At 63.8% G+C, this 112553-nt stretch carries 106 protein-coding genes and 8 pseudogenes (2 of these 114 cut by a window edge); 56 read left to right on the top strand and 58 right to left on the bottom strand.

Annotation, left to right across the window (positions count from 1 at the left end; translation table 11 throughout):
- From livM to AB5975_07260, 4 genes are all read left to right on the top strand, one after another.
- Positions 1-170, top strand: the final stretch of a protein-coding gene (gene livM / locus AB5975_07275) for a high-affinity branched-chain amino acid ABC transporter permease LivM (protein ID XDR21644.1). 1132 nt of this gene lie to the left of the window's left edge; 170 of the gene's 1302 nt are visible here — the last part of the coding sequence; its start codon lies off the left edge, out of view; it ends in the stop codon at positions 168-170.
- The gene (locus tag AB5975_07270; protein XDR21643.1) at positions 167-1042 is read left to right on the top strand and encodes an ATP-binding cassette domain-containing protein; all 876 of its coding nucleotides are present in this window, start codon (positions 167-169) and stop codon (positions 1040-1042) included. The genes livM and AB5975_07270 overlap by 4 nt, the downstream gene beginning before the upstream one ends.
- Complete coding sequence (locus tag AB5975_07265) at positions 1039-1755, top strand: ABC transporter ATP-binding protein (protein XDR21642.1); 717 nt, start codon at positions 1039-1041, stop codon at positions 1753-1755. The genes AB5975_07270 and AB5975_07265 overlap by 4 nt, the downstream gene beginning before the upstream one ends.
- Before the next feature lie 594 nt (positions 1756-2349).
- Positions 2350-3117, top strand: coding sequence for an SDR family oxidoreductase (locus AB5975_07260; protein ID XDR21641.1), 768 nt, complete (start codon positions 2350-2352; stop codon positions 3115-3117).
- Positions 3118-3244: 127 nt separating this feature from the next.
- On the opposite strand, the gene AB5975_07255 is transcribed toward AB5975_07260, so the two are convergent.
- The 3 genes from AB5975_07255 to AB5975_07245 all read right to left on the bottom strand — a co-directional run bounded on the left by AB5975_07255 (position 3245) and on the right by AB5975_07245 (position 5641).
- Positions 3245-4342 carry an AGE family epimerase/isomerase gene (locus tag AB5975_07255; GenBank protein XDR21640.1) on the bottom strand — a complete coding sequence of 366 codons (1098 nt, stop codon included), beginning with the start codon at positions 4340-4342 and terminating at the stop codon, positions 3245-3247.
- 43 nt (positions 4343-4385) lie between these two features.
- Positions 4386-5021 carry a TetR family transcriptional regulator gene (locus AB5975_07250; GenBank protein ID XDR21639.1) on the bottom strand — a complete coding sequence of 212 codons (636 nt, stop codon included), beginning with the start codon at positions 5019-5021 and terminating at the stop codon, positions 4386-4388.
- 122 nt (positions 5022-5143) lie between these two features.
- Positions 5144-5641, bottom strand: a complete 498-nt coding sequence (locus AB5975_07245; protein XDR21638.1) for a phage infection protein — start codon at positions 5639-5641, stop codon at positions 5144-5146.
- A gap of 341 nt (positions 5642-5982) precedes the next feature.
- Between AB5975_07245 and AB5975_07240 the strand changes: the two genes are divergently transcribed.
- Positions 5983-8049 (top strand): AsmA family protein, encoded by a 2067-nt coding sequence (locus AB5975_07240; protein ID XDR21637.1) that lies wholly within the window; start codon positions 5983-5985, stop codon positions 8047-8049.
- Between the two features lie 111 nt (positions 8050-8160).
- Here the strand turns inward: AB5975_07240 and AB5975_07235 are convergent, their stop codons facing one another.
- Both AB5975_07235 and osmE read right to left on the bottom strand, forming a co-directional pair.
- Positions 8161-8691, bottom strand: a complete 531-nt coding sequence (locus AB5975_07235) for a bacterioferritin (protein ID XDR21636.1) — start codon at positions 8689-8691, stop codon at positions 8161-8163.
- Positions 8692-8727: 36 nt separating this feature from the next.
- Positions 8728-9069, bottom strand: a complete 342-nt coding sequence (gene osmE / locus AB5975_07230) for an osmotically-inducible lipoprotein OsmE (GenBank protein XDR21635.1) — start codon at positions 9067-9069, stop codon at positions 8728-8730.
- 122 nt (positions 9070-9191) lie between these two features.
- On the opposite strand from osmE, the gene AB5975_07225 reads away from it, so the two are divergent.
- Entirely contained in the window at positions 9192-10082 is an 891-nt protein-coding gene (locus tag AB5975_07225; protein ID XDR21634.1) for an alpha/beta fold hydrolase, read from the top strand.
- Here AB5975_07225 and AB5975_07220 read toward each other — a convergent pair.
- Positions 10079-10888, bottom strand: coding sequence for a DMT family transporter (locus AB5975_07220; GenBank protein ID XDR21633.1), 810 nt, complete (start codon positions 10886-10888; stop codon positions 10079-10081). The two genes, AB5975_07225 and AB5975_07220, sit on opposite strands and share 4 nt — an antisense overlap.
- A 223-nt stretch (positions 10889-11111) precedes the next feature.
- Between AB5975_07220 and AB5975_07215 the strand changes: the two genes are divergently transcribed.
- The 3 genes from AB5975_07215 (at position 11112) to AB5975_07205 (ending at position 13329) form a co-directional block, all read left to right on the top strand.
- Positions 11112-11900, top strand: a complete 789-nt coding sequence (locus tag AB5975_07215; GenBank protein ID XDR21632.1) for a helix-turn-helix transcriptional regulator — start codon at positions 11112-11114, stop codon at positions 11898-11900.
- A 63-nt stretch (positions 11901-11963) separates the two neighbouring features.
- Entirely contained in the window at positions 11964-12251 is a 288-nt protein-coding gene (locus AB5975_07210; protein ID XDR21631.1) for a PsiF family protein, read from the top strand.
- A gap of 70 nt (positions 12252-12321) precedes the next feature.
- On the top strand, positions 12322-13329 hold the full coding sequence (locus AB5975_07205) for an AI-2E family transporter (protein XDR21630.1): 1008 nt from the start codon (positions 12322-12324) through the stop codon (positions 13327-13329).
- 36 nt (positions 13330-13365) lie between these two features.
- Here the strand turns inward: AB5975_07205 and AB5975_07200 are convergent, their stop codons facing one another.
- Positions 13366-14625, bottom strand: coding sequence for an Hsp70 family protein (locus tag AB5975_07200; protein ID XDR22933.1), 1260 nt, complete (start codon positions 14623-14625; stop codon positions 13366-13368).
- Positions 14626-14800: 175 nt separating this feature from the next.
- On the opposite strand from AB5975_07200, the gene cbpA reads away from it, so the two are divergent.
- Positions 14801-15757, top strand: a complete 957-nt coding sequence (gene cbpA / locus AB5975_07195; GenBank protein ID XDR21629.1) for a curved DNA-binding protein — start codon at positions 14801-14803, stop codon at positions 15755-15757.
- Positions 15758-15759: 2 nt separating this feature from the next.
- The gene (locus AB5975_07190) at positions 15760-16065 is read left to right on the top strand and encodes a chaperone modulator CbpM (protein XDR21628.1); all 306 of its coding nucleotides are present in this window, start codon (positions 15760-15762) and stop codon (positions 16063-16065) included.
- A gap of 68 nt (positions 16066-16133) precedes the next feature.
- Here AB5975_07190 and AB5975_07185 read toward each other — a convergent pair whose 3' ends face one another.
- From AB5975_07185 to cbiE, 17 genes and pseudogenes are all read right to left on the bottom strand, one after another.
- A complete protein-coding gene (locus AB5975_07185) occupies positions 16134-16649 on the bottom strand; it encodes an N-acetyltransferase family protein (protein XDR21627.1) in 516 nt (171 codons plus the stop codon).
- 31 nt (positions 16650-16680) lie between these two features.
- The gene (gene urtE / locus AB5975_07180) at positions 16681-17379 is read right to left on the bottom strand and encodes an urea ABC transporter ATP-binding subunit UrtE (GenBank protein XDR21626.1); all 699 of its coding nucleotides are present in this window, start codon (positions 17377-17379) and stop codon (positions 16681-16683) included.
- 17 nt (positions 17380-17396) lie between these two features.
- The gene (urtD, locus tag AB5975_07175; GenBank protein XDR21625.1) at positions 17397-18254 is read right to left on the bottom strand and encodes an urea ABC transporter ATP-binding protein UrtD; all 858 of its coding nucleotides are present in this window, start codon (positions 18252-18254) and stop codon (positions 17397-17399) included.
- Positions 18251-19330, bottom strand: a complete 1080-nt coding sequence (gene urtC, locus AB5975_07170) for an urea ABC transporter permease subunit UrtC (protein XDR21624.1) — start codon at positions 19328-19330, stop codon at positions 18251-18253. The genes urtD and urtC overlap by 4 nt, the downstream gene beginning before the upstream one ends.
- A pseudogene (urtB, locus tag AB5975_07165) lies at positions 19330-20816 on the bottom strand (urea ABC transporter permease subunit UrtB). The gene urtC and the pseudogene urtB overlap by 1 nt, the downstream one beginning before the upstream one ends.
- Positions 20817-20935: 119 nt before the next feature.
- Positions 20936-22201, bottom strand: coding sequence for an urea ABC transporter substrate-binding protein (gene urtA, locus AB5975_07160; GenBank protein XDR21623.1), 1266 nt, complete (start codon positions 22199-22201; stop codon positions 20936-20938).
- Between the two features lie 188 nt (positions 22202-22389).
- Positions 22390-23796 (bottom strand): D-serine/D-alanine/glycine transporter, encoded by a 1407-nt coding sequence (cycA, locus tag AB5975_07155; GenBank protein ID XDR21622.1) that lies wholly within the window; start codon positions 23794-23796, stop codon positions 22390-22392.
- Positions 23797-24018: 222 nt separating this feature from the next.
- Complete coding sequence (locus tag AB5975_07150; GenBank protein ID XDR21621.1) at positions 24019-25386, bottom strand: PepSY-associated TM helix domain-containing protein; 1368 nt, start codon at positions 25384-25386, stop codon at positions 24019-24021.
- A gap of 58 nt (positions 25387-25444) precedes the next feature.
- Positions 25445-27511, bottom strand: a complete 2067-nt coding sequence (locus AB5975_07145) for a TonB-dependent copper receptor (GenBank protein XDR21620.1) — start codon at positions 27509-27511, stop codon at positions 25445-25447.
- Between the two features lie 66 nt (positions 27512-27577).
- Positions 27578-28009, bottom strand: a complete 432-nt coding sequence (locus AB5975_07140) for a DUF2946 domain-containing protein (protein XDR21619.1) — start codon at positions 28007-28009, stop codon at positions 27578-27580.
- A gap of 22 nt (positions 28010-28031) precedes the next feature.
- The gene (locus tag AB5975_07135) at positions 28032-28517 is read right to left on the bottom strand and encodes a copper chaperone PCu(A)C (protein XDR21618.1); all 486 of its coding nucleotides are present in this window, start codon (positions 28515-28517) and stop codon (positions 28032-28034) included.
- A gap of 47 nt (positions 28518-28564) precedes the next feature.
- Positions 28565-28954 carry a DUF2946 domain-containing protein gene (locus AB5975_07130; GenBank protein XDR21617.1) on the bottom strand — a complete coding sequence of 130 codons (390 nt, stop codon included), beginning with the start codon at positions 28952-28954 and terminating at the stop codon, positions 28565-28567.
- Between the two features lie 217 nt (positions 28955-29171).
- Complete coding sequence (locus AB5975_07125; GenBank protein ID XDR21616.1) at positions 29172-30026, bottom strand: SPFH domain-containing protein; 855 nt, start codon at positions 30024-30026, stop codon at positions 29172-29174.
- A 27-nt stretch (positions 30027-30053) separates the two neighbouring features.
- Positions 30054-30491 (bottom strand): NfeD family protein, encoded by a 438-nt coding sequence (locus AB5975_07120; GenBank protein ID XDR21615.1) that lies wholly within the window; start codon positions 30489-30491, stop codon positions 30054-30056.
- A gap of 123 nt (positions 30492-30614) precedes the next feature.
- Positions 30615-31333 (bottom strand): annotated as a pseudogene (locus AB5975_07115) (cobalt-precorrin-6A reductase).
- A complete protein-coding gene (locus tag AB5975_07110; protein XDR21614.1) occupies positions 31330-32424 on the bottom strand; it encodes a cobalt-precorrin-5B (C(1))-methyltransferase in 1095 nt (364 codons plus the stop codon). Before AB5975_07110 ends, AB5975_07115 begins: the two are co-directional and overlap by 4 nt.
- The gene (gene cbiE / locus AB5975_07105) at positions 32417-33628 is read right to left on the bottom strand and encodes a precorrin-6y C5,15-methyltransferase (decarboxylating) subunit CbiE (GenBank protein ID XDR21613.1); all 1212 of its coding nucleotides are present in this window, start codon (positions 33626-33628) and stop codon (positions 32417-32419) included. Before cbiE ends, AB5975_07110 begins: the two co-directional genes overlap by 8 nt.
- Before the next feature lie 145 nt (positions 33629-33773).
- On the opposite strand from cbiE, the gene cobG reads away from it, so the two are divergent.
- The 7 genes and pseudogenes from cobG to AB5975_07070 all read left to right on the top strand — a co-directional run bounded on the left by cobG (position 33774) and on the right by AB5975_07070 (position 40279).
- The gene (cobG, locus tag AB5975_07100) at positions 33774-35105 is read left to right on the top strand and encodes a precorrin-3B synthase (GenBank protein XDR21612.1); all 1332 of its coding nucleotides are present in this window, start codon (positions 33774-33776) and stop codon (positions 35103-35105) included.
- Positions 35098-35724 carry a precorrin-8X methylmutase gene (locus AB5975_07095; GenBank protein XDR21611.1) on the top strand — a complete coding sequence of 209 codons (627 nt, stop codon included), beginning with the start codon at positions 35098-35100 and terminating at the stop codon, positions 35722-35724. The genes cobG and AB5975_07095 overlap by 8 nt, the downstream gene beginning before the upstream one ends.
- Positions 35724-36496: pseudogene (locus AB5975_07090) on the top strand (precorrin-2 C(20)-methyltransferase). The gene AB5975_07095 and the pseudogene AB5975_07090 overlap by 1 nt, the downstream one beginning before the upstream one ends.
- Positions 36441-38137 (top strand): annotated as a pseudogene (gene cobJ, locus AB5975_07085) (precorrin-3B C(17)-methyltransferase). Before AB5975_07090 ends, cobJ begins: the two co-directional pseudogenes overlap by 56 nt.
- Before the next feature lie 93 nt (positions 38138-38230).
- A complete protein-coding gene (locus tag AB5975_07080) occupies positions 38231-38911 on the top strand; it encodes a hypothetical protein (GenBank protein ID XDR21610.1) in 681 nt (226 codons plus the stop codon).
- Positions 38912-38970: 59 nt separating this feature from the next.
- Positions 38971-39663, top strand: a complete 693-nt coding sequence (locus tag AB5975_07075; GenBank protein XDR21609.1) for a hypothetical protein — start codon at positions 38971-38973, stop codon at positions 39661-39663.
- The gene (locus tag AB5975_07070; GenBank protein XDR21608.1) at positions 39656-40279 is read left to right on the top strand and encodes a hypothetical protein; all 624 of its coding nucleotides are present in this window, start codon (positions 39656-39658) and stop codon (positions 40277-40279) included. The genes AB5975_07075 and AB5975_07070 overlap by 8 nt, the downstream gene beginning before the upstream one ends.
- On the opposite strand, the gene AB5975_07065 is transcribed toward AB5975_07070, so the two are convergent.
- The 9 genes from AB5975_07065 to AB5975_07025 form a co-directional block, all read right to left on the bottom strand.
- On the bottom strand, positions 40276-40872 hold the full coding sequence (locus tag AB5975_07065; protein XDR21607.1) for a MarC family protein: 597 nt from the start codon (positions 40870-40872) through the stop codon (positions 40276-40278). The two genes, AB5975_07070 and AB5975_07065, sit on opposite strands and share 4 nt — an antisense overlap.
- An 89-nt stretch (positions 40873-40961) precedes the next feature.
- Entirely contained in the window at positions 40962-43733 is a 2772-nt protein-coding gene (locus AB5975_07060) for a response regulator (GenBank protein ID XDR21606.1), read from the bottom strand.
- Between the two features lie 135 nt (positions 43734-43868).
- Positions 43869-45164, bottom strand: a complete 1296-nt coding sequence (purD, locus tag AB5975_07055) for a phosphoribosylamine--glycine ligase (GenBank protein XDR21605.1) — start codon at positions 45162-45164, stop codon at positions 43869-43871.
- Positions 45165-45334: 170 nt separating this feature from the next.
- Positions 45335-46942 carry a bifunctional phosphoribosylaminoimidazolecarboxamide formyltransferase/IMP cyclohydrolase gene (purH, locus tag AB5975_07050; GenBank protein XDR21604.1) on the bottom strand — a complete coding sequence of 536 codons (1608 nt, stop codon included), beginning with the start codon at positions 46940-46942 and terminating at the stop codon, positions 45335-45337.
- A gap of 81 nt (positions 46943-47023) precedes the next feature.
- Complete coding sequence (fis, locus tag AB5975_07045) at positions 47024-47344, bottom strand: DNA-binding transcriptional regulator Fis (protein ID XDR21603.1); 321 nt, start codon at positions 47342-47344, stop codon at positions 47024-47026.
- The gene (gene dusB / locus AB5975_07040; protein XDR21602.1) at positions 47341-48354 is read right to left on the bottom strand and encodes a tRNA dihydrouridine synthase DusB; all 1014 of its coding nucleotides are present in this window, start codon (positions 48352-48354) and stop codon (positions 47341-47343) included. Before dusB ends, fis begins: the two co-directional genes overlap by 4 nt.
- A 175-nt stretch (positions 48355-48529) precedes the next feature.
- Positions 48530-49891, bottom strand: coding sequence for a DUF3426 domain-containing protein (locus tag AB5975_07035; protein ID XDR21601.1), 1362 nt, complete (start codon positions 49889-49891; stop codon positions 48530-48532).
- 42 nt (positions 49892-49933) lie between these two features.
- Entirely contained in the window at positions 49934-50812 is an 879-nt protein-coding gene (prmA, locus tag AB5975_07030) for a 50S ribosomal protein L11 methyltransferase (protein XDR21600.1), read from the bottom strand.
- 201 nt (positions 50813-51013) lie between these two features.
- Positions 51014-51469, bottom strand: a complete 456-nt coding sequence (locus AB5975_07025; protein XDR21599.1) for a MaoC family dehydratase — start codon at positions 51467-51469, stop codon at positions 51014-51016.
- Between the two features lie 143 nt (positions 51470-51612).
- Between AB5975_07025 and AB5975_07020 the strand changes: the two genes are divergently transcribed.
- The 3 genes from AB5975_07020 to AB5975_07010 are packed head-to-tail and all read left to right on the top strand — an operon-like array spanning position 51613 to position 53288.
- Complete coding sequence (locus tag AB5975_07020; protein XDR21598.1) at positions 51613-51975, top strand: CidA/LrgA family protein; 363 nt, start codon at positions 51613-51615, stop codon at positions 51973-51975.
- Positions 51972-52688, top strand: coding sequence for an LrgB family protein (locus AB5975_07015; protein XDR21597.1), 717 nt, complete (start codon positions 51972-51974; stop codon positions 52686-52688). Before AB5975_07020 ends, AB5975_07015 begins: the two co-directional genes overlap by 4 nt.
- 9 nt (positions 52689-52697) lie before the next feature.
- Positions 52698-53288 (top strand): LON peptidase substrate-binding domain-containing protein, encoded by a 591-nt coding sequence (locus AB5975_07010; protein ID XDR21596.1) that lies wholly within the window; start codon positions 52698-52700, stop codon positions 53286-53288.
- A 65-nt stretch (positions 53289-53353) separates the two neighbouring features.
- Here the strand turns inward: AB5975_07010 and AB5975_07005 are convergent, their stop codons facing one another.
- Both AB5975_07005 and AB5975_07000 read right to left on the bottom strand, forming a co-directional pair.
- Positions 53354-54670, bottom strand: coding sequence for a bifunctional DedA family/phosphatase PAP2 family protein (locus AB5975_07005; GenBank protein ID XDR21595.1), 1317 nt, complete (start codon positions 54668-54670; stop codon positions 53354-53356).
- Positions 54671-54672: 2 nt separating this feature from the next.
- Entirely contained in the window at positions 54673-55341 is a 669-nt protein-coding gene (locus AB5975_07000) for a DNA-3-methyladenine glycosylase (protein XDR21594.1), read from the bottom strand.
- Positions 55342-55635: 294 nt separating this feature from the next.
- Between AB5975_07000 and AB5975_06995 the strand changes: the two genes are divergently transcribed.
- The 13 genes and pseudogenes from AB5975_06995 (at position 55636) to AB5975_06935 (ending at position 68008) form a co-directional block, all read left to right on the top strand.
- Entirely contained in the window at positions 55636-56907 is a 1272-nt protein-coding gene (locus AB5975_06995; GenBank protein ID XDR21593.1) for a glutamate-5-semialdehyde dehydrogenase, read from the top strand.
- 1 nt (position 56908) lies between these two features.
- Positions 56909-57568, top strand: coding sequence for a nicotinate-nucleotide adenylyltransferase (gene nadD / locus AB5975_06990; GenBank protein ID XDR21592.1), 660 nt, complete (start codon positions 56909-56911; stop codon positions 57566-57568).
- 43 nt (positions 57569-57611) lie between these two features.
- On the top strand, positions 57612-58031 hold the full coding sequence (rsfS, locus tag AB5975_06985) for a ribosome silencing factor (protein XDR21591.1): 420 nt from the start codon (positions 57612-57614) through the stop codon (positions 58029-58031).
- Between the two features lie 10 nt (positions 58032-58041).
- Positions 58042-58509: a 23S rRNA (pseudouridine(1915)-N(3))-methyltransferase RlmH gene (gene rlmH / locus AB5975_06980; GenBank protein ID XDR21590.1), complete on the top strand. Its 468-nt coding sequence runs from the start codon at positions 58042-58044 to the stop codon at positions 58507-58509.
- Positions 58510-58525: 16 nt separating this feature from the next.
- Entirely contained in the window at positions 58526-60415 is a 1890-nt protein-coding gene (mrdA, locus tag AB5975_06975) for a penicillin-binding protein 2 (GenBank protein ID XDR21589.1), read from the top strand.
- 38 nt (positions 60416-60453) lie between these two features.
- The gene (rodA, locus tag AB5975_06970; protein XDR22932.1) at positions 60454-61557 is read left to right on the top strand and encodes a rod shape-determining protein RodA; all 1104 of its coding nucleotides are present in this window, start codon (positions 60454-60456) and stop codon (positions 61555-61557) included.
- Positions 61558-61574: 17 nt separating this feature from the next.
- Complete coding sequence (gene mltB, locus AB5975_06965) at positions 61575-62585, top strand: lytic murein transglycosylase B (GenBank protein ID XDR21588.1); 1011 nt, start codon at positions 61575-61577, stop codon at positions 62583-62585.
- Positions 62585-63585 (top strand): annotated as a pseudogene (locus tag AB5975_06960) (septal ring lytic transglycosylase RlpA family protein). The gene mltB and the pseudogene AB5975_06960 overlap by 1 nt, the downstream one beginning before the upstream one ends.
- Positions 63586-63807: 222 nt before the next feature.
- Positions 63808-64968: a D-alanyl-D-alanine carboxypeptidase family protein gene (locus AB5975_06955; GenBank protein ID XDR21587.1), complete on the top strand. Its 1161-nt coding sequence runs from the start codon at positions 63808-63810 to the stop codon at positions 64966-64968.
- Positions 64969-65041: 73 nt separating this feature from the next.
- Positions 65042-65317 carry a DUF493 domain-containing protein gene (locus tag AB5975_06950; protein XDR21586.1) on the top strand — a complete coding sequence of 92 codons (276 nt, stop codon included), beginning with the start codon at positions 65042-65044 and terminating at the stop codon, positions 65315-65317.
- Positions 65317-65964 (top strand): lipoyl(octanoyl) transferase LipB, encoded by a 648-nt coding sequence (gene lipB / locus AB5975_06945; GenBank protein XDR21585.1) that lies wholly within the window; start codon positions 65317-65319, stop codon positions 65962-65964. The genes AB5975_06950 and lipB overlap by 1 nt, the downstream gene beginning before the upstream one ends.
- Positions 65965-65966: 2 nt before the next feature.
- Entirely contained in the window at positions 65967-66983 is a 1017-nt protein-coding gene (gene lipA / locus AB5975_06940) for a lipoyl synthase (GenBank protein XDR21584.1), read from the top strand.
- An 87-nt stretch (positions 66984-67070) separates the two neighbouring features.
- A pseudogene (locus AB5975_06935) lies at positions 67071-68008 on the top strand (LD-carboxypeptidase).
- Positions 68009-68098: 90 nt separating this feature from the next.
- Here AB5975_06935 and AB5975_06930 read toward each other — a convergent pair.
- From AB5975_06930 to leuS, 5 genes are all read right to left on the bottom strand, one after another.
- On the bottom strand, positions 68099-69415 hold the full coding sequence (locus tag AB5975_06930) for a lytic murein transglycosylase (protein XDR21583.1): 1317 nt from the start codon (positions 69413-69415) through the stop codon (positions 68099-68101).
- A 60-nt stretch (positions 69416-69475) separates the two neighbouring features.
- A complete protein-coding gene (arfA, locus tag AB5975_06925; protein ID XDR21582.1) occupies positions 69476-69640 on the bottom strand; it encodes an alternative ribosome rescue factor ArfA in 165 nt (54 codons plus the stop codon).
- A gap of 109 nt (positions 69641-69749) precedes the next feature.
- Complete coding sequence (holA, locus tag AB5975_06920) at positions 69750-70787, bottom strand: DNA polymerase III subunit delta (protein ID XDR21581.1); 1038 nt, start codon at positions 70785-70787, stop codon at positions 69750-69752.
- A 39-nt stretch (positions 70788-70826) separates the two neighbouring features.
- Positions 70827-71432, bottom strand: coding sequence for an LPS assembly lipoprotein LptE (gene lptE, locus AB5975_06915; GenBank protein XDR21580.1), 606 nt, complete (start codon positions 71430-71432; stop codon positions 70827-70829).
- A 61-nt stretch (positions 71433-71493) separates the two neighbouring features.
- On the bottom strand, positions 71494-74100 hold the full coding sequence (gene leuS / locus AB5975_06910) for a leucine--tRNA ligase (protein ID XDR21579.1): 2607 nt from the start codon (positions 74098-74100) through the stop codon (positions 71494-71496).
- Positions 74101-74328: 228 nt separating this feature from the next.
- On the opposite strand from leuS, the gene AB5975_06905 reads away from it, so the two are divergent.
- Positions 74329-74643, top strand: a complete 315-nt coding sequence (locus AB5975_06905) for a hypothetical protein (GenBank protein ID XDR21578.1) — start codon at positions 74329-74331, stop codon at positions 74641-74643.
- A 133-nt stretch (positions 74644-74776) separates the two neighbouring features.
- Entirely contained in the window at positions 74777-75538 is a 762-nt protein-coding gene (locus AB5975_06900; GenBank protein XDR21577.1) for a YdcF family protein, read from the top strand.
- Positions 75539-75664: 126 nt separating this feature from the next.
- Here the strand turns inward: AB5975_06900 and lnt are convergent, their stop codons facing one another.
- From lnt to AB5975_06880, 4 genes are read right to left on the bottom strand one after another with little or no spacing between them, the layout of a single operon-like run.
- Complete coding sequence (lnt, locus tag AB5975_06895) at positions 75665-77182, bottom strand: apolipoprotein N-acyltransferase (protein XDR21576.1); 1518 nt, start codon at positions 77180-77182, stop codon at positions 75665-75667.
- 8 nt (positions 77183-77190) lie between these two features.
- On the bottom strand, positions 77191-78030 hold the full coding sequence (locus AB5975_06890) for an HlyC/CorC family transporter (GenBank protein ID XDR21575.1): 840 nt from the start codon (positions 78028-78030) through the stop codon (positions 77191-77193).
- Between the two features lie 25 nt (positions 78031-78055).
- The gene (gene ybeY / locus AB5975_06885) at positions 78056-78529 is read right to left on the bottom strand and encodes an rRNA maturation RNase YbeY (GenBank protein ID XDR21574.1); all 474 of its coding nucleotides are present in this window, start codon (positions 78527-78529) and stop codon (positions 78056-78058) included.
- A complete protein-coding gene (locus tag AB5975_06880) occupies positions 78522-79520 on the bottom strand; it encodes a PhoH family protein (GenBank protein XDR21573.1) in 999 nt (332 codons plus the stop codon). Before AB5975_06880 ends, ybeY begins: the two co-directional genes overlap by 8 nt.
- A gap of 188 nt (positions 79521-79708) precedes the next feature.
- Between AB5975_06880 and AB5975_06875 the strand changes: the two genes are divergently transcribed.
- Positions 79709-80035, top strand: coding sequence for a DUF1820 family protein (locus tag AB5975_06875; GenBank protein ID XDR21572.1), 327 nt, complete (start codon positions 79709-79711; stop codon positions 80033-80035).
- 3 nt (positions 80036-80038) lie between these two features.
- On the opposite strand, the gene AB5975_06870 is transcribed toward AB5975_06875, so the two are convergent.
- The 4 genes from AB5975_06870 to AB5975_06855 all read right to left on the bottom strand — a co-directional run bounded on the left by AB5975_06870 (position 80039) and on the right by AB5975_06855 (position 83605).
- Positions 80039-80584 (bottom strand): tetratricopeptide repeat protein, encoded by a 546-nt coding sequence (locus AB5975_06870; GenBank protein XDR21571.1) that lies wholly within the window; start codon positions 80582-80584, stop codon positions 80039-80041.
- 286 nt (positions 80585-80870) lie between these two features.
- The gene (gene hemL, locus AB5975_06865) at positions 80871-82154 is read right to left on the bottom strand and encodes a glutamate-1-semialdehyde 2,1-aminomutase (GenBank protein XDR21570.1); all 1284 of its coding nucleotides are present in this window, start codon (positions 82152-82154) and stop codon (positions 80871-80873) included.
- A 16-nt stretch (positions 82155-82170) separates the two neighbouring features.
- Positions 82171-82794: a thiamine phosphate synthase gene (gene thiE, locus AB5975_06860; GenBank protein ID XDR21569.1), complete on the bottom strand. Its 624-nt coding sequence runs from the start codon at positions 82792-82794 to the stop codon at positions 82171-82173.
- Positions 82795-82807: 13 nt separating this feature from the next.
- On the bottom strand, positions 82808-83605 hold the full coding sequence (locus tag AB5975_06855; protein ID XDR21568.1) for a hydroxymethylpyrimidine/phosphomethylpyrimidine kinase: 798 nt from the start codon (positions 83603-83605) through the stop codon (positions 82808-82810).
- Positions 83606-83870: 265 nt separating this feature from the next.
- On the opposite strand from AB5975_06855, the gene AB5975_06850 reads away from it, so the two are divergent.
- The 4 genes from AB5975_06850 to AB5975_06835 all read left to right on the top strand — a co-directional run bounded on the left by AB5975_06850 (position 83871) and on the right by AB5975_06835 (position 89851).
- The gene (locus tag AB5975_06850; GenBank protein XDR21567.1) at positions 83871-85859 is read left to right on the top strand and encodes a sensor histidine kinase; all 1989 of its coding nucleotides are present in this window, start codon (positions 83871-83873) and stop codon (positions 85857-85859) included.
- Positions 85860-85984: 125 nt separating this feature from the next.
- On the top strand, positions 85985-87637 hold the full coding sequence (locus AB5975_06845; GenBank protein ID XDR21566.1) for an acyl-CoA dehydrogenase family protein: 1653 nt from the start codon (positions 85985-85987) through the stop codon (positions 87635-87637).
- A gap of 105 nt (positions 87638-87742) precedes the next feature.
- Entirely contained in the window at positions 87743-89206 is a 1464-nt protein-coding gene (gene amn / locus AB5975_06840) for an AMP nucleosidase (GenBank protein ID XDR21565.1), read from the top strand.
- Between the two features lie 6 nt (positions 89207-89212).
- The gene (locus AB5975_06835) at positions 89213-89851 is read left to right on the top strand and encodes a pseudouridine synthase (protein ID XDR21564.1); all 639 of its coding nucleotides are present in this window, start codon (positions 89213-89215) and stop codon (positions 89849-89851) included.
- Between the two features lie 35 nt (positions 89852-89886).
- Here AB5975_06835 and AB5975_06830 read toward each other — a convergent pair whose 3' ends face one another.
- The gene (locus AB5975_06830; protein ID XDR21563.1) at positions 89887-90090 is read right to left on the bottom strand and encodes a DUF2788 domain-containing protein; all 204 of its coding nucleotides are present in this window, start codon (positions 90088-90090) and stop codon (positions 89887-89889) included.
- 54 nt (positions 90091-90144) lie between these two features.
- Complete coding sequence (locus tag AB5975_06825) at positions 90145-90621, bottom strand: Lrp/AsnC family transcriptional regulator (protein ID XDR21562.1); 477 nt, start codon at positions 90619-90621, stop codon at positions 90145-90147.
- A gap of 393 nt (positions 90622-91014) precedes the next feature.
- Between AB5975_06825 and AB5975_06820 the strand changes: the two genes are divergently transcribed.
- Entirely contained in the window at positions 91015-91851 is an 837-nt protein-coding gene (locus AB5975_06820) for a DUF6515 family protein (protein XDR21561.1), read from the top strand.
- 34 nt (positions 91852-91885) lie between these two features.
- On the opposite strand, the gene AB5975_06815 is transcribed toward AB5975_06820, so the two are convergent.
- Both AB5975_06815 and AB5975_06810 read right to left on the bottom strand, forming a co-directional pair.
- Complete coding sequence (locus AB5975_06815; GenBank protein XDR21560.1) at positions 91886-92758, bottom strand: cation diffusion facilitator family transporter; 873 nt, start codon at positions 92756-92758, stop codon at positions 91886-91888.
- Positions 92759-92780: 22 nt separating this feature from the next.
- Complete coding sequence (locus tag AB5975_06810) at positions 92781-93200, bottom strand: polyribonucleotide nucleotidyltransferase (protein XDR21559.1); 420 nt, start codon at positions 93198-93200, stop codon at positions 92781-92783.
- A gap of 116 nt (positions 93201-93316) precedes the next feature.
- Between AB5975_06810 and hrpB the strand changes: the two are divergent.
- Positions 93317-95844: pseudogene (hrpB, locus tag AB5975_06805) on the top strand (ATP-dependent helicase HrpB).
- 18 nt (positions 95845-95862) lie between these two features.
- Here the strand turns inward: hrpB and AB5975_06800 are convergent.
- Entirely contained in the window at positions 95863-96354 is a 492-nt protein-coding gene (locus AB5975_06800; GenBank protein XDR21558.1) for a hypothetical protein, read from the bottom strand.
- Positions 96355-96441: 87 nt separating this feature from the next.
- A complete protein-coding gene (locus AB5975_06795; GenBank protein XDR21557.1) occupies positions 96442-97098 on the bottom strand; it encodes a YciC family protein in 657 nt (218 codons plus the stop codon).
- Positions 97099-97264: 166 nt separating this feature from the next.
- Here AB5975_06795 and AB5975_06790 point away from each other — a divergent pair, with 166 nt between their 5' ends.
- The 5 genes from AB5975_06790 to AB5975_06770 all read left to right on the top strand — a co-directional run bounded on the left by AB5975_06790 (position 97265) and on the right by AB5975_06770 (position 101731).
- Positions 97265-98023: a DUF2076 domain-containing protein gene (locus AB5975_06790; GenBank protein XDR21556.1), complete on the top strand. Its 759-nt coding sequence runs from the start codon at positions 97265-97267 to the stop codon at positions 98021-98023.
- A 180-nt stretch (positions 98024-98203) separates the two neighbouring features.
- Entirely contained in the window at positions 98204-98683 is a 480-nt protein-coding gene (locus AB5975_06785) for an NYN domain-containing protein (GenBank protein XDR21555.1), read from the top strand.
- An 8-nt stretch (positions 98684-98691) separates the two neighbouring features.
- Positions 98692-99297: a PolC-type DNA polymerase III gene (locus AB5975_06780; protein ID XDR21554.1), complete on the top strand. Its 606-nt coding sequence runs from the start codon at positions 98692-98694 to the stop codon at positions 99295-99297.
- Between the two features lie 133 nt (positions 99298-99430).
- The gene (gene yedA, locus AB5975_06775; protein ID XDR21553.1) at positions 99431-100345 is read left to right on the top strand and encodes a drug/metabolite exporter YedA; all 915 of its coding nucleotides are present in this window, start codon (positions 99431-99433) and stop codon (positions 100343-100345) included.
- A 54-nt stretch (positions 100346-100399) separates the two neighbouring features.
- Entirely contained in the window at positions 100400-101731 is a 1332-nt protein-coding gene (locus AB5975_06770) for a DEAD/DEAH box helicase (protein ID XDR21552.1), read from the top strand.
- A gap of 108 nt (positions 101732-101839) precedes the next feature.
- On the opposite strand, the gene AB5975_06765 is transcribed toward AB5975_06770, so the two are convergent.
- The 3 genes from AB5975_06765 to AB5975_06755 form a co-directional block, all read right to left on the bottom strand.
- Complete coding sequence (locus tag AB5975_06765; protein XDR21551.1) at positions 101840-103081, bottom strand: TIGR03862 family flavoprotein; 1242 nt, start codon at positions 103079-103081, stop codon at positions 101840-101842.
- Positions 103082-103229: 148 nt separating this feature from the next.
- Complete coding sequence (locus AB5975_06760; protein ID XDR21550.1) at positions 103230-104144, bottom strand: histone deacetylase; 915 nt, start codon at positions 104142-104144, stop codon at positions 103230-103232.
- A 38-nt stretch (positions 104145-104182) separates the two neighbouring features.
- Positions 104183-104869 carry a histidine phosphatase family protein gene (locus tag AB5975_06755; GenBank protein ID XDR21549.1) on the bottom strand — a complete coding sequence of 229 codons (687 nt, stop codon included), beginning with the start codon at positions 104867-104869 and terminating at the stop codon, positions 104183-104185.
- Positions 104870-105048: 179 nt separating this feature from the next.
- On the opposite strand from AB5975_06755, the gene AB5975_06750 reads away from it, so the two are divergent.
- The 7 genes and pseudogenes from AB5975_06750 (at position 105049) to AB5975_06720 (ending at position 111399) form a co-directional block, all read left to right on the top strand.
- Positions 105049-105618, top strand: a complete 570-nt coding sequence (locus tag AB5975_06750; protein XDR21548.1) for a GNAT family N-acetyltransferase — start codon at positions 105049-105051, stop codon at positions 105616-105618.
- Between the two features lie 147 nt (positions 105619-105765).
- Positions 105766-106635 (top strand): acyl-CoA thioesterase II, encoded by an 870-nt coding sequence (gene tesB / locus AB5975_06745; protein XDR21547.1) that lies wholly within the window; start codon positions 105766-105768, stop codon positions 106633-106635.
- A pseudogene (locus tag AB5975_06740) lies at positions 106632-107227 on the top strand (HAD family hydrolase). Before tesB ends, AB5975_06740 begins: the two are co-directional and overlap by 4 nt.
- A gap of 102 nt (positions 107228-107329) precedes the next feature.
- Positions 107330-108340, top strand: coding sequence for an NAD(P)-dependent alcohol dehydrogenase (locus AB5975_06735; GenBank protein ID XDR21546.1), 1011 nt, complete (start codon positions 107330-107332; stop codon positions 108338-108340).
- A 130-nt stretch (positions 108341-108470) separates the two neighbouring features.
- On the top strand, positions 108471-109583 hold the full coding sequence (locus AB5975_06730; protein XDR21545.1) for an ABC transporter substrate-binding protein: 1113 nt from the start codon (positions 108471-108473) through the stop codon (positions 109581-109583).
- The gene (locus AB5975_06725) at positions 109580-110641 is read left to right on the top strand and encodes a FecCD family ABC transporter permease (GenBank protein ID XDR21544.1); all 1062 of its coding nucleotides are present in this window, start codon (positions 109580-109582) and stop codon (positions 110639-110641) included. Before AB5975_06730 ends, AB5975_06725 begins: the two co-directional genes overlap by 4 nt.
- Positions 110638-111399 carry an ABC transporter ATP-binding protein gene (locus tag AB5975_06720; GenBank protein ID XDR21543.1) on the top strand — a complete coding sequence of 254 codons (762 nt, stop codon included), beginning with the start codon at positions 110638-110640 and terminating at the stop codon, positions 111397-111399. Before AB5975_06725 ends, AB5975_06720 begins: the two co-directional genes overlap by 4 nt.
- Positions 111400-111565: 166 nt before the next feature.
- Here AB5975_06720 and AB5975_06715 read toward each other — a convergent pair whose 3' ends face one another.
- Entirely contained in the window at positions 111566-112267 is a 702-nt protein-coding gene (locus AB5975_06715) for a FadR/GntR family transcriptional regulator (protein XDR21542.1), read from the bottom strand.
- Between the two features lie 260 nt (positions 112268-112527).
- On the opposite strand from AB5975_06715, the gene AB5975_06710 reads away from it, so the two are divergent.
- Positions 112528-112553, top strand: partial view of an MFS transporter gene (locus tag AB5975_06710; GenBank protein ID XDR21541.1) — the 5' end (the start) only. It continues 1327 nt past the right edge of the window; only the first 26 of its 1353 coding nucleotides appear in the window; its start codon is at positions 112528-112530; its stop codon lies off the right edge, out of view.

The raw sequence follows: 112553 nt of genomic DNA, 5'->3' as shown, positions 1-112553 counted from the left end.
TCATCGCGGCGTTCGTGCTTACAGTGGCGCCGGAGCTGCTGCGCAGCTTCTCCGAGTACCGGGTGTTGCTGTTCGGCGTGTTGATGGTGCTGATGATGATCTGGCGACCGCGTGGGCTGATCCGCATCAGCCGTACCGGTGTGACCCCGCGTAAAGGAGTGGCGCCATGAGCGACGATATCATTCTCTCGGTCGACAACCTGATGATGCAGTTCGGTGGCATCAAGGCGCTCAGCGACGTCAGCCTCAAGGTCCGGCGCAATCAGATCTTTGCCTTGATCGGCCCCAACGGCGCCGGCAAGACCACGGTATTCAACTGCCTGACCGGCTTCTACAAGGCCAGTGGCGGGCGTATCGAGCTGAACGTGCGCGGCAGCCACACCAACGTCATCCAGCTGCTTGGCGAACGCTTCCAGGCGGCCGATTTCGTGTCGCCTGCGCGCTTTGCCAACCGCATGTACTACAAGATGTTCGGCGGCACCCACCTGGTCAACCGCGCGGGCCTGGCACGCACCTTCCAGAACATTCGCCTGTTCAAGGAAATGTCGGTGGTGGAGAACCTGCTGGTGGCCCAGCACATGTGGGTCAATCGCAACCTGCTGGCCGGGGTGCTCAACACCAAGGCCTACCGCAAGGCCGAAAGCGATGCGTTGGACCACGCGTTCTACTGGCTTGAAGTGGTCGACCTGGTCGACTGCGCCAACCGCCTGGCCGGCGAGTTGTCGTACGGCCAGCAGCGGCGCCTGGAAATTGCCCGAGCCATGTGCACACGGCCGAAAATCATCTGCCTGGATGAACCGGCGGCGGGCCTGAACCCCCAGGAAACCGAAGCCCTCAGCCGCATGATCCGCGTACTGCGTGACGAGCACGACATCACCGTGGTGCTGATCGAGCATGACATGGGCATGGTCATGAGCATTTCCGACCATATCGTGGTGCTGGACCATGGCAACGTGATTGCCGAAGGCGCGCCGCAGGACATCCGCCACAACCCGACGGTGATCGCCGCCTACCTGGGTGCAGACGAAGAGGAACTGGTATGAGTGCACCCATTCTGGAGCTGAAGGACCTGGACGTGTTCTATGGGCCGATCCAGGCGTTGAAAAAGGTCTCGATGCACATCAACGAAGGTGAGACGGTCAGCCTGATTGGTGCCAACGGTGCCGGTAAGTCGACCCTGCTGATGTCGATTTTCGGCCAGCCGCGGGCAGCGTCTGGGCATATCGTCTATCGCGGCACCGACATTACCCGCAAGTCGTCGCACTACATCGCCTCCAACGGTATTGCCCAGTCGCCGGAAGGGCGCCGGGTGTTCCCTGACATGACCGTCGAGGAAAACCTGATGATGGGTACCATCCCCATCGGCGACAAACATGCCGACGAAGACATGCAGCGCATGTACGAGTTGTTCCCACGCTTGAAGGAGCGGCGTAACCAGCGGGCCATGACCATGTCCGGTGGCGAGCAGCAGATGTTGGCGATTGCCCGGGCGCTGATGAGCCGGCCGAAGTTGTTGTTGCTGGACGAGCCCTCGCTGGGGCTGGCGCCGATCGTGGTCAAGCAGATCTTCTCGACCTTGCGAGAGCTGGCCAAGACCGGGATGACCATCTTCCTGGTGGAGCAGAACGCCAACCATGCGCTGAAACTGTCGGACCGGGCGTATGTGATGGTCAACGGGCAGATTCGCATGACCGGTACCGGGCAGGAGCTGTTGGTCAACGAGGAGGTGCGTAACGCCTACCTTGGCGGGCACTGAGTTGTATTCGGGGGCTGCAAGGCAGCCCCATTCTCAATGTGGACAACTTGCCGCGTCTTGCTCTCGACACACACCAATACTCCCTCACAAACCCTTGTTTCCACAAAGTTGATCTTGTCCACGGATAATGTGGAACCGCCTGTGGAAAACATGGTGGCATCTCGCTCCAGCCCACTGATACCAGGCTCTGCAGCGATGCGATCATTTTTTGATCACATCCCCGTTGTGGATGATTTTCCAAGGTTTCCCACAGCCCTGAAAGCACCCCGGAATTAGCGCCGAACCTGTGCATAACTCTGTGCAAAAACCTTGGACAGACCGCTGCAGGCGGCATGCTTGAAAGCCTTGCGCCATCACCTGAAAGATATCCACCGACCACGGAGCGCTGAATGGGTTCCGCACGGTGGAAAAGTTGCCCCCAATCCGTGGGGAAAGCCTTGTGGATAACATGCGCATACCTGTCGGCGAGCCCTCTGCCACAAGGGTTTGCCGAATATGAACAAAAAATGATCAGTGCCTTGAACGGCTTGCTGCCGGCGCTTGGCGAGGGCATGCTGCAAAGCTGCCATGAGAACCTACCTTGAGGAACAGAGCATGACGTCCACCGTATTCATCACTGGTGCCACTTCCGGTTTCGGTGAGGCCACCGCCCGCCGCTTCGCTGAGGCTGGCTGGAAGCTGGTGCTCACTGGCCGCCGCAAGGAGCGCCTGGACGCCCTGTGCGCCGAGCTGTCGGCAAAGACCGAAGTGCATGGCCTGGTGCTCGACGTACGTGACCGCAAGGCCATGGAGCAGGCCATCGCCAATCTGCCGGCCGGGTTCGAAAAGATTCGCGGCCTGGTCAACAACGCCGGCCTTGCATTGGGTGTGGATGCGGCGCAGAACTGTAGCCTGGACGACTGGGAAACCATGGTCGATACCAACATCAAGGGCCTGATGTACACCACCCGGCTGCTGCTGCCACGGCTGATCGCCCATGGCCGCGGCGCTTCGATCCTCAACGTAGGTTCCGTGGCGGGCAACTACCCGTACCCGGGCAGCAACGTCTACGGTGGCACCAAGGCCTTCGTCGGCCAGTTCTCGTTGAGCCTGCGCTGCGACCTGCGCGGCACCGGCGTGCGCGTGAGCAACATCGAGCCGGGCCTGTGCGAGAGCGAGTTCTCGCTGGTGCGTTTCGGCGGTGACCAGGCCAAGTACGACGCCACCTACGCAGGTGCCGAGCCGATCCAGCCGCAGGACATTGCCGAGACCATCTTCTGGATCCTTAACCAGCCGGCGCACATCAACATCAACAGCCTGGAGCTGATGCCGGTGAGTCAGGACTGGGCAGGCTTCTCGATCGACCGGTCGGCCAAGGGCTGATCCAAGGGCCTTTTCGCGGGTAAACCCGCTCCCACAGGTACTGTGCAATCCTTGTGGGAGCACCGGTCTTGCACAAAACCTAAAAGCTGGCGCGATCACTGTGGGAGCGGGTTTACCCGCGAATGCGTCAGTTCAGGCGCTGCAACCCTTCCAGGCAGGTCGCCAAATGATAGGGCGTAGTAGAGGGCATATCATGCCGACTCACCGCCCCCTCACCATCGCGGCACTCATACCAGCCCGCTTCCCGCAGGAACCGCGTTTGCAGCGCCTGCAACTGCCCCGACAGCTTCGCCTCGCCCCCCGCGCGCAACACAAGCGCCCGCAGGTATTCCGCCTGTGCCCAGATGCGCTGGGTGGCATCAAGCACCTGACCGTCCACATTCAGCATCGCCAACACCGCCGCATCGTTCACCCCGAACTGTTCGGCAAAGCCGAAAGCCCGGTCGATGGACGCATAAAGCGGCGTGTCACGTAGCAGCGGCGAGGTGTGCAGCAAGTAGAACCATTCGAACTGGTGCCCCGGTTCGAACCAGTTATCCACAGCCCCGCGTGGCTTTTCCAGCATCAGGCCGTGGGCCGGTTCGATGAAGTGCGCCTCAAGCGCCTCGCACAGTTGCAGCAGTGACTGGCGGACATGTTCATCGTCACGCACTGCCAGTACCTGCAGAAACGCCTCGGCCAAGTGCATCTGCGGGTTCTGCAGTGGGCCGCTGCCCAGGTCGGCCCAGTCTTCGCCCAGGCTGGCTTCGTACAGGCCGTCGTCACGGGCGAACTGCTGGTCGATGATGTCGAGCGCGGCGTTGAGGGTGGATTCCACCAGGCTTTCACGCACCTTGCCCCAGTAGTGCGCGCAGGCGAACACGATGAAGGCATGGGTGTACAGGTCTTTGCGCCGGTCCAGCGGCTTGCCCTGGGCGTCGATGCTGTAGAACCAGCCACCGTGCTCGGCATCGTGGAAGTGCTTTTGCAGCGAACGGAACAGGGCTGATGCGCGCTCGGCGGCGCCCGGTTGCCCGATACGGCTGCTGAACAGGTACAGCTGGCGTGCGCAGGCCATGGCCCGGTAGCGCTGCACCGGCAAGGGTTGGTGCTGGGCGTCCAGCGCCTCGTAGGGCAGGGCCATGTCGGCGTTCCAGCCTGGGCCTTGCCACATTGGCACGATGCGTTCGGCGAAGTGCTGGTTGAAACGGGCCAGTTCGGGCAGGGTGGGGCGGGGGTCGGACATGTCGGCGCTCGTCGCTGTCGGGCAGGGCGCCATGTTAGCAGAACTAGGGTTGAGGGTTGCCCAAGCCCTGCCAATGCCGCGCCCCGACGAAGATGAAGCGCAACTGCTGGGTGATCTTTTCCTGCGGCGTCAGCGCCTGTGGGTAACCCGCTTCCGGGCTGTCGATAAGTTCGGGCAGGGTGGCGAACACGGTCTTCACCACCAGGTCGGCCATCACCGCCAGCGCGGCGCTGTCCAGGTGCTGCCAGCGCTTCATGCGCGCAAGGTCGGTGGCTAGGTCGTCGCTTATGTCCTGGCGCAGGCGGGCAATGGCCTGGCGCACGGCCTGCGAACCGCCGTACTGTTCGCGGGCCAGGAACAGGAACTGCGCGCGGTGGGCGGCTACCACGTCGAGGAAGATGCGCACCGAAGCGTCGGTGATGCCGCCCAGTTCGAATTCGTTTTGCCGCACCAGGCGGATGGTCTGGCGGAAGGTGGTGTCGATTTCGGCCACCAAGGCCAGGCCCAGGGCATCCATGTCGGAAAAATGCCGGTAGAAGCCGGTCGGTACGATGCCAGCGGTCTTCGCCACTTCGCGCAGGCTGACACTGCCGAAACCACGGCCACTCTCCATGAGCAGGCAGGCTGCATCGAGCAGGGCCTGGCGGGTCTGAAGCTTCTGTTCGGCGCGCGGTAGCATGATGCGGGCTTCTGTGACGGTAAGGCTGGGCACTCTAGATAAAAAAACAAAGCCCGGTCAATGGACCGGGCCTGGAGGGGAGCAAGCGTTGTGACAGAGGTTGTTCTTTTCGGCCATGGTGATCAGCTCACACGGCTGAGTTCAACCAGACGATCCGAGCCACCTTCGGCAACGCGGCCATTGCGTTCGATCAGGCGATCCGAGCCACCTTCGGCGACGCGGCCATTGCGTTCGATCAGGCGATCGGAACCACCTTCGGCAACGCGGCCACTGCGTTCGATCAGGCGATCCGAGCCACCTTCGGCAACGCGGCCACTGCGTTCGATCAGGCGATCCGAGCCACCTTCGGCAACGCGGCCACTGCGTTCGATCAGACGATCCGAGCCACCTTCGGCAACGCGGCCACTGCGTTCGATCAGGCGATCGGAACCACCTTCGGCAACGCGGCCACTGCGTTCGATCAACCGATCGGAACCACCTTCAGCTACGGTTTTCAGTGGCTGGGCGATTTCGGCAGCGCTGGAGCGCGATTCGGCGGTCAGGTGTTGCTCGGAAGCCGGCAGGGCAAAAGCGTTGGCGGCCAAAAGGGACAGGGTCAGGGTCAGCAGGTGGCGTTTCATGATTTCGGTGCTCCTCTCGGGGGCTGGAAAGTGGGTACGAAGCCAATGCTACGCCGCGTAACGCCAGAGAGAAGTTCATACGGGTAATGGTAACAATCGACCGTATTGATAGAGGTTCGCAACGCCTCTAACCAGCGCCTTTCAGGCGCGCAGGCAAACCGCTGGCCGTGCCTCCGTTGGGTAACATGTACAGCCTGGCGCGATAAATTGCTGAGCAAAGGGCCAGGAAAAACTTCGCTATCATGGCGCCATCGATAAAACCCCATGGGTTTTCATGAGTCCGAGATATTGAGTGCCACTGAAGTGCCTGTTCTGTGTCATACCGCAAGGAGATTCACGCAATGACGCGTCCCGCCAGAATTCTCGTCTGGACCCTCACCAGCCTGTTCACCCTGCTGGCAATCCTGGTGGTGGTGATCGCCACCTTCGACTGGAACCGCGTCAAGCCGCTGCTCAACGAGAAGGTCTCCGAGGCCTTGCACCGGCCTTTCGCAATCAATGGCAACCTCGCTGTGCATTGGCGTACCGAGCCCGAAGAGGGTGGCTGGCGTGCCTGGGTGCCGTGGCCACACTTCATTGCCGAGGACCTGACCTTGGGCAACCCGGAGTGGCTCAAGGAGCCTGATATGGTCGGCCTGGCGCGCGTGGAGTTCCGCCTGGCGCCGCTACCGCTGGTGTTCCAGCAGATCAGCATCCCCCGCATCAACCTTACCAAGCCTACCGCCAACCTCACCCGCCTGGCCGATGGACGCGCTAACTGGGTGTTCGACTTCGGCCCCAAGGATGAAAACGCAGAACCTTCAAAGTGGCAGTTGGATATTGGCGCCATCGGCTTCGACCAGGGCAACGTCAGCTTCGACGACCAAACACTGAAAACCAGCATGAAGGTGCAGATCGACCCGCTGGGCAAGCCAATCCCGTTCAGCGACATTGTCGGCAAGGCCAGCGCCGAAAAGGCTGGCGCTGCACAGGACTATGCCTTCGGCCTCAAGGCCCAGGGCCGCTACAAAGGCCAGCCAGTGTCCGGCACTGGCAAGATCGGCGGCCTGCTGGCGCTGCAGGACGCCAGCCAGCCGTTCCCGCTGCAGGCCGATGTGCGCATCGCCGACACCCACGTGGTGCTAGCCGGCACCCTGACCGACCCGCGCAACCTCGGCGCCCTCGACCTGCGCTTGCGCCTGTCGGGTGCCAGCCTGGGCAACCTCTACCCGTTGACCGGGGTAACCCTGCCGGACACGCCGGCCTACTCCACCGATGGCCGCCTCAGCGCCAACCTGCACGCGGCGCAAGGGGCGTCGTTCAATTACCAGGGCTTCAACGGCAAGATCGGCGACAGCGATATTCACGGTGACCTGGCCTTCGTCGCCAGCCAGCCACGGCCCAAACTGTCCGGCAAACTGGTATCGAACCAGTTACTGTTCAAAGACCTGGCGCCGCTGATCGGCGCCGATTCCAACGCCGAGCAGAAGGCCCGGGGTGGTGCCAGCAAGCAGCCGACGGGCAAGGTGCTACCGGTTGAAGAGTTCCGCACCGAGCGCTGGCGCGCGATGGATGCTGACGTCACTTTTGCTGGCAAGCGCATCGTGCACAGCACGCAACTGCCGTTCAATGACCTGTCGGCCCACGTGATACTCGATGACGGCCTGCTGCGCCTGGAGCCCCTGCGTTTTGGCGTGGCCGGTGGCAGCCTGGCCTCCAATATCCGCCTTGACGGGCGCAGCGTGCCCTTGCAGGGCCGGGCACAGTTGACGGCACGGGGTTTCAAGCTCAAGCAACTGTTCCCCACGTTTGCGCCGATGCAGACCAGCTTTGGCGAATTGAACGGCGATGCCGACATCACGGGCCGTGGCAACTCGGTGGCAGCCTTGCTGGGTACGGCCAATGGCGACCTGCGCATGCTGATCAACGATGGCGCCATCAGCCGCAGCCTGATGGAGATTGCCGGTTTGAACGTGGGTAACTATGTGGTCGGCAAGCTGTTCGGTGATGAGGACGTGAAGATCAACTGCGCGGCAGCCGATGTGGGTATCAAGGATGGCCTGGCGACTACGCGGCTGTTCATCTTCGATACCGAGAACGCGATCATCTACATCAACGGCACCGCCAATTTTGCCTCCGAGCAGTTGGACTTGAAGATCACCCCGGAGTCGAAAGGGCTGCGGTTGTTCTCGCTGCGCTCGCCGTTGTACGTGCGTGGACCGTTTGCCAAACCGAGTGCCGGTGTGCAGGCGCTGCCGCTGGCGTTGCGCGGCGCGGGAATGGTGGCGCTGGGTGTGGTGGCCGGGCCGGCGGCAGGGTTGCTGGCACTGATTGCGCCCAGCAGCGGGGATGATCCAAACCAGTGCACGCCGTTGTTGCAGCAGATGAAAGCGGGCAAGGCACCGGCGGCGGTGAAAGGGCGGAAATAGCAGGGGGCCGCTGCGCGGCCCATCGCGACACAAGGCCGCTCCTACAGGGGTACGCGATCCCTTGTAGGAGCGGCCTTGTGTCGCGATGGGCTGCACAGCAGCCCCTAACGATTACAACCCTTGCAACAGGTCGGACATGTCGTCCGCGTGCTCTTCTTCCTGCGCCAGAATGTCTTCGAAGATGCGCCGCGTAGTCGGGTCTTTATCGCCAATGTACTGAATGATCTCGCGGTAGCTATCAATGGCAATCCGCTCCGCCACCAGGTCTTCCAGCACCATCTCTTTCAACGAATTGCCTGCCACGTACTGGGCATGCGAATTCTTGGTCAGGTTATCGGGGTTGAAGTCTGGCTCGCCGCCCAGCTGCACGATGCGCTCGGCCAGCTTGTCGGCGTGTTCGGCTTCCTGGGTGGCATGCTCCAGAAACTCCTCGGCTGCCACGCTGGCCTTGATGCCGCTGGCCATGAAGTAGTGGCGCTTGTAGCGCAGTACGCAGACCAGCTCGGTGGCCAGCGACTCGTTCAGCAGGCGCAGGATCTCTTTGCGATCGGCATGATAGCCCTCGGTCACGGCGCCTTGCTCTACATGCTGGCGGGCACGTTCGCGCAGGGTTTTCACATCGGTGAGTTCAACGTTGCTCATGGTTATCTCCAGCAGGGGTCAGGTTTGGGCATTGGCTTATGCGCCATGCAAGGCGTCGCTGTCTTCCTGGCGTTGCTTGCAGGTTTTGAAACCTTTGGCGTCGACATGGCCGGTGGCGTCGAAGCGCACGTAGTAGGGCTGCTGTTTGCCATCGCGGTTGAGGATGTAGTCGTTGCAGGTGCCCCCGTGCGGCAGGTCGATCACGTTCGACGGGCTGCCGCCAATGGCGATGACCTTCTGCATGGTCATACCGTTCTCTACCTGCTTGACCAGCGGCTCGTCGCGGTAGGTGACGTAGTCCACCGGGTTTTCCGGGCGGCTGCCGCAGGCGGCCAGGGTGGCGCTTGCCAGAAGGATTGCCAGGGTCTGCTTGTACATGGTCCCGCTCCTTGCAAAGGGTCTGTGTGGTTTGGAACCACAGCGCACGCCGGGAGTTCGATTGCGATGGCCATGATGGCCGCTGTAGTGTTGGCCGGTCGTTCACGCAAAGGGGCTGGGTGATGCCACAGGAATTGGCCACGCGATACCCGTTGGTGCTGGTGCCGGGCATGCTCGGGTTTGTCCGGGTGGTGCTCTACCCCTACTGGTTCGGCATCGTGCCGGCCCTGCGCAAGGGTGGGGCGCAGGTATTTCCGGTGCAGGTTTCGCCGCTGCATTGCAGCGAGGTGCGCGGTGAGCAGTTGCTGGCGATCATCGAAGACATCTGCCAACGCACCGGCGCCGACAAGGTCAACCTCATCGGCCACAGCCAGGGCGCCCTGAGTGCACGCTACGCCGCGGCCAAGCGGCCTGAGCGGGTGGCTTCGGTCACCTCGGTGGCCGGGCCCAACCATGGCTCGGAACTGGCCGACCACCTGGCGCGTACGGCACCGGGCGATTCACCCCAGGGGCGCATCCTCAAGGCCGTGCTGCATGGTTTTGCCGTTTTGCTGGTATGGCTGGAAACGGGCTGGCGCCGCGAGCCGCTGCCGGTGGATGTGCATGCCTCGCACCAGTCGCTGACCAGTGCCGGGGTGGCACTGTTCAACCAGGCTTATCCACAGGGCCTGCCGCAGACCTGGGGTGGGGAAGGGGCCCATGAGGTCAACGGCGTGCGCTATTACTCTTGGTCGGGCACCTTGCAGCCTGGCCTGACCGACCAGGGGCGTAACCGTTTTGACGGCAGCAACCGTTTCTGCCGCCTGTTCGCGCGCAGTTTCATCAAGGAAAAGGGCCAGTGCGACGGTATGGTCGGGCGTTTCAGTTCGCACCTGGGGCAGGTGATCGGCGACGATTACCCGCTCGATCACCTGGACATCGTCAACCAGTCGCTCGGCGCTGTGGGCAAGGGCGCCGAGCCCGTGCGGCTGTTTACCGAACATGCCGCCCGGCTCAAGGCCGCCGGGCTTTAGCGGCGGATCGGCGTGGTCCAGCGCTCGGCCAGCACTACGCCGGCCAGGGTCAGCAAGCCGCCGACCAGGTGATAACTGGCCAGTTGCTCGTCGAGCACACCGGCGGCGATCAGCGCAGTGACCAACGGCAGCAGGTTGAAGAACAGCGTGGTGCGGCTTGGCCCTAGGCGGTGCACGGCCTGCATCCACACCCGTGGCGCGATCATCGAAGCCAGCACGCAGGCATACAACACCAGGCCGATGTTGTGGCTGTTCAGGCCGGTTTTGTCCGACAGCAGGAACAGCGGCAGCAACACGACGATGGCCACCAGCACCTGCAGGTACAGCAACTGCATCGGCGGCAGGCGGAGCTGCCATTTCTTCAGCAGGAAGCTGTACAGCGCATAGGCCAGGGTAGCCACCAGCATCAGCAGGTCGCCGCTGTTCAGCCCTTGTTGCAGCAGGCTGGCGGGGTGGCCGGCGCTGACCACCTCCAGTACCCCGAAGAACGATACCAGCGCACCCAACAGGGCGCCGTAGCTCAGGCGCTGGCCCAGCCAGGCGATGGACAGTGCCAGTGACATCAGCGGCATCAGCGAGAGAATGATGCCCATGTTGGTGGCGCTGGTGATGCCGGCGGCGAAGTAGGCCAGGCTTTGGTACATCGCCATGCCCAGTACGCCGAGCACGAACACCTTGCCCAGGTGCGGGCGGATGGCCGCTCGGTTGCGCCACACGGCGGGCAGCAGGAACGGGGTGAACAGCAAGGCAGCCAGCAGCCAGCGATAAAAGCCGATCTCGGCGGGGTGGATGGCGCCGGCGGACATCTTGGTGACCACGGTGTTACCGGCCCAGATGAGGATGGCGGTGAGGGGAACAGGTAATTCATGTTGCAGAGATTCTCTGAAGTATCGCGATGATTTTTGGAGCGCTGTGCGCCCCTTTTGCGACACAAGGCCTGCGCAGCAGGCCCCGATGGCAGCCATTATCAACTGTCTGTCTAAAAGCCTATACTTCCATCCAGACAACCCACCCTGCCAAGCAGACAGCATGCCGCGCAAATACCTGGACATCCCTCAGTTCACCCAGCTCCCGGCCCCGGTGTACTTCCGCCACGATGAGTTCGTTGCCGACACCCACAGCGCCGTGCACTGCCACGCCTGGGGTCAACTGAACTACACCGCTCACGGCGTGATGCATCTGGACGTTGCCGGCCAGCGCTTCCTGTCACCGCCAAGCTACGCCGTGTGGGTGCCGCCCGACACCGCGCATGGTTGCTACAACCCGCAGGCCATCGTCTACCGCTCCATCTACCTCGACCGCAGCCTGTGCGCCGCGCTGCCACGGCAACCGTGCAGCTTGATGATCAGTGACATTCTCAAGGCCATCCTCGCCGACTTCGCCCGCCGCGACCTCAAGGTGGCCGAAGACCCGCGCGACCAACGCCTGGTGCAGGTTCTGCTCGATCAATTGCTGCTGGCACCCACCCAGGCCTGCTACCTGCCGTTTGCCCACAGCGATGGCTTGCGCCAGGTGCTCGACGCGCTCAGCGCCGAGCCTGGCGACAACCGCCCGTTGGCCGACTGGGCTGCCCGAGTGCATGTCAGCGAACGCACCCTGGCCCGCCAGTTTCTGCGCGAATTGGGCATCAGTTTTGGCGAATGGCGCTTGCGCCTGCGTTTTTTGCGCGCCATCGAAGCGCTGGAAGCTGGCCTGCCGATTCAGGCCATCGCCTTCGACCTGGGCTACAGCAGCGCTTCGGCGTTCATCGCCATGTTCCAGCGCCAGGCCCAATGCACGCCCGAGCAATACCGCCGGCAGGCGCGGGCGGGGCGCTGAGAATTCTTGGCTACACTCAGCTCGACCCCCGTGCATCGGGCGCGGAGCCAAGGAGACCACTCCATGAAAGTGCTGCACATTCCATTGCTGGCGTTGGCTGTGTTGTTCAGCGCCCAAGGCTTCGCGGCCAATACCGCGCAGCAGGAAAAAATGAAAACCTGCAATGCCGACGCCACCACCAAGGCCCTGAAGGGCGATGAGCGCAAAGCCTTCATGAGCACCTGCCTGAAGAAGGATGTGCCGCAAACCCAACAAGAGAAGATGAAAACCTGCAACGCCGACGCCACCACCAAAGCCCTGAAGGGTGACGAGCGTAAAGCCTACATGAGCGACTGCCTGAAGAAGAAATGACCTGCGCCTATGCCTGCGCCGCCAAGGCTGGCAGACTGCGGGCATTCCCGCTGTCTGCCGTCGAGGCTGTATGACCTTTACCCCCCGTCAGATCACCCTGGCCAGCCTGATCATCGTCATGGCCGGGCTGCTGCTGGCTTTGCCCCTGAAGTTGCTGCCCAGCCTGCTGGCCGGCCTGCTGGTGTTCGAACTGGTCAACATGCTGACCCCGCGCCTGCAGCCGCTGTTGGCTGGGCAACGCGCGCGCTGGCTGGCGGTGGCCCTGCTCGGCACGCTGGTGGTCAGCACCCTGACGCTGCTGATTGCCGGTGCCTTCAGCTTTTTGCTGCACGAGGCGGAGAACCCCGGCGCCTCGCTGGACAAGTTCATGGCCTTGGTCGAGCGTGCCCGCGGCCAGCTGCCACCCTTCATCGAAGGCTACCTGCCCGCCAGTGCCGCAGAGTTCAAGGTCGCCATCGGCGACTGGATCAAGAGCCACCTGAGCGATTTGCAATTGGTGGGCAAGGGCATGGCGCACATGTTCGTCACGCTGCTGATCGGCATGATCCTCGGCGCCATCATCGCCTTGCAGCGCATTCCCGATGTTTCCCGGCGCAAGCCCCTGGCGGCGGCGCTGTTCGAGCGCCTCAATCTGCTGGTGAAGGCGTTTCGCAACATCGTCTTCGCGCAGATCAAGATTTCGCTGCTCAACACGGCCTTCACCGGCATCTTCCTGGCGGTGGTGATGCCGTTGTTCGGTGTGCACCTGCCGTTGACCAAGACGCTGATCGTGCTGACCTTCCTGTTGGGCCTGCTACCGGTGATCGGCAACCTGATGTCCAACACCCTGATCACCATCGTCGGCTTGTCGCTGTCGATCTGGGTGGCGGCGGCGGCGCTGGGTTACCTGATCGTCATCCACAAGGTCGAGTATTTCCTCAACGCGCGGATCGTGGGCGGGCAGATCAGTGCCAAGGCGTGGGAACTGCTGTTGGCGATGCTGGTGTTCGAGGCGGCGTTCGGGCTGCCTGGGGTGGTGGCAGGGCCGATCTACTATGCCTACCTGAAGAGTGAGCTGAAGCGGGCGGAGCTGGTCTGACAGCGTGCTGGGGCTGCAAAGCAGCCCCAAGATGGCTCAGGCTGCGCCGTAACGCTTGCGGGCCTCGATGGCCAGGCCGCTACCAATGCTGCCAAAGATGTTGCCTTCCACATGCCGCGCATTCGGCAGCATCGCCGACACGCTGTTGCGCAGCGCCGGAATTCCGCTGGAACCCCCGGTGAAGAACACCGTGTCGACCTGCCCTTCGCTCACGCCAGCCTTGGCCAACAGCTCGGTCACGCTACCGCGCACCCGCTCCAGCAGGCCGTCGATGGCCTCTTCGAACAGCGCACGTGTCAGTTCTGCCGTCAGCTCGGGCTCGACGCGGCGCAGGTCGATGCGGCGGCTGTCGTGCTCGGTCAGTTCGATCTTGCTGGCTTCCACTTCCATCGCCAGCCAGTGCCCGGCGCGTTGCTCGATCAGTTTGAACAGGCGGTCGATACCGAAGCTGTCCTCGATGTCGTAGCGCATGCTGCCCAGCGCCAACTGCGACTTTTGCGAGTACAGGGCGTTGATGGTGTGCCATGTGGCCAGGTTGAGGTGGTAGCTGGTGGGCATCAGCGCGCCGCTCTTCATGCGGCTGCCGTAGCCGAACAGCGGCATCACGCCCTGCAGGCTCAGCTGTTTGTCGAAGTCGGTACCGCCGATGTGCACGCCGCCGGTGGCGAGGATGTCGCTCTGGCGTTCGGCGACCAAGTGGCGCTCGGGCGACAGACGGATCAGGGTGAAGTCCGAAGTACCACCGCCGATGTCGACGATCAGCACCAGCTCTTCGCGGCTGATGCTCGACTCGTAGTCGAAGGCTGCGGCAATCGGCTCGTACTGGAACGAGACGTCCTTGAAGCCGATCTTGCGCGCTACTTCGGCAAGGGTATCTTCTGCTTCCTGGTCGGCGGCCGGGTCTTCGTCGACGAAGAACACCGGGCGGCCCAGCACCACCTGGTCGAATTCACGGCCCGCAGCGGCTTCGGCACGTTTTTTCAGCTCGCCGATGAACATGCCCAGCAGGTCCTTGAACGGCAGGGCGCTGCCCAGCACGCTGGTGTCGTGCTTGATCAGCTTCGAGCCCAGCAGGCTTTTCAGCGAGCGCATCAGGCGGCCTTCGTAGCCTTCCAGGTACTCGTGCAGCGCCAGGCGGCCATACACCGGGCGCCGCTCTTCGATATTGAAGAACACCACCGAGGGCAAGGTGATCTTGCCGTCTTCCAGGGCAATCAGCGACTCCACGCCAGGGCGGTGCCAGCCGACCGTGGAGTTGGAGGTGCCAAAATCGATGCCCAGGGCGCGGGCCGGGATACGTCAGACATGGGAAATCAGCTTCCGGAGCGAAAACGGCCGCGCAGTTTATGCCACTTGGCTACAGAATCAAGACCAGTCGTCTGCCATGGGGCAAACCCAAGGCGGTCTTGAAAGGCTATGCTTGACCCCTATCTTCTGTTGCAACACGCACATTCACATTGGTGATCCACAGATGGACTTCAAAGACTATTACAAGATACTCGGCGTAGAGCCCACGGCGGACGACAAGGCGATCAAGGCCGCGTACCGTAAGCTGGCGCGCAAGTATCACCCCGATGTCAGCAAGGAGCGCGACGCCGAGGACAAGTTCAAAGAGGCCAACGAGGCCTACGAAGTGCTGGGCGACGCGCAGAAACGTGCCGAGTTCGATGAAATTCGCAAGTACGGCGGCCAGCATGGCCGGCCGTTCCAGGCGCCACCGGGCTGGGAAAACCGTGGCGGTGGCGGTGGCTTCGAAGGCGGCGATTTCTCCGACTTCTTCAGCTCGATCTTCGGTGGGCGCGGGGGCGGCAACCCCTTCGGTGGCGCTCGGCAGCAGCAACGCAGTGCAGGCAGGCGGGGGCAGGACGTGGAGCTTGAACTGGCAGTGTTCCTTGAAGAAACCCTGAGCAAGGAGTCCAAGCAGATCAGCTTCCAGGTGCCGCAAACCAATGCCATGGGCCAGCGCACCGGCTTTACCACCAAGACCCTGAACGTGAAGATTCCGGCCGGGGTGACCGACGGCGAGCGCATTCGCCTCAAGGGCCAGGGCGCACCGGGCAGCGGTGGCGGGGCCAATGGCGACTTGTTCCTGACCCTTCGCATGGCGCCGCACCCACTGTTCGATGTCGAAGGCCATGACCTGATCATCACCGTGCCCTTGGCACCGTGGGAGGCTGCCCTGGGCGCCAAGGTGGCGGTACCGACCCTGGAGGGCAAGATCAACCTGACCATCCGCCCGGACAGCCAGAGCGGGCAGCGCCTGCGCGTACCCGGCAAGGGCCTGGCGAACAAGCAGGGCGAGCGCGGCAACCTTTACGCGCAGCTCAAAGTGGTGATGCCGACCACGTCTGACGAGTCTACCCGTGAACTGTGGGCCAAGCTTTCCGAAAAGGCCGCGTTCAACCCGAGGGCACAATGGAGTAAGTGATCATGAGCAGCACCCTGATCGTTCAATTGGACATGCGTACCCTGTGTCAGGAAGCCGATGTCACGGCGGACTGCGTGATCGAAATCGTCGAGCACGGCATTGTCGAACCTTCCGGGCGAACGCCGGAGGACTGGTTGTTCGACGATCAGGCGCCGCTGCTGACCAGGCGTGCGGCCAAGCTGCACCAGGAGCTGGAACTGGAGTGGGAAGGGGTGGCGCTGGCGCTGGAGCTGTTGCAGGAAGTGCAGCAGTTGCGCAGCGAGAACAGCATGCTGCGCCAGCGGCTGGGCAGGTTTACCCAGATGTAGGCGATCATGCTGGCGCCTGTGGGAGCGGCCTTGCGTCGCGCAAGGCCGTTCCCACAATGGGCCGTATTTCAGGTTGGTTCGGCCCCTGGGTTCAACACCAGTTGCATGAAGGTCAAATCCAGCCAGCGGCCAAACTTCACCCCCACTTGCGGCATTTGCCCGGTCTCCACGAAGCCCAGTCGCTCATGCAGGCGCACCGAGGCCGCATTGCCACTCTCGATGGCCGCCACCATCACATGTTTGCCGCAACCACGCGCACGCTCGACCAGCGCTGCCATCAACACCGGTCCCAGCCCTTTTCCGCGCTGGTCACCCCGGATATACACCGAGTGCTCCACGGTCAGGCGAAAGCCCTCGAACGGCCGCCAGTCGCCAAACGAGGCATAGCCCAGCACGCCTGTCTCATCTACCGCGACCAGGATCGGATAACCCTGCTGCGCCCGCGCTTCGAACCAGGCCTGGCGGTTGGCCAGGTCTACCGGCGTTTCGTTCCAGATCGCCGTGGTGTTGCGCACGGCGTCGTTGTAGATGTCGAGGATGCCGGGCACGTCGGTGGGCAGGGCATCGCGGATTTCGTAACTCATGACAGCGTCTCGCAGGGTCGTTGAATGCAGATTAAATGGTTACCAGCCCGCGCACACCTTCGGCTTGCATGTTTTCACCGCGGCCGCGCTGGACGATTTCGCCGCGGGACATGACCAGGTATTGGTCGGCCAGTTCTTCGGCAAAGTCGTAGAACTGCTCCACCAGCAGAATCGCCATGTCGCCGCGCTGCGCCAGGCGGCGGATTACGGCGCCGATTTCCTTGATCACCGAAGGTTGGATGCCTTCGGTGGGCTCGTCGAGAATCAGCAGGCGCGGGCGGCTGGCCAGGGCGCGGCCGATGGCCAGCTGTTGCTGCTGGCCGCCAGACAAATCGCCGCCACGGCGTTGCTTCATCTGCTCCAGCACCGGGAACAGCTCGTAGATGAAGGTCGGCACTTCGCGGGCTTCACGGGCGGGGAAGCGCGACAGGCCCATCAGCAGGTTTTCCTCGACGGTAAGGCGCGGGAATATCTCGCGGCCCTGGGGCACGTAGGCGATACCAGCGTGGACCCGTTGCTGGGGCTTGAGGCTGGTGATGGGCTTGCCTTCCCATTCGATACGCCCGTCACGGGCGGGTACCAGGCCCATCAGGCAGCGCAGCAGGGTGGTCTTGCCCACGCCGTTGCGGCCCAGCAGGCAGGTAACCTCGCCGACCTTGGCTTCGAAAGACAGGCCACGCAGGATGTGGCTGCCGCCGTAGTACTGGTGCAGGGTGTCGATTTTAAGCATGTCATGTCCTCGATTGATCATCGGCCCAGATACACCTCGACCACCCGCTCATCCGCCTGCACCTGCTCCAGCGACCCTTCTGCCAGCACACTGCCCTGGTGCAGCACCGTGACATGGTCGGCGATGCTGCCGACAAAGCCCATGTCATGCTCCACCACCATCAACGAATGCGTGCCAGCCAGGCCCTTGAACAACTCGGCGGTGAACTCGGTCTCGGCATCGGTCATGCCCGCCACCGGTTCATCCAGCAATAGCAACTTCGGCTCCTGCACCAGCAGCATGCCTATCTCCAGAAACTGCTTCTGTCCGTGCGACAGCAAGCCAGCCTGGCGCTGGGCCAGGGGCAGCAGGCGCAAGGTGCTCAGCACCTCTTCGATGCGCTGGCGTTGCTCGCCGCTCAGCCGCGCTGCCAGGCTGGCCCATACCGACTTGTCGGCCTTCAGCGCCAGCTCCAGGTTTTCGAACGCTGTCAGCGCCTCGAATACCGTGGGCTTCTGGAACTTGCGGCCAATGCCGGCCTGGGCGATCTGGTATTCGCTCATGCGGGTCAGGTCGAGGGTGTCGCCAAAGAAAGCGCTGCCGGTGTCAGGGCGAGTCTTGCCGGTGATCACGTCCATCATCGTAGTCTTGCCGGCGCCGTTGGGACCGATGATGCAGCGCAGCTCGCCCACACCGATGTACAGGTTCAGCGCGTTGAGCGCCTTGAAACCATCGAAGCTGACGCTGATGTCTTCAAGGCTCAGCACCGTGCCGTGGCGGGTGTCGAGGCCAGCCTTGCGGCTTTGGCCCAGGCCGATGGCGTCGCGACCGGCGCCGAGGTGGTCGAACACCGGCTCCAACATGAATTCCGGGTGAACCGGGGGCACGCCTCTCATGGCTGGCTCCTTTTCTTCAACAGGCCGACCACGCCCTTGGGCAGGTACAGGGTGACAAGAATGAACAGTGCGCCCAGGAAGAACAGCCAGAACTCCGGGAAGGCCACGGTGAACCAGCTTTTCATGCCATTGACCAGGCCGGCGCCGAGCAACGGGCCGATCAGCGTGCCGCGCCCGCCCAAGGCCACCCACACGGCGGCTTCGATGGAGTTGGTCGGCGACATTTCGCTGGGGTTGATGATGCCCACCTGTGGCACATACAACGCCCCGGCCAGGCCGCACAGCACGGCGCTCAGGACCCACACCAGCAGCTTGAAGCCGCGTGGGTCGTAGCCGCAGAACATCATGCGGTTTTCGGCATCGCGCACCGCCGTGAGCAGGCGGCCGAACTTGCTGCGGGTCAGGCGCCAGCACAGGTACAAGCTGGCCAGCAAAAGGCCGACCGTGAGCAGGAACAGCACCGCGCGAGTGCCTTGCGCGGTAATGTCGAAGCCGAGGATGGTGCGGAAGTTGGTAAACCCGTTGTTGCCGCCAAAACCGGTTTCGTTGCGGAAGAACAGCAGCATGCCGGCGAAGGTCAGGGCTTGGGTCATGATCGAGAAGTACACGCCCTTGATCCGCGAGCGGAAGGCGAACCAGCCGAACACCAGCGCCAGCAGCCCCGGTGCCAGCACCACCAGGCACAGGGCCCAGGCAAAATGCTGGGTGCCGGCCCAGTACCACGGCAGCTCGGTCCACGACAGAAAGGTCATGAACCCCGGCAGGCCGTCGCCGGCCGCCTGGCGCATCAGGTACATGCCCATGGCATAGCCGCCCAGGGCGAAGAACAGGCCATGGCCCAGCGACAGCAGCCCGGCATAGCCCCAGACCAGGTCCAGGGCCAGGGCGACGATGGCGTAACAGAGGATCTTGCCGACCAGGGTCAGGGTGTAGGCCGACACCTGCAGGGCATGGTCCGCCGGCAGCAGCGAGAGCAGCGGCAGGGCGACGAGCAGCAGCACGACGACGGCGCCGATGGCCAGGGTCAGGCGTGGCCCGGCCTTTTGCGTAGCGGTGACAAGCAGTGGCTGGTTCATCAGTCGATTACCCGTCCCTTGAGGGCGAACAGGCCTTGCGGACGCTTCTGGATGAACAGAATGATCAACGCAAGGATGAGGATCTTGCCGAGCACGGCACCGATCTGCGGCTCCAGCAGCTTGTTGGCGATGCCAAGGCCGAAGGCGGCCCACAGGCTGCCGGCCAGTTGCCCCACGCCGCCCAGCACCACCACCAGGAACGAATCGATGATGTAGCTTTGGCCCAGATCGGGGCCGACGTTGCCGACCTGGCTCAGGGCTACGCCGCCGAGCCCGGCGATGCCAGAACCCAGGCCAAAGGCGAGCATGTCGACGCGCCCGGTGGACACCCCGCAGCAAGCCGCCATGTTGCGGTTCTGGGTGACTGCGCGCACGTTCAGGCCCAGCCGCGTGCGGTTGAGCAGCAGCCAGGTGAGCAGGACCACGGCCAGGGCGAAACCGATGATCACCAGGCGGTTGTACGGCAGCACCAGGTTGGGCAGCAGTTGGATACCGCCGGACAGCCAGGCCGGGTTGCTCACCTCGACGTTCTGCGCGCCGAACAGCAGGCGAATGGCCTGGATCAGGATCAGGCTGATGCCCCAGGTAGCCAGCAGGGTTTCCAGTGGGCGGCCGTACAGGTGGCGGATGACCGCGCGCTCCAGCGCCATGCCCACACCGGCACTGACCGCGAAGGCCACCGGCAGGGCGATCAGCGGGTAGAACTCAATGGCGCCTGGGCGTAGCGCTGCAGCAGCACCTGGACCATGTAGGTGCTGTACGCGCCGAGCATCAGCATCTCGCCGTGGGCCATGTTGATCACCCCGAGCAGGCCAAAGGTGATCGCCAGGCCGAGCGCCGCCAGCAGCAGGATCGAACCCAACGAAAGGCCACTGAATGCCTGGCCGAGCAGTTCGCCGACCAGCAGCTTGCGCTTGACCTGGGCCAGGCTGGTTTCGGCGGCGGTGCGTACGCCGGCATCGGCTTCCGCATCCGGTTGCAGCAGCGCTTCGAGGCGGGTGCGGGCCAGCGGGTCGCCGGTTTCACCCAGCAGGCGCACGGCGGCCAGGCGAACGGCGGGTTCGCTGGCGCCCAGTTGCAGGTTGGCCAGGGCCAGGCCCAGGGCGGCGTGGACGGCGGCGTCCGGCTCGGCGGCGAAGCGCCGGTCGAGGAAGGCCATCTGCGCCGGTTGTGCGCTTTTTTGCAGGTGTTGGGCGGCGGCCAGGCGGGTGTCGCTGTTGTCGCTGAGCAACTGGTGGCTGGCCAGGGCGTTGTCGATCAGGCCGCGCAGGCGGTTGTTCAGGCGTAACTTGCGGGTGTCATCGGCGGCGATGCGGCCTTGGCGCAGTTCATTCAGCAGTGGCAGGCGCGCGGCATCTGGTTGCGCCGCCCAGCCTTCGAGCAGACGGGCTTGCTCGGCGGGCTTGGCGGTAAGGAAGAATTCGCCCTCGCTGGCCTGGGTTGCCAGCGGCAGTAGCAGGAGCAGGGTGAGCAGGAGTCTGAGCATGCGGGTAATCCTGGAGATCGGCGGTGGATACATCGCGAGCCAGCTCGCTCCTACAGGGGAAGCACTTCATTTGTAGGAGCGAGCTGGCTCGCGATGGGGCCGCATGGCGGCCCCAGTGCTCAGTTACCTTTCACTGCATAGTCCGGGCGCTTGTCGTTGCCTGGGATGAACGGGCTCCATGGCTGCGCCCGCAGCGGCTGCTCGGTTTCCCACACCACGCTGAACTGCCCGTCATCCTGGATCTCGCCGATCATCACCGGCTTGTGCAGGTGGTGGTTGGTCTTGTCCATGGTCAGGGTGAAGCCCGAGGGCGCCTTGAAGCTCTGCCCGGCCAGCGCCTCACGCACCTTGTCGACGTCGGTGGACTTGGCTTTTTCCACTGCTTGCGCCCACATGTGGATGCCCACATAGGTGGCTTCCATCGGGTCGTTGGTTACGGCCTTGTCGGCACCCGGCAGGCCCTTGGCTTTGGCATAGGCCTTCCAGTCGGCGACGAACTTCTGGTTCACCGGGTTATCCACCGATTCGAAGTAGTTCCACGCCGCCAGGTGGCCCACCAGTGGCTTGGTGTCGATGCCGCGCAGCTCCTCTTCGCCCACCGAGAAGGCCACCACTGGCACGTCGGTAGCCTTCAGGCCCTGGTTGGCCAGCTCCTTGTAGAACGGCACGTTGGAGTCGCCGTTGACCGTGGAAATGACCGCCGTCTTGCCACCGGCGGAGAACTTCTTGATGTTGGCGACGATGGTCTGGTAATCGGCGTGGCCGAACGGCGTGTACACCTCTTCGATATCCTTGTCGGCCACACCCTTGCTATGCAGGAAGGCGCGCAGAATCTTGTTGGTGGTGCGCGGGTAGACGTAGTCGGTGCCCAGCAGGAAGAAGCGTTTGGCGCTACCGCCGTCCTCGCTCATCAAATATTCCACGGCCGGAATCGCCTGCTGGTTGGGCGCGGCGCCGGTGTAGAACACGTTCGGCGACATCTCTTCACCTTCGTACTGCACCGGGTAGAACAGCAGGCCGTTGAGCTCTTCGAACACCGGCAGCACTGACTTGCGCGACACCGAGGTCCAGCAGCCGAACACCACGGCGACCTTGTCCTGGGTCAGCAACTGACGGCTCTTTTCAGCGAACAGCGGCCAGTTGGAGGCTGGGTCGACCACTACCGGCTCGAGCATCTTGCCGTTCACGCCACCCTTGGCGTTGATCTCGTCGATGGTCATCAGCGCCATGTCCTTGAGCGAGGTCTCGGAAATGGCCATGGTCCCCGACAGCGAATGCAGGATGCCAACCTTGATGGTCTCGGCGGCCTGGATGCTCCAGCTCAGGCCCATCGCCGCAATCGATGCGCTGAGGGTAAAAGCCTTGATCAGACTGCGACGCTTCATGTGCTCTCTCCGCTGAGTTCTTTTAGGGTGTTGGGCAGCGGGGAGGGGCGTTGCAAGGGGTGTGCCTAGTGGCGAAACTGGCGTAATAGAAGGGTTGTGCGAGGTGATGGGGCGTTGGCGAGGTCCAGCTTGGTGCCTGGAATATTTGTGTGCACAGGATTGGGGCCGCATAGCGGCCCCCGAGGCCATCAGCCGTTACGCACAGCCGTGCGTGGATGGCGTCTGCTGCGCACGAACTGATACGTCACCGCCAGAATCATGAACCAGATCGGCGTCACTACCAGCGCCGAGCGGGTGTCGGCCTCCAGGCTCAGCAGCACCAGGATGCCGGCGAAGAACACCAGGCACACGTAGCACATGAAGCGCCCGCCGGGCATCTTGTACTTCGACGCCTGGTGCAGCGCTGCGCGGTTTTTGCGGTACTTCAGGTACGACAGCAGGATCAGCGTCCAGACGAACATGAACAGCACCGCCGACACCGTGGTCACCAGGGTGAACGCCTCGACCACGTCCGGTACCAGGTAGATCAGTACCGCGCCCAGCAGCAGGCAGGTGCAGGAGAAGTACAGGCCGTTGGCCGGTACCGAGCGGCTCGACAGCTTCTCGAAGGCCTTGGGCGCATCACCCTCCTGGCTCAGGCCGTAGAGCATGCGGCTGGTGGAGAACACGCCGCTGTTGGCCGACGAGGCCGCCGAGGTCAGTACCACGAAGTTGATGATGCTCGCCGCTGCCGGCAGGCCCGCCAGCACGAACAGTTCGACGAACGGGCTCTTGCCTGGCACCACGTCGCGCCATGGGGTCACGGCCATGATCGCGATCAGCGCCAGCACATAGAACACGATGATGCGGATCGGGATCGAGTTGATCGCCCGCGGCAGGGTGCGCTCCGGGTTCTTCGCTTCGGCGGCGGTGGTACCCACCAGCTCGATGCCGACGAAGGCGAACACCGCGATCTGGAAACCGGCGAAGAAGCCCATCAGGCCATGGGGGAACATGCCGCTGTCATTCCACAGGTTGGCCAGCTGTGCGGTGCGCCCGCTGGGCGAGGTGAAGCCGGTGATCACCATGTACAGGCCAGTCGCGACCAGGCCAAGGATGGCGACGATCTTGACCAGGGCGAACCAGAATTCCAGCTCGCCGAACATTTTCACCGTCACCAGGTTCAGCGACAGCAGCAGCCCGACGCAGGTCAGCGCCGGTATCCACTGTGGCAAGTCGGGAAACCAGAACTGTGTGTAGGCGGCGATGGCGACCACGTCGGCGATGCCGGTGACCACCCAGCAGAACCAGTAGGTCCAGCCGGTGAAATAGCCGGCCCAGGGGCCGAGCAGGTCGGCGGAGAAGTCGATGAACGACTTGTAGTTCAGGTTCGACAGCAGCAGTTCGCCCATGGCGCGCATGACGAAGAACAGCATGAAGCCGATGATCATGTAGACGAAGATGATCGACGGCCCGGCCAGGCTGATGGTTTTGCCCGAGCCCATGAACAGGCCGGTACCGATCGCGCCGCCGATGGCGATCAGCTGGATGTGGCGGTTGGTCAGGTTGCGCTGCAGATGCTGTTCATCTGGCGTTGAGTGTGAGGTTTGCGTCATAGGCTGCATTCCCTTGTAAGGTCGGTCTTCTTGTCTGAGGTAGCCGGCTAGGCTAACACGCGCGTTCCAGTTCAGGGCGCGACAGATCGACTCTACTTTTGGGTGGCAGCTGTGGGCTGCTGTGCAGCCCTTTCGCGACACAAGGCCGCTCCTACAATGATCGCGCATTCCTGTAGGAGCGGCCTTGTGTCGCGAAAGGGGCGCAAAGCGCCCCCGGCAATCTCAAGCCTGAACCAGCATCCGACGGCGCCTTACCACCAGGCTATCGACAACCCACATCACCACCATCGATACCCCCACCAGCGGGAACATCACCCCCAGCACCAGCATTACCCCCACCGCCGTCTTCCAGCGCGGCAGGTCATGACGCAGCGGCGGCACGCCCAGCCCACCGGCTGGCCGGCGCTTCCACCACATCACCAGGCCGCTCACCGAGCCCAGCAGAATCATCAGGCACACCAGCAGTATGACGACCTGGTTGAACGCCCCGAACATCTTGCCTTCATGCAGCATCACGCCCATCTCGGTGGCGCGGGCGACCGGGCTGTAGTCCTGCCAGCGCACATCGGCCAGAACCTTGGCGGTGTATTGATCGACATGCAAGGTAGCGTCGTTGCGCGGGTCGTCGGCGAACACGGCAATGGTGAACACCCCGTCGGCAGTGGTGGGCAGGGTGATGCTGTAGCCCGGCTCGACCTGGCGCGAAGTGGCGATGTCCTCGACCTGCTGCACGCTCACCTGAGGCGCTGCGGGCATGTCTGACATCATGGAGTGGCCGGCGTGTTCGGCGTGTGCGCCAGACTGCGGCATTGGCGTGTTTTCCATCGCCCAGGGCACGGTTTGGCGGTGTGCGTTGTTCAGCTCACCCGCCTGTTGGTCCGACTTGGGCACGTCGTTCCACATGGCGGCCGGGAAGCGGTTCCACAAATCGGCATACTGCTTGCCCCACAGGCCGGTCCAGGTCATGCCGCTGACCAGCATCAGCAACAACAGGGCCGAACCCCAGAAGCCAGTTACCGCATGCAGGTCGCGCCAGAACAAGCGGCCGCGCGCACTGAACCGGGGCCACAGCACGCCAGCGCCATTGCGTCCGCGTGGCCACCACAGGTACAGGCCCGACACCACCAGCACGATGCCCCAGCCGGCGGCCAGTTCCACCAGGCGGTCGCCGAGCGTGCCGACCATCAGTTCACCATGCAGCGCACGGGCGATGGCCTGCAGGTTCTGCTTGCCGTCCTGCTCACCGAGGACCTTGCCGTTGTAGGGGTCGACGAAAACGTTCAGTTCGCGCCCGCCGTCATGCACCACGAACTGTGCACTGCGCTCGGCGCTCAGTGGCGGCAGGTACTGGCCGACATGGCCCTTGGGGTAAGCCTGGCGTACTTCGGCCAGCATCATGTCCGCGCCCTGCCGGTGGTGGCCGGCTTCGACCACCATCAAGTCGCGGTACAGCAGCGGGTCGAGCTGCGGCTTGAACAGGTAGATGATCCCGGTGATCGCCAACAGGATCATGAACGGGGCCACGAACAGCCCCGCATAGAAGTGCCAACGCCAGGCCAGGTTATAGAAATTGCTGCGTGTTCCTCTCATGGGAACCTCCTGTTTGACCAGCTGATGGGCGCAACCGAAGCTGCGCCCGTTGTTGTTGTCAGAAGCTGAAATCGACCTTGGTCCAGAAGGTCCTGCCTGGCTCGTTGACCGGCTGAGGATCGGTAGCCGGGTAGCCGAACCCGGCGTTCCCGGCCAGGTTCAAGTGCTCGGCGTAGGTTTTGTCGAACAGGTTGTCGACCCCTGCGCTGAGCTTGAGGTTGTTGTTCACCTTGTAGGCGCCGTTGAGCGAGAACACGCCGAAGCCGGCGCTCTTGTCGTAGTCCTTGCCGACCACGTTGCCTTGGTTCTCGGCAATGCGGTTTTGCGCCGCCACCAGCCGCCACAGTGCGCCGACGCTCCACACATCGCGGCTGTAGGTCAAGCCCAGACGGCTTTCCAGTGGTGGCATTTGGGGTAGCGCTTTGCCATCACTGCTGTTCTTGCCCCAAGCGTAGGCCAGCGTGGCGTCGGCCTTCCAGTTTTCGGTCAGCAGGTAGGCCGCGCCCAGTTCGCCGCCCATGATGCGGGCGTCGATGTTCTGTGCCCGGGAAGTGCTCATGCCCATCATGCCGGTGCGGTAGTCGAACAGGATGTAGTCGCGGATCTGCCCGACATAGCCCGACGCCCAGGCCTCCAGGCGTTCGGTGCGGTACTGGATGCCGAAGTCGAGTTGGGTGGTCTTCTCTGGCTTGATGCCGTCGAAGGCGTTGGCCGCCCCAGGCGGTGCCAGCTTGGGCGAGAACAGCTCCCAGTAGTCAGGGAAGCGCTGGGCATGGCCGAGGCCAATGTAAGTGGTGGCCGGGAGGGCTGCCAGGTCGTGCTCGTAGCGGATAAAACCGCTGGGCAGGGTGTCGGCGCGGGTATCGCCTTCGGTGGCGCTGCCTTTACGGAAGTCACGGGCTGAGGCGCGGTCCAGGCGGGCGCCGGTAATCAGCCGGTCTTCACCGCTGACATACCAGGTCAGTTCGCTGAAAGCGCCGTAGTTGTGGAAGTCGGCGTCCTTGGTCCAGGCCTGGCCCTTGTGTGCGTCCACACCCATGCCGCCACGCTGGCGATGTTCGTTGGTTTGCGCGTCGATGCCGCTGATCAGCTGCACATCGGCCCAGCGCCAGGTGGCTTTGATGCGTGCGCCCAGGGTGCGCCGGTCGACGTTGCTGACCATCGGCATGCCCATCATGCCGCTGCCCGACGGGGTACGCAGGCTGTAGTTGTCCATCACATGGTCGGCGTAGTTGTAGTAGACCTGCGCCTCGACCTTGTCGAGCACTTCGCCGAGGTTGGACTTTTCAAAGCGCAGGCCCAGGCTTTCGCGCTTGAACTGCGAGCCGTCCATGCCACGCCCGGCGTAGCGGGCCTCGCCATCGCCCTTGCCGGCCGTGAGTTCCAGCAAGGTGTCCTGGTCGGGAGTCCAGCCTAGGGCGACATCGCCGTTCCACTTTTCCCAGCGCGATGGCACGGTGTCGTCGTTGCCGTCGTGGTAATCGTCCGAGCGTGACTGGTTGCCGACAAAGCGGGCATAGGCCTGGCTGTTACCGGCAGCGGCATCCAGCACCTTGTCGAAACGGCCGTTGGAGCCGGCCAGCAGGCTGGCGTTGACCCGGCTGCCGAGGGTGCCGAACTTCTCCGGTTCGCGCTCGAAAAGGATGGTACCTGCCGAGCCGCCCGGGCCCCAGATCACGCTTTGCGGGCCTTTGATGACGGTCAGGCGGTCGTAGGTTTCCGGCGAGATGTAGGACGTGGGTGCGTCCATGCGATTGGGGCAGGCACCGAGCATCAGGCCGCCATTGGTGAGGATGTTCAGGCGCGAGCCGAACATGCCGCGCAATACCGGGTCACCGTTGGTGCCACCGGCACGGATCGCCGAGAAGCCGGGGATGGTCTTCAGGTAGTCGGCGCCGTCGCTGGCCGGCACTGGCTGGCGCGGGTCTTTCGGGTTGGTGACCACGGTCAGTGGCGAGCTTGGGGCCACGGCGGTGATCACCGTCGGGCTCAGCTCGGGTGCGTCGTGCGCATGGCCTTCATGGCCAGGGTCGGCGGCCAGGGCCACGGGCGCGAGCAGCGAGCCGCACACGGCGGCGAGAGTCCCACGCAGGGACAAGGCAAAAACAGGGGTGCAGCCGGACATAATGATTCCAGTCGATCAGTCATGAGTTAGCGCGAAGCCTCCTGGCTCCGTGCGCAAAATGTGGGTTCAGACGCTGATCGAGGAAGGCGGGGCGCGGCTGCGCGCACCGGGGAATACAGCCTGCCGGGCATGGCCTTGGTGCGTTGGCGCAAGCAGATGGCTGGTGGGGATTACGCTGCCGGCACTGAGCGGGCTGAGGGCCTGGGGCAGGGCCGGGCAATTGAACAACAGGCTGCAGTAACCGCACTTTTCCCACATCACGTGCAGTTGGCCATCGCCGCCATGGCCGTGATGGCTGTCGCCGCCATGCTGATGGGCAGCCGCCATCGGCATGTCCATTGGCATGCTCATGCCGGCGTGGTGGTCCATCGGCATCGACTGGGAAATCAGCGGGCCGATGAAGATCATCCACATGGCGAACAGGCTCAGCCATCCGCCACCGGCGCGCCTGCGGTCAGGGCGGGTGGTACGGCTGATGCTGTTGCGCGGCAGGCTCATGGCGAGTGCCTGTCAGCAGGTGTCAGTGCGCGTGTTCGTGGGCTTGCGGCTGGTCCGCTGGCGCCTGCTTCTGCACAGCCACTTCGACGGTGATGTCGCCGGCCTTTTCGAAATGCAGGGTCAACGGGAAGCGTTTGCCATCCGTGAGCAGGCTGCGGTCCTTGGGCTGCATCAGCATCACATGGTAGGCGCTGGGGGCGAAGGTCAGGTCCTTGCCGGCAGGCACCACCACGCTGGGCACCTGTTGCATCTTCATGGCGCCGCTGGCGCTCATGGCATGTTCGTGCAGTTGCGCGTCATCGCTGATGGGGCTGTCGACACTGAGCAGGCGGTCGTCGGCCTGGCCATTGTTGTGCACCACGAAATACGCGGCGACGTTGGGCGCGTTGGGTGGCAGCTGCAGCGACCAGGGGTGGGCAATGTGCAGGTCACCCACGCTGTATTCGTGGGCATTGGCAAAGGCGCCAGGCAGCAGCAGGGCGGCCATGACGAGGGCGTGCTTGAGCATGGTGAATCTCCGTTTCTGTTCAGGTTCAGGCAGACAGCGTGATGAACTCAGGCCAGCGGAGAGGCACGGGGGTTTAGCGCAGGCCAGAGTTGGCGCGGCGTGGGTTGGTACTTGGCAGGCGGCGGCAACAGGCCGGCGAGCAGTGTCGGCGGGTTGTGCAACTGTGGCGGGTAGCCGGGCAGGGCCAGCAGCGGCGCGGCGCCAGAGCAGCACCAGCAATTCATCATGCTGGCGCTGTCGTCGCTTTGCGGGCCGAGGTCGATCTTGGCCAGGGCCTGGACATCGACGTTGGCCTTGTTGGCCATGCTGGAACAGAAAGCCCCCCACAGCAGCTGTTCGGCCGGGCCCTTGGGCGCAGCAGAGGACAGCGGCATGGCCAGCAGGTTGAACAGCACTGCAAGGCAGGCTATCCAGGCAATGTGCCGACGTGGGGGCATGGAGAGATCCGGTCAGGAATCGTGGTGGGTATTGTAAGGCGGAGTATAGGTAAAAATGACGGGGTGCGGTGAAGTGACGCAGGTGGTCGGGTAACGGGGCTGCTGCGCAGCCCATCGCGACACAAGGCCGCTCCCACAAGGACCGCGTACCGTTGGGCAGCGGTCCCTGTAGGAGCGGCCTTGTGTCGCGATGGGGCGCAAAGCGCCCCCGACAATCTCAAGCCTTGTTACGGCCCATCAACCCGCGCACGGTCTCTTGCAGGTCCGCCGGCAACACCACCACCTTGGCATTGTTGCTGCCCGCCAGGTTCTCCATGGCCCCGATATAGCGCTCGCCCAGCAGGTACATGGCCGGCACGGTCTCGTTGCCCACCGCTTCCTTGACCAGCGAAATCGCCCGCGCCGAGGCCTCGGCCAGGCTGATCTGCGCCTCTGCATCCAGCCTGGCTGCCTGCAGGCGTGCTTCGGCTTCAAGGATCGCTGCCTGCTTGGCACCTTCGGCGCGGGTTACATCGGCCTTGCGCTCACGCTCGGCGGCGGCCTGGCGTTCCATGGCCAGTTGCATGTTTTCCGAAGGCTTGATGTCCTGGATTTCCACCGAACGCACGGTAACGCCCCAGTCTTCGGTCTGCTCGGACATTGCCTCGCGCAGGCGGGCCTTGATCTGCTCGCGGCTGGACAACGCTTCGTCCAGGTCCATGGCGCCGACGATGGCGCGCAGCGAGGTCATCGTCAGGCTGGTGACAGCGAACGAGAAATTCTGCACGCCATACGAGGCTTTCTGCGGGTCGACCACCTTGGCGAAGCACAGGGCGTTGGCGACGATTACGGCGTTGTCCCTGGTGATGATTTCCTGCTGTTGCACATCGAGGATGATGTCCTTGGTCGGCAGGCGGTAGGCGACCACGTCCATGTACGGGATGAGAATGTTCAGGCCCGGTTTGAGCGTGCTGTGATAGCGGCCCAGGCGCTCGACGATCCATTCCTCGCCTTGGGGCACGATGCGCACCCCTTTGAACACGGTGATCAGGACGAACAGGGCGATGGCGCCGACGACGATGAGGCTGGTCATGGTGCTTTAATTCCTTTTTTTGCGGATTCAGGCCCGGACGACGCGGGCGGTGTTCCCCTCGATGGCGGTCAGGCGCACCCGTTCGCCGGCCGGGATTTCGCTGTCAGCGATGCAGGTCCATTCTTCGTTGCCGAGAATCGGCTTCTGGAAACGCACACGGCCTTTGTGGAACTCCGACACCCCAGCGGTCAGCAGGCCCACTTCGCCGATCACGCTGTCGGCGGTCCAGCGCACATCTGGCTGCTTGCGTCGGAACAGCTTGAACCAGAGCGCCGTGGTGACTGATGACAGCAGTACCCACAGCAGCACCTGCATGTCCAGTTGCAGGCTGGGAGCAGCGAGCGAGATCAGCGAGACCAACACGGCACCGATGCCGAACCAGAGGATGAAGAACGTCGGCAGGACCAGTTCGAGCAGGATCAGCGCGATGCCGAAGACCAGCCAGATCCACCATTGCATTTCCATATGGGTGAAACCTTGCGGGGGAGGGGTGTTGAGTTTAAGGGAGGACAGTGATGCAGCGCCATTTGACAAGTTGCCAGAAAGATCCGAAATGGTTGTAGGACCGCCGCCGTACGTAGTTTGAGATTACAGGTCGAGCGCTGCAGCCAGGTCTGAGGGTGATTCGAAAGCGCGGTCCACATCCGGTAAAGCTGGCCGCTTCAGTACCAACACCGGTACGCCCAGCTCCCGTGCTACCTCCAGCTTTGGTTCGGTCGCCACGCTGCCGCTGTTCTTGCTGATCAGCACATCGATGCTGCGACGCTGGAACAATGCCCGTTCATCCTCGATATGGAACGGCCCGCGTGCACCGATCACTTCGCAGCGCTCATTGCCTGGGCAGGCTTCCAGCGCTCGCAACGTCCAGAACTGCTCCGGCGGAATCTCGTCCAGGTGTTGCAACGGCTCGCGGCCTAGCGTGAACAGAGGCCTGCGGAACGGCTTGAGTGCCTCTCTCAGCCCCGCCCAGTCCTCGACCTCACGCCAGTCGTCCCCGCTTGCGCTTGCCAGGCCGGGCGGCGCAAGGCCCAGCACGTGACGCCGGCGCTACGCGCAGCGCTGGCAGCATTGCGGCTGATCTGTGCAGCGTAGGGGTGGGTGGCATCGACCAGTAGGGTGATACACGCCTCGCGCAGGTAGTTGGCCAAGCCCTCGGCGCCGCCAAAGCCGCCGACCCGTACCTGGCATTGCAGGTCCTGCGGTACGCGGCCGATACCGGCCAGGCTGTAGACATGCTGCGGGCCGAGGCGACGAGCGATGGCCAGGGCTTCAGTGACACCGCCCAGCAGCAGGATGCGCGCAGTCATTGCACACCTGCCCGGCCAACGATACCGCCTTGGCGGTCGATGGCGAACACTTCCACTTGCACCTGCGCCGGCACCACGCTGCGGGCGAACGCCAGGGCGTGGGCGCATACCGCGTCCCCGAGGGCAATGCCGGCCGCATGCGCCAGCGCGAGCGCTTGCTGGCTAGTGTTGGCGCCGATGATGGCGGCCTGCAGCGCTGCGTCAGCACCAATGTCTGCGGCCCAGCCCGCCAGTTGCGGCAGATCGATGCTGGAATGGCGGCTGTGCAGGTCCATGTGCCCGGCGGCCAGTTTGCTGATCTTGCCAAAACCACCACACAGGGTCAGGCGCGGCACCGGCACCTTGCGCAGGTGCTTGAGCACCGCGCCGACAAAGTCGCCCATTTCGATCAGGGCGATTTCCGGCAGGCCGTAGACCCGGCGCATGGTGTCTTCGCTGGCGTTGCCAGTGCAGGCGGCGATATGCGTGTAGCCGTTGGTGTGGGCCACGTCGATACCTTGGTGGATCGAGGCGATATAGGCCGCACAGGAGAACGGCCGCACGATGCCGCTGGTGCCGAGGATCGACAGCCCGCCGAGGATGCCCAGGCGCGGGTTCATGGTCTTGAGTGCCAGCTGTTCGCCGCCCTGCACGTTGACCGTGACCTCGAAGCCGCCGAAGTAGCCGCATTCGTCGGCCAGGCGTTGCAGGTGCTCGCTGATCATGCGGCGCGGCACCGGGTTGATGGCCGGCTCACCCACCGCAAGCACCAGCCCCGGCCGGGTCACGGTGCCGACACCGCTGCCGGCGACAAAGCGGATGCTTGGCTCGTCCAGCAAGCGCACCTGGCTGTAGAGCAGGGCGCCGTGGGTCACGTCCGGGTCGTCGCCAGCGTCCTTGAGTGTGCCGGCTTCGGCGCTTTCGCCGGCTAATCGGCAGAACTCCAGGCGCATCTGCACCACCTTGCCCTTGGGCAAGGTAATGCTGACGGCATCGCTGGTTTCGCCGCTCAGCAGCAAGCGAGCGGCCGCCAGGCTGGTGGCGGTGGCGCAGCTGCCGGTGGTCAGGCCGCTGCGCAGGGGCGCGGGCTGTTCGCGGGTCTCTTCACGCATCGGCGGGCTTCACCACATCCAGCAGGGTGATCGGCAGCGCCTGGCGCCAGGTGTCGAACGCACCCAAGGGCTGGGCGTGGGCGACATGGATGCGGGTCAGCTCACCACCGTGCTGCTCGCGAAAAGACGCCAGGGCCAGTTCGCTTTGCAGGGTTACCGCGTTGGCTACCAGCCGGCCACCGGGGCGCAGGCTGGCCCAGCACAGGTCAAGCACACCCTCGCGGGTGACGCCGCCGCCGATGAAGATCGCATCCGGGCGTTCCAGGCCTTGCAGTGCCGCTGGGACCTTGCCGCGCACCAGCTGCAGGCCGGGTACACCCAATGCATCGCGGTTATGTTCGATGAAGCCTTGGCGGCCTTCGTCGGCCTCGATGGCCAGCGCGCGGCAGGCCGGGTGGGCGCGCATCCATTCGATGCCGATCGAGCCGCAGCCCGCGCCCACGTCCCACAGCAGTTCACCGGGCTGCGGCGCCAGGCGCGCCAGGGTGATGGCGCGGACATCGCGTTTGGTCAGTTGGCCGTCATGCCGGAAGGCGCTGTCCGGCAGCCCGGCCAGCCGGTGCAGACGCGGCGCTTCGGGCGTGGCCAGGCATTCGATGGCCACCAGGTTGAGCGCTGCGATATCGGCGTGTGGCCAGTCTTGGGCGGTGCCGGCCAACACACGTTCGTGCGGGCCTCCCAGGTGTTCGAACACACGCAGGCGGCTTGGCCCGTAGCCACGCTCGCGCAGCAGCGTGGCAATGGCCGCCGGGCTGTCGCCGTCGTTGCTCAGCACCAGCAAACGTACGCCGCTGTGCAGGTGAGCATTGAGCGCCGCCAGGGGGCGGGCTACCAGAGACACCACCTGCACATCCTGCAGCGGCCAGCCCAGGCGGGCGGCGGCCAGTGCGCAGGAGGTGGGCATCGACAGTACGCGCATTTCATCGGCGGGTACCTGGCGTGCAAGGCTGGCACCGACGCCGTAGAACATCGGGTCGCCGCTGGCCAGTACGCACACGGGCTCGCCACGCAGGGCCAGCACCGGGGCCAGCGAAAACGGGCTTGGCCAGCCCAGCCGCTCGCCGGGCACGCAGCGCGGTAGCAGGGCCAGCTGGCGTGGGCTGCCGAAGATCTGCGCAGCGCCCAACAGCGCACGCCGGGCCTGTTTGCCCAGGCCACTGAAGCCGTCTTCGCCGATGCCTACTACTGTCAGCCAGGGTGCCATGTGTACCTCTTCAATATGTTGGAGCTGCATGGCAGCCCCAACATTTCAGCTAAAACTCGAACGGTGCTCGACCACCGGCTTTTCATGCCGCCGGACAAAGCAGGCATAATACCGCGCCTTCTACACTCAAGCGCATTTTCACAGATTGCCGGATACCCCTTTGACGCAGGCCCATGCCCCCAACGTTTCGTCTCGCCCCTCGGCCTGCCCGGGGTTGTGGCGCATCGTCAGTGCCCGTGATGGCGGCATCTGCCGCATCAAGCTGCCTGGCGGCCTGCTGCTGGCCGAGCAGGCCGAAGCGGTAGCGGCGGCAGCTGAGCGTTTTGCCGGTGGTGTGATCGAGGCCACCAACCGTGGCAACCTGCAGATCCGCGGCATTGGCAGCGAGCATCGTGCTTTGGTCGAGACCCTGCTCGCAGCCGGCCTGGGCCCGCGCGAGGCGGCCGGTGACGATGTGCGCAACCTGATGCTCAGCCCGCTGGCCGGGCATGACCCGGCAATGCTGCTGGACGCGCGGCCGCTGGCCGGGCAGATCCTCGACCTGCTGGAAGGCACCCCGCGCTTTCACCAGTTGTCGGCCAAGTTCGCCGTGCAACTGGATGCTGGCGAACGCCTGGCCATGCTTGAGCACCCCCATGACTTGTGGCTATCGCCCCTACGCCTGCTGCAGCAGACCTGGCTGGCGTTTGGTTTGGCGGGCTGCCCGGCGGACGGCAAAGTGCTCGGCGCGGTGCCGCTGGCGCAGGGCCTGGCGCTGGTGCGCGCAGTGCTGGAACGCTTCCTCGACCTGGCAACCCCGACGCAGTCGCGCATGCGCCAGTTGCTTGAAGTGCACTCGGCAACTGATTTCGTCGACGGGCTGGGCCTGGATATCCGCCGTGATGCCGCCGTGCTCGGATGGCGCCGTGAAGAGCACCGCGCCTCGTGGTTGGGCACGCTGCCCCAGACGCACGGTGTTGCCCTTGGCGTGGCCCCGCCGCAAGGCCGCCTGACCCCCGCCATGCTGCGTGGTGCCGCGCGCATTGCCCGCGAACTGGGCGATGGCAGCCTGCGTCTGAGCCCCTGGCAAAGCCTGGTGCTGACCAACCTGCAAGCACAACACATCGACCAAGCCCAAGCCGAACTGTCTGCGCTGGGTTTGCTGTGCCATGACCACGAACCCCTGGCGCGCATCAGCGCCTGCACCGGTGCCAGCGGCTGCGCCAAGGCCCTTGGCGAGACCAAGGCCGACGCCGTTGCCTTGGCCGCGCTGCTGGGCCCTGGCGTGCCCGCCAGCGTGCACCTGTCCGGTTGCCCTCGTTCCTGCGCCGTGGCCCATGTTGCCCCGGCCACGCTGCTGGCCCGTTCGCCGGGCCGTTACGACCTGTACCTGCGTGATGCGCGCCAGCCGGGCTTCGGTGCCCTGCGCGCCACCGACCTTACCTTGAATGAAGCAGGCGCCATGCTCGACCTGCCGACGGAGCACCTTGATGATTGACTACATCCGCGATGGTCAGGAGATCTATCGCAATTCCTTTCGGATCATCCGAGAGGAAGCCAAGCTTGAGCGGATCCCCGCCGACCTGGAAAAGCTCGCCGTGCGCGTGATCCACGCCTGCGGCATGGTCGACGCCATCGATGGCCTGCAGTTTTCCGAAGGTGCCGGACGGGCCGGGCGAGAGGCGCTGCTCAACGGCGCGCCGATCCTGTGCGATGCGCACATGGTGGCCGAAGGCATTACCCGGGCCCGGCTGCCAGCAGACAACAAAGTCATTTGCACCCTGCGCGACCCCAGCGTGCCGGGCTTGGCCAAAGACGCCGGCAACACCCGTTCCGCCGTGGCCCTGGAGCTGTGGCGGCCGTACCTGGAAGGCAGCGTGGTGGTGATCGGCAACGCCCCCACCGCCCTGTTCTACCTATTGGAAATGCTCGATGCTGGCGCACCCAAGCCTGCGCTGATCCTCGGCTTTCCGGTCGGTTTCGTCGGTGCTGCCGAGTCCAAGGCCATGCTCGCCGCTGACAGCCGCGGCGTGCCGTTCGTGATCATGCAAGGCCGCCTGGGCGGTAGCGCGATGGCTGCCGCCGCGGTCAACGCCCTGGCCACGGAGGTGGAATGATGCTGCCGCGTGGACGACTGCTGGGCCTGGGCGTGGGCCCTGGCGACCCGGAACTGATTACCCTCAAGGCCTTGCGCCTGCTGCGCGAGGCGCCGGTGGTCGGTTACTTCGTGGCCAAGGGCAAGCGTGGTAACGCTTTTGGGATCATCGAAGCACACCTGCAGCCCGAGCAGACCCTGCTGCCGCTGGTCTACCCGGTAACCACCGAAGCCCTGCCGGCGCCGCTGTCCTATGAGCAGGTGATCAGCGACTTCTACGACGAAGCCAGCGTGCAAGTGGCCGAGCACCTGGATGCCGGCCGCGACGTGGCGGTGATCTGCGAAGGTGACCCGTTCTTCTACGGCTCCTACATGTACCTGCATGACCGCCTGGCGCAGCGCTATGAGGCCGAAGTGATCCCCGGTGTCTGCTCGATGCTTGGTGGTGCTTCGGTACTGGGCGCGCCGCTGGTGTACCGCAACCAGAGCCTGTCGGTATTGTCTGGTGTGTTGCCCGCCGAAGAGCTCAAGCGCCGCCTGGCCGATGCCGATGCAGCGGTGATCATGAAGCTTGGCGCAATTTCCCCAAGGTGCGCGAAGTGCTGGCCGAACTGGGCCTGGACGGGCGTGCGCTGTATGTGGAGCGGGCGACCATGGCCAACCAGAAGATCGTGCCGCTGGACCAGGTCGACCCGCAGTCGTCGCCGTACTTCTCGCTGATCATCGTGCCGGGGAAAAATGGCAGGGTTGAACATGCACAAGGCACCGGCAATCGTCATCCTTGGCCCGGGTAGCCTGGCCACCGCGCAGCGAATCCAGCAGTGCTACCCACAGGCCACAATCCATGGCCTGCAGGGGCGTGTCGAGGGGCAGACCAGTCGTACACCGCGTTCGGCGATACCCTGCGCGGGCTGTACCAGCAGGACATGCCGATCATTGCCCTGTGTGCTGCCGGTATCGTCATTCGCAGCCTGGCCAGCGTGCTTAGCGAGAAGGGCAGCGAGCCGCCGGTACTGGCCGTGGCCGAGGATGGCAGCGCGGTAGTGCCGTTGCTCGGTGGCCTCGGTGGGGTCAACCTGATGGCGCGCGAAATCGCAGAAGCGCTGGGCGTTGCCGCCGCCATTACCACCAGTGGTGAGCTGCGCTTCGGCACTTGCCTGTTGAACCCGCCGCAAGGTTACGCACTGGCGGACATCGAGCAAGGCAAGCGTTTCGTTTCCGATTTGCTGGCAGGTGAGTCGGTGCGCATCGAGGGTGACGCCCCGTGGTTGCAGCAGGTGCAGTTGCCCGCCAGCGAAGCGGCGCAGCGCACCATCCATGTGGGGCATCAGGTGCGCCCGGCCAACCGCGACGAACTGCTGATCCACCCGCGCTCGGTGGTCGTGGGTGTTGCCGGTGGCAACCTGCACAGCATGCGTGCGGCATTGCAGCAGGCCGGCATCGCCGAGCCATCGGTAGCCTGCGTGCTGGCGGACGAGCGCGCCATGGCCGACAGTGCCTTGCACGAGGCTGCGCAGACCTTGGGTGTCGCCTTGCGCTTTGCCAGCAACCCAGGCGACGTGGCCAGCATGGTTGCTGCGGCATTGCCCAATGCCGAGTTGATAACGCATGGGGATGTAGTCATCGCGGTGGCGCCTGCGCCGGTCGATGTAGCACAAATCGGCCGCCGTCGCGGTCGTCTGGCGGTTATCGGCCTTGGTCCAGGTGCGGCGCAATTGATGGTGCCGGCGGTCAAGGCCGAACTGGCACAGGCTGAGGATGTGCTCGGCTACGAAACCTACGTGCGCATGGCCGGGCCGTTCCGTGATGACCAGATCCTGCACTGCACCGACAACCGTGAAGAGATGCAGCGCGCCCGGCATGCCTTCGAGCTGGCGGCCCAGGGCCGTTCGGTGGTGGTGGTTTCGTCGGGTGACCCGGGCGTGTTCGCCATGGCCGCTGCGGTGCTTGAAGCGTTGCATGAGTCCAGCGATCCCGCCTGGCACCGCGTGGACCTTGAGATTCTGCCAGGGGTGTCGGCCTCGCTGGCAACCGCCGCCCAGGCGGGAGCACCGCTGGGGCATGACTTCTGCGTGATGTCGCTGTCGGACAACCTCAAGCCCTGGTCGATCATCGAAAAGCGCCTGGACCTGGCGGCTCAGGCCGACCTGGTGCTGGCGTTCTACAACCCGATCTCCAAAGCCAGGCCGCACCAGCTAGGGGTGGCGCTGGAGGTGGTGCGTCGGCACCGCGACGGGAGCACGCCTGTAGTCCTTGGGCGTGACATCGGTAGGCCGGGGCAGACGCTGAAGGTAGTCACCTTGGCCGAGCTGCAGCCAGAAATGGTCGATATGCGCACCATGGTGTTGGTCGGCTCCTCTACAACCTGCGTATTCCCTCGTCTGTCGGGCGGGGTATGGGCCTACACCCCGCGTTGGTACCCCACCACCAACTAGTTGCGTCGGAAACTCTTCAGCGCGCTGAATCGCCAGCGGGCTGGATAAGGTGATTGCCCCTGACTCAAGGGGCAACCATCAAGGAGTTTCTACATGTCCGATGAAACACAAGTCACCACCAACAACACCGCCATCCTGGTCGAAGGCAACCTGCTGGCCTGCGGCGCAGGTATGTCTGCGAAAAGCCGTCACGACGTCAAGAACGCCTTCCACTTCGCCACATTAGTGGCCGACAAAGCGTTCGATGCCGAAAAGCAGAGCCGGGAGTGGTACGACAAATTCATCGATGTGATGCGTGATCTTGGCTTTACCATCCCTCGACGCACCTTCGAGCTGGAAACGTCGGCGGAGCTGTCTGTCACCGTAGGCGCCGTTGCCGTCCGGGCGATCGGTGTTGCTGGCAACGCACTGCTGGGGGGCACCAAGCTGGGTGCTCTGGCCAAGATGGCCTTCGATAAAATGACCACCGTCGAAAACGACGCCAAGGTGCTCGACCACAAACGCAAGAACAAATCCAGGGGCATGGTTGGCCTGGCTGCCTGCATCGAAACAGAGAGCAACGATGTGGTCATGGTCGTGAGCTGCATCCAGGCATCTGCCCCGACACTGGACGATGACGTGCTGGGCATCCAGTGGAAGCTGGACAAGACCCACTACTACGCCGGCACCGCGGTGCTCACGCTCAACAACTTCGTGTACGACAAAGTTCGCGAAACCGTGGAAAACAAACTCGGCGTGCGCAGCGTCGAGAGCGTACTCCAATACGACATCTGATAGCGCGGCGGCGTTGCACCAACGCCGCCTTGTTCGCTTGTTTGCAATGAGACAAGACTATGAATAGTTCAGTTGAACAGCTGATGTTGATTGGTGGGACGGCATTGCTGTATTCCACAGGCGCCACCGAGGAGCAACGCCAAGCTGCGTTCGATTCGATACTTTATGCGCAGTTGCTGGCCAACAAGAATGCCGGGCCACGCTTCAACGACTACGAGCGTTGGTACTCCGCCTACAGGGATGCATACCGCCAACTTGGCTGGATCAAACTGGCCACTACCCACGACCTCAAGCACTTGGGGCAGCCCTTGCGCACCGCGCCGGTGCAGCCACTTGAGGCATGGCTGAGAATGCGCTCTATCCGTCACGAGGCCGTGCTGGCAGCGGTGAAAACGGGTTTGAGCCGATCACTGGAAGGTTTTGGCCACTTGCTGAAGTACAGCACGCAGGAGCAGACGCAGGGGGCGAAGCTTGTGATCGAGCTGGGCGTGCTCAAGGCAGGGCCGGTGCTGGATCTGTGCAGCATCTCGATGCAGGTCGGCAAGTCGATTTCGAATATCCCGCTGGGCACTTGGCTGAGTGAACAGGTGCTTCAAGGAGAGGCAGAGTTCAACGGCGTTTCCCTGGCATTGGATAACATTCGGTTTCAACCCCAGCGCGATGAACTGCAGGCGTTGATGAAAACCAAGGATGCACAAGGCGCTTACCGGTTTGACCCTTATGCGCCGATAACGGGAGCACATCATGAGTGACGCCACGTCTGCCGTGATCGGCGCGGGCATCGTTTCGTTCTTGCCAGGTATTCCGGCCGCTTTGCAAAACAAGGTGAAACTGGCCCTGGCAATGGCCGAACGTGCTACCGAGACGGCGTTTCGAGAAGGGTTGATCGAGGACTGGTTTGCCTACTACCGCAACCAGCTCAAATATATGGGCTGGGATGCAGTGTCTGCCGAGCAGGTTCATTGGCCGGATGGACAGCGCGCCCGTCAGGCCGACCAGGTGCTGGAAACCATTGCGGCAACGGCTGGCGAGCACTTTGCCTCGGCGATCGGCATTTCCATGCGCAAGCTGTTGGCCAACCCGTCGGTGCTGCAGTCGCTTGAGCGGTGCGCCTACGAACGCCAGCATTTCCAGCTGCTGCCTTGCGCTCCGGCCGGTGCCAACCGGGTGGACATGGTGCTTTACCATGAAGCGGATGTGCGTTCGGCCTTCCGTGCAGGCTTCATCAGCCATAGGCGCAGCCATCGGAATGTGCGTGCGGAGTTGATACGTTTCAACATGCTGGCGTTCGAGCACAGCTTTTTGCCAAAAGTGCAGGAACGTGTCGTTCAGGTCTCTTTGCAACGCATTCTGGATTACGCCCTTTAGGGCACCAGGTAGCCCTTGATGCCGGTAAAGATGATTTGCGCAGCCAAGGCGCAGACGAACAACCCCATCAGCCGGCTGACGATCTGCAGCCCTTGGTCGCCAAGGATGCGTTCGATGCCGTGTGACAAGTACAGCACCAGGCCGACGGTAAAGCTGGCCAGCGCGATGCTGACGATGGCCAGCAATTTGTCATCCCAATGCGGCTGGCCCACGCCCATGACCAGCAGGGCGCCGATGGTGCCAGGGCCGACAGTCAGTGGAATGGTCAGCGGCACGATGGTCACATCCTGCTGCACGTTGTCGGCCTGCACCGCCGGCTTGCCCTGGGCCATACCCAAGGCAGAAATGAACAGCACGCTACCGGCCCCGATGCGGAAGGCGTCGGCGGTGATGCCGAAAATGCCGAAGATCACCCGCCCGAACAGGTACAGCAGCACGCTGGCGACCAAGGCTGCGAAGGCGACCTTCCAGGCCAGTTGCTTGCGCTCCTTGCTGGAGTGGCCGCGGGTCAGGCTGATGAAGCACGACAGCACGAAGAACGGGCTGTAGAGCACGAGCATTTTCAGGTAGACGCTGAACAACTCATGGAGCATGAGCACTATTCCTTGGGCAATCTGAAGCTTGCGCTCCCACAGGGGCCGTATCGGGCTTTCGAATACTGTTCTCTGTGCGACAGCGTAGCCTAGGAAGTATGCGCCGGGTCTGCCTTGGCTTCGCGCTGGTTGGCCCAATACTGGATCAGTTCGCGTAACTGCGACAATTCCACCGGTTTGGCCATGTGGCCGTCCATGCCCGCCAGCCGCGCGCGTTCCTTGTGCTCGGCAAGAATGTGCGCGGTCAGCGCCACCACCGGTGTGCGTTGGCGCTGGTTGGCCGTTTCCCAGGCCCGCAGCTGCTGGGTGGCCGAGAAGCCGTCCAGCACCGGCATTTCGCAGTCCATCAACACCAGGTCATAGTGCTGCGCTTTCATCGCCTGCAAGGCTTCTTCGCCATTGCAGGCAGTGTCGGGTTCAAGGTTGAGTTTGCCGAGCATACCGCGGATAACCTTGGTGGAAATGCTGTTGTCTTCGGCGACCAGCACGCGGAAGTCGCCAGGCAGGTCCAGCGCCTGCGGGATGCCAGGCAGGCTGGCAGGCACTGCCTGCTCGCGGCCGCGCTGGGCCAGTTCCTCGGCCAGGGTGGTCTTCAGCGTGTAGCCGGCCACTGGTTTGGCAAGGATCCGCTTGACCCCAGCGTTGCGCGCGATGACCTTGCTCGGCGCATTGCTGATGCCGGTGAGCATCACCACCAGGATGTCGTGGTTCAGGCTTGGGTCTTCCTTGATCTTGGCGGCCAGTTGCATGCCGGTCATGCCGGGCATGTTCTGGTCCAGCAGTACGGCGTCGAAGTAGTCGCGCAGGTGCGCCTTGGTGCGCAGCAGGGCCAGGGCTTCCTTGCCAGACGGCACCGCGCTGACGTTCATGCCCCAGGCGCTGCACTGCTGGACCAGTACCTTGCGGCAGGTGTCGTTGTCGTCCACCACCAGCACGCGGGCATCGCGCAGCGGGCTGTCGAGGTCGGCGGGCGGCTGTTCCAGGCGCGAAGGGTCCAGCGGCAAGGTCAGCCACAGGGTGTTGCCCATGCCAGTGCTGCTCTTGATGCCGAACTCGCCCTGCATCAGGCCGATCAGTTGCTTGGCGATGACCAGGCCCAGATGCCCGCCCAGCTTGTTGCTGGACAGGAAGTGGTGGCTGTGCAGTTCGGCTTGCAGCAAAGCGTCGCGGTCGGCGGCGGGCAGCGGCTCGCCGCTGTCCTGCACGGCAATGCGCAGGCGTGGCAGCTCGCCGCGTTGATCCAGTGCCACCACCAGCAGAATTTCACCCTGGTCGGTGTTTTTCAGGGCGTTTTCCAGCAGGCTCGACAAGGCCTGGCGCAGCCGCGTCGGGTCACCGCTGATGACCCGTGGTACTTGCGGCTGGGTGAAGCTGATCAGTTCGATGTTTTGTTGCTCGGCCTTGGCGCGGAAGATGTTCAGGCAATCCTCGATCAGCGCGTTGAGATCGAACTGCACGTCATCCAGCTCGATCTGCCGGGATTCCAGTTTGGAAATATCGAGAATTTCGTTGATCAGCGTGAGCAACTCGTTGCCGGCGCTGTGGATGGTCTGCACGTAGTCGCGCTGCTTGACCGACAGCGGTGTGCCCAGCAACAGCTCGGTCATGCCCAGCACACCGTTCATGGGGGTGCGGATTTCGTGGCTGATCTTAGCCAGGAACTCGGCCTTGGCATTGATTTCGGCGTCGCTGGCGGCCAGCGCGCGGCTGGCGCTGAAACGCTCCTCGCTCATGCGCCGCAGGCGTTCACTGACGGCCAGGTTGAGCAGCAGGCCGCTGACCACGGTCAGGCCCAGCAGGATACACAACAGCCAGGGCGTCGAGGTGCGGGTCAGGCCCAGCAGGGCTGGCAGCAGCACCAGGCCACCGAGGTTGAACACCACCATGGCCAGGCTGAACAGGCGACCGGGTGCATAGCCTTTGTACCAGTGATAGCTGCTGACCAGCAGCATGCTCACACTGCCCAGCGCCATCAGGGCGTAGGTCATCAGGTTGAGGGGCAGCGTATCGACGAACAGCAACACCAGGCCGCTGACCCCGACAATCAACATTTCACCCTGCAGCAAGCGGTTAAGCCGTGGCGAGTTGCATGGCGAGAAGAAATGCTGGGTGAAATACAGCCCGGACAGGCCAGCCAGGACCAGCGTCAGGTAGGCAGCAGGCGTTTGTGCACTGTGCCACACATGCCACCAGGGGCCGCTGAGGTTCAGCAGGATCAGGCCGCTGAGCAGCATAAGGCCGTGGTACAGCGCCAGGATCAGGGTGGTGCTGGAGCGGCTGTAAAGGAAGCGGATCAGGTTGTGCATGATCAGCATCACCAGGCCGCCGAACAGCATGCCGAACAGCAGCGGCTGGCGTTGGTCCGACGCGGCCTCGGCCGCCGGCTCCAGGCTGATGGCCGGGCGCAGCTGGTGCTCGGAAACCAGGCGCAGGTAGATGTCCAGCGGCTGCTTGCTGTTGGGCAGGGGCAGTACATGGTCGCTGCCGCGCAGGGTAGGGCTGGCATTGCCTGCCTGCCGCCCGTGGTGCAGCTGACGCAGAAGTTGGTCGCCTTCCAGGGCGTAGAGGTCCAGGCCAGACAGGTCTGGGGCGAATACCCGCAGCAGTTGTTCCTGGTCGCCTGGTTGCAGGCGATAGTGCAGCCACAGGGCCTGTTCTGCTGGGGCAGCATCCAGCTCGGCGAGGACCAGGGGGCTGAACTGGTTGCGGTAGCGCTCGGAGCGCACATCGCTCAGTTGCAGGTTGGCCTGTTCGTCAAGCAGTACGGTCCAGCCTCCGTCATGTTCGGCCGCAGCCGGAAACATGAAGAGCAGGGTCAGCAAGCTGACGATCAGAGCTGAGGCAATCCGAAGCCGACGCACTACGAAATCCCTTCTTAGCCGATGTGCCGGGTACTAACTATGCGCGGCGCGCCAAGTCGAAGGCAAGGCCCATGCCGGGCCCTGTCGACGAGCCGGATGCCACAGCCTGAAAGTGCTGCGGCATTCCGGTGTTTCTTACTGCTGGTGCTCACCGCGCTCGCGGGCGATGGCCCGATAGCCGATGTCGGTACGGTAGAAACTGCCGTTCCAGCTGACTTCCTTGGCCAGGCGATAAGCCTGCTGCTGCGCGTCGGCGACAGTACTGCCCATGGCGGTGGCACACAGCACGCGCCCACCGTTGGTGGTCACCTGGCCATCCTTGAGCGCGGTACCGGCATGGAACACCTTGCCTTCGATCTTTGCGGCAGCGTCCAGACCGTTGATCACGTCGCCCTTGGCATAGTCGCCTGGGTAACCGCCAGCGGCCAGGACCACGCCCAGGCTCGGGCGCGGGTCCCACTGTGCTTCGACCTTGTCCAGCGCTTTGGCGAAGGCAGCTTCGATCAACAACACCAGGCTCGACTCCAGGCGCAGCATGACTGGCTGGGTCTCTGGGTCGCCGAAGCGGCAGTTGAACTCGATGACCTTGGGGTTGCCCGCTTTGTCGATCATCAGGCCGGCATAGAGGAAGCCAGTGTAGACGTTGCCTTCCTCGGCCATGCCGCGCACGGTTGGCCAGATCACCTGGTCCATCACGCGCTGGTGCACGTCGGCAGTAACCACCGGGGCAGGGGAGTAGGCACCCATGCCGCCGGTGTTCGGGCCGGTGTCCTGGTCGCCGACGCGCTTGTGGTCCTGGCTGGTGGCCATGGGCAGCACGTTGTGGCCGTCGACCATGACGATGAAGCTGGCTTCCTCGCCGTCGAGGAACTCTTCGATCACCACACGCGAACCGGCTTCACCGAAGGCGTTGCCAGCCAGCATGTCACGCACGGCGGCTTCGGCTTCGTCCAGGGTCATGGCGACGATCACGCCCTTGCCCGCGGCCAGGCCGTCGGCCTTGATCACGATCGGCGCGCCTTTTTCCTGCAGGTAGGCCAGGGCCGGTTCGATTTCGGTGAAGTTCTGGTAGTCGGCGGTCGGGATCTTGTGACGCGCCAGGAAGTCCTTGGTAAAGGCCTTGGAACCTTCCAGCTGGGCCGCGCCCTTGGTTGGGCCGAAGCAGTCCAGGCCACGGCTGCGGAACAGGTCGACCACACCGATGACCAGTGGTGCTTCCGGGCCGACGATGGTCAGGTCGACGTTTTTCTCGGCGAAGTCGGCCAGTTGCTCCAGGGCGCAGACGTCGATGGCGACGTTCTCGCACTTGGCTTCAATGGCGGTGCCGGCGTTGCCAGGGGCAACGAAGACTTTTTCGACGCGTGGGTCCTGGGCGACTTTCCAGGCCAGGGCGTGCTCACGGCCGCCGCTACCGATGATCAAAACTTTCATGTCAAAACCTCGAATTCTGTTTGGCGCCGATCCCGCTTTCTGTAGGAGCGGCCTTGTGTCGCGAAAGGGGCGCGTAGCGGCCCCTGGGTTTCAGCTTCGCAGCAGAACTTGCTGGGGCCGCTCTGCGGCCCTATCGCGACACAAGGGTCGGGATTGGCCCGACAACTATATTAGTGGCGGAAGTGGCGCATACCGGTGAACACCATGGCGATGCCGGCTTCGTCGGCAGCGGCAATGACTTCAGCATCACGCATCGAGCCACCCGGCTGGATCACGGCGCTGATACCCACTTTAGCCGCATTGTCGATGCCATCACGGAACGGGAAGAACGCATCCGATGCCATGACCGCGCCCTGCACCTGCAGGCCAGCATGCTCGGCCTTGATTGCAGCGATGCGAGCGGAGTTGACGCGGCTCATCTGGCCAGCGCCGACGCCGATGGTCTGGCGCTGCTTGGCGTAGACGATGGCGTTGGACTTGACGAACTTGGCCACTTTCCAGGCGAATACCAGGTCGTGGATTTCTTGCTCGGTCGGGGCACGCTTGGTGACGATCTTCAGGTCATCGGCGGTGATCATGCCGATATCGCGGCTTTGCACCAGCAGGCCACCGTTGACGCGCTTGAAGTCCCAGCCGGCAGCGCGCTCGGCTGGCCACTCGCCGCACTCCAGCAGGCGTACGTTCTGCTTGGCCGCTACCACGTCGCGGGCAGCCTGAGAAATTTTCGGGGCGATGATCACTTCGACGAACTGGCGGTCGACGATGGCCTTGGCGGTTTCGCCGTCCAGTTCGCGGTTGAAGGCAATGATGCCGCCGAATGCCGACTCGGTGTCGGTGGCGTAGGCCAGGTCGTAGGCCTTACGGATGCCGCCTTCCTCTTCAGGCACAACGGCCACGCCGCATGGGTTGGCGTGCTTGACGATGACACAGGCTGGCTTGACGAAGCTCTTCACGCACTCCAGCGCGGCGTCGGTGTCGGCCACGTTGTTGAACGACAGTTCCTTGCCTTGCAGCTGGATGGCGGTGGAAATGCTGGCTTCGCCTTTTTTGGCTTCGACGTAGAACGCCGCGCTCTGGTGCGGGTTTTCGCCGTAGCGCATTTCCTGGGCTTTGACGAACTGGCTGTTGAAGGTGCGCGGGAATTCGCTGCGATCGGCAGTCGAAAGGGTGTCCTTGGCCTGGTCGATGGTGCCCATGTAGTTGGCGATCATGCCGTCGTAGGCGGCGGTGTGTTCGAACGCCTTGAGCATCAGGTCGAAGCGCTGGGCGTAGGTCAGGCCGCCGGCCTTGAGGCCTTCGACGATGCCGGCGTAGTCGCTGGCGTTGACCACGATGGCGACGTCTTTGTGGTTCTTGGCTGCCGAGCGGACCATGGTCGGGCCGCCGATGTCGATGTTCTCGATGGCGGTCGGCAGGTCACAGCCAGGCTTGGAAATGGTGGCTTCGAACGGGTACAGGTTGACCGCAACCAGGTCGATCGGCTTGATGCCGTGCTCGTTCATGATGGCGTCGTCGGTACCGCGACGGCCGAGGATGCCGCCGTGGATTTTCGGGTGCAGGGTCTTGACCCGGCCATCCATCATTTCGGCGAAGCCGGTGTAGTCGGCCACTTCCACCGCGTTCACGCCGTTGTCCTTGAGCAGCTTGTAGGTGCCGCCGGTGGACAGGATCTCGACACCGAGCTGCTGCAGCTCACGGGCGAATTCGAGGATACCGGTCTTGTCGGAGACGCTGATCAGGGCGCGGCGGACTGGCAGGCGGGTAGTCTGGTCGGTCATTTCGGGTTCCAATAACGCGGTGGAGTCAGCAAAAAAGGCGCCTCTGTTCAGGGAGCCGCCTTTTCTGGATGGGATTCTGGCTTACAACAAGTCGTACTGCTTGAGCTTCTTGCGCAGGGTGCCTCGGTTCAGCCCGAGCATCTCGCTGGCCTTGGTCTGGTTGCCCTTCACGTAGTTCATCACGCTTTCGAGCAGGGGCGCCTCGACTTCGGAGAGCACCAGGTTGTACACGTCCGTCACGGTCGCGCCTTCCAGGTGGGCGAAGTAGTTGTGCAGCGCCTTCTCGACGCTGTCGCGAAGGGTCTGGCCCTCTTCGCTCGGCGTGTTGAGGTGCTGTTTCAGGTTGGCGTTGTCGCTCACGGGCGTTGTTCCACTCACAAATGTCTCGGTCATCATCGTCATGCGGCCACCCCTTGTCCGTCCTCTGTCTCAAGGCTCTGTCGACGTTCGCTGAAAAACGCGCGAACGTTGGCGCACTGCGCTTGTGTGTCTTCCAAAGCGTTGAACCGGGAGCGAAACTCCTTGCCGCCGGGTCGTGTTGCCAGGTACCAGCCAACGTGCTTGCGGGCGATACGAACGCCCATCACATCGCCATAGAAGGCATGCAGCGCGGCCAGGTGCTCCAGCAGGATGCGTTCCACTTCGTCCAGCTGCGGCGCTGGCAAATGTTCGCCAGTGCGCAGGTAATGCTCGATCTCGCGAAAGATCCATGGCCGCCCCTGGGCAGCCCGGCCAATCAGCAGGCCATCGACCCCGGTGGCGTCCAGCACCGCTCGGGCCTTTTCTGGCGAAGTGATATCGCCGTTGGCAAAAACCGGGATTGACACCGCCTGCTTGATGGCAGCGATGGTGTCGTATTCGGCATCGCCGGTGTACAGGTCGGCGCGTGTGCGGCCATGCACCGCCAGCGCCTGGATGCCGGCCTGTTCAGCGATCTTCGCCACGTTCAGGCCGTTCTTGTTCGCCCGGTCCCAGCCGGTGCGGATCTTCAGGGTCACCGGAACGTCCACAGCGCCGACCACGGCATGGAGGATCTCACTGACCAAGGCTTCATCTCTCAATAAAGCAGAGCCTGCAGCTTTGTTGCAGACTTTTTTTGCCGGGCAGCCCATGTTGATATCGATGATCTGGGCACCCGCTTCGACGTTGGCCTTCGCCGCCGCCGCCATCATCTGCGCATCACCGCCGGCGATCTGCACCGAGCGTGGCTCGGGATCGCCTTCATGGATGCGGCGCAGGCTCGACTTGCGGCTGTTCCACAGGCTCATGTCGCTGCTGACCATTTCCGACACCACCATGCCGGCGCCCAGGCGCTGGCAAAGTGTACGGAAAGGCTGGTCCGTGACCCCGGCCATGGGCGCGAGGATCAGGTTGTTACGTAGTGTGTATTGGCCGATGCGTACCGCCGACATAGGTGATCCCTGTTGTGGGGCCGAATCTTGGAGTTCGAAAAAGGGTTGGCATGATACCCGCTCTCGGTGACCGGATAAAGATGGATTTGGATAAAATCTGAACAGTTGTCGGCTTATGACATTTGGTAAGCGCGGGGGCTTGTTACTGTGTTGCAGCCCCCGGCAAGCCGGCCCTTCATTCCGGCGAACGGAAGCTCAGGCTGTAATTCACGGCCTTCGGCCCCGGGTCGAGGATGTCCAGGGCGATGTGGATTGGCGTCTGGCTGGGCATTTCGCCACGCCCTGCCAGTTCGCCGGACAGGTACTCGCTGGGCTTGAAGCGACGGCTGGCGATCAGCTGGCCATTGAGGTCGGCGAAGCGCAGCTCCAGCAGCGGGAACGGCTGGGCGAAGGGTGCGCGGTTGTAGATGATCGCGTCGACGATCAATGCGCCCTTGAAGTCCGGGTGGCTACGCACCACCAGGTTGCTGCTCTTGATACGGGCAATGTCGACGCGGGTGGGTACCTGGCAGCCGACCATCGGGCAGATTTGCTGGAAGATCGGCCGATACTGGTCCTGGCGGGCCATTTCGTCGAAGTGGAACCACACGTACTGAAACGCCAGCAGGCCGGCGGCCAGCAGGGTCAGAAAACCCCACAGCAGGCGCTTGCCCCAGTTAGGCGCGGGCTTTTCCCAGCCCAGTTGCAGCGGATCGTCGACCACGTCGACCAGTGGCTCCTTGCGCGAGGGGCGTTCGGCTTTGCCGGTAAGGCCCGGTTCCAGGCGCTCCCCGGGCAGTACCTCGACGGGTTCGTCGTCGCGCGCCGACAGGTGCAGCGCCAGCGGCTCATCGTCGCGGGCACTCAGGCCTCTTTCCGGGGTTTCGTCATCGCTGGCGCGCAGCGGTTCGCCGAATGCGGGCTGTTCATCGGTTTCGGCCGCGCGGTGCGCGGGCGGCTCGTCTTCGATGTCCAGGTCAAGGTTGCTGCCCAGGGTCGGCTCGGTGCGCTCGCCGGGTGCAGGGCCCAGGTCCAGCTCAAGGGGTTCCGGCTGCAGCAATACTGGGGCGGGCTCTGCCGGGTGCTGCTGCTCGAAGGGCTCATCGGTGGCCGTGCCGAACAGGTCGTCTGCGTGCTCGTCCAGGTGCAGTTCGTCGCGCCGTGCCTGCAGCCCGTCATCCTGGCTGGCCGGGCGTGTCGGGGCGGTTTGGCCGCGACGCTCCAGGCGTTCCAGTTCCTTGTCGAGGTCAAGCTCGTCCAGCGCCTGGGCGGTAAGCGCCCAGTCCTGGTCAAGGGTACTGCTGCGTACTTCGACGGTAGGCTCAGGGGTACTGGCAGGCTCGATCAGCGGCTCGGCAGGCGCGGCAGGTGCCGGCGCAGGTGCCGCAGCCGCGCTGGCGGTACCGGCACGGTTCTGCTCCAGCAACTGCTTGGCGGCGTTGAACACCTGCAGGCAGTGACCGCAGCGCACCACGCCACGGGCCACGCTCAGCTGGTGGTGGGTGACGCGAAAGCTGGTCTGGCAATGCGGGCACTGGGTGACGAAACTGTCGGTCATGCGGCAATCCGGGAGCTGTGCAGAAAAGTATTCTAGGCCCGCTTAGCGGCGCCGACCACTGATGCGCACCCAGCCGTCGCGCACGACGATAGGGTCCAGATCAAAGTCGGCGGCGTAGGCGGCGGCTACTTCCTCGCCCTGCTCGGCAAGGATACCCGACAGCGCCAGCAGGCCACCTGGGCGAACCAGGCCGGACAACTGCGGTGCCAGCGACACCAGTGGGCCGGCGAGGATGTTGGCGACCAGTACGTCGGCCTGCATCGCTGGCATGTGCTCGGGCAGGTACAGTGCCAGCTTCTCATCGGCAACGCCGTTGCGCTGGGCATTGTCGCGCGAAGCCTCGATGGCCTGCACGTCGATGTCGGTGCCTACCGCTTCACGGGCGCCCAGCAGCAGTGCGGCGATGGCGAGGATGCCCGAGCCGCAGCCAAAGTCCAGCACCTGGGTGCCGTCGAGTTGCTGGCCGTCGAGCCATTCCAGGCACAGAGCCGTGGTGGGGTGGGTGCCGGTACCGAAGGCCAGGCCTGGGTCGAGCAACAGGTTGACGGCATCTTTTTCCGGGGCTTCGTGCCAGCTGGGCACGATCCACAGACGGCGGCCGAAGCGCATCGGCTGGAAGTTGTCCATCCAGCTGCGTTCCCAGTCCTGGTCCTCGATCACCTCGGCTTGGTGTTCGGGCAGCTCGGCGCCAGTCAGCAAACGCAGGTGGGCGAACACCTGCTCTGGGTCGGCATCGGCCTCGAACAGGGCCAGCAGGTGGGTGTGCGACCACAGCGGTGTGGTGTTGAGGTCGGGTTCGAAGATCGGTTGATCTTCGGCATCCATGAACGTGACCGAGACGGCGCCTACTTCAAGCAGGGCGTCTTCGTAGGTTTCGGCTTGTTCCGGGCTGATGGCCAGGCGTACTTGCAGCCAGGGCATGGCGGGCACCTTTGGTAAATCGACAGGGGCAGCCCTTGGCTGCGCGAAGGCTGGTAGTTTACGCGAGTGCGCAGGGTTTGTAGAGAAGGCCGGGCGCACACCCTGTGGGAGCGGTTTTAGCCGCGAACACCGGCAACGCCGGTGCCATGCCACGCAGCGGATGCTTCGCGGGTGAGCCCGCCCCCACAAGTACCGTGCGGCCTAGACGAAGCAGAGCGAGAGCGACTCCGCTATATAGGCAGGCTTTTCTTCGCCGTCGATCTCCAGCGTGGCAATCGCCTTGAGCAGCCACTGCCCCGGCTTCTTCTCCACCACCTCGGCCAGGTCCACCTTCAGCCGAACCTGGCTGTCTACCTTGACCGGCTGGATGAAGCGCACGCTGTCCAGCCCGTAGTTCACCACCATTTTCAGCCCTTGTGGCAGGACCAGGATGTCCTCGATCAGTTTGGGAATCAGTGACAAGGTCAGGAACCCGTGGGCGATCGTGCCGCCAAACGGGGTTTTTGCCGCTTTTTCAGGGTCGACATGGATGAACTGGAAGTCGCCAGTCGCCTCGGCGAACAGGTTGATGCGCTGCTGGTCGATCTTCAGCCAGGCAGAGCGGCCCAGTTCCTTACCAACGTACTGCGAAAGCTCTGTAACCGGTACATAGGGCATCGCGGACTCTCCGGGTTGTCAGTTGGTACGAAAGTGCAAGATCAGCACGGCGAACCGTTTCAGTCAAGTTACCTGCTTTTCGGCGAATATCGGTCTATAGCCGCGCGTGCTTATAATGGCGGCCATGCCCGAGGGAGATGCTTATGCTGTTGCGTGGTTTGACCTGGCTGGTGCTGTTCCAGCTTTTGGGGACGGCGATCAATCACCTGTTTGTGCCGTTCTTGCCTGGGCCGATCATCGGCCTGTTGTTGCTGCTGTTCTTCCTCATGGCTCGCGGCGAGGTGGGCAAGCCGCTGAACGAGGCCGCCAGTAGCCTGTTGCGCTACTTGCCGCTGTTGCTGGTGCCGCCGGCAGTGGGGGTGATGGTGTATGCCAAGGACATTGCCGCCGACTTCTGGGCGATTGCCGGGGCCTTGCTGATTTCTTGTCTGATGACCCTGGTGTTCGTCGGTGTGCTGATGCAAAAGCTCATCCATCGCCAGGGCAAGCGTGAGGAGCAGCCATGATGCTCGACTGGCAAGGTGCACTCGATGCGGTCGTGCATCACCCGTTGTTCGGCATCGGCATCACCCTTGGGGCCTACCAGGTGGTGCTGGCAGCCTACGAGAAAACCCGCTGGATCTTCCTGCAACCTGTACTGGTATCGATGTTGCTGGTGATCGGTGTGCTGCTGTTGTGTGGCATCGATTACAGGGAATACCGCAAGAGCACCGAAATCATGAACATCCTGCTGGGGCCCGCCACCGTGGCCTTGGCTGTACCGCTCTATCTCAACCTGCGGCGTATCCGCCAGCTGTTCTGGCCGACATTTACTACGCTGGTAGTCGGAGGCCTGTTCGCCACGCTCTGTTGCCTGGTGCTGGGCTGGTGGTTCGGTGCCGAGCACATGATCCTGATGACCATGGCGCCAAAGTCGGTCACCTCGCCGATCGCCATGCTGGTCGCCGAGCAAATTGGCGGTGTGGCGGCCCTGGCAGCGGTGTTCGTGCTGATTACCGGGGTAATCGGGGCCATCTTCGGCCCGGCCCTGCTAAGCCGCTTTGGCGTGCACAGCCCCGAGGCGCGCGGCATGTCGCTGGGGGTGACTGCACACGCGGTGGGCACTTCGGTGGCCCTGCAGGAAAGTGACGAATGCGGCGCCTTTGCCGCGCTGGCGATGAGCCTGATGGGCGTGGCCACGGCGGTGTTCCTGCCGCTGGCAGTCAGCCTGGTGGCTTGAGGAGTTGTGATGACGCTACCGCTGTTTCCGCTCAATACCGTGTTGTTTCCCGGCTGCTTTCTCGATTTGCAGATTTTCGAGGCGCGCTACCTGGACATGATCGGGCGCTGCATGAAGCAGGGCGAAGGTTTTGGTGTGGTGTGCATCCTTGAAGGGGAGCAGGTCGGCAAGGCTCCGCCAGTGGTGGCCTCGATCGGCTGCGAGGCCGTCATTCGCGACTTCGTGCAGCAGGACAACGGCTTGCTGGGTATCCGTGTCGAGGGCGTGCGACGCTTCAATCTGGGAAGCACCGAAGTGCAGAAGGACCAGTTGCTGGTGGGGCAGGTGCAATGGCTGCCGGAGCAAGTGGACAGCCCGTTGCTCGAGGCCGATGACGACCTGATGGCGCTGTTGGTGGCGTTGGGCGAGCACCCCATGGTCGAGGCGCTGGACATGCCGCGCCCGGTGGATGGGCGCCAGGCGTTGGCCAATCAGCTGGCGTACCTGCTGCCGTTCATGGAAGAGGACAAGCTGGATCTGCTGGCAATCGATTCGCCGCAGCTACGGTTGGGGGAGATCCAAAAGCTGCTGGAGCGGATTCAGGGTGAGCTATTCGCCTGATGGTTCTGTTTTGCTTGTGCCTGCCCCTTCGCGGGTACACCCCGAAGGGGCAGGCACTGGCGACCTCAATATTGGTACCTGAGCAAAGCCTGTGGCAGTGCATGCATGGCAAAGAACGCCAGCAAAGCCAGGCACGCCGGCAACACCAGCCACCACACCCGCAGCGGCAGGGCCGGTAGCGTCTGCTGGCGCTGTACCAGGGTCAGGCTAAGCGCGCACACGCAACATGCCAGCAAGGCCCCAGCCAGGATGTCGGTCGGCCAGTGCGCCCCCAGGTAAACCCGTGACAGGGCAATCGCCAGCGCCGGAATACAACCCAGCATCACCCAGGTCAGGCGCATCCGTGGCGGCTGTCCGCGCCCGGCCAGCACTGCCATCACCAGAAAGAACGCGAACGACGCCGAACTGTGCCCGCTGGGCATGCTGTAGCTGGTCAGCGGGTCGGTCAACACTTCCGGCCGGGCCCGGGCAAACAGCCATTTCAGGGTGCCGTTGGCGATCGCCGTGCCCATCAGTGCGCCGGCGGCGAAAAACGCATGCCGCCACTGACGGGCAAGCAGCAGCAGGCCGGTCAGCAGGCCGCCGAGGAACAGTTGGGTGCGGAAGTCGCCCAGCCGCGTCACCAGGACCACAATGCCGTCGATGGCCTGGCTGCGATGTTCCTGCACCAGTGTCATCACCCCTTGGTCGAACTCATGCAGGTAGGGCCAGCCGAGGAACACGCCGGCCAGGGCGATGAAACTGAGGGCGGCCACCAGCCGAGTACCGTGGCGCTGGTCACGCAGGCTACTGTTCAGGCTCAGGCCGATCAGCACCGCCAGGGTACCGGCGATGATCCCGGCATCCAGCCAGAAGCCTTCTGGCAGAGGCAGGCGCATGGCAGCACCGGTGGCCCAGCCGGGCAGTAAGTACGCGACCGACCAGCCGGCGCCCGCCACCAGGCTGACGGCGATGAAGCGCGGCAGTGGCATGTCGAACATGCCGGCGACCATGGGCAGCATGGGCCGCAGCGGACCGATGAAGCGGCCTACCAGCAGGCTGGCAATGCCGTAGCGCTGGAAGTAGCTTTCGGCGCTGCCGATCCATTCCGGGTGGTGACGCAGCAGGGGCAGGCGGCGGATGTTCTGGTGGAAGTACTTGCCCACCGTGTATGACAAGGCGTCGCCCAGCAGGCCACCTAGAAAGCCCAGCAGCAAGGTTTCGCCCAGGGTGAATGCGCCGCTGCCGGCCAGTACCGCGACGGCGAACAGCAGCACGGTGCCTGGCACGATGATGCCGGCGATGGCCAGGCATTCAATGCAGGCGATCAGGAAAATCGCCAGGCCAAGCCACTGGGGGTTGGCGCTTAGCCAGCCGGTCAGGCTGTCGAGCCATTGGCCCATGTTCAGCTTCCTTGTTCGAGAATGAAGAAGTCACGGCCTTCGACTTGGCCGCGACGTAACGGGTTCCGCGTGCAGAAGCGCGCGTACTCGGCGTCGACGAAGCGGTACGGGAGGTGCTCGTCGCGCCCGTGTGGGATGCCCAGGCGGGCGGCCTGGATTACCCGGGGCACGGCGTTGCCACAATCCTCGACGTACAGGCGTTCGGCGTCGAAACGCTGGGCGTCCCAGTGCGGTACTTTCAGGCCCAGGGCCCGGCACAGCAGGGTCTGGCCGGCGCACAGGCGCTCATCCGGGCGCAGCTTGCCGCTGGCGTCGGGGTTGTTCAGCTGCATCTGCGCCAGGCTGTTGGGCCCCGAGAGGGCGTCCTGCCAAGGATAGGCAGACTTGATCAGCACCGCGTTACCCGGCCCGTGAGCGCTGAAGTTCAGCGAGTCGCCGCCGCGGGCGTAGTACATGTAGATATGCCCGCCATCAAGGAACAGCGCCTTGCGCTTTTCGGTGTAGCCGAGCGAGGCGTGGCTGCCTTTGTCGGTGAGGTAGTAGGCCTCGGTCTCGATGATGCGCGCAGCCAGCCACAGGTCGCCGTGGCGATGGCGGATAACCTTGCCGAGCAGGCCCTTGGCCACGGTTTGGGCATCACGGTCGAAAAAGCTGTCGGGCAGGGCTGGCATGCGGGCGGTTCGTGGCTGGGGAGGCGGGATGATAGCAATGAATGGCTTAATCGAGGCTGAATCGATCGTGATGTTGGCAGTGTCGTTGTAAGGGGGCAGGCCTTATGAAAGCCCTGTGGGCGTGGGCGTGCCCGCGAAAAGGCCACAACGGGTGGTGAATTTTTCGATAACCCTGGTTACATCTTTCCCGTCCATTGCCCCAGCCATTTTCTACCATCCGCCACCCGCCGCTGGGCGTACACCTGCGCGGCAGTTATAATCAGCCGATTTCCCCTTCGCCAAGACACCGAACCCATGACTGAGTCCGTTCTTGACTATATGACCCGCCTGGGTCGCGCTGCCCGTGAGGCTTCCCGGGTGATCGGCCGTGCCAGCACCGCGCAGAAGAACCGCGCCCTGCAAGCCGCCGCCGACGCGCTGGACGCCGCCCGTGCCGAGCTCACTGCTGCCAATGAGCTGGACCTGGCCGCTGGCCGCGCCAATGGCCTGGAGCCAGCGCTGCTCGACCGCCTGGCGCTGACCCCGGCACGCATCGACGGCATGATCACCGGCCTGCGCCAGGTGGCCAGCCTGCCGGACCCGGTCGGTGCCATCCGCGACATGAGCTACCGCCCATCGGGTATTCAGGTCGGCAAAATGCGCACGCCGCTGGGGGTGATCGGGATCATCTACGAGTCGCGCCCGAACGTGACCATCGATGCCGCCAGCCTGTGCCTGAAGTCGGGTAACGCGACCATCCTGCGTGGCGGCTCCGAAGCCATCCATTCCAACCGCGCCATTGCCACCTGCATCCAGCGTGGCCTGGCCGAAGCCGGCTTGCCGGCAGCCGTGGTGCAGGTGGTCGAGACCACTGACCGCGAAGCCGTGGGCGCGCTGATCAGCATGCCGCAATTCGTCGATGTCATCGTGCCGCGCGGCGGCCGTGGCCTGATCGAACGCATCAGCCGCGATGCCCGCGTACCGGTGATCAAGCACCTGGACGGCATCTGCCACGTTTATGTCAGCCAGCATGCCGACCTGGACAAGGCCTGGAATGTGGCCTTCAACGCCAAGACCTACCGCTACGGCATTTGCGGGGCCATGGAAACCCTGCTGGTCGACCAGCGGGTGGCGGAGCGCTTCCTGCCGGAAATGGCCCGCCGCTTCCAGGAGAAGGGCGTGGAGCTGCGTGGCTGCGAGCGTACTCGCGCGCTGGTCGAGGCCAAACCGGCCACTGAAGACGACTGGCACACCGAGTACCTGGACGCGATCCTGTCGATCCGCGTCGTCGATGGCCTGGACCAGGCCATCGAGCACATCAACCACTATGGCTCGCACCACACCGACTCGATCATCAGCGAACACCAGGGTGAAGCCCGCCAGTTCATGGCTGAAGTCGATTCGGCGTCGGTCATGCTCAACACTCCGACCTGCTTTGCCGACGGCTTCGAGTACGGCCTGGGCGCGGAAATCGGTATTTCCACCGACAAGCTGCATGCCCGTGGCCCGGTCGGCCTGGAAGGCCTGACCTGCGAGAAGTACGTGGTAATCGGTGACGGCCAGCTGCGCGGCCAGGGGACCTGCTGAGTTGAGCAAGGCCCAGGCAGTCCGGCGCATCGGCATTCTAGGCGGCACCTTCGACCCCGTGCATATCGGCCACCTGCGCAGCGCGCTGGAAGTGGCCGAGCTCATGGGGCTGGACGAGTTGCGCCTGTTGCCCAATGCCCGGCCGCCACACCGCGACACGCCACAGGTGGCCGCGCAGGATCGCCTGGCCATGGTGCGTGAAGCGGTGCAGGGCGTCGCTTGCCTGAGCGTCGACGCCCGCGAGCTGGAGCGCGACAAGCCGTCGTACACCATCGATACGCTGGAATCGATCCGCGCCGAACTGGCCGGCAACGACCAGCTGTTCCTGGTGCTGGGCTGGGATGCCTTTTGTGGCCTGCCTGCCTGGCACCGCTGGGAAGAGTTGCTGCAACACTGTCACATCCTGGTGCTGCAACGCCCGGATGCCGACGTAGAACCCCCTGACGAGCTGCGCAACCTGCTGGCTGCGCGCTCGGAGAGCGATCCCACCGCCATGTCCGGCCCGGCGGGAAATATTTCGTTCGTCTGGCAGACGCCGCTTGCGGTGTCGGCTACACAGATCCGACAGCTGCTGGCCAGCGGCAAATCGGTGAGGTTCCTGGTGCCGGACGCCGTACTGGCCTATATCGAGGCGCACGAACTGTATCGTGCGCCCAACTGACGGTGCCTCTGGCGCCTCATCCAACGAGTTGAACGAGTTTTTTATGACCAAGCAAAAAATTTACGGCGAAGAACTGGTCGCAGTGACCAAGGCAGCGCTGGAAGACGTCAAGGCCCAGGACATCCAGGTCATCGACGTGCGCGAAAAGCACAGCCTGACCGACTACATGATCATTGCCACCGGTACCTCCAACCGCCAGATCAACGCGATGGCCGAAAAGGTCCGTGAAGCGGTCAAGGCCAAGGGCGCCCAGCCACTGGGTGAAGAAGGCAAAGGCGACAGCGACTGGGTGCTGCTGGACCTGAACGACGTCATCGTGCACATGATGACCGCCGCTGCCCGCCAGTTCTACGACCTGGAGCGTCTGTGGCAGGGTGCCGAGCAAAGCCGTGCCGCCGATGGCAAGCACCACAGCCCGGACCATGCTCACGAGTACTCCGACAAGCTCAAAGACCGCGAATAAGGAAAGCGCTGTGCGTCTGCGCCTGATTGCGGTCGGCTCGCGCATGCCCAAGTGGGTCGAGGAAGGCTGGCATGAATATGCCAAGCGCCTGCCCACCGAGCTGTCGCTGGAGCTGGTGGAAATCCCGCTGAATACCCGTGGCAAGAATGCCGACGTCGCCCGTCTGATCCGTCAGGAGGGCGAAGCCATGCTGAGCAAGGTGCAGCCTGGGGAACGCATTGTCACCCTCGAGGTCCATGGCAAGCCCTGGAGTACCGAGCAGCTGGCCACCGAGCTGGACCGCTGGCGCCTGGATGCGCGCACGGTGAATTTGATGGTGGGTGGCCCGGAAGGCCTGGCGCCCGAGGTTTGCGCGCGCGCCGAGCAACGTTGGTCGCTGTCGCCGCTGACTTTGCCGCACCCGTTGGTAAGGATACTCATCGGCGAGCAGATCTACCGCGCCTGGACCGTGCTGTCCGGGCACCCTTACCACAAATGAGCCTGTAAGCAGTCCGATGTCGCAGCCGATCCGTCTCAAGGACCACGAGAAAGACGCCCGCCTGGTGCGCAACCGCGTCGTGGTCGGCGCGGTGGCGATCATGCTGCTTATTTGCGTGCTGATTGCGCGGCTGTACTACCTGCAGATCATCCAGTACGACTACCACTCCACGCTGTCGGAAAACAATCGGGTGCACGTGCAGCCGATCCCGCCGACCCGCGGGCTGATCTTCGACCGCAATGGGGTGATCGTCGCCGATAACCGGCCCAGCTTCAGCCTGTCGATGACCCGCGAACGCGCGGGTAACTGGCAGGAAGTGCTGGATACCATCGTTGAAGTGCTGGAGCTGACCGACGACGACCGCGCCCTGTTCGAGAAGCGCATGCGCCAGGGCCGCCGGCCGTTCGAGCCGGTGCCGATCCTGTTCGAGCTCAACGAAGAGCAGATCGCCCGGGTGGCGGTAAACCAGTTCCGCCTGCCGGGCGTGGAAGTGGTGGCCCAGTTGGTGCGGCATTACCCGCAGGGCGCGCATTTCGCCCATTCGGTGGGGTATGTAGGGCGGATTAACGAGAAAGAGCTGAAAACGCTCGACCCGGTGAACTACAGCGGCACCCACCATATCGGCAAGACGGGCATCGAGCGCTTCTACGAAGATGCCCTGCACGGCCAGGTGGGTTACGAGGAAGTCGAGACCAACGCCCGTGGCCGTGTGCTGCGGGTGCTCAAGCGTACCGACCCTAAACCGGGCAAGGACATTGTGCTGAGCCTGGACATCAAGCTGCAGGAGGCTGCCGAGGCTGCCCTGGGTGGCCGACGCGGCGCGGTGGTGGCGCTCGACCCTCGGACCGGCGAGGTGCTGGCGATGGTCAGCCAGCCAAGCTTCGACCCCAACCTGTTCGTTACCGGCATCAGCTTCAAGGCCTATGCCGAACTGCGCGACTCGATAGACCGGCCGCTGTTCAACCGCGTGCTGCGCGGCCTGTACCCACCGGGTTCGACCATCAAGCCGGCGGTGGCCATTGCTGGCCTGGACAGTGGTGTGGTCAATGCGGGCAGCCGGGTGTTCGACCCGGGCTACTACCAGTTGCCCAACTACGATCACAAATACCGTAACTGGAACCGTTCCGGTGATGGCTGGGTCGACCTGGACACCGCCATCATGCGGTCCAACGACACCTACTTCTACGACCTTGCGCACAAGATGGGCATCGATCGGCTGTCCAGCTACATGAACAAGTTCGGCATCGGCCAGCGGGTTTCCCTCGACATGTTCGAGGAGTCCGCCGGGTTGATGCCTTCGCGCGAATGGAAGCGTGCTACCCGTCGCCAGGCCTGGTTCCCCGGCGAAACCCTGATTCTCGGCATCGGCCAGGGCTACATGCAGGCCACGCCGCTGCAACTGGCCCAGGCCACTGCATTGATCGCCAACAAAGGCGTGTGGAACCGCCCGCACCTGGCCAAGACCATCGAAGGCCAGGCACCGGTGGACGACAACCCGATGGAAGACATCGTGCTGCGTGACAAGTCCGACTGGGCCAAGGTCACCCATGGCATGGAGCAGGTGATGCACAACGCCCGTGGTACCGCGCGCAAGGCCGCCGCCGGTGCTCAGTACCGCATTGCCGGCAAGAGCGGTACCGCCCAGGTGGTGGCGATCAAGCAGGGCGAAAAGTACGACCGCAACAAGCTCCAGGAGCGCCACCGCGACCACGCGCTGTTCGTCGCTTTTGCCCCGGCCGAGGCCCCGAAAATCGTGGTGTCGGTGATGGTCGAGAACGGTGAGTCCGGCTCTGGCGTCGCCGCGCCGGTGGTACGCCAGATCATGGACGCCTGGCTGCTCGACGAAAATGGCCGGCTCAAGCCCGAGTTCGCGCCTGCCACCGTTACCCAGGAATCGCCTCTGTGATGAACAATTTCGATCGCATGCTCTCCAGCGAGGATGTGATGCGTCGGCGCGCCAGCTTTCTGCAGCGCATCCATGTCGACGGCCCCCTGCTGATCATTCTGCTGACCCTTGCGGCTGGCAGCCTGTTCGTCCTTTACTCGGCCAGTGGCAAGAACTGGGACCTGCTGCTCAAGCAGGCCACCTCGTTCGGCATCGGCCTGGTGTCGATGTTCGTCATCGCCCAGCTGGAGCCGCGCTTCATGGCCCGCTGGGTGCCGCTGGCCTACCTGGCCGGGGTGCTGTTGCTGGTAGTGGTGGACGTGATGGGCCACAACGCCATGGGCGCCACGCGCTGGATCAACATCCCCGGGGTGATTCGCTTCCAGCCCTCGGAATTCATGAAGATCATCATGCCGGCGACCATCGCCTGGTACCTGTCCAAACGCACCTTGCCGCCGCATTTGAAGCACGTGGCAATCAGCCTGGTGCTGATTGGCGTGCCGTTCATCCTGATCGTGCGTCAGCCCGACCTGGGCACAGCCTTGCTGATTCTCGCCTCCGGCGCCTTCGTGCTGTTCATGGGTGGCCTGCGCTGGCGCTGGATCCTCAGCGTGCTGGCCGCGACGGTGCCGGTGGCGGTGGCGATGTGGTTCTTCGTCATGCACGACTACCAGAAGCAGCGGGTGCTGACCTTCCTCGACCCGGAAAGCGACCCGTTGGGCACCGGTTGGAACATCATCCAGTCCAAGGCGGCGATCGGCTCGGGCGGCGTGTTCGGCAAGGGCTGGCTGCTCGGCACTCAGTCGCACCTGGACTTCCTGCCGGAAAGCCACACCGACTTCATCATCGCCGTGCTTGGTGAGGAATTCGGCCTGGTCGGTATCTGCCTGCTGTTGATCGTCTACCTGCTGCTGATCGGCCGTGGCCTGATGATCACCGCCCAGGCACAGACCCTGTTTGGCAAGCTGCTTGCGGGCAGCCTGACCATGACCTTTTTTGTATACGTGTTCGTCAATATCGGAATGGTCAGCGGCCTTCTGCCTGTGGTGGGCGTGCCGCTGCCTTTCATCAGTTATGGCGGAACATCGTTGGTGACGCTGCTTTCAGCGTTTGGCGTTCTGATGTCGATCCATACGCACCGCAAATGGATCGCGCAGGTTTGAATAAGGTGAACAATTTCATGCAAGCAGTGCGTAACTGGGCTGCCCGTTGTGCGCCGTGGATCGGTGCGGTGGGCCTGTTCGGCGCTGTACAGCTGGCCCATGCCGGTGATTACGAGGGCTCGCCGCAGGTAACCGAGTTCGTTGGCGAAATGAGCCGCGACTATGGTTTTGCCCCTGAGCAACTGATGGGCGTGTTCCGTGAGGTACAGCGCAAGCAGTCGATCCTCGACGCCATTTCGCGCCCGGCCGAACGGGTAAAACCGTGGAAGGACTACCGGCCGATGTTCCTCACCGATGCGCGCATTGCCCGCGGTGTAGATTTCTGGCGCCAGCATGAGGCGGTATTGGCGCGTGCCGAGCAGGAATACGGCGTACCGGCGCAGTACATTGTCGCGATCATCGGCGTGGAAACCTTCTTCGGCCGCAATACCGGCAACTACCGCGTGATCGACGCCCTGTCGACCTTGGGCTTCGACTACCCGCCACGGGCCGAATTCTTCCGCAAGGAGCTGCGCGAGTTCCTGCTGCTGGCGCGTGAGGAACAGCTCGACCCCTTGACGCTCAAGGGCTCGTACGCCGGCGCCATGGGCTTGCCGCAGTTCATGCCAAGCAGTTTTCGCAACTACGCGGTGGACTTCGACGGCGACGGTCATATCAATATCTGGAACAACCCGGACGATGCCATCGGCAGCGTGGCCAGCTACTTCAAGCGCCACGGCTGGGTGGCTGGTGAGGGTGTGGTCAGCCGTGCCTGGATCGAAGGTGAGCGCGCAGACGAAGGCCTGACTACCGGCATCGAACCGGTGAAAACGGTAGGGGAGTTGCGCGGGCTTGGCTGGTCGGTTCATGATTCGCTGCGCGATGATCTGCCGGTTACCGCCTTCCGTCTCGAGGGCGACAACGGCCCCGAGTACTGGATGGGCCTGAAGAACTTCTATGCGATCACTCGCTACAACCGCAGCGTGATGTATGCCATGGCGGTGCATCAGCTCGCGGAACAGCTGGTTCAAGTACGGGGCGTCAAGTAATGCGTGCAATCATTTCTGGCAACGCTTTCAAGCTGTTCACCTGCCTCGCCGTCGGCGTGGCGCTGGCCAGTTGCTCTTCCAGCCGCCCGGCCCAGCAAAGCAGTGGCAATGTCGTGCGCAGCCAGCCGGGCCTGGACATCAACCGGGCGCACAAGGACGGCGCACCGTGGTGGGACGTGGATGTGAACAAGATCCCCGATGCCACGCCGACCGTGCATACCGGCAACTACAAGGCCAACCCGTACACGGTGCTGGGCAAGACGTACTACCCGATGCAGGACTCGCGCAACTACCGCGCCGAGGGCACGGCGTCGTGGTATGGCACCAAGTTCCACGGGCAAAACACCGCTAACGGCGAGCTGTACGACCTGTATGGCATGAGCGCGGCGCACAAGACCCTGCCGCTGCCGGCCTATGTGCGGGTGACCAACCTGGCCAACGGCCGTAGCGTGATCCTGCGGGTGAACGACCGTGGCCCGTTCTATTCCGACCGCATCATCGACCTGTCCTATGCCGCGGCGAAAAAGCTCGGCTATGCGGAGATCGGCACCGCGCACGTGCGCGTCGAGGGTATCGACCCGCAGCAGTGGTGGGCCCAGCGTGGCCAGACGCCGCCGATGGTGCTGAAAGAGCCACAAGTGGCGCAGACCCAAGCGATCCCGGCCAGCACCGGGCGCGTCGAGCAATGGACCCGCCGCCACAGCAGCATGCGGCGCCGGTGGTGCCGGTTCAGGTAGGTGGCAACAATGTACCCGGCGGCAACGGCGGCAGCTTCCTGCAGGTAGGCGCTTTCGCCAACCCGGACGCTGCCGAGTTGCTGCGCTCCAAGCTCAGCACCATGGTCAGCGCGCCGGTGTTCATCAGCTCGATCGTGCGAAACCAGCAGACCCTGCACCGCGTGCGCCTGGGGCCGATTGGCAGCCAAGGTGAGATCCAGCAAGCACAAGACAGCATCCGCCTGGCGAACTTGGGGCAGGCCAAGCTGGTCACAGCTGACTGACTGTGGAAGCGGGCTTGCCCGGTCCTGCAGGGCAACTCCAAACTGTCGGTTTTGTCATGAATTGCCGGGCGCGCCCATGTACAATGACGGCTTTTGCCCGCAGCGACATAAAGCCGCACGTTCGCGGGCCAGGCCACCGGCCATAAAACTAGACTGACTGGCGCTGGGCACATGATCTTGCCCAGGGAACATCTCAGACCATTAGCGATTTTCGAGAGACGGATGAACATCACCAACCTTGCCAAACGACTTTGCCTGCCTGTACTGCTGATGATCACGCCTGCCGCCTTCGCGGCAGAGCAGATGACGCCGGCGCCACCGCAACTGGCAGCCAAGTCCTACGTACTCATGGACGCGTCCAGCGGCAACGTGCTGGTCGAGAACAACGGTGACGAGCGCCTGCCGCCAGCCAGCCTGACCAAGCTGATGACCGCCTACATCGCCACCCTGGACATCCGCCGTGGCCAAATCGGTGAGAACGACCCGGTTACCGTCAGCGAAAACGCCTGGCGTACCGGCGGTTCGCGCATGTTCATCAAGGTTGGCAGCCAGGTGACTGTCAGCGACCTGCTGCACGGCATCATCATTCAGTCCGGTAACGACGCCTCGGTCGCCTTGTCCGAGCACATCGCCGGCAGCGAAGATGCGTTTGCCGACATGATGAACAAGACGGCTGCCGACCTGGGCATGACCAACAGCCACTTCATGAACCCGACTGGCCTGCCGAACCCGGAGCACTACTCGTCGGCGCACGACATGGCGACCCTGGCCCGCGCGATCATCACCGTCGACCCGGCTCACTACGCGATCTACTCGCAGAAAGAGTTCTTCTGGAACAACATCAAGCAGCCCAACCGCAACCTGCTGCTGTGGCGTGACAAGACCGTCGATGGCCTGAAAACCGGCCACACCGACGAAGCCGGCTACTGCATGGTGGCTTCGGCCGTTCGTGACGGCCAGCGCCTGATCGCCGTGGTGTTCGGCACCAACAGCGAGCAGTCGCGTGCTGCCGAGACCCAAAAGCTGCTGACCTATGGCTTCCGCTTCTTCGAAACCCAGACCTTCTACCAGAAGGGCACCGAGCTGACCCAGGCTCCGGTCTGGAAGGGCGCCACCGGCCAGATCAAGGCTGGCCTGGCTGACGACCTCACCATGACTATGCCTAAAGGCCAATTGAAGCGCCTGCAGGCTTCGATGACCATGAACCCGCAGCTCACCGCACCGATCGCCAAAGGTGACGTGATCGGCAAAGTGGAAGTCAAACTGGACGAGAAAGTGGTTCACAGCGCCGACCTGATCGCCCTCGATGGCGTCGAGGAAGGTGGTTTCTTCCGCCGTATGTGGGATAGCATCCGTCTATTCTTCTACGGGTTGTTCAACTGATACGTGACCTGCATGCCCCCGCGTATCTCGCGGGGGCGTTGTTGTTGCCACGGCTTACGAGGCCGTTTCCGCCATGAGCGAACCAGACGTCAAGTCGCATAAGATCGAATTCCCTTGCGACGATTACCCGATCAAGGTAATCGGCGATACCGTTGTCGGTTTCAAGGACACGGTCATCGAGATTCTCAGCAAGCACGCCAAAGTCGACCTTTCCACCCTGGCCGAACGCCAGAGCAAGGAAGGCAAGTACACCACCGTGCAATTGCACATCGTTGCCGAAAGCGAGAACCAGCTGCACGATATCAACAGCGCCCTGCGCGCTACCGGCATCGTGAAAATGGTGCTCTGATGTCCGCTTGCCTCGGTTTTCGCGAGCTTGGCCTGCAGCCCTATGAACCGGTGCTGGAGGCCATGCGCCGTTTTACCGAGCAGCGCAGCCCGGACAGCCAGGATGAAATCTGGCTGGTCGAGCACCCCGCGGTCTTCACCCAGGGCCAGGCTGGCAAGGCCGAGCACCTGCTGGTGCCGGGCGACATCCCGGTGGTGCAGACTGACCGCGGTGGCCAGGTGACCTATCATGGCCCCGGTCAGCAGGTGGCCTACCTGCTGCTGGACGTGCGCCGGCTGGGCTTTGGCGTGCGTGAGCTGGTCAGCCGTATCGAACAGGCCTTGATCGGCCTGCTCGCCAGTTACGACGTGCAGGCATCGGCCAAGCCCGATGCTCCGGGCGTCTATGTCGATGGAGCGAAAATCGCCTCCCTCGGCCTGCGAATCCGCAACGGCCGTTCGTTCCACGGCCTTGCCCTGAACGTGGACATGGACCTTGCGCCATTCCGCCGAATCAACCCCTGCGGCTATGCGGGGCTGGCCATGACCCAGCTGCGCGATCTGGCAGGCCCGATCGAACTCGACGAGGTCAGGACAAGGCTGCGCGGACAGCTGGTCAAGCACCTCGACTACGCTGAGCAGACGACCCTCACGGGCGGAATCGACTGAATATGACAACTGTGCAAGAAGCCGTGCCGAACCTGATACCTACCCAGGATGCCACCCCGCGCCCAGCGCCAAAGAAGGTGGAAGCTGGGGTCAAGCTGCGTGGCGCCGACAAGGTGGCGCGCATCCCGGTAAAAATCATCCCTACCGACGAGTTGCCGAAGAAGCCTGACTGGATCCGCGTGCGGATCCCGGTGTCGCCCGAGGTAGACCGCATCAAGCAACTGCTGCGCAAGCACAAGCTGCACAGCGTGTGCGAAGAGGCCTCCTGCCCGAACCTAGGCGAGTGCTTCTCCGGTGGTACCGCTACCTTCATGATCATGGGTGACATCTGCACCCGTCGTTGCCCGTTCTGCGACGTTGGCCACGGCCGGCCGAAACCGCTGGACCTGGACGAGCCGAAAAACCTGGCTGTCGCGATTGCCGACCTGCGCCTGAAGTATGTGGTGATCACCTCGGTGGACCGCGACGACCTGCGTGACGGCGGTGCCCAGCACTTTGCCGACTGCATCCGCGAAATCCGCGCATTGTCGCCGGGTGTGCAACTGGAAACCCTGGTGCCGGACTACCGTGGCCGCATGGACGTTGCGTTGGAGATCACCGCGCAAGAGCCGCCAGATGTGTTCAACCACAACCTCGAAACCGTACCGCGCCTGTACAAGGCCGCACGCCCAGGCTCGGACTACGACTGGTCGCTGGACCTGCTGCAGAAGTTCAAGCAGATGGTGCCGCACGTACCGACCAAGTCGGGCTTGATGCTCGGCCTGGGCGAGACCGACGAAGAAGTGATCGAGGTGATGCACCGCATGCGTGAGCATGAAATCGACATGCTCACCCTCGGCCAGTACCTGCAGCCATCGCGCAGCCACCTGCCGGTACAACGTTTCGTGCACCCGGACACCTTCGCCTGGTTCGCCGAAGAAGGTTACAAGATGGGCTTCAAGAACGTTGCCTCCGGCCCGCTGGTGCGCTCTTCGTACCACGCCGACCAACAGGCTCACGAAGCCAAGATCAAGCTCTGAGCCTAGCGCAGAGCGACCTATGCCGATGCACGCCGTAAGGCGGCATCGGCATTTTTGTTTGTGCCACACGCGCTGCAAGGAGCCGCGATGAATTGCGCCGAAACCTTTCAACCCAGCCTGCCAGCCGCACTGCCGGCCAACGCCTGCTTTGCCATTGTCGCCCCGGCGGGTGCGGCGCGTCTGGATACGCACAAGGTCAGCCAGTGGTTCGCTGACCGTGGCTACCGTTGTCGTATCTACCCGGGGGCCCTGCAAGCCCAGGGTTACCTGGCCGGGCCGGACCAACAGCGCCTGCAGGACCTGCACGATGCCTTTGCCGACCCGTCCATCGACGCCATCCTGTGCATGCGTGGGGGCTACGGCAGCATGCGCTTGCTCGACCAGCTCGACTTCGAGCTGGTTCGGCGCAACCCTAAGCCGTTGATCGGTTACAGCGACATCACTGCGTTGCACACGGCGATCTACCGGCATGCCGGGCTGGTTACCTTCCATGGGGGATGCTCAATGCCGACCTGTTGGGGGCGAAGTTGCCACCGACCGAGTCGTCGTTGCTGGCGCAATTGGGCGGGCATGTGCGGGCAGGCGAGCAGATCGCGCACCCGGCGGACTATGCCTTGAGCAGTGTGTTGCCGGGAGCGGCCAGCGGGCCGCTGCTGGGCGGCAACCTGTCTATGTTGGGTGCGACCATGGGGACCCTTGCCGAACTGGATACCCAGGGGTGCATCCTGTTCATCGAGGACGTCAACGAGCCGTTGTACCGGGTGGACCGGTTGCTGACCCAGTTGCGTCTGGCAGGCAAGCTGGAAGGGGTGAAAGGTGTGCTGGTGGGGGACTTTGCCGGGATTACCACGGCGGCGTTGGCGCCGTTGCTGGAGGACACTTTCGCGCCGCTGGGTGTGCCGGTGCTGGCGGGGTGGCGCAGTGGGCATTGCGACCCGAATGTATGTTTGCCGCTGGGGGCTCGGGTCAGGCTGGACAGTGATCGGCAGAGCTTGGTGCTGGAGCAGGACTTGTACAAGGCTTGAGATTGCCGGGGCTGCGTTGCAGCCCATCGCGACACAAGGTCGCTCCCACCAGAGCGATGCGATCCTCCTGTGGGAGCGGCCCGGGCAATCTCACTGCTGGCGCAAGCTCTCGAGCAGCTTGTGGGTCGGGTATCCATCCGCCGGCCACCCCAGCCCCTGCTGGGCATTACGGATTGCCTTGCGGGTGTTGGCGCCGATAATGCCATCGGCATTGCCCGCATCATGCCCACGGCTGTTCAGCAGGTTCTGCAACTCCATGCGCTCGCTGCGGCTGAGCGGCAAGTCTTCCTTCGGCCAAGCGCCGGCAATGAAGCCCCAGCCGCTAAAGCGGTCACCCAACAGGCTCACTGCCAGCGCGTAGGACGACGAGTTGTTGTACTTGAGAATGGCGCGGAAGTTGTCCAGTACCAGGAACGCCGGCCCGCGCGCGCCAGCCGGCAGCAGCAGGGCGGCAGACAGCTGGTTGCTACCGGCCGGCAGCTGGGTGCCTGCTGGCAGTTTCACGCCCATCGCCAGCCATTCGCTCACCGGTTTGCGCAGCGCGCCATCGGCCTGCCAGAAGTCGAAACCAGCCGGCACCTGTACCTCGAAGCCCCACGGCTGACCACGCTTCCAGCCCGAGCTTTGCAGGTAATGCGCGGTCGAGGCCAGGGCGTCCGGTGTGCTGTTCCAGATGTCGCGGCGGCCATCACCGTCGAAGTCCACGGCATGGGTGTTGTAGGTGGTCGGGATGAACTGGGTCTGGCCCATGGCGCCGGCCCACGAACCGCGCATGGCCTCGGGCTGGATGTCGCCATGCTGAATGATCTGTAGCGCGGCGATGAGCTGGTCCTGGGCGAACTGCGGGCGGCGGCCCTCATAGGCCAGGGTGGCCAGCGAGCGGATCACCGACTTGTTGCCCTGGAACTGGCCAAAGTTGCTTTCCATGCCCCACACCGCGACCAGCACCTGGCGGTCGACGCCATAGCGTTGTTCGAGGCGGGTCAGCAGTTCGGCGTTCTGCTCCAGCAGCTTCTTGCCGTTGCGCACGCGCAGGGGCGACAGGGCGCCTTCGAGGTATTCCCATACCGGGCGGGTGAACTCCGGCTGGCTGCGGTCGGCCTTGATCACGTCCATATCGGGGGTGACGCCGAGGAAGGCTCGGTCGAAGGTGCTCGGCGAGATGCCGGCTTGCAGGGCTTGCTGGCGGAAGCCTGCCTGCCACTGGGCGAAGGTTTGCAGAGGCTGGATTTCAGTGCTGACGTCAGGCGTTGTGCCGGGCACAGTCACCACTGGAGCGGGTTGGGCAGGGGCCAGCGGCAGTGCGTCGGCGGCGGTGGGTTTTTCCGCGCAGGCCACAAGCAGGATGAAGCTGGAGGCCGCGATCAGCTGGCGGGTTTCCCAGCGGGGGAGAAGACGGAAGAGCATGCACAGATCCAGAATTGCAGGTCAGGTGACGACCATACCATGCCTGCGCTTGCGATGCTTTCATGCCGCCAAAAAGTAGGAAGCCTCCCAATCTCTCGATTGGAAGGCTTCGCGGCGGTAGCTGCCTTTGCCCTTGTCGGGTTGTTCCTGGCGACAGCGGAACAGGGGCTGGGCGATGATCGACTTGGCCTTGTTGGGGCCGTGTTTTTTCGGCTTTTTGCTCATGGCGGGGTTCCCCGGTTGGGTGGGTTTCGGGGCGCACTGTAGGGCGTGGTGCGGGGTGGGGCCAATTGATTGTGTTTATGGCCGCGAAAGGGCTGCAAAGCAGCCCCCATTACTCAGGGGGGAGGGTCAGGCGCTGCCCAGCCATCAACAGTGATAGCCGCGCCAGGCCCGTCCAGGGCGATCCCTCCGCCTGGCCCTTGATTTGCGCATCGATGCGCTGGGCGTCCTGCAGCAACTGCGCCCAGCGCTGCGCCGAGAGGCGCTGCAGGGCCTTGCTGACCAGCGGCCTGCGTTTGTCCCAGACAGGCGGGCGGGCCTGGCTGAAGGCTTTGTCCAGCGGCACGCCCTGGCTGAACTGTTGGGCCAACCCAGCCAGCTGACGCAGCTCGCGGGCCAGGGCCCAGAGGATGACTGGCGGCTCCACACCCTCACCGCGCAAGCCTTCGAGCATGCGCAGCGCATGTGCAGCTTCGCCGTTGAGAATGGCATCGACCAGGCCGAAGACATCGAAGCGGGCACTGTCGGCCACGGCGGCCTGCACGGTTTCCACGGTGATTTGGCTGCCTTCGGCCAGCAATTTGAGCTTTTCGATTTCCTGCGCGGCTGCCAGCAGGTTGCCTTCCACACGGGCGGCAATCAGGTCGACGGCGTCACGCTGTGCTGATAAACCGGCCTGTTGCAGGCGCTGGTTGATCCACTGCGGCAACTGGTGCACATCCACCGGCCAGATCTGGATGAACTGGCAGTGGGCGCCTTCGATCAATGCCTTGCCCCACTTGGTCTTCTGCGCACTGCCGTCGAGCTTGGGCAGGCTGATCAGCAGCAGGGTGTCTTCGGCAGGGTTGGCGCAGTACTCCATCAGCGCGGCGGCGCCCTTGTCACCGGGCTTGCCCGAGGGCAGGCGCAGTTCCAGCAGGCGGCGTTGGGCGAACAGCGAGAGGCTGGCGCCAGCCTGGAGCAGCGTGCCCCAGTCGAAGTTGGCGTCGGCACTGAATACCTGGCGTTCGTCGAAACCTTGCTGCCGCGCGGCATTGCGGATGGCGTCGGCGGCTTCCTGGCACAGCAGCGGGTCGTCGCCGCTGACCACGTAGACCGGTGCCAGGGCGCCTTGCAGGTGCTTGTTGAGTTGGGCGGGGGCGAGCTTCATGGGGAACAGGCGGGGCACCCGAGGGCGCCCCGCACGGGCTTAGTTGCCCGGTACTTCCAGTGGCGATTGCTGAGGTGTTTCGGCTTGCTGGCGGCGGGCAGCCTCCAACGCGGCAGCTTCGGCTTTGGCGCGCTCGTCGGCTTTACGCTGCAGCTCGTCCAGCTGGGACGGGGTCAGCATTTGCAAACGCACGACCATGCCGTTGACCAGGTCGCGGCGCATTTCTTCACGGGCGCGGTTGGCTTCCTGCTCGGAACCGGTGATGTTCGAGCCGTCACGCACGTAGATCTTGCGCACTTCCAGCTTGTCGCTCATCAGCTCCAGGTTATTCAGGCCCTGGATGCTGTAGTTCAGCTCTGTGGTCAGCTCGTACTCGGCGGTACGGTTGCCACTGTTGTAAGTGGCCGAGCGCTCACGCTCCTGTTCGTTGGTCAGCACCAGGCGATACGGTGCACCTGCGTGCACGTTGACGCCGCTACGTTCCAGTACTTCACGCAGTTGAACCACGGTCGGGCCGTAGGCATTGCGTGCGCTGACGTCCATTTCCTTCACGCTCAGCTCGGTGGAGCCGGTGCCGCGCAGCTGGAAACCGCAGGCGCTCAGCATGACCGCCAGGCCGATTACCAGCAAATTGCGTTTGATCATGTTGTTGCTCCCTTGTGGGCCTGTTCCGCCCACCCGCAGCCAATGCGGGTGGGCGTTTTCATCAGTTGGCGACGATGTTGACCAGCTTGCCCGGTACCACGATGACCTTGCGGATGGTCAGACCATCAATGAAGCGCAGGACATTCTCGTTGCTGCGGGCAGCGGCCTCGACTTCTTCGCGGCTGGCAGCGGCAGGCATTTCGACCTGGCCGCGCAGTTTACCGTTGACCTGAACCACCAGGGTAATGGTGTCCTGCACCAGCGCTTGTTCGTCGACGCTCGGCCAGGCGGCATCGATCACCGACCCTGCGTGGCCCAGTTGCTGCCACAGCTCGTGGGAGATGTGCGGGGTGATCGGCGCCAGCAGCAAGGTGACGGCTTCCAGGCCTTCCTGCAGCAGGGCGCGGTCCTGTTCGGTGGCTTGCGGGGCCTTTTCCAGCACGTTCATCACGGTCATCACCTGGGCGATGGCGGTGTTGAACTTGTGGAACTGGCCCACGTCGGTGCTGGCCTGCTTGATGGTAGCGTGAATGGCGCGGCGGATGACCTTTTGCGCGTCGTCCAGGGTGGCAACATCCAGCTTGCCTGGCAGGCCCTGGCTGACGTGAGCCTGAGCCAGGCGCCAGACACGGCGCAGGAAGCGGCTGGCGCCTTCGACGCCGGAGTCGGACCATTCCAGGCTCATGTCGGGCGGCGAGGCGAACATCATGAACAGGCGGCAGGTGTCGGCGCCGTAGGCTTCGATCATGGACTGCGGGTCGACGCCGTTGTTCTTCGACTTCGACATCTTTTCGGTGCCACCGATTTCCACCGGCAGGCCGTCGGTCTTCAGGCGTGCGCCAATGATCTTGGCCTTGGCATCGCGCTCGATTTCGACATCGGCCGGGTTGAACCAGTCCTTGCCGCCGTTGCTGGCCACACGGTAGTAGGTCTCGGCGACCACCATGCCCTGGGTCAGCAGGTTCTTGAACGGCTCGTTCGAGGTCACCAGGCCTTCGTCACGCATCAGCTTGTGGAAGAAGCGCGCGTACAGCAGGTGCAGGATCGCGTGCTCGATGCCACCGATGTACTGATCCACCGGCAGCCAATGGTTGGCTGCTTTCGGGTCGACCAGGCCTTTGTCGTAGTTTGGCGAGGCGTAGCGGGCGAAGTACCAGGACGACTCGACGAAGGTGTCCATGGTGTCGGTTTCGCGCTTGGCCGCGGTGCCGCATTTCGGGCAGGTGCATTCGTAGAATTCAGGCATGCGCGCCAGTGGCGAGCCGGCGCCGTCCGGCACCACGTTCTCCGGCAGGGTGACCGGCAGCTGGTCTTCCGGCACCGGTACGTCGCCGCAGGACGGGCAGTGGATGATCGGGATCGGGCAGCCCCAGTAGCGCTGACGGCTGATACCCCAGTCGCGCAGGCGGAACTGGGTACGCGATTTGCCCAGTTCCTTGCGGATCAGGGCTGCTTCGATGGCGTCGAAGGCGCCAGCGAAGTCCAGGCCGTCGAACTCGGCGGAATTGATCAGTTGGCCGTGCTCGCCATAGGCGGCCTGCCACTCGCTGCCGACTTCATCGCCAGCGCTGGTGCGCACCACGGCCTTGACCGGCAGGTTGTACTTGTGGGCGAACTCGAAGTCGCGCTCGTCGTGGGCTGGCACGGCCATGACCGCGCCATCGCCGTAGTGCATCAGCACGTAGTTGGCGACCCATACCGGCAGCTTCTCGCCAGTCAGCGGGTGCTCGACCAGCAGGGAAGTGGCCATGCCCTTCTTCTCCTGGGTGGCCATGTCGGCTTCGGCAACGCTGCCGCTCTTGCATTCGTCGATGAACGCCTGCAGCGCCGGGTTGCCCTGGGCGGCTTGGGTGGCCAACGGGTGCTCAGCGGCGACGGCGACGTAGGTGGCGCCCATCAGCGTGTCGGGACGGGTGGTGAAGACCTTCAGCGTACCTTCATGGCCAATGCTGGCCTGGTCGTACGGGAACTGGACTTCCATGCCGCGCGACTTGCCGATCCAGTTGCGCTGCATGGTCTTGACCTGTTCAGGCCAGCCCGGCAGCTCGTCGAGGCTTTCCAGCAGCTCGTCGGCGTAGTCGGTGATGCGGAAGTAGTACATCGGGATTTCGCGCTTTTCGATCAGCGCGCCCGAACGCCAGCCACGGCCGTCGATGACCTGTTCGTTGGCCAGTACGGTCTGGTCCGCCGGGTCCCAGTTCACGGTGCCGTTCTTGCGGTAGATGATGCCTTTCTCGAACAGGCGGGTGAACAGCCACTGCTCCCAACGGTAGTAGTCGGGTTTGCAGGTGGTGACTTCACGTGCCCAGTCGATGGCCAGGCCCAGGCTCTTGAGCTGGGTCTTCATGTAGTCGATGTTTTCGTACGTCCACTTGGCCGGGGCGACGTTGTTTTTCATCGCCGCGTTTTCCGCGGGCATGCCGAAAGCGTCCCAGCCCATCGGTTGCAGGACGTTCTTGCCCAGCATGCGCTGGTAGCGGGCAATCACGTCACCGATGGTGTAGTTGCGCACGTGGCCCATGTGTAGCTTGCCGCTCGGGTACGGGAACATCGATAGGCAATAGTAAGTGTCTTTGCCTGGCTGTTCGGTAACAGCGAACGATTGTTGCTCGTCCCAGAACTTCTGGGCGGCGGCTTCGATATCACGGGGCGTGTATTGTTCGTGCATGGCTACTTTTGGCTGAGAGAGAAGAGACCTTGTTCCAGGCAGCGGAACCTCGCTGCGTCCGGCACTCCGGTGTCGTTTAGAGTGAACGCCGTAGCATACAGCAGCGCTGTGCATCGTGGGAAACCTTCGTTGCGAATGCCCGCTGGTCGCGGCGTCCGGCTGCTTTTCATAGCGCCGCTAAGCTCAGGTGTGGGGGGAGATATTCTTTATCTTCAATGAGGTGAACGGATGGGAGAGACGCAGCTACCCGCTATGAAACCGGAGCTTTACGAACGCCTGATCGACCGGCTTGGCCTGGCACTGGAAGTGGCCAGGACCTCGGTACGATTGCGCGACGAGATGCCAGCCGAGCTGGAGTTGCGTGGCCTGAGCCACGCAGAGTTCGAAGTGATCAGGGCCTACCTGGAATCCCTCCCGGAGCGCCACAATGCCTCTGTTGGCAGTTACCCACAAGCGGAGCCGACATCGGCCAAGATCATTTGGCTCAAGGACAAGAAACGCCCCGCCAGTACGGCGAGATCCAGGACGCTGCCACATCGCTAGCCGTTCAGGACGCCAGGCGCAGGCCATCGCGCGCCGGTTCTTCAATATCACACAACTCAGATCGACGCCGGAGCGCACTTGTTGACCGGCGTCGATCCTTCTAGGCTGCACGCCTGCCAAGGAGGTGTGGCCGATGCCGATCCGATTTTTCATCAAACAATGGCTGATGCCGCCGGGCGTCTTGTTCCTGCTGCTGCTTGCGGCTTGGTGGCTGCGTACGCGGCGGCCACGGCTGGCGGTGCTGTGCTTTGCCGTGGGGTTGGGTGGCCTATGGTTGATGAGCCTGCCGCTGGTGGTGCAGGAAACGGCTCGGCAACTGGAAACCGAGCCGCCACTGGTGGTGGGCGACTGGGCAGGCCTGGCGAGCCGGGCCGATGCCATTGTGGTGCTGGGCGCGGGGCGCGAACGCGGTGACCCGGCTTGGGGCGGCAGTGACCAGCCCACCGCCACGGCACTTGAGCGCATGCGCTTTGCTGCGCGATTGGCCAAGGCCTCGGGCCTGCCAGTGTTGACCAGTGGCGGGCTGCATTACGGCACGCCGCCCAGTGAGGCTCGGCTGATGGCTGATCGCCTGCAGGAAGACTTCGCTGTCGCGGTGAAGTGGCGCGAAGAGGCCAGCCGCACGACCTGGGAAAATGCCCAGCTGACGGCCAAGGTGCTGCAGCCGTTGGGGATTCGCCGGGTGGTGCTGGTAACCCAGGCCTGGCACATGCAACGCTCGCGCTGGAGCTTTGAACAGGCGGGGTTCGAGGTGGTGCCGGCGCCGGTGGGGTTCCTGGGGCGCGATCATGCGCGGCCGTTTGCGGGCTTGTTGCCCGAGAGCCGGGCGATGTGGCAAAGCGGGCAGTTGTTCAATGAAGTGGTGGGGTTGGTGGGGTATCGGGTGTTCTATTGAGCCTTCTGTCGCCTGTACCGGCCTCTTCGCGGGTAAACCCGCCCCCACAGAAGCCGCACAGGTTTCTCGGGCGGTGGTGTACCTGTGGGAGCGGGTTTACCCGCGAAGAGGCCAGTGCAGGAGAACTTAAACAGTCTTGGCTATGCGGCCTGCCAGCAACGCCCAACCCAGCAGCAGCGCACAGACAATCGCCAGCGGCCACGAACGCCATTGCAGGTAAGGCGTCAGTTGCTGCATCGGTACTACTTCGCCATACAGCACGGCTTGCTGGAACTGCGGAATCTGCGTGGTAATGCGGCCAAATGGGTCGATCAGCGCAGTCACGCCGTTGTTGGTGGCGCGGATCATCCAGCGGCCGGCTTCCAGCGCACGCATTTGTGCCATTTGCAGGTGCTGCAAGGGGCCGATCGATTTACCGAACCAGGTGTCGTTGCTGATGGTCAGCAGCAGGTCGCTGCGTGCGGCCAGGCCGGCGGCGAACTCGGGGTAGACCACCTCGTAACAGATGTACGGCGCAATCTGGTAACCCTTGGCCTGCAGCAGCGGCTGGTCCTCCGGCCCGCGGGCAAAGTCCGACATGGGCAGGTTGAAGAACTCGATGGCGCCACGCAGCAGGTCTTGCAGCGGTACATATTCGCCAAACGGCACCAGCTTTTGCTTGAGGTAGGTGCCGTCACCTTCGCCAGTGGCAGTGATGCCGTTGTAGTAGCGGCGCTGGTGGTGCACTTCTTCACGCACTGGTACGCCGGTGATCAGCGCCGAATGCCGCTCGGCGGCGAAGCGGCCCATTACGTCGATGTAGCCTTGCGCCTGGTCCTTGAGTACCGGCACCGCAGTTTCCGGCCAGACAAGCAGGTCCACCGGCTTGGAACTGAAGCTCAGGTCGCGGTACAGCGCCAGTTGCGCGTCGATGTGTGCCGGGTCCCATTTCAGGTCCTGCTCGACGTTGCCCTGGATTGCCGCCACTTTCAGCGGGTCGCCAGCCGGCTTGGTCCAGGCATGGCCCTTGAGCGCCAGGCCCAGCACCCAAGGGGCCAGTAGCAGTACAGTGGCCACCGCCAGGAACGAGGGGCGGGCGCGCAGGCGGTGCAGGTTGCACAGCAGGGCAGCGGTGAGGGCCAGGGTGAAGGATATGAGCCACACGCCGCCCAGTGGTGCCAGGCCGGCCAGTGGGCCGTCCAGCTGGCTGTAGCCGGCGTAGAGCCAGGGGAAGCCGGTCAGGAACCAGCCGCGGAAGGCCTCTTGCAGCAGCCACAGGGCGGCGAAGCACAGGGCGTCGGCCAGTGGCGCTTCGTTGCGCCGTAGCCAGCGCGCCCATAACCAGGTGGGCAGGGCAAAGAACCACGCCAGGGCGGCGAAAAACGCCAACAGCAGCAGAATGGCCAACAGCGGCGAGGCGCCGCCATAGGTGTTCATGCTGACGTAGATCCACCAGGTGCCAGCGCCATACAGGCCAAAACCGAACCACCAGCCACGCCACATGGCCTGGCGCGGGCTGAGCTCGCGTAAGCCGAGGTAGAGCATGGCGATGGACAGCACGGCCAGCGGCCAGATGTCGAACGGCGCCAAGGCCAGTAGGGTGGAAGCACCGGCCGCCAGGGCCAGCAGGTTACCGGGCCAGCCGGGGCGGGTGATCCAACGCATGTTTGTCCTTAACGGGTGATCGGGGTCAGGCGCAGCAAGTGTATCCGCCGGCTGTCGGCGTTGAGAATACGGAACTTGTAAGACCCGATCTCGGTGGTTTCGTTGCGCTTGGGCAGGTGGCCAAAGGCGCTCATCACCAGGCCGCCGACCGTGTCGAACTCGTCATCGGAGAACTCGCTGTCGAAGAACTCGTTGAAGTTCTCGATCGGGGTAAGCGCCTTGACCAGGAAATCACCGCTGGGCAGCGGCTTGATGTAGCTGTCTTCCTCGACGTCGTGCTCGTCCTCGATGTCGCCGACGATCTGCTCAAGCACGTCCTCGATGGTGACCAGGCCCGCTACACCGCCATATTCGTCGATGACGATGGCCATGTGGTTATGGTTGGCGCGGAACTCGCGCAGCAACACGTTCAGGCGCTTGGACTCGGGCACGAAGGTGGCCGGGCGCAGCAGGTCCTTGATGTTGAAGCTGTCGCCGTTCTCCTTGAGGATCAACGGCAGCAGGTCTTTGGCGAGCAGGATCCCGAGCACATCGTCATGGCTTTCGCCGATGACCGGGTAGCGCGAGTGCGCGGCGTCGATCACCGCCGGCAGGAACTCGCGTGGCGACTGACCTGCCTTGATGCTGTTCATCTGCGAGCGCGGCACCATGATGTCGCGCACCTGCAGGTCGGCGACCTGGATGGCGCCTTCGACGATGGTCAGTGCTTCGCTGTCCAGCAGTTTGTTCTGATGGGCTTCGCGCAGCAGCTCAAGCAGCTCCTGGCGGTTTTTCGGCTCATGGGCAAAAGCCTGGGTCAGTTTACCCAACCAGGACTTCTGCCCGTTGCTCGATCGATCTTCGCTCATGGCGGTTCTCGTGATCCTTCGTGTATCAGTGTGTGATTGTGTCGGTTTCATCGTCGGCGTACGGGTCGGGGTGACCCAGTTCTGCCAGCAATTCCCGTTCCAGGCCTTCCATTTCCTCGGCTTCCTCATCCTCGATGTGGTCGTAGCCGAGCAGGTGCAGGCAACCGTGCATGACCAGGTGTGCCCAGTGCGCTTCCAGCGATTTGCCCTGTTCGGCCGCTTCGCGCTCGACCACCGCCACGCAGATCACCAGGTCGCCCAGTAGCGGGATATCGAGCAGGTCATCGGGCACATCGGCCGGGAACGACAGCACGTTGGTCGCGTAGTCTTTGTGCCGGTAGGTGTGGTTCAGCTCGCGGCCTTCGGCTTCGTCGACCAGGCGAATGGTCATTTCAGAGTCGGCGGTGCGCTGGCGCAGGGCCAGTTCGCACCAGCGGCGGAAGGCGGCGTCATCCGGGGCGGCGGCATCCGTGGCCCGTTGGATATCAAGTTCAAGCATCTTTGCCGGGCGCCTCGGGCTTGTTCTGGCGGCCTTCGAAGCGGTCGTAGGCCTCGACGATGCGCTGCACCAGTGGGTGACGAACCACATCTTTGGGTTGGAAGTGGGTGAAGCTGATACCCGGAACGTCCTCGAGCACCTCGATGACGTGTGCCAGGCCCGACTTGGTGCCCCGTGGCAGGTCGACCTGGGTGATGTCACCGGTGATCACCGCCGTGGAGCCGAAGCCGATGCGGGTGAGGAACATTTTCATCTGTTCCAGCGTGGTGTTCTGGCTTTCGTCGAGGATGATGAAGCTGTTGTTCAGGGTGCGGCCACGCATGTAGGCCAGCGGGGCGATCTCGATCACCTGGCGTTCGATCAGCTTGGCAACGTGTTCGAAGCCGAGCATTTCGTACAGCGCGTCGTACAGTGGGCGCAGGTACGGGTCGATCTTCTGTGCCAGGTCGCCGGGCAGGAAGCCGAGCTTTTCACCCGCCTCGACCGCCGGGCGCACCAGCAGGATGCGGCGCACCTGTTCGCGCTCCAGCGCGTCCACGGCGCAGGCCACGGCCAGGTAGGTCTTGCCGGTACCGGCCGGGCCGATGCCGAAGTTGATGTCGTTGGCCAGGATTTCCTTCACGTAGCGCTGCTGGTTGAGCCCGCGCGGGCGGATGTTGCCCTTGCGCGTGCGCAACGACACGCTGACCTCGTTGACGGCCGGGTTGTCGATGTTCTCGACAGCCGATTCCTGCAGGTACAGGTGCACGGTTTCCGGCGACAGGTCGGTGGCCTTGGTCTCGCGGTAGAGACGGCGCAGCAGCTGTTCGGCAGCGGAGGTGGTCCTGGGTTCGCCGATCAGTTCGAACTGATTGCCGCGGTTGCGGATTTCGATTGCAAGGCGCTGTTCGATCAGGCGCAGGTGCTCGTCGAACTGGCCGCACAAGTTGGCGAAACGGTGGGCCTCGAAGGGCTCGAGGATGAAACGATGGGGTTCTATGGGTGCGTTCAAGGTCGTTTTTAGCCGCTCGACGGCGATGGATGTGAACTCAAGAATAACCCTTGAATGGCAGTGGCGAAAGCACTGAAACGTTCAACGGTATGTGCGGCCTGTTCCGGCCTCGTCGCGGGTTTACCCGCGAGCAGGCCGGCACTGCTATGATGCCCGCCTTTTCTTACGCATGTGTTATCCCGTCGAACATGAGCAAACGCGAACCTGCCATCTATAAAGTGATCTTCCTCAACCAGGGGCAGGTCTTCGAGATGTACGCCAAGCAGATCTACCAGAGCGACCTTTGGGGTTTTCTGGAAATCGAGGAGTTCGTGTTCGGCGAGCGCTCGCAACTGGTGGTGGACCCGAGCGAGGAGAAGCTCAAGAGCCAGTTCGAGGGCGTTATCCGCAGTTTCGTGCCGATGCATGCGATTGTGCGCATCGATGAGGTGGAGCGACTGGGCACGGCGAAAATCAGCGAAGCCAAGGGTGGCGGCAATGTCATGCCGTTCCCGATGCCGATGCCGGAAAAGTAACCCTCAGGGGAGTGGCGAGAACGGCGTGCGGCCTTCGGCGTTCTGCAGTTCCAGCAGGTATTTGCGGAAGATCTGGCCGAGCACCTGGGTGGCATGCTCCAGCTCGTCGCGGGGCATTTGCTCGGTCACTTCGTCGGCCATGTCCAGCGCATCTTCGGCGCCATTGACCGCGGCCATCTTCAGCAGAATGTAGGCCTGTACGTTGTTGGCCTTGACCCCTTCACCATGGAAGAACATGGCACCCAGGCGATACTGGGCATCAGCCTGGCCTTGCAGCGAAGCCTTCTGGAACCAGTCCAGGGCTTTGTCGAGTTTTTTTGGCGTTTGCGTGTAGTAGTACTCGCCCAGTTCGAACTGCGCCTGGGCATCCCCCGCGGTTGCCGTCTGCTCGCAGGCCTTGAGGGCGTTTGCCAGGTCTTCAGGCTGAACGTTCAAGGTGCAGCGGCCCGTCGCCGGAATCAGCAACGAGTTACCGCCCTCCGCCAAGGCCAGCAGGGGCTGAAGAAGCAACAGGCAGCCCAGGGTCAGGGCGCGGCCGGTGCGGTTCATGGGGATCGACTTACCTCTGCAAAGCTGCGGCCAATGTCTCTGGTGGCACATTATGGGATAAGCAGCGCCAACCTTACAAAGTTTTACTCGAATTTCTGCTTGGTTGGGGGCGTTAGCTGATTGTGCGCGGTCTTTTGTTGCCTCTACCAGCCGCTGTGGGCGCGGCCTTGTGTCGCGATAGGGCTGCGCAGCAGCCCCAAAATTTCAGCAAAAATGCATCAATCGCTGGGGCCGCTTTGCGCCCCTATCGCGACGCAAGGCCGCTCCCACAAAGGGGAGCAACTGCTTATTTCAGCGCTGCAAAAGCCTTTTCAGCCGCATCCAGGGTGATCTGCAGCTCCTTGTCGCCATGGGCGATGGAGGTGAAGCCCGCCTCGAACGCGCTCGGCGCCAGGTACACGCCACCGTCGAGCATCAGGTGGAAGAAGCGCTTGAAGCGTTCGGCATCGCTGGCCATCACGTCTTCGAAGGTGACAATGTCGTCAGCGCCGCTGAAGTACAGGCCGAACATGGCGCCGGCCTGGGTGGTGACGAATGGTACGCCAGCCGCATCGGCGCGCTGCTGCAGGCCGTCGAGCATGCGGCTGGTGTAGTCGGTCAGTTCGGCGTGGAAGCCTGGGCGGCTGATCAGCTTCAGGGTGGTCAGGCCGGCGGCCATGGCCAGCGGGTTGCCCGACAGGGTGCCCGCCTGGTAGACCGGGCCGAGCGGAGCGATGCAGCCCATGATTTCACGTTTGCCGCCGAAGCAGCCGACCGGCATGCCGCCGCCGACGATCTTGCCGAAGGTGGACAGGTCCGGCTTGATGCCATAGTGGCCCTGGGCGCCACCGAGCGAGACGCGGAAGCCGGTCATCACTTCGTCGAAGATCAGCACCACGCCATGCTTGTCGCACTGCTCGCGCAGGCCTTCAAGGAAGCCCGGCGCCGGGGGGACGCAGTTCATGTTGCCAGCCACCGGCTCGACAATGATGCAGGCCACGGTCTGGCCGACTTCTGCCAGTGTCTTCTCGACCGCGGCGATGTCGTTGAACGGCAGGGTCAGGGTGTGCTTGGCGAAGTCCGCCGGCACGCCTGCCGAGCTTGGCACGCCTTGGGTCAGCAAGCCGGAGCCGGCTTTTACCAGCAGGCTGTCGGAGTGGCCGTGGTAGCAGCCTTCGAACTTGATGATGGCGTCACGGCCGGTGTAGCCACGGGCCAGGCGGATGGCGCTCATGGTGGCTTCGGTGCCCGAGCTGACCATGCGCACCATTTCCATGGACGGCACCAGCGAGCAGACCAGGTCGGCCATGTCGGTTTCCATGGCGGTCGGTGCGCCATAGGACAGGCCGTGCTCCAGTTGCTTGCGTACCGAGTCCAGCACGTCCGGGTGGCCGTGACCGAGGATCATCGGGCCCCAGGAGCCAACGTAGTCGACGTAGCGCTTGTCGTCCTCGTCAACGACATAGGCGCCTTCGGCATGCTTGAAGAACAGCGGCGTGCCGCCAACGCTCTTGAAAGCGCGGACCGGCGAGTTGACGCCACCGGGGATGTGCTTCTGGGCTTTGGCGAACAGGTCTTCGGAACGGGACATGGAAGTTCTCTCGAAATCAGGATGCGAACAAGGCATTGAAGGCGCGGGCGCGGCGGGTGACTTCCTGCGCGCTGTCGGCACCGAACAGGCCGTGGATCACCGCCAGCAGGTCGGCGCCATGGGCGACCAGCGGGGCGGCGTTGTCGAGGGTGATGCCGCCGATCACCGCGATTGGCAGCTTCACCTGGGCGCGGGCCTGCTCCAGCAGGTCGACGTTGGCAGCGGGCGCGCCCGGCTTGGTGACGGAGTTGAAGAAGCGGCCAAAGGCCACGTAGCTGGCGCCTTCGCTGGCGGCCTGGGCGGCCAGCTCGAGGCTGGCGTGGCAGGTGGAGCCGATGATCGCCTGGCGGCCGAGCAGGGTGCGGGCCGGGGTCAGCGGGCCGTCCGTCTGCCCCAGGTGCACGCCGACGCCCAGGCGTGCGGCCAGTTCGGCGTCGTCGTTGATCAGCAATTGGGTGCCGTAGCGCTCGCAGAGCTTCATAAGCCCTTCGGCTTCACGCAGACGGCGCGCCGCGTCGTCACTTTTGTCGCGGTACTGCAGCAGGCACACGCCGCCGTCCAGGGCCGCCTCGACATGGGACAGGAAACGGCCGGCGAGCAGCTGGCTGTCGGTGATGGCATACAGACCGCGTAGCTTCATTGAAGGCCTCGTATCAGGAGCAGAAGTCCAGGGGCAGGCGGCGCGGCACGAACTGGCCTTTGCCCAACTGCTCGGCATCACGCAGGGTGCGCCAGGTATAGTCCAGGGCGCTGCGCACGGCGCTTTCCAGCTGTTCGCCGAGGGCCAGGCGGCCCGCCAGGGCGCTGGCCAGCGTGCAGCCCGAACCGTGGTAGCTGCCTGGCAGGCGCTGGCAGGTCCAGGTGTGTTGCTGGCCGTCCTGGGTGTACAGGCGGTTGTGAATTTCGACTTCGTCGCCGTGACCGCCGGTAATCAGCAGGTGTCTACAGAACGGCAACAGTTTTTCGGCGCATTCGTCGGCGGTGCCTTCAGGCAGCTCGGCGAGGATGCGTGCTTCGGGCAGGTTCGGCGTGGCGATGGTCGCCAGCGGCAGCAGGCGTTCGCGCAGGGCATAACCCACTTCGTCCTTGCCCAGGCGGCCACCGCCACCGGCCCGCAGCACCGGGTCGCAGACCAGCGGCAGGTGCGGGTGGGCAGCCAGCAGTTCGGCGACGGTGTCAACCATGTCGATCGAGCCGAGCATGCCCAGCTTGACGGCGGCCACCGTGGAGTCGGCCAGCACGGCGTTGGCCTGGGCCAGCACCCACTCGCGGTCGAGCACGCGGAAGTCGGAAACGTTGACGGTATCCTGCACGGTCAGGGCGGTCACTGCAGGTGCAGCGTGACAGCCTTGGGCGATCAGGGCTTCGATATCTGCCTGCAAGCCGGCGCCGCCACTGGGGTCGTGGCCGGAGAGACAGAGGACAACGGGGCGGGAGCTGTAGGTATTCATGGTCGGCGAGCTTACCACCAAACCTGTTTGGGCGGATCGTCCGACAAACGAGATTTGTTGATCGAACGGTCAGATTAGATTTTGTTTTTCTTCTGAAAGCATTGAGTTAGAGCCTTTTCTTTGTGTTTTTATATGGCCGATTACCAGGTTGTGAAGCTATGCTAGAGTGCTCGGATAACTCGACAAACGGGTTCTGCAGGATCACGTCGTCTCAAACGGATGGGAGGCTACCGCGACGCGACCGGACAGGCCATGCTGGGGCTGTATGCGCTATTTGCTGATTGTGCTTCTGGGTTTGCTGCCCGTGCTGGCCGGAGCGGTCGATTTCGACGACGCTACCCGGCATCTTCCACTGGGCAAGGCCATGCAGGTTTATGAAGACCTCGATGGCAGTGCCAGCATTGCCCAGGTCAGTGCCCCTGGGTTCGCCAAACACTTCCAAGCCCACCATGAAGACGTGCTGAACGCCGGTTACTCTACCTCGGTGTTCTGGCTCAAGGTCGAGTTGCGCCCGCTTGCCGCGCCTGGCGTGGCACCACGGCAATGGCTGCTGGAGCTGGCCTACCCGCCGCTGGATCACCTTGAGCTATTTTTGCCTGACAGCAGCGGCTTGTACCGCCTGGCGCAACGCACCGGTGATGCCTTGCCCTACGACAGCCGGCAGATCCTGCAGAACAACTACCTGTTCGAACTGCAGTCGCCCCCTGGCAAGGTGACCACCGCCTACCTGCGGCTGCACAGCCAGGGTTCGGTGCAGGCGCCGTTGGCGCTGTGGTCCGCCGAGGCCTACATGGAGGAGCAGCCCACACGCCTGTATGTGCTGGGGATGATCTACGGCGTGTTGCTGGTGATGCTGGTGTACAACCTGTTCATCTACCTCAGCGTGCGCGACGTCAGCTACCTCTACTACATCCTCTATATTGCCTCGTTCGGGTTGTACCAGGTGTCGGTGAACGGTGCGGGCGTGGCCTACTTCTGGCCGGACAGCCCCTGGTGGGCGAATGCATCCACGCCACTGTTCATTGGTGCCTCCGGCCTGTTCGGTTGCCAGTTCGCCCGGCACTTCCTGCAACTGGGCAACACCAGCCGTGGTTTCGACCGGCTGCTGCAGCTACTGATGCTGGGCGGCGCGCTGGTCATGGTGCTGGCGGTGAGCATGCCCTACGGTATTGCCCTGCGCATGGCCACGCTGCTGGCATTGCTGTTTACCGTGAGCATCTTCAGCGCCGGCTTGTACGCCTGGTGGCGTGGCTTGCGCGTGGCGCGCTGGTTCATTATCGCCTGGACTGCGTTCCTGCTCGGTGGCTTGGTCAACACCTTGATGGTGCTGGGCTACCTGCCAAATGTGTTCATTACCATGTATGCCAGCCAGTTGGGTTCTGCGCTGGAGGTGGCCTTGCTGTCGCTGGCGCTGGCCGACCGTATCAACAGCCTGCGTGAGCAGCAGGCGCAGACCCTGCGCGAAACCGGGCGCACACTGGAGCAACTGAACCTGCAACTGGCCAGGAGCAACCGTCTGAAGGACGAGTTTCTGGCCAGCGTCACCCATGAACTGCGTACCCCGATGAACGGCGTGATTGGCTCGCTGGAGCTGATGCACACCCTGCCGATGGAGGCCGAAATGGCGCAGTACCATCGCACGGCGGCGGGGTCTGCCCAGGGCATGATGGACATGGTGGATGCGATCCTCACCCTGTCCGAACTGCAGGCCGGCCGCCTACGGGCGCAGCCAGCACCGTTCAGCCTGCGCGCCCTGTTGCAGGGGTTGCGCGCCGGTTATGCCGGGCAGGCCTTGGGCAAAGGTTTGTACCTGAGCCTGGATATCCCGGCCGACCTGCCGGACGGGTTGCTCGGTGACGGGCAGAAACTGGCGCACTGCCTGGGCTGCCTGGTGGACAACGGTTTGAAGTTCACTCATCAGGGTGGGGTGATGATTCAGGTGCGCGGCCGCCGCGTGGGGCCGGACGATCTGGCGTTGACCTTCACGGTCAGTGATAGCGGTATCGGCTTTGATGACCTGGACCAGTCGACCCTGTACCAGCGGTTCTTCCAGGTGGATGGTTCGATGACCCGGCGCTACGGCGGCTTGGGGATCGGGTTGTCGATTTGCCGGCAGATGGGGGAATTGCTGGGCGCCAGGTTGGCGCATGAGTCGACGCGCGGGTTGGGCAGCCGGTTTGAACTCAGTTTGAACATGGCTATTTCGCAGGTGCAGATGAGTCCGAGTATCCTGCAGTCACGGCGCTCGCTGTAGCACTCATGGCCTGTGGCGCGCGTTTGCTCCCACCGCCACACGTTTAGTCATGAATGCCACTTTGACTGCCCCGCAGGGAGTGCTTCACTGGGTCTCTCAAGCCTACCCGGATCCAGGAGCCCCCGATGAACCTGCACCAGTACGCTGAAACCCACGAAGTCACCAACCAGCCGCCGTCCCTCGACGGTGCCAACCTGTACCGCCTCGACTTGCCATTGCAAGAATGGTCCCGGCGTTTTGGCGCGGGCTGGGCCGAATCGCGGATCGATGCCTACGGTGCCCTGGCCGGCGGCCCACTGATGCAGGCGGGCTTCCTGGCCAACGCGCATAAGCCTGAATTCAGCAGCCACGACCGCTATGGCCATCGCATCGACCTGGTTGAGTTTCACCCGGCCTACCACGTGCTGATGCGCACCGCCGTCGAGCACGGGTTACCTTCTTTGCCATGGGCCGAACCCCGCGCAGGCGCCCATGTGGCGCGGGCGTCGATGACCTACCTGCACAGCCAGGCCGAGGCTGGCACCGGTTGCCCGCTGACCATGACCTTCGCCGCTGTGCCGGCGCTGCGCTTGCAACCTGAGCTGGCCGAATACTGGCTGCCAAAAATGCTTGCCTGCGAGTACGACCCGCGCAACGTCGGCGACCGGCACAAGGCCGGAGTCACCCTGGGCATGGCCATGACTGAAAAGCAGGGCGGTACCGACGTGCGCGCCAACACTACGCGGGCCTACCCTGTCGGTGCACCAGGCCCTGGCCAGGCCTATGAGCTGGTCGGCCACAAGTGGTTCTGCTCGGCGCCCATGTGTGATGCTTTCCTCACCCTGGCGCAAACCGAAAAAGGCCTGAGCTGCTTCCTACTGCCGCGCCACCGGCCGGATGACAACCGCAACCAGTTCTATATTCAGCGCCTGAAGAACAAGTTGGGCAACAGTTCCAACGCCTCCAGCGAGGTGGAGTTCCGTGGGGCGCTGGCGTGGATGATTGGCGAAGAAGGGCGGGGCGTACCGACCATCATCGAGATGGTGGCCATGACCCGTTTTGACTGCATGGTCGGCTCCAGCGCCTTGATGCGCCAGGCGTTGACCCAAGCCGCCCACCACTGTGCGCACCGCAAGGTCGGTGGCCGTGTGCTGAACGAGCAGCCACTGATGCAGAACGTTCTGGCCGACCTGGCCCTGGAAAGCGAGGCGGCACTGGCCCTGAGCCTGCGCATGGGCCAGGCGCTGGAGCAATTGGACGACCCACAGCAAGCGCATTTCGCCCGGCTGGTCACGGCGGTGGGCAAGTACTGGATCTGCAAGCGTGCGCCGGCCATGATCAACGAGGCTGCCGAATGCCTGGGTGGCGCCGGTTATGTGGAAGACAGCATTCTGCCAAGGCTGTACCGCGAGGCGCCGGTCAACTCGACCTGGGAGGGCTCGGGCAATGTGCAGTGCCTGGATGTGCTGCGGGCCTTGTCCAAGGAGCCGGGTGTGCTCGATGCGCTGTTCACCGAACTGGGCGATGGCCATGGCGACCCGCGCCTGGCGGCGCACATCGGCAACCTCAAGGGTGCGTTTGCCGACACCGGCGATATGCAGTACCGAGCGCGGCAGTTGACCGAAGATATTGCCTTGGCGTTGCAGGCCAAGCTGTTGCTGGAGGCGGGGAATGCGGTGGTCAGCGATGCGTTTATCGGCAGCCGCCTGGCGGGGAGCGGGAGGGCGTACGGGGCATTGCCGCGGGGGGTTGATGCCGAGGCGCTGGTAACAAGGGCTACGCCCGCCTGGCCGCTGTAGGCGCGGGCTTGCCCGCGAATGAATCCAGCACCGATCAATGGGGGTGTATTTAACCCAGAAGGCAGGCAAGATGGTTCACATGCATGTCCAGACAGGAAGCACAGTGTGAGCCAAGCTTTTGTAGTCGTTGATACCCCCGAACAGGCCGTCGACCGTCTGGCGGCCCTGCATGAACAGGCCACCGGGGCCCTTAGCCAGGCCCTCAAGCGTTACCTGAAGGACCGTACCGAGCCGAACGCCGAGGAGCGCGACCTGTTCCGCTACCCGGCACTGCGCCTGACCTACATCAGCCACGGTGAGGTCGCCGCCACCACGCGCGCCTACGCCAAGGTCCAGGTAGCCGGTACCTACAGCGTTACCGTCACCCAGCCTGCTGCATTTCGTGGCTACCTGCTGGAGCAACTGCGCCCGCTGATGCACGACTACACCGTCACGGTAGAAGTCGGCGTCAGTGAACAGAACATCCCGTACCCCTACGTGGTCGATCAGGGCGACGAGCTGGCCGGCAGCGGCATTACCGCCGCGCAGCTGGCGCGGGTGTTCCCCAGCACCGACCTGTCGGCCGCCACCGACAATATCGCCGATGGTCTGTACGACTGGGACCGTGCCGAAGTGCTGCCGCTGGCGCTGTTCGATGCCGCGCGGGTCGATTTCTCGCTGCGCCGCCTGGTGCACTACACGGGCAGCGACTGGCGCCATGTGCAGCCGTGGATCCTGCTGACCAACTACCACCGTTATGTCGACCAGTTCATCAGCCATGGCTTGGAGCAACTGCGTGACGACCCGCGCTTCGTGCGCATGGTGCTACCGGGCAACGTGGTGATCGAAAAGGGCATGGACCACGGCGAAACCCAGGCCCTGGTGGCCAGCGTGGTCTGGCACCGCTACCAGATGCCGGCCTACCACCTGATTGCCGCCGACGGCGACGGTGTTACGTTGGTCAACATCGGTGTCGGCCCGTCCAACGCCAAGAACATCACCGACCACCTGGCGGTACTGCGCCCGCACTGCTGGCTGATGATCGGCCACTGCGGTGGCCTGCGGCAGTCGCAAACCATTGGCGACTATGTGCTGGCCCACGCCTACATGCGCCGCGACGGGATTCTCGACCGGGTTGTGCCGCCGAATATCCCGATCCCGGCCTTGGCCGAAGTGCAGATGGCCTTGCAGGAAGCCGCCGCGCAGGTCACTGGCGAGCGTGGCGAACAGCTGAAGAAGCGCCTGCGCACCGGCACCGTGCTCACCTACGACGACCGCAACTGGGAGCTGCGCTGGGCCCAGGAGCGCCCGCTGATCAACCTGTCGCGTGCGGTGGCGGTGGACATGGAAAGCGGCACCATCGCTGCCCAGGGCTACCGCTTGCGCGTGCCGTACGGCACTTTGCTGTGTGTGTCCGACAAGCCGCTGCACAGCGAGATCAAGCTGCCGGGTTCGGCCAACGCCTTCTACAACCGCGCGGTCAGCCAACACCTGAAAATCGGCATTGCTGCTCTCGACCTGCTGCGCACCGAGCTCAACTCGCTGCACTCGCGTAAACTGCGCAGCTTCGATGAGCCGCCGTTCCGCTGAGGATTCATGTCACTGCCACCCCGTAACAAGCCGCGCCGTCCCCAGGCGCGGCCTGCCACCGGCCCGCGTCGCCAGGCCAAGGCGCCACCGGCCGAGCCGCGCCTGATCCTGTTCAACAAGCCGTTCGACGTGCTGACCCAGTTCAGCGACGGCGAAGGGCGCGCGACCCTCAAAGACTTCATCGACATCGCGGGCGTGTACCCGGCCGGTCGGCTGGACCGCGACAGCGAAGGCCTGCTGTTGCTGACCAACGATGGCGGGCTGCAGGCGCGGATTGCCGACCCCAAGCACAAGCTGGCCAAGACTTACTGGGTACAGGTGGAGGGCGAACCGAGCGACGAGCAGTTGCAGCGCTTGCGTGACGGTGTGGAACTGAACGATGGGCCAACCTTGCCGGCCGAGGCGCGGCGGCTGGAAGAACCCGAGCTATGGCCGCGCAACCCGCCTGTACGCTTTCGCAAAAGCGTACCGACCAGCTGGCTGGAACTGGTGATCCGGGAGGGGCGTAACCGCCAGGTGCGACGGATGACGGCAGCGGTGGGGTTGCCGACCTTGCGCCTGGTGCGGGTGAGGATTGGCGATTGGGCGCTGGATGGGCTGGAGCAGGGTTGCTGGCGCGAAGTCCCGGCAAAGTTAAAGCGCTAGCCGGGGCCGCAGCACGCTCCCGGCAGCCTTGAGCCTTACACCCCTTCGAGAAACCCCACCACCACGCTCTTGATGATGAAGGCCAGCACCCCGAGCCCCAGCACGAAGAACAGGATCAGCGTCCCGAACTTGCCCGCCTTGGATTTTTTTGCCAGGTCCCAGACGATGAAGCCCATGAAACCGATCAGCACGGTGACCAGGATGATCATCATCCACTCTTCGAATACGGCGGGATCCATCGGTGTTCTCCAGGCGGGTTGAGCGTCCGATTATACGCTGGCTGGCGTGAGGGTTTAACGCAGGTGGGTCAATGGCAACTCGGTGCTGGCCAGTACCTGGTTGAGCACGAAGCTCGAACGCACGCTGGTGACGCCTTCGATACGGGTCAGGCTGCCTAGAAGCAGTTTCTGGTAGTGGTCCATGTCGGGCACCACCACTTTGAGCTGGTAGTCGGCATCCATGCCGGTGACCAGGCTGCATTCCAGCACCTGCGGCAGGTTGCGGATGGCGGCCTCGAACGTTTCGAAACGCTCAGGGGTGTGGCGGTCCATGCCGATCAGCACATAGGCCGTCAGGCTCAGGCCCAGCTTCTTGCGGTCGAGCAGCGCAACCTGGCGCGAAATGTAGCCATCGTCCTCCAGTTGCTTGACCCGACGCGAGCATGGCGAAGGTGACAGGCCGATGCGTTCGGCCAGCTCCTGGTTGGAAATGCGCGCATCGCGCTGCAATTCGGCGAGGATGCTCAGGTCGTAACGGTCAAGTTTGCTCATGGCATTTGCCTTTTCTGTTCGTATTGCGGCGAATTATCAATCCAGGGTGAAAAATTGCGCAAGTGCTATTTATCTGAGCAATCTTCGCAATCATCTGTCGCAAGCCGTCCGGTATCTTTATCACCAGAATCACTGCCCGGACATCAGTCCACGGCGACGCGCCCTAAGCGGGCGGTCGCGGCCAGCCATCCAACAGGATCTGCAGGCCCCCGGGCTACACACCCTCCAGAAGACGGTGTGAGGTGAGCCGGCGCCACAAGTGCCGAGCACGGACGACAATTCCTGAAGGGAGGCCTTGTGGCCTCCCTTTTTTCTGTCTGGAAATTTAATTGGCCTGCGTGATGGGCGCGGTAGACTGGTTGCGGGCGCAGTTTTTCTACCGAGAGGAATACCATGAAGTCGCGCATCTGGCAGTTGGCAGGTGTTGGTTTGCTGGGTTTGAGCATCAGCCTCGGGGCCATGGCCGAAGGGCCGGGCGAGGGGCATGGCGAACGCGGCCAGCAGGTGCAAGGTGAGGGCGGGCCTGGCCGCTCGCTCAACTCGCGCGACGAAGTGCGCCAGACCCAGCCCCCGCGCCAGGGTTATTACCAGGACATTCCCCGCCGCCACGGTGATGACCATCACTGGCAAGCCGGTGGCCCTGGGCAACGGCCCGGTGGTGACTGGCAAGGGCGCCCAGATGGCCATGGCAATGGCTGGGGGCCTGGGCCGCAGTATCGCCCCGGGCACACCGTCGACCATTTTCCCGACCGCTACTGGAAAGTGCCTTACCGTGGTGCTGACTACTTCTACTCCGGCGGCTACTGGTACCGCCCTCATGGTGGCAGCTACATCGTGGTGAGGCCGCCCTATGGCGTGCGGGTCAATTACCTGCCGCCTTATGCGCGGGAAGTGTGGCTGGGGGGTGGGCTGTTCTTCCTGGTAGCCGATACCTACTACCAGTACCTGGCGGACAGCCAGGAGTACGTGGTGGTCAACCCACCGGTCGGCGTGCCGGCGCCCGTACCGGTGGCACCGTCGAACGGTGGGTATGACGTGGTGGCTTACCCGATGTATGGCCAGGGGCAGGAACAGCAGGAGCAGGACCGTTACCAGTGCCATCGCTGGGCAGTGAGCCAATCCGGCTTCGATCCGGCGACGGCGACGTACGCACCGCCAGCCAATGTGCTCGACAATTACCGGCGGGCGCTGGGTGCCTGCTTCAGTGGCCGGGGATACAGCATCAACTAAAGCGGTAGGCGCGGCCTGTTAGCCTGAAGAATATCTATACCGGGTCGGCGTGCACCATCACATCCGCCTGTGGATAACGCTGGCGGATCACCCGTGAGGCCTCCACGCACAATCCGTGTGCTTCATGCAGTGGTAGCTGCCCTGGTAGCTCCAGGTGCAACTGCACGAACCACTGGTTGCCCGACACCCGCGTACGCAGGTCGTGCACGCCCTTGACGCCGGGAATGGCCAGTACCCGCGTGGCCATGTCTTCGCCGACATCGCTGGGCAGTTCCTTGTCCATCAGGATTGCCGTGCTTTCGCGGGCAATCTGCAAGGCACTCCAGAGGATGTAAAAGGCGATGCCCAGGCCGAACAGCGCATCCAGCTGGGGCCAGCCGAAACGCGCCAGCAGCAGGGCCAGCAGGATGCTGCTGTTTAGCAGCAAGTCCGAGCGGTAGTGCAGGGAGTCGGCCCGCACCGCGGTAGAGCCGGTCAGGCGGATGACCTTGTACTGCAAGGCCAGCAGGGCGACGGTCAGCACCAGCGACAGCAGCATCACCGCGATGCCGATGGCGGTATCACCCAGCGGTTGCGGGGTGTGCAGGCGCTCGACCGCCTGCACGCCGATCAGCACTGCACTGACCCCGATGAACAGCGCCTGCGCCATGCCGGCCAGGGCCTCGGCCTTGCCATGGCCGAACCGGTGATCGTCGTCTGCCGGGCGCAGCGCATAGTGCACCGCCAGCAGGTTGAGGAACGAGGCTACAGCGTCCAGTGCCGAATCGGTCAGCCCGGCCAGCAGGCTCACCGAACCGCTCAGCCACCAGGCCAGCGCCTTGCTCAGCACCAGAATACTGGCCACCGCCAATGACGCGCGCGTGGCCAGGCGTAGCAGGCGCTGGTGTTCAGCCGGGGTGGTGATCATCCGTGGTCGGTGTCCTTGTGGCTCAGGCGGCTGGCACCAGGCCCAGGCTGGCCAACTGCTCGACACTGCCGCGGTGCTGGATCAGCCGAGGGTCGTCCAATGGCAGGCGCTGGCCCAGTTCGCTTTCGAGAATGGCCTGCAACTTGAGGTTGTCGACCTTGCCATCTGGTTTGACGGCTTCTTGCAGTTTGGCTGGGTCGACCTGGGCGGTGCGGCCACCTGGGTAGTAGATGGCGCCCGTGGCGAAGTCGATGCCGAAGGCGATCAGCCCAGGGATCACGTAGAACAGGATGCCAATGGCGTCCATTGCGGCAACCACAGGGTCGATCTTGCCGCCGATCTGGCCGCGCCGGTCCGGGTAGAAAATGGTGCCGCAGGCCGTCAGTTGGGTCAGCAGGGTGGCAATGAGGGCGCCACCGATGACGCGGGTCGAGATGCGCATGTAAATCTCCGAGAAGGTGTTCAGCAGGGCAAGCGAAGCGCCTGCGCCTGATGCTAAGACCATGATAGAGCAGGCTGGGTTCGCCGTTATACTCGCCAGACTGTTCGAGGACCACCATGATTTCATTACCCATTGATGCGGCCTTGCCCGCTTTGCGCCAGGCCCTGGCAAACCGTGACGAAGCGGTGCTTGAAGCGCCGCCCGGCGCTGGCAAGACCACCCGCGTGCCGTTGGCGCTGCTGCACGAGCCGTGGCTGGCCGGGCAGACCATCCTGATGCTTGAGCCACGGCGCCTGGCGGCGCGGGCGGCCGCCGAGCGGCTGGCCAGCGAGCTGGGCGAGCAGGTGGGGGAAACGGTGGGTTACCGCATCCGCCTGGACAGCAAGGTCGGGCTTAAAACCCGTATCGAAGTGGTGACCGAGGGCATCCTCACCCGCCGCCTGCAGGCCGACCCGGCACTGGAGGGTGTGGGCTTGCTGATCTTCGACGAATTTCACGAGCGCAGCCTGGATGCCGACCTGGCCCTGGCGCTGAGCCTCAATGGCCGCGAGTTGCTGCGTGACGACCCGCCGCTGAAGATTCTCCTGATGTCCGCCACCCTGGAAGGCGAGCGCCTGTCGCGGTTGCTGGACGATGCGCCGGTGGTCAGCAGCGAAGGCCGCATGCATCCGGTGGATATCCGTTGGGGGCGAGCGTTCCAGCCGGGCGAGTTCATCGAACCACGGGTGGTGGACAGCGTGCTGCAGGCGCTGGCAGACCAAGCCGGCAGCGTGCTGGTATTCCTGCCTGGGCAGGCCGAGATCCGCCGGGTGCACCAGAGCCTGCAGGAGGCCTTGGGCGATCGGCCCGAAATTCTGCTCTGCCCACTGCATGGCGAACTGGATCTCAATGCCCAGCGTGCCGCCATCGACCCGCCGGCCAAGGGCCTGCGCAAGGTGGTGCTGGCCACCAACATCGCCGAAACCAGCCTGACCATCGATGGCGTGCGTGTGGTGATCGATGCCGGCCTGGCCCGTGTGCCGCGCTTCGACCCTGGCAGCGGTATGACCCGCCTGGACACTCAGCGTATCTCCCGCGCCAGCGCCACTCAGCGCGCCGGCCGGGCCGGCCGCCTGGAGCCCGGCGTGTGCTACCGCCTGTGGTCCGAAGCCCAGCATGAGCAACTGGCCGCCCATGGCAGCGCCGAAATCCTCCAGGCCGACCTGGCCGGGTTGGCCCTGCAACTGGCGCGCTGGGCGTTACCCCCGAGCAGTTGCGCTGGCTTGACCAACCGCCGGCTGCCGCGTTCGCCCAGGCCCAAGACCTGTTGGTGCGGCTCAATGCCTTCAAGCCTGGCAGCCGTGACAACCTCAGCGAACACGGCCAGGCCATGGCCGAACTGCCGGCGCACCCGCGCATCGCGCATTTGCTGCTGCGTGGCCAGGACCTGGGCCTGGCACAGATGGCCTGCGATGTGGCTGCGCTGCTGGGGGAGCGGGATATCCAGCGTGGGGGTGGCGCGGACTTGCACAACCGGCTGGCGCTGGTCAGCGGCGAAAGCAAGGCGGCGCGTGGCGGCCAGGGTGGCGTGCAGCGGGCGCGTCAGCTGGCCCGCCAGTACCGTGGCCTGTTGCGAGGCAAGGCCGGTGCGCCGGTCGCCGACCCGGACCACTCGCGCTGGCTGGGCGCGCTTCTGGCGCTGGCCTACCCCGACCGCGTCGCCTTGCAGCGCCGCGAGGGTGGGGCGGAGTATCGGTTGGCCAATGGCCGTGCGGCGCTGTTTGCCGAAGTTGACGCGTTGATGAAGTGCCCGTGGTTGGTAGTCGCCGACCTGGGTAGCCGCCAGGGGCAGCGTGAGGAGCGCATCTACCTGGCCGCCGAATTCGATCCGGCGTTGCTCGATGGCGTGCTGGCCGAGCAGGTCGAGCGGGTCGATATCGTTGATTGGGACGAGCGCGAGCAGGTGTTGCGCGCCGAGCGGCAGGTCAAGGTTGGCGAACTGGTCCTCAGCCGTGAGCCACTACCGGGCCTGGATGACGAGGCCAAGGCCAGGGCGCTGCTTGGCCTGGTTCGGCGCAAGGGCCTGAACCTGCTGACCTGGACGCCGGAACTGCGCCAGTGGCAGGCACGGGTGGCACTGCTGCGCCAGCTGGACCTGGGAAAGGATGGCCACAGCGAATGGCCCGACTTGGGCGACGAGGCCCTGCTCGCCAACCTGGAAGACTGGCTGCAGCCCTACCTGGGCAAAGTGTCGCGCCTTAGCCACTTTGCCGCGCTGGACCTGCCGTCGCTGTTGCGCAACCTGTTGCCCTGGCCGCTGCCACAGCGCCTGGACGAACAGGCCCCCGCGCACCTGGCGGTGCCGTCCGGCTCGAACATTCGTCTGGACTACAGCGAGAGCCCGCCGGTCCTCGCCGTGCGCTTGCAAGAGCTGTTCGGGCTTGCCGACACCCCACGCATCGCCAACGGCCGGCAGCAGGTCAAGCTGCACCTGCTGTCACCCGCACGCCGGCCGGTGCAGGTGACCCAGGACTTGGCGAACTTCTGGCGCACCACCTACGCCGAGGTGAAGAAGGATTTGAAGGGGCGGTATCCGAAGCATTACTGGCCTGACGACCCCTTGGTGGCCGAGGCTACGGCGCGAGCCAAACCTCGGGGGACCTGAGCGTGGCCGGGGCGGCTGTCAGCCGAGCGGTACGAGCAGGAAGGTGAACACTTCACCTTCCTCGACATTGAGCAAGGCCACCCAGTCGCCGCTTTTGTGCGGCGTATCCTTGATGATGCCAACCCTGTGGCCTCGGTGGTCGCGCAGATGGCAGACCAGGCCGTCCTCGGTCAGCTCCAGTGGCTCGATCTTCCAGTAGTCAGTGACGTCGGCATGCCAGTAGAAGCCCAGGTAGCCATTGCGGCTGATGCCCAGTTTCTTGGCTTGTGGTCGCCCAGGGATGCTGATGTGGTGATGCAGGCGATCGTCGGTCTGCGAGTGGTAATGAAAGTCCATCACCGGCGAGTCCTGCTTTCCCCCAACCTGTAGCCAGTCATCCTCAGGGGTAACCCCCCAGCTGAACTTGTCACTGCTGCGGCTCAGGCGCAGTGGGATGTACCGGTTGACGGCGCGCATGTACAGCCTGCCGCGAAACGACCTGGCAAATTCCGCTTTGATGTCTTCGTGCATGGTGCTTTCCTCGGTTGGCATTGAAGGTTTCGCACCCTAATGCCCAAGCGCGACGCCCAGGCAGATCGAAGACTTTCCCCGGTTGCCTCAGGCGCCGGCTTCACCTTCCAGCAGCATGAACAGGCGGTACAGCACCACGGTGCTGAACAGCTGCAGGAAGCCGCTGAGGCTGTCCATGGCCAGCTCCATGCCAGGCGAGGGTTCTGGGAAAGCCATCAGCAGCAGCCCGTCGATCAGCCAGATCGGTGCCAGCACAGCCACCACACAGAACATGATGCGCATGAAGTGACCGGTGGTCATGCTGGCACTTTCGCGCATCGCCTGCACCACCGGGCGGCCGCGCAGCACCAGCAGGTACTCGGCGAACACCAGATTGATCATGATCCATACGCCCGGGAAGACGAACAAGGCAAGGCCCGCCATGATCAGCAGCGAACTGATGAGAATCAGCAGGGCCAGTTGTGGCCAGAGCTGCAGGGCGCGGGCGAACAGGTCGCGCTTGGCGATTTCCTGGCCCTTGCTGCGGGTATCGAGGTAAAGGATCAGCGCGGCGCTGTACAGCGGGTAGAGCAGCAGGCTGACGAGCATGCCGTAGGCAGGCGATGCCTGGTCGCCCAACTGCCGGTACAGCAACTGAGTGAGCAGGGCTTCCAGCACCACCAGCGGCAGGCACAGCTGGACAATGTTCGGCAGGTGGCGGCGGAAGAAGTACAGGGAGTCGCGCAGAACGCTCAGCGGATTCATCAGTCAACATCGCATGGCAGTAAAAACAGGGGCCTAACTTTAGCCCAAAGCAGGCCTGGGGCTGTCACTTGCTGAAAAAAGTTTCACCGCGCCGGTGATTGAATCCCGCGTCCGTACGCCCCATCTTTGACGCTGTCCGTTGTCCCGCTACCCCACGAGGTCGCCCATGAACACTGAAGAACAAACCCTGATCGACGGCCTGTTCGGCCGCATCAAGCAAGCTGAAGACCCGAGCCAGCCGCGCGATCCGCAGGCCCAGGCGTGCATCGAGCAACATCTGCGTCAACAGCCGGCGGCGCCTTACTACATGGCACAAGCCATATTGGTGCAGGAGGCTGCGATCAAGCGCCTCGACGAGCAGAACAAGCAGCTGGAGGCCGAACTGCAGCAGGCCCGCGCCCAGGCCCAGGCCGCACAAGCCGCCAGCAGCGCGCCAAGCAATGGCGGGGGTGGTTTCCTGTCCAGCCTCTTTGGTTCGGGTGGGCGTAACGCGGCCCCGGCGGTGCAGCCGCAGCGTCCCGCTGCTGCCCCGGTGGCGTCGGGTGGTGGCTGGCGCGAGCCTTCGGCACCGGGCTTCTCCCAGCCGCCAACACAGCAACCTGGCTTTGCCGCCGCGCCGGCGCGCGGCGGCGCCAGCAGTTTCCTCGGTGGGGCCATGCAGACCGCTGCCGGTGTGGCCGGTGGTGTGTTGCTGGCGCAGGGTATCAGCAGCCTGTTCAACCACAACTCGCAGCCGGAAGAAGTGGTCGAGGTGATCAAGGAAGAACCGACACCGGCCAGCGACAACGGCGGCTGGAACGACCAGGGCGGTCAGCAGCAAGTGGCTGACAATGGCGGTTGGGGCAGTGACCAGGGTGGTTACGCCGACAGCGATTATGGCAGCGATGATGGCGGGTTCTTCTCGGACGACGACTCGTACGTCTGACAGGTCTGGCATACTGCTGGCATTTTTGAGGGGCGCTGTGCGCCCCTTTCGCGACGCAAGGCCGCTCCCACAGGTAAAGTGCAGGTTTCACACGCATTGCCCGACCTGTGGGAGCGGCCTTGTGTCGTGAAAGGGCTGCAACGCAGCCCCAAAATCCCAGACCGGACACGAGGTTCCCAGGTGAAAAAGATCGCGCTGTTCGCCGATGTGCAGAACCTCTACTACACCGTGCGCCAGGCCCATGGCTGCCATTTCAACTACACCGCCCTTTGGGCCGACGTCAGCCGCGAAGGCCAGATCGTCGAAGCCGTGGCCTATGCCATCGACCGTGGCGACGCCAAGCAGCAACAGTTCCAGCAGATTTTGCGCAACCTCGGTTTCGACGTGCGTCTCAAACCCTTCATCCAGCGCAGCGATGGCTCGGCCAAAGGCGACTGGGATGTGGGCATTACCCTGGATGTAATCGACGCGGCAAGCAGGGTCGATCAGGTAGTGCTGGCTTCTGGCGATGGTGATTTCGACCTGCTGCTGGAGCGGGTGATCCAGCGCCATGGCACCGAAGCCGTGGTGTATGGCGTGCCGGGGCTGACGGCGCTGTCATTGATCCGTGCCGCCACCCGCTATGTGCCCATTGAGGGCACACTGTTGCTCAAACACTAAGGTTTTTCATGGAACGTATCGCTGTCATCGACTTTGAAACCACCGGTATTTCCCCCGGTGCCGGTTGCCGCGCCACCGAGGTGGCGGTGGTAATGCTCGAAGGCGGGCGCATTGTCGAGCGCTACCAGAGCCTGATGAACGCGGGCGTGCCAGTGCCGGCCTTCGTCGCCGGCCTGACCGGCATCACCACCGCCATGTTGCGCACTGCGCCGCCGGTGGACAAAGTGATGAACGAGGTGGCCGAGTTTGTCGGTTGCACCCCATTGCTGGCGCACAACGCGGCCTTCGACCAGAAGTTCTGGGACTACGAACTGAGCCGCATCGGTCGCAGCCGCAGCCAGCCGTTCGCTTGCTCTCTGCTGCTGTCACGGCGCCTGCTGCCGGCGGCGCCGAACCACAAGCTGGGTACTCTGACACGTTGGGCTGGGTTGCCGGACACCGGGACCGCGCACCGGGCCATGGCCGATGCCGAAATGGCCGCCAACCTGCTGCAACACCTGACTGGCGTGTTGCGCCAGGACCACGGTTTACAGCAACTTTCGCACGATCTGCTTTGTCGGTTGCAGAAAGTCCCGGCTGCAAAGGTGCGCGACACGCTGGCCAAGTACCGTTAGGGCTGGCCGGCAATACAGGGCTCAAGCCGAACGCACCAAAAGTGTGCCGCTCATTTGAGCCCGTTCTGTAACGTATCTTCGCCCAGGCAGGCCGTTAAACTGAAGCACCCGTAAACGGATTTCGAGTTTTCCCATGCCTGCCGCCCGTCGCTTCCCGCTGTTGCTCATTGGTGCTTTCCTGGCCTTGTACCTGGTTTGGGGTTCCACTTATCTGTTCATTCGTATCGGCGTGGAGAGCTGGCCTCCGATGCTCATGGCCGGGGTGCGCTTTCTGATTGCCGGCGGCCTGCTGTACGGTTTTTTGCGCTGGCGCGGTGTGCCCGCGCCTACCTGGCCGCAGTGGCGGGCGGCAGGGGCAATTGGCTTTTTGCTGCTTAGCTGTGGTAACGGTGGTGTGACCGTGGCCGAGCATGCTGGCGTGGCGTCGGGCGTAGCGGCGCTGGCCGTGGCGACAGTGCCACTGTTCACCCTGCTGTTCGGCCTGTTGTTCGGGCACCGCAATTCGAAGCTGGAGTGGGCGGGCATTGCCCTGGGGCTGGTGGGTATCGGCCTGCTGAACCTGGGTTCCAACCTGCAGGCAAGCCCGATGGGTGCAGCGCTGATCCTGTTCGCAGCGGCGTCCTGGGCGTTCGGCTCGGTGTGGAGCAAAACCTTGCCGCTGCCCCAGGGGCCGATGGCCAGCGCGGCAGAAATGCTGGTGGGGGGGGCGGTACTGTTGCTGGGCAGTGTGCTGTCGGGCGAGCGTATGACGCAGATGCCGACCGCTGCCGGCTGGGGGGCGTTGGCCTATCTGGTGTTCTTCGGCTCGATCCTGGCGTTCAGTGCCTACATGTATTTGCTCAAACATGTGCGCCCGGCAGCCGCCACCAGCTACGCCTACGTCAACCCGGCGGTGGCGGTGCTGTTGGGCATCGTCTTCGCCGGCGAACAGATTGGCGCCGAAGAGTGCGTGGCGATGGCGGTGATTATCGGTGCGGTGGTGCTGATCGGCCTCCCACAGTGGCGCAAGGCGCCTGCGCAGCCGTTGAAAGGCGAAATCTGCAAGTAGGCAGGGGTGATGCGGTAAACTTGCCGCCTTCGCTGAACCCCCGACGGTATTGCCATGAATTTCGCCAAACTCGGCCTGATCGAACCGCTGCTGCGTACCCTGCAGCAGCTGGACTACACCACCCCGACCCCGGTGCAGGCCAAGGCCATCCCCGCCGTGCTGGCCGGCCGCGACCTGATGGCCGCAGCCCAGACCGGTACCGGCAAGACCGCAGGCTTTGCCTTGCCCGTGCTGCAGCGCCTGGCGCTGGAAGGCGAAAAGGTGGCCAGCAACTCCATCCGTGCGCTGGTGCTGGTACCTACCCGCGAACTGGCCGAGCAGGTGCACAACAACGTGCGCGAATACGCCGAGAACCTGCCGCTGAGCACCTACGCGGTGTATGGCGGCGTCAGCATCAACCCGCAGATGATGCGCCTGCGCCGTGGTGTCGACCTGCTGGTGGCCACCCCGGGTCGTTTGCTCGACCTGTTCCGGCAGAACGCGGTGAAGTTCAACCAGGTGCAGACCCTGGTACTGGACGAAGCTGACCGCATGCTCGACCTGGGCTTTGCCGAGGAGCTGCAATCGGTTTACGCGGTGCTGCCCCGCAAGCGCCAGACGCTGCTGTTCTCCGCCACCTTCTCCGATCAGATTCGCGTGCTGGCGGGGTTGGCCTTGAATGACCCGCTCAGTATCGAAGTGAGCCCGCGCAACGCCACCGCGACCAGCGTCAAGCAGTGGCTGGTGCCTGTGGATAAAAAGCGCAAGGAAGACCTGTTCTGCCACCTGCTGCGCAAGCAGCGCTGGACCCAGGTGCTGGTGTTCGCCAAGACCCGTAACGGTGTCGACCAACTGGTGCAGCGTTTGCTGGCCGAAGGTGTGAACGCCGACGGCATTCATGGGGACCGCCCGCAGGCTACCCGTCAGCGCGCGCTGGACAGCTTCAAGGCCCGCGAAGTGCAGGTGCTGGTGGCCACCGATGTGGCAGCCCGTGGCCTGGACATCGATGATTTGCCGCTGGTGGTCAACCTTGACCTGCCGATCGTTGCCGAGGACTACGTGCACCGCATTGGCCGTACCGGGCGGGCGGGCAACAAGGGCGAGGCGATTTCGCTGGTGTGCGCGGATGAAGTGCAACTGCTGGCGGCTATCGAAGTGCTGACCCGGCAGACCCTGCCGCGTCATGAAGAGCCTGATTTTATCCCTGATCATCGGGTGCCGCTGACCGATGCCAGTGGCCAGGTGATCAAGAAACCGAAGAAGCCCAAGAAGCCGAAAGAAAACAGCGCCAAGCGCGGGCTGGGCCGTTGGATGGACAGTTCTGAGGCGGGTAATTCCGAGCCGGCAGTCAAGGCGGTGCGCAAGGTGCCGAGTTTCAATGGTGGGCCGCGCAAGCGTAAGCCCTGAGATTTCGGGGCCGCTCTGCGGCCCATCGCGACACAGTTCAGGCCCGCGCCGTACCTGTGGCAGCGGCCTTGTGTCGCGAAAGGGCTGCGCAGCAGCCCCGGCAATCTTTCAGGAAACCGGCTTAACCCAATCCGCCGCCGCTCGCCCGGCGCGCAAGCCGCTGGCAAAGCACGCCGTTAGCAAATACCCCCCGGTCGGCGCCTCCCAGTCCAGCATTTCGCCGGCACAGAACACCCCCGGCATGCCCTTGACCATCAACCCCTCATCCAGCCCCTCGAAACGCACCCCGCCGGCGCTACTGATCGCTTCATCCAGCGGCCGTGTACGCACCAACGTGATCGGCAATGCCTTGATCGATCGGGCCAGCGCCTGCGGGTCGGCAAAGCTCGCGTGATCAGTCAGCTCCCGCAGCAGTGCCGCCTTGACCCCATCGATACCCAACTGGCTGTGCAGATGCTTGGCCATGGAGCGTGAACCGCGTGGCTTGGCCAGTGCCTGGGCAATTTTGTCCACAGGCTTGTCCGGCAGCAGGTCGAGCAACAGCAGCCCACGGCCGTCACGGTTGATGGCCTCGCGCAGCGGAGCCGACCAGGCATACACCAGGCTGCCCTCCACACCTTGCGCGGTGAGGATGAACTCGCCTTTGCGCGGTGCACTGCCCGGTACGCTGAGGGCAATGTTCTTCAGCGGCGCGCCGGCGAACTTGTCCTTGAGCAAGGCGCTCCAACTGTCTACTTCAAAACCGCAGTTGCTCGGCTGCAAAGGCGAGATATCCACAGCCCGTTCGGCCAGCAGCGGTTGCCAGCTGCCGTCGGAGCCCAGTCGCGCCCAGCTGGCGCCCCCCAGTGCCAGCACCACGACGGCGGCTTTCACCAGCCGTTCGCCCTGTGGATAAGCAATCCGCAAGGCGCCATCGGAGTTCCAGCCCAGCCAGCGATGACGGGTGTGGATAACTACCCCGTTGTCACGCAGGCGCTTGAGCCAGGCACGTAGCAGCGGCGCGGCTTTCATGTCGGTCGGAAACACCCGGCCCGAGGTGCCGACGAAGGTTTCGATGCCCAGGCCGTGAATCCATTGGCGTAATGCGTCCGCATCGAAGTCGCGCAGCAACGCCTCGATCTCGCCCTGGCGTTCGGCATAGCGGGCCACGAACGCCGAGTAGGGCTCGGAATGGGTGATGTTCATGCCGCCGACGCCCGCCAGCAGGAACTTGCGCCCAACCGAAGGCATGGCATCGAACACCTCGACTGACAGGCCTGCCTGGGCCAGTGCTTCGGCAGCCATCAAGCCGGCAGGGCCGCCACCGATGACGACAGCGAGGGGAGAGGATGCGGGGTTCAGATCGGGCATGGTGGGCAGCAGGCTGTGGAAAAGAGGCGCATTCTAGCGCAGCGCTGGCCATGGAAGCACTGGTCAAAAAATGCTCAGAAGTCTGCAGGCCTTGCCATCAAAGGGCTGTAGCGCCTTTCCCGCAGGTTATCCACAAGCGGTTCCACAGTCATTGTGAACAACCGATGACGCGTGCTGCGCTGTGGTGAAGGATGCCGTGGCGTTTGGCCAAGGCTGCGCGGTCCTTGCTGTAACCACCGCCGATCACGCCCACCACCGGGATATCGCGGCCCAGGCAGTGGCGCAATACGGCTTCGTCACGGGCGGCAACGCCAGCATCGGTCAGTTGCAGGTAGCCCAAGGCGTCGTCTTTGTGCACATCGACGCCGGCGTCATACAGCACCAGGTCGGGCTGATACAACGGCAGCAGGTAATTGAGGGCGTCGTCCACCACCTTCAGGTAGGCGGTATCGCCCATGCCACGGGGCAGGGGGATGTCCCAGTCGCTTTGCGCCTTGCGGGCCGGGAAGTTCTGCTCGCAGTGCAGCGACACGGTGATGGCCTCTGGCGTGTCGTGCAGGATGCGCGCGGTGCCATCGCCCTGGTGCACGTCGCAGTCGAAAATCAGCACCCGGTGTACCCGGCCAGCCGCCAGCAGGTAACGGCTGATCACCGCGAGGTCGTTGAAGATGCAGAAGCCGGCGGGGTGGTCGTAATGGGCATGGTGGGTGCCACCGGCGAGGTGGCAGGCGATGCCGTGCTGCAGGGCCATTTCGGCCGTGAGCAGCGAGCCGCCGACGGCGCGCACGGTGCGCCGGGCCAGCGCCTCGCTCCAGGGCAGGCCGAGGCGGCGCTGGTCCTCGCGCGACAGCTCGCCGTTCATGTAGCGCTCGATGTAGCTGCGGTCGTGGGCCAGGGCGAGGATGTCGTTGGGGCAGATGTCCGGGCGCAGCAGGGCTTGGTCGGTGGTCAGCCCGCTGTCGACCAAGTGGTCGCGCAGCAGGCGGAACTTGTCCATCGGGAAGCGGTGTTCGGCGGGGAACTCCGGGCTGTAGTCTTCGTGGTAGATCAGCGGCAGCGGCATGGGGTGTTCACAATCGGGGCCAGTGCTGATCTTGCCAGTTATCGTCCTGCGCTGGCCAATACGCGTTGCCAGTCCGGCTCGTTCAGGCGCCCTCGGATGCGCGCCTTGCCATCGCCATCCACCGACACGAACAAAGCGCTGGCGTAGCTGCTTTGACGCTCGCCACCGGCAACGTTCTGCTGGCGGGCGAAATGGTCGATGCAGCCGTTGTGGGTCACCAGCACCAGGTTGTGCCCCGCACGTTTGCGCGCCAGCGCCTCGCTGGCGAACTGGCTGTCGCAGGTTTCCAGCCAGCCTTCGCTGGCCACCGCCTGACCGAGGATGAAGTGCGCGGTTTGCCGGGTGCGCAGTTTCGGGCTGGTCAGCAGGTCGGCGTTGTGCAGGCCCAGCCGGTTCAGCCCTTGGCCAACACGGGTTGCGGCCTGGCTACCGCTGACGGTGATACCGGTGGGGTCGTCCAGGCAGGGGCCGGGTGCGCTGTCGCAGCGTTCGGCGTGGCGGATCATCACGATCACCGCGCCTTCGGCCCAGTCTTGCAGTAAACCGCTGTCACTCAGTTGTTGCTCGTTGCCAAGGTCCACGATATGCGTCCTCGTCGCCAGCCAGGTGGTCAACGCCGCCACGACCATGCACAGGCCAAGGGCGGCACCGAGGGCTTTGCGAGACAGGCGCCGCTTGCGCCGGGTGTGTATGGCAGCGTGCCCCAGGGTATTGCTCGATTGCATGCGTAGCTCCGTTGGCATGGCCGCGTCTGGCGCGGCAGAGATGGCGGCATTGTGCTGAGGGGCCTGTCGGGGGCCGGTGAAGGGCGTGTGAAAATTGCATTCGGCGGCTACCGGTTGGGTGAAAGCCGAGCCCGCGCCTACGCTGTACACTGCAAGGCGGCAAAACCGGAGCAGGCCCCATGACCCCCATCCTTGAACTGGAAAGCGCACGGCTGGTGCTGCGCCAATGGCACGACGACGACCTGCGCGAGTTCGCCGCGCTGTGCGCCGACCCGCAGGTGATGCGCTACTTCCCGGCGCCCCTGACGCGTCTGGAAGCCGCTGCATTGATCGGTCGGGTGCGCGGGCACTTCAATGAATACGGTTTTGGTTTGTGGGCCCTTGAGCGCAAGGACAGCGGCGCGTTCATCGGCATGACCGGTTTGCTGCACGTGGGCTTCGAGGCCGATTTCACCCCCGCTGTGGAGATTGGCTGGCGCCTGGCCCGCCGTCACTGGGGCCTGGGTTTTGCCAGCGAGGCGGCGTGGACCTGCCTGCGTTGTGCTTTCGCCCAATTGCGCCTGGAGGAAGTGGTGTCGTTCACTAGCGAGAGCAACCTGCCGTCGCAGAAGGTCATGCAAGCCATCGGTATGCAGCAGGACGCGCAGGGCAGTTTCGAGCACCCCCGCCTGCCTGAGGGCCACCCGCTGCGCCCGCATGTGCTGTACCGCATCGACCGCACCCATTGGGAGCGCACCCTGCGCCCCTGAATGCATGGCCATGCCCGGCACCAATGACAAACCCTGTATTATTTGCCCACTTGGAAGGCGCTGCATGTTGCACGTTCAGCGCCTGTGAGATCGAGCGCCGCTCGGGCGGCGCATCGCGAGCAAGCTCGCTCCTACGGAGAACCCCCGATGAGTCATGTGTTGGACGACCTGGTCGACCTGTTGAGCCTCGAAGCCATCGAGGAGAACCTGTTCCGTGGCCGCAGCCAGGACCTGGGCTTCCGCCAGCTGTACGGTGGGCAAGTGCTGGGGCAGTCGTTGTCGGCAGCCAGCCAGACGGTCGAGGACGCGCGCCATGTGCATTCGTTGCACGGCTACTTCCTGCGCCCGGGCGATGCCAGCCTGCCGGTGGTGTACTCGGTGGACCGCGTGCGCGATGGCGGCAGTTTCAGCACCCGGCGGGTGACGGCGATCCAGAAAGGCCAGACCATCTTCACCTGCAGCGCATCGTTCCAGTACGACGAGGAAGGGTTCGAGCACCAGGCGCAGATGCCAGAGGTGGTCGGCCCGGAAAACCTGCCGACCGAAGTAGAACTGGCCCGCGCCATGGCCGACCAGTTGCCCGAGCGCATTCGCGACAAAGTGCTGTGCGCCAAGCCGATCGAGATCCGCCCGGTCACCGAGCGTGACCCGTTCAACCCCAAGCCCGGCGACCCGGTGAAGTACGCCTGGTTCCGCGCCGACGGCAACCTGCCTGACGTACCCGCCCTGCACAAGTACCTGCTGGCCTACGCCTCGGATTTCGGCCTGCTGACCACTGCGCTGCTGCCCCATGGCAAGTCGGTGTGGCAGCGCGACATGCAGATCGCCAGCCTCGACCATTCGTTGTGGTTCCATGGCAACCTGCGCGCTGACGAATGGCTGCTGTACGCAACCGATAGCCCCTGGGCCGGTAATTCCCGTGGTTTCTGCCGCGGCAGCATCTTCAACCAGGCCGGGCAACTGGTGGCATCGTCCAGCCAGGAAGGCCTGATTCGTCATCGCAAGGATTGGGCATGAGCCTCCTTGGCGAGGTGCGCAACTGGGTGTTCGACATGGACGGCACCTTGACCGTGGCGGTGCACGACTTTGCCGCCATTCGCGTGGCGTTGGACATCCCGGCCGAGCACGACATCCTCACCCACCTGGCGGCGCTGCCGGCTGATGAGGCGGCAGCCAAGCATGCCTGGTTGCTGGAGCACGAGCGGGACCTGGCGGTTGCCTCCACGGCGGCCACCGGGGCGGTGGAACTGGTGCGCGCGAACTGGCCGAGCGCGGTTGCCGGCTGGGTATTCTTACCCGCAATGCGCGTGAGCTTGCGCATGTGACGCTGGAGGCCATCGGCCTGGCGGACTGCTTCGCGGTGGAGCACATTCTCGGGCGTGACGAAGCGGCGCCCAAGCCGAGCCCGGATGGGTTACTGAAAATTGCCAGTGCCTGGGGCGTGGCGCCCAGTGAGCTGGTGATGGTGGGGGATTACCGCTTTGACCTGGACTGTGGACGGGCGGCGGGGGCGCGCACGGTGCTGGTGAACCTGCCGGATAACCCGTGGCCGGAGCTGGTGGATTGGCATGCGGCCGATTGCCAGGCATTGAAGGTGATGCTGGGCTGATTCTTGTATTGGCAATGCGGGTCTGTTCGCGGGCATGCCCGCGAAAGGGCCGGACCTGTCTATGCTGAACCCCATTCTTTCTTCTGATACGGAGACCTACCCATGACCAGCAAGGCCATCTACGTACAACCCGGCGGCGGCTACGACAAGGTCGAGGTCGGCACCAGCGAGGCCCTGGCCCCCAAGGCCGGCGAGATCACCGTGCGCCTGCACGCCAGCTCCCTCAACTACCACGATTTCGCCGTGGTCAGCGGCATGTGGGGCCCGAGCGAGCGGCGCATCCCCATGGCCGATGGCGCCGGTGAGGTGGTCGCGGTGGGGGCTGGCGTTACCGAGTTCCAGGTCGGCGACAGCGTGGTCAGCACCTTCTTCCCCGATTGGCTCGATGGCCAGGCCAATGTCGAGGGCTTTGCCCAGGTGCCTGGCGACGGCCTCGATGGCTACGCCCGAGAGCAGGTCACCGCCCGTGCCACTGCGTTCACCCTGGCGCCCAAGGGTTTCAGCCATGCCGAAGCGGCCACCCTGACCACCGCCGGGCTTACCGCCTGGCGCGCGCTGATGAGTGATGATCACCTCAAGCCCGGCGACACGGTTCTGGTGCAGGGCACTGGCGGTGTGTCGATTTTCGCCTTGCAGTTCGCCAAGCTGGCCGGCGCCACAGTGATCGCCACCTCGTCCAGCGATGCCAAGTTGGAGCGCCTGAAAGCGTTGGGTGCCGACCACCTGATCAATTACAAGAGCACCCCGGCCTGGGGTGAGAAAGTGCGTGAGCTGACGGGCAACCGCGGGGTTGATCATGTGATCGAAGTGGGTGGCCCGGCGACGCTGGAGCAGTCGATGATTGCCGCGCGCATCGGTGGGCATGTTTCGCTGATCGGTATCCTCACCGGGGTGGCTGGGCAGTTGCCGCTGGTGCAGGCGCTGGTGCGGCAGATTCGCCTGCAAGGGGTGCTGGTAGGCAGCCGTGCGCAGCAGCAGGCGATGGTGCGGGCGATCGATGCCAACGGCCTGCGCCCGGTGGTGGACAAGCATTTCGAGTTGGAGCAGATCGTCGAGGCGTTCCGTTACCAGGAGAGCAACCGGCATTTCGGCAAGATCTGCCTGACTTGGTGAGGATAGGTGAGGGCGGCTGGATGTAACGGCCACCCTACAAGCCAATACATTCGCGCACATCGGCAGCACAGGGCGGCTGGCTAGAATGCCCCGCTCTGTTGCGATTGGTTCTCTTCAAGAGGATGCCCCGATGTGCCCGACTCCCCTTTTCTGGCAGCGTTTGCTGCCTGTCTTGCTGTTGGCTACCTGCCTCGGCTTCATCCAACCTGCCAGCGCCATGCAAGTGACCGACGTGCTCGGGCGCAAGGTCGAGGTTGACCACCCGCCTCAGCGCATCGTGCTTGGCGAAGGGCGCCTGTTCTTCGCGCTGGCTTTGCTTGACCGTGACAACCCGTTCCAGCGGGTGGTTGGCTGGCAGAACGACATGCGCCTGCTCGACCCGCATACCTATGAGGTGTATGCGCAGCAGTACCCACAAGTGGCCAAGTTGCCGCTGATCGGCCAGGCGTCCGAGCAGAGCGTGAGCGCTGAGCAGATACTGGCGCTCAAGCCCGACCTGGCCATTTTCAGCATCGCCGGTGAGGGCCCGACCCAGCACAGCCCGGTGGCCGATCTACTGGAAAAGGCCGGGGTGCCGGTGCTGTTCATCGACTTTCGCGTGCACCCGATCCGCAATACCCGGGTGAGCATGCAGGCACTGGGCACGCTGCTGGGGCGTGAGCCGCAGGCGGCGGAGTACCTGAACCTGTACGACCGTCACCTGAAGCGGGTAACCGACGGCGTGGCCAGGATCAAGGAAAGCGAGCGGCCCAAGGTGTTTCTCGAACTGTTGGCTGGCGTGTGGCAGGCACCGGGGCATACCACTGGCAAGAGCGGATTGGGCAGCGTGGTCGAAGCCGTAGGCGGGCACAACATTGGTGCCGATGTGGTGCCTGGGGCGCTGGGTGATGTGAGTGTCGAGTACGTGTTGCAAGCCGACCCGGACGTGTACATCGCCACCGGCAACCGCGCGCCCGGGGTGCTGCTGGGGGCTGGCGTCTCCACCGATACGGCACGCCAGAGCCTGGCGAAGATCACCGCGCGCCCCGAGTTCGCCCCGCTGCGGCCGATCCAGGCTGGCCAGGCCCATGGCTTGTGGCATGACTTCTACAACTCGCCCTTCAACATCCTGGCGGTCGAGGCCATGGCCCGATGGGTACACCCGGAGCGTTTCAAGGCGCTCGACCCGCAGGCAACCATGGGTGAAATCAACCGCATGCTCAAGGTCGGCCTGGACGGCCAGTACTGGGTCGATGCCAGGTGACCGCGCTGGCCCACGAAGGCGCGGCGTTGGCAGCCTGGCATTATCGTCGCCTGTTGTGGCGGCGGGCCTTGCTGGTCTTCACGCTGGCGTTGTTGCTGTTGTTGTCGGTACTGGGCGACCTGGCCAGCGGTGCCTCGGGCATGGGCCTGGGGCAATTGCTGCATGGCGTCTTCGACCCGGCGACGTTGAGTGCCACCGAGCGGGTGATCATCTGGAACGTGCGCCTGCCGTACTCGCTGATGGCGGTGCTGGTGGGGGCGGCCTTGGCGCTTGCCGGTGCCGAGATGCAGGCGATTCTAGACAACCCGCTGGCCAGCCCCTTCACCTTGGGTGTGTCGTCATCGGCGGCACTCGGCGCCTCGCTGGCGATTGCCTACCCACTGGGCATTGCCTGGCTGGCGCCGAGCGCCCAGGTGACGGTGATGGCGTTCATCTTCGCCTGCCTGTCGGTGGTGCTGTTGCAGGCCATGTCGCGGTTGCGTGGCGCCGGGGTCGAGAGCCTGGTGCTGTTTGGCATCGCCTTGGTGTTCAGCTGCAATGCGTTGGTCTCGTTGCTGCAATTGCTGGCCACCGAGGATGTGCTGCAGCAACTGGTGTTCTGGACCTTGGGTAGCCTGGCCCGCGCCGACTGGCACAAGCTTGGCATGCTGGCCCTGGTGCTGGGGTTGCTGTTGCCGTTCTCGCTACGAGCGGCACCGGCCATGACCTTGCTGCGCATGGGCGAGGACCGTGCGCGCAGTTTTGGCGTCGATACCCGGCGCCTGCGTTTTGCCTCGCTGCTGCGCATCAGCCTGTTGTCGGCAACGGCGGTGGCATTCGTCGGCACCATCGGTTTTGTCGGCCTGGTCGGGCCGCACATCGCCCGGCTGCTGGTCGGTGAGGACCAACGCTTCCTGCTGCCCGCCAGTGCGCTGGTGGGGGCGTTGATGCTGTCGCTGTCGTCGCTTGTCAGCAAGGCGATCTTGCCGGGGGTGATCGTGCCGGTGGGCATCGTTACCGCGCTGGTGGGCGTGCCGGTATTCGTGGTGCTGGTGTTCCGCCGGGGGAGAAGGTTGTGAGCCTGTTGATCGAGGGTGTTTCGGTGGCCTACGGCGCGCGGCAGATCCTGCAGGGGGTGAGCCTGCCGGCGTTGCCGGCCGGCAGCCTGGTAGCGCTGGTCGGGCCAAATGGTGCGGGCAAATCCACGTTGTTGCGTGCCTTGGCAGGGCTGGAGCGGATGCGCGGTGGTTTGCGCCTGGATGGGCAGGATGTGACGCGCCTGGGCTTTGCCGAGCGCTCACGTCGCCTGGCCTATATGCCCCAGCAGCTACCGCCGGGTATCGCCTTGGGCGTATTGGAAAGCATTGTTGCGGCCTTGCGCGTGAGCGCTGGCAGCGATCTGCTGGGCTGCGCCTTCGATGCGTTGCGCCAGTTGGGCATCGAGGGTTTGGCCGAGCGCTCGCTGGACAGTTTGTCTGGCGGGCAACGGCAGCTGGTGGCCTTGGCCCAGTTGCTGGCACGCAACCCACAGGTGCTGTTGCTAGACGAGCCGACCAGTGCGCTGGACCTGCATTACCAGTTGCGGGTGATGGGCGCTGTGCGCGAACGCGTGCAGGCGCATCGGTTGCTGGCGGTGGCGGTGCTGCATGACATCAACCTGGCAGCCAGCCACGCAGATTGGCTGGTGGTGTTGCGTGAGGGCAGGGTGGTGGCCTGCGGGGCGCCGGTGGATGTGCTGCAGCCGGGGCTGTTGGCTGAGGTGTATGGCGTGGTGGCCCGGGTGGAGCGCTGTTCGCAGGGGCGCCTGCAGGTGCTGGTGGACCGGGCGGTGGCTTGAAAACCGGCCAGATGCGGTCCCTTGTAGGAGCGGCCTTGTGCCGCGAAAGGGCTGCGAAGCAGCCCCCCGATTTATGCGATATAGCTGATGACCGGGGGCCGCTTCGCGGCCCTTTTCGCGACACAAGGCCGCTCCTACACAGGGGGATGCGCCAGTCGGATGATTATCAACCTGGCAGCAACCGGTCGCGGCTGTTGGACAGGTGCAGGCACACAGCCGCCCGCGCCGCATCCGGGTCTTGTCGGCGGATGGCATTGAGGATCGCCTCGTGCTCCAGGTTGGCCAGGTAGGCTTGCCGCGCCAGCTTGGCCCCGGAGCGTTCGGCCAGGGCCATGCGGTTACGCGGGATCAGGCCGTTGCCTAGCTGCAGCAGCATCTCGGTGAAATACAGGTTGCCAGTGGCCTCGGCAATCAGCAGGTGAAAGCGCCGGTCGGCTTCGATGCAACTGTCGCCAGCTGCGGCCAGGTCCTGGTAGTCATCCAGCGCCTGGCGCATGCGTGCCAGCTGCCCCTCGTCACGGCGCAGCGCGGCCAATGCGGCGGCCTGACCCTCCAGGCCAATACGCAGTTCCAGCAGATCACGCACATTCGCCGCGCTTTCCGCCGCCACGCGCAGGCCGGCCTGGGCCTGGCGCTCCATCACGAACGTACCGATACCGTGGCGCGGCTCCACCAGCCCCGAAGCTTGCAACTTGGACAAGGCTTCGCGCACCACCGTGCGGCTGACTCCGTGCTCGCGCACCAGGGTGTTTTCCGAGGGCAACTTGTCGCCCGGTTTGAAGGTGCCCAGCAAAATGTGCTGGGTCAGGCTGGAAACCAGGTCATGAGCGCGGCTGTGGCCGCGTTTACGGGCGTGTTCGGGTTCCATGTGCCATCCGCTGACTGTTGTACTTGTACGACAAGTTAATCGATAGAAATATTTTTTGCTGGTTTTTCACGTGATCAAGTCAACGCGTAGGTTAAGTGTTTTTGCATAATCGAAGCAGATTGCCATTGTGATGGCTTGTATTTTGAGGATTTACCGACGTTAGTGAGCTTGTCGTACAACTGCGCGGCGCATATGCTCACCCCCACTGCCATGTCAGACAACCTCGACCCGCACAAAAACAATTAGTGGGAGATCCGCAAGTGAACGACACCCTCGCTCCGTCTGG

This window comes from Pseudomonas putida (assembly GCA_041071465.1).
GTDB classification, from domain to species: Bacteria; Pseudomonadota; Gammaproteobacteria; order Pseudomonadales; family Pseudomonadaceae; genus Aquipseudomonas; species Aquipseudomonas putida_P.
Note: the sequence above shows the minus strand (reverse complement) of the source record. Positions and strands in the feature narration are given on the sequence as shown.

Coding starts and splice junctions, on each gene's coding strand:
- AB5975_07270 (XDR21643.1), top strand. CDS start 167: ATGAGCGACGATATCATTCTCTCGGTCGACAACCTGATGATGCAGTTC.
- AB5975_07265 (XDR21642.1), top strand. CDS start 1,039: ATGAGTGCACCCATTCTGGAGCTGAAGGACCTGGACGTGTTCTATGGG.
- AB5975_07260 (XDR21641.1), top strand. CDS start 2,350: ATGACGTCCACCGTATTCATCACTGGTGCCACTTCCGGTTTCGGTGAG.
- AB5975_07255 (XDR21640.1), bottom strand. CDS start 4,342: ATGTCCGACCCCCGCCCCACCCTGCCCGAACTGGCCCGTTTCAACCAG.
- AB5975_07250 (XDR21639.1), bottom strand. CDS start 5,021: ATGCTACCGCGCGCCGAACAGAAGCTTCAGACCCGCCAGGCCCTGCTC.
- AB5975_07245 (XDR21638.1), bottom strand. CDS start 5,641: ATGAAACGCCACCTGCTGACCCTGACCCTGTCCCTTTTGGCCGCCAAC.
- AB5975_07240 (XDR21637.1), top strand. CDS start 5,983: ATGACGCGTCCCGCCAGAATTCTCGTCTGGACCCTCACCAGCCTGTTC.
- AB5975_07235 (XDR21636.1), bottom strand. CDS start 8,691: ATGAGCAACGTTGAACTCACCGATGTGAAAACCCTGCGCGAACGTGCC.
- osmE (XDR21635.1), bottom strand. CDS start 9,069: ATGTACAAGCAGACCCTGGCAATCCTTCTGGCAAGCGCCACCCTGGCC.
- AB5975_07225 (XDR21634.1), top strand. CDS start 9,192: ATGCCACAGGAATTGGCCACGCGATACCCGTTGGTGCTGGTGCCGGGC.
- AB5975_07220 (XDR21633.1), bottom strand. CDS start 10,888: ATGTCCGCCGGCGCCATCCACCCCGCCGAGATCGGCTTTTATCGCTGG.
- AB5975_07215 (XDR21632.1), top strand. CDS start 11,112: ATGCCGCGCAAATACCTGGACATCCCTCAGTTCACCCAGCTCCCGGCC.
- AB5975_07210 (XDR21631.1), top strand. CDS start 11,964: ATGAAAGTGCTGCACATTCCATTGCTGGCGTTGGCTGTGTTGTTCAGC.
- AB5975_07205 (XDR21630.1), top strand. CDS start 12,322: ATGACCTTTACCCCCCGTCAGATCACCCTGGCCAGCCTGATCATCGTC.
- cbpA (XDR21629.1), top strand. CDS start 14,801: ATGGACTTCAAAGACTATTACAAGATACTCGGCGTAGAGCCCACGGCG.
- AB5975_07190 (XDR21628.1), top strand. CDS start 15,760: ATGAGCAGCACCCTGATCGTTCAATTGGACATGCGTACCCTGTGTCAG.
- AB5975_07185 (XDR21627.1), bottom strand. CDS start 16,649: ATGAGTTACGAAATCCGCGATGCCCTGCCCACCGACGTGCCCGGCATC.
- urtE (XDR21626.1), bottom strand. CDS start 17,379: ATGCTTAAAATCGACACCCTGCACCAGTACTACGGCGGCAGCCACATC.
- urtD (XDR21625.1), bottom strand. CDS start 18,254: ATGAGAGGCGTGCCCCCGGTTCACCCGGAATTCATGTTGGAGCCGGTG.
- urtC (XDR21624.1), bottom strand. CDS start 19,330: ATGAACCAGCCACTGCTTGTCACCGCTACGCAAAAGGCCGGGCCACGC.
- urtA (XDR21623.1), bottom strand. CDS start 22,201: ATGAAGCGTCGCAGTCTGATCAAGGCTTTTACCCTCAGCGCATCGATT.
- cycA (XDR21622.1), bottom strand. CDS start 23,796: ATGACGCAAACCTCACACTCAACGCCAGATGAACAGCATCTGCAGCGC.
- AB5975_07150 (XDR21621.1), bottom strand. CDS start 25,386: ATGAGAGGAACACGCAGCAATTTCTATAACCTGGCCTGGCGTTGGCAC.
- AB5975_07145 (XDR21620.1), bottom strand. CDS start 27,511: ATGTCCGGCTGCACCCCTGTTTTTGCCTTGTCCCTGCGTGGGACTCTC.
- AB5975_07140 (XDR21619.1), bottom strand. CDS start 28,009: ATGAGCCTGCCGCGCAACAGCATCAGCCGTACCACCCGCCCTGACCGC.
- AB5975_07135 (XDR21618.1), bottom strand. CDS start 28,517: ATGCTCAAGCACGCCCTCGTCATGGCCGCCCTGCTGCTGCCTGGCGCC.
- AB5975_07130 (XDR21617.1), bottom strand. CDS start 28,954: ATGCCCCCACGTCGGCACATTGCCTGGATAGCCTGCCTTGCAGTGCTG.
- AB5975_07125 (XDR21616.1), bottom strand. CDS start 30,026: ATGACCAGCCTCATCGTCGTCGGCGCCATCGCCCTGTTCGTCCTGATC.
- AB5975_07120 (XDR21615.1), bottom strand. CDS start 30,491: ATGGAAATGCAATGGTGGATCTGGCTGGTCTTCGGCATCGCGCTGATC.
- AB5975_07110 (XDR21614.1), bottom strand. CDS start 32,424: ATGCGTGAAGAGACCCGCGAACAGCCCGCGCCCCTGCGCAGCGGCCTG.
- cbiE (XDR21613.1), bottom strand. CDS start 33,628: ATGGCACCCTGGCTGACAGTAGTAGGCATCGGCGAAGACGGCTTCAGT.
- AB5975_07095 (XDR21611.1), top strand. CDS start 35,098: ATGATTGACTACATCCGCGATGGTCAGGAGATCTATCGCAATTCCTTT.
- AB5975_07080 (XDR21610.1), top strand. CDS start 38,231: ATGTCCGATGAAACACAAGTCACCACCAACAACACCGCCATCCTGGTC.
- AB5975_07075 (XDR21609.1), top strand. CDS start 38,971: ATGAATAGTTCAGTTGAACAGCTGATGTTGATTGGTGGGACGGCATTG.
- AB5975_07070 (XDR21608.1), top strand. CDS start 39,656: ATGAGTGACGCCACGTCTGCCGTGATCGGCGCGGGCATCGTTTCGTTC.
- AB5975_07065 (XDR21607.1), bottom strand. CDS start 40,872: ATGCTCCATGAGTTGTTCAGCGTCTACCTGAAAATGCTCGTGCTCTAC.
- purD (XDR21605.1), bottom strand. CDS start 45,164: ATGAAAGTTTTGATCATCGGTAGCGGCGGCCGTGAGCACGCCCTGGCC.
- purH (XDR21604.1), bottom strand. CDS start 46,942: ATGACCGACCAGACTACCCGCCTGCCAGTCCGCCGCGCCCTGATCAGC.
- fis (XDR21603.1), bottom strand. CDS start 47,344: ATGACGATGATGACCGAGACATTTGTGAGTGGAACAACGCCCGTGAGC.
- dusB (XDR21602.1), bottom strand. CDS start 48,354: ATGTCGGCGGTACGCATCGGCCAATACACACTACGTAACAACCTGATC.
- AB5975_07035 (XDR21601.1), bottom strand. CDS start 49,891: ATGACCGACAGTTTCGTCACCCAGTGCCCGCATTGCCAGACCAGCTTT.
- prmA (XDR21600.1), bottom strand. CDS start 50,812: ATGCCCTGGCTGCAAGTACGCCTGGCCATCAGCCCGGAACAAGCCGAA.
- AB5975_07025 (XDR21599.1), bottom strand. CDS start 51,469: ATGCCCTATGTACCGGTTACAGAGCTTTCGCAGTACGTTGGTAAGGAA.
- AB5975_07020 (XDR21598.1), top strand. CDS start 51,613: ATGCTGTTGCGTGGTTTGACCTGGCTGGTGCTGTTCCAGCTTTTGGGG.
- AB5975_07015 (XDR21597.1), top strand. CDS start 51,972: ATGATGCTCGACTGGCAAGGTGCACTCGATGCGGTCGTGCATCACCCG.
- AB5975_07010 (XDR21596.1), top strand. CDS start 52,698: ATGACGCTACCGCTGTTTCCGCTCAATACCGTGTTGTTTCCCGGCTGC.
- AB5975_07005 (XDR21595.1), bottom strand. CDS start 54,670: ATGGGCCAATGGCTCGACAGCCTGACCGGCTGGCTAAGCGCCAACCCC.
- AB5975_07000 (XDR21594.1), bottom strand. CDS start 55,341: ATGCCAGCCCTGCCCGACAGCTTTTTCGACCGTGATGCCCAAACCGTG.
- AB5975_06995 (XDR21593.1), top strand. CDS start 55,636: ATGACTGAGTCCGTTCTTGACTATATGACCCGCCTGGGTCGCGCTGCC.
- rsfS (XDR21591.1), top strand. CDS start 57,612: ATGACCAAGCAAAAAATTTACGGCGAAGAACTGGTCGCAGTGACCAAG.
- mrdA (XDR21589.1), top strand. CDS start 58,526: ATGTCGCAGCCGATCCGTCTCAAGGACCACGAGAAAGACGCCCGCCTG.
- rodA (XDR22932.1), top strand. CDS start 60,454: ATGCGTCGGCGCGCCAGCTTTCTGCAGCGCATCCATGTCGACGGCCCC.
- mltB (XDR21588.1), top strand. CDS start 61,575: ATGCAAGCAGTGCGTAACTGGGCTGCCCGTTGTGCGCCGTGGATCGGT.
- AB5975_06955 (XDR21587.1), top strand. CDS start 63,808: ATGAACATCACCAACCTTGCCAAACGACTTTGCCTGCCTGTACTGCTG.
- AB5975_06950 (XDR21586.1), top strand. CDS start 65,042: ATGAGCGAACCAGACGTCAAGTCGCATAAGATCGAATTCCCTTGCGAC.
- lipB (XDR21585.1), top strand. CDS start 65,317: ATGTCCGCTTGCCTCGGTTTTCGCGAGCTTGGCCTGCAGCCCTATGAA.
- lipA (XDR21584.1), top strand. CDS start 65,967: ATGACAACTGTGCAAGAAGCCGTGCCGAACCTGATACCTACCCAGGAT.
- AB5975_06930 (XDR21583.1), bottom strand. CDS start 69,415: ATGCTCTTCCGTCTTCTCCCCCGCTGGGAAACCCGCCAGCTGATCGCG.
- arfA (XDR21582.1), bottom strand. CDS start 69,640: ATGAGCAAAAAGCCGAAAAAACACGGCCCCAACAAGGCCAAGTCGATC.
- holA (XDR21581.1), bottom strand. CDS start 70,787: ATGAAGCTCGCCCCCGCCCAACTCAACAAGCACCTGCAAGGCGCCCTG.
- lptE (XDR21580.1), bottom strand. CDS start 71,432: ATGATCAAACGCAATTTGCTGGTAATCGGCCTGGCGGTCATGCTGAGC.
- leuS (XDR21579.1), bottom strand. CDS start 74,100: ATGCACGAACAATACACGCCCCGTGATATCGAAGCCGCCGCCCAGAAG.
- AB5975_06905 (XDR21578.1), top strand. CDS start 74,329: ATGGGAGAGACGCAGCTACCCGCTATGAAACCGGAGCTTTACGAACGC.
- AB5975_06900 (XDR21577.1), top strand. CDS start 74,777: ATGCCGATCCGATTTTTCATCAAACAATGGCTGATGCCGCCGGGCGTC.
- lnt (XDR21576.1), bottom strand. CDS start 77,182: ATGCGTTGGATCACCCGCCCCGGCTGGCCCGGTAACCTGCTGGCCCTG.
- AB5975_06890 (XDR21575.1), bottom strand. CDS start 78,030: ATGAGCGAAGATCGATCGAGCAACGGGCAGAAGTCCTGGTTGGGTAAA.
- ybeY (XDR21574.1), bottom strand. CDS start 78,529: ATGCTTGAACTTGATATCCAACGGGCCACGGATGCCGCCGCCCCGGAT.
- AB5975_06875 (XDR21572.1), top strand. CDS start 79,709: ATGAGCAAACGCGAACCTGCCATCTATAAAGTGATCTTCCTCAACCAG.
- AB5975_06870 (XDR21571.1), bottom strand. CDS start 80,584: ATGAACCGCACCGGCCGCGCCCTGACCCTGGGCTGCCTGTTGCTTCTT.
- hemL (XDR21570.1), bottom strand. CDS start 82,154: ATGTCCCGTTCCGAAGACCTGTTCGCCAAAGCCCAGAAGCACATCCCC.
- thiE (XDR21569.1), bottom strand. CDS start 82,794: ATGAAGCTACGCGGTCTGTATGCCATCACCGACAGCCAGCTGCTCGCC.
- AB5975_06855 (XDR21568.1), bottom strand. CDS start 83,605: ATGAATACCTACAGCTCCCGCCCCGTTGTCCTCTGTCTCTCCGGCCAC.
- AB5975_06850 (XDR21567.1), top strand. CDS start 83,871: ATGCGCTATTTGCTGATTGTGCTTCTGGGTTTGCTGCCCGTGCTGGCC.
- AB5975_06845 (XDR21566.1), top strand. CDS start 85,985: ATGAACCTGCACCAGTACGCTGAAACCCACGAAGTCACCAACCAGCCG.
- AB5975_06835 (XDR21564.1), top strand. CDS start 89,213: ATGTCACTGCCACCCCGTAACAAGCCGCGCCGTCCCCAGGCGCGGCCT.
- AB5975_06830 (XDR21563.1), bottom strand. CDS start 90,090: ATGGATCCCGCCGTATTCGAAGAGTGGATGATGATCATCCTGGTCACC.
- AB5975_06825 (XDR21562.1), bottom strand. CDS start 90,621: ATGAGCAAACTTGACCGTTACGACCTGAGCATCCTCGCCGAATTGCAG.
- AB5975_06820 (XDR21561.1), top strand. CDS start 91,015: ATGAAGTCGCGCATCTGGCAGTTGGCAGGTGTTGGTTTGCTGGGTTTG.
- AB5975_06815 (XDR21560.1), bottom strand. CDS start 92,758: ATGATCACCACCCCGGCTGAACACCAGCGCCTGCTACGCCTGGCCACG.
- AB5975_06810 (XDR21559.1), bottom strand. CDS start 93,200: ATGCGCATCTCGACCCGCGTCATCGGTGGCGCCCTCATTGCCACCCTG.
- AB5975_06800 (XDR21558.1), bottom strand. CDS start 96,354: ATGCACGAAGACATCAAAGCGGAATTTGCCAGGTCGTTTCGCGGCAGG.
- AB5975_06795 (XDR21557.1), bottom strand. CDS start 97,098: ATGAATCCGCTGAGCGTTCTGCGCGACTCCCTGTACTTCTTCCGCCGC.
- AB5975_06790 (XDR21556.1), top strand. CDS start 97,265: ATGAACACTGAAGAACAAACCCTGATCGACGGCCTGTTCGGCCGCATC.
- AB5975_06780 (XDR21554.1), top strand. CDS start 98,692: ATGGAACGTATCGCTGTCATCGACTTTGAAACCACCGGTATTTCCCCC.
- yedA (XDR21553.1), top strand. CDS start 99,431: ATGCCTGCCGCCCGTCGCTTCCCGCTGTTGCTCATTGGTGCTTTCCTG.
- AB5975_06770 (XDR21552.1), top strand. CDS start 100,400: ATGAATTTCGCCAAACTCGGCCTGATCGAACCGCTGCTGCGTACCCTG.
- AB5975_06765 (XDR21551.1), bottom strand. CDS start 103,081: ATGCCCGATCTGAACCCCGCATCCTCTCCCCTCGCTGTCGTCATCGGT.
- AB5975_06760 (XDR21550.1), bottom strand. CDS start 104,144: ATGCCGCTGCCGCTGATCTACCACGAAGACTACAGCCCGGAGTTCCCC.
- AB5975_06755 (XDR21549.1), bottom strand. CDS start 104,869: ATGCAATCGAGCAATACCCTGGGGCACGCTGCCATACACACCCGGCGC.
- AB5975_06750 (XDR21548.1), top strand. CDS start 105,049: ATGACCCCCATCCTTGAACTGGAAAGCGCACGGCTGGTGCTGCGCCAA.
- tesB (XDR21547.1), top strand. CDS start 105,766: ATGAGTCATGTGTTGGACGACCTGGTCGACCTGTTGAGCCTCGAAGCC.
- AB5975_06735 (XDR21546.1), top strand. CDS start 107,330: ATGACCAGCAAGGCCATCTACGTACAACCCGGCGGCGGCTACGACAAG.
- AB5975_06730 (XDR21545.1), top strand. CDS start 108,471: ATGTGCCCGACTCCCCTTTTCTGGCAGCGTTTGCTGCCTGTCTTGCTG.
- AB5975_06715 (XDR21542.1), bottom strand. CDS start 112,267: ATGGAACCCGAACACGCCCGTAAACGCGGCCACAGCCGCGCTCATGAC.